Here is an 89,904-nt window from a genome sequence, read left to right on the forward strand (position 1 = left end):
CATGTGGCCAGGCTAGTTGGCCCGCTCCCCCTTAAGCTCGGGCCATGAGCACTCCTACCGCCGTCGTCACCGGAGCCAGTTCGGGAATCGGGGAAGCCACCGCCCGTGAACTCGCCGAACAGGGCTATCACGTCTATGTGGGCGCCCGGCGGATGGACCGGCTCACCCGGCTGGCCGACGAGATCGGCGGGACGGCGCTGGCGCTGGATGTCACCGACGAGGATTCGGTGCGGGCGTTCGCCGACGCCGTCGAGCGGGTCGATGTGCTCGTCAACAATGCGGGCGGCGCGAAGGGTCTGGCCTCGGTCGCCGAATCGGACCTCGACGACTGGCGCTGGATGTGGGAGACGAATGTGCTCGGCACCCTGCGCATCACCAAGGCCCTGCTGCCGAAGCTGATCGACTCCGGCGACGGCCTGATCGTCACGATCACCTCGGTCGCCGCCTTCCACGCCTACGACAACGGCTCCGGCTACACCACCGCCAAACACGCCCAGGCCGTCCTGCACCGCACCCTGCGCGGCGAACTACTCGGCCGGCCGGTCCGCCTCACCGAAATCGCCCCCGGCGCAGTGGAAACCGAATTCTCCCTGGTCCGCTTCGACGGCGACGCCACCCGCGCCGCCAAGGTCTACGAAGGCACGATCCCCTGATGGCCCAGGACATCGCCGAAATCATCGGCTTCACCGCCAGCCGCCCCTCCCACGTCAACCTCGACACGATCATCGTCAAACCCCGCGACCAGGCCGACCCGGGCCGCTTCGCCCGACGGACGTAGATCCGGTCGAGTTCCCCGCGGACCGGCTCCAGGGCACCGGCGTCAGTTCCCCCCGCGGACCGGGCCCGGGGGCACCGGCGTCGCCGACACCACTGCGGACGGCTCGCCATGCAATGCCGACATCGTTTTCCAGGTGTCCCAGTCGATGGTCCAGTCGTAGATATCACCGTCGGCGGCGGACAGGGGGATGTTGGTGCCGGTGACCTCGACCGGGTCGCCGTACATCGCGGTGGGGAAGTACTTCTGGGCGTCGGCGGTGCTGAGGTTGATGCAGCCGTTGGTGACGTTCGAATTGCCCTGAGCGGCGGTGGATTCGGGGTTGGCGTGGATGAATTCGCCGTTGTTGGAGATGCGGACCGCCCAACGTTCGCGAACGTTGGTGTAGAAGGGCGGATTCGACATCATGAAGTCCTCGTACTTCTCGGTCACCACGTGGATGCCCGAGCGCGTCACGTTGCGCGGCTCGTTGCCCTCGCCGTAGCTGCACGCGAAGTCGAAGACCACATCGCCGTCGCGGACCACCTGTACGCGATGGCTCGGCGCGTTGCCCTTCACGATCTGCGCCCGGCCGATCTTGAATTCCGAGGTGAGATCGGAGTCGCCGTAGGCGCCGTCGCCCAGATCCAGCCCGTAGAGCTTGCCGCCGAAGGTGACCTCGGTGCCGGGGGCCCAGTAGTTCTGCGGCCGCCAATGTGCCCGAGAGCCGCCGTTGTCGTCGGGCAGCCAGGCCCAGCCGCCCTCGGTCGGCGGGTTGGTGGTGACCGTCAACGCCCGTTCGGCCGCGGCCTTGTTCGAGACGTGCCGCTTGAACTGCAGGATGATCGACGCCGCGATCCCGACCTGCTGGCCGTCGCCGACGTTGATCGTCGCGGGCACGGTCTGCTTCGGCGCGACCGTGGTGAGCTTGCCCTGGATCGGCACGGGCTTGTTATCGGTGCCGATCGCGGTGCCCGACCAGGTGTAGGTCACCCCGTAGCCGAGCGGTTCGGTGATCTTGAAGCTGCTCTTGTCCGGCGTCAGCTCGCCCTTGACCTGCTTACCGCTCGGATTGCTCAGCGCCACCTGGTCGATATGACCGGCCGCCACCGAAACCGATACCGGCGCAGTGGGATTGATATCGGAGCCGCCGCTGCCGGGCTCGAACGTCACCTTGGCGACCGGCGGTGGCTCCTTCGGCGCCGCCTTGCCGCCCCCGCTGCCGCTCGAACATCCGGCCACCAATGCGGCCGCCGCCAGCTGACCCATCCCGACCAGCACGGTACGTCGGCTAGCAATGTCTCGAATGCTCACTTCCTCGAATTTACCGCGAAGCCGCGGCAAACCCAGCCCCCAGTCCGGGCGGCCCGCTCGAACTAGAGGGTGACCCCGACCGTCACGGGCTCGGGTTCGAGCCGGATCCCGAACCGTTCGGCCACCCCGTCGCGCACCGTCCGAGCCAGTTCCACCAGATCCGCCGCGGTCGCCGAGCCCCGGTTGGTCAGGGCCAAGGTGTGTTTGGTGGACAGTCGGGCGGGCGCCTGCGGCCCCGGGAAGCCCTTCGCGAATCCGGCCCGTTCGATGAGCCAGCCCGCCGAGAACTTCACCCCGTCGGCCGCCGGATAGACCGGCACTGTGATATCTCCCACATGTTCGGCGATGGCCGCGCGCACCTCGGCCTCCCGGTCCGACGGCACCACCGGATTGGTGAAGAACGATCCCGCGCTCCAGGTGTCGTGATCGCCGGAATCGAGCACCATGCCCTTGCCCGCGCGCAGTCGCAGCACCGTCGCGCGCACCTCGGCGGCCGGGCGACTGCGCCCCTCCTCGGCCCCGAGTGCCTGATACAGCTCCCGATACCGCAGCGGCGCGCTCGAACCGTCCGACCGCAGCGCGAATTCCACGCCCAGCACGACCGGCCGATCGCTGTGCTTGAGCACCGAGGTCCGATAGCCGAATCCGAGCTCATCCGGTTCGACCCAGCGCTCCTCGCCGGACGCGCGATCGAGTAACCGCACCCGCCGCAGCAGCTGCGCCACCTCCACGCCGTAGGCCCCGACGTTCTGCACCGGCGTCGCGCCCGCCGAGCCCGGAATCCCGGACAGGCATTCCAGTCCGCCCAGCCCGGCCTCGACCGTCGCCGCGACGACCGCATCCCAGTTCGCGCCCGCATCGGCGACCACCCGATCGGCATCGATCCGCATATCGTCGGTCGCGATCCGCACGACCACACCGCCGAAACCGGCATCGGAGATCAGCAGATTCGATCCGCCCGCCAGCAGCAGCACCGGAATCCCCGCGGTATCCAGCGTGCGCACGGTCGCGACGAGGGCGTCGGTCGTCGCGCATTCGGCGACCGTCGCCGGGCCGCCGACCCGCAGCGTGGTCAGCTCGGCCAGGCGCACCGAATTGCGCACCCGCGCACCGGTTGCGGCGAGCAGCTCGCTCACCTCGTCGAATGGCACCACCTGAGATGTACGCACGACCACAGACGGTAGCGTGTTCGGTCATGGCGACACCCCTGGCGTATACGGCTCACTACTCGCATCCGGCCGCGGCCGTGCGTGCGGCGATCGCCGACGAGCAGTATTGGAAGGACCGCATCGCCGAGGTCGGCGGGCCGGGGGCGCGGATCGACGGATTCGAATCCTCAGGCGATCAGCTTCGGGTGCAGATGGTCCAGGCGATTCCGGAGGCGGAGCTGCCCAGCGCACTCACCTCCGTGCGCCCCGGCGATCTGATCATCCCGCGCACCGAGACCTACACCGGGAATTCGGGCCTGTTCGAGGCGCATGTCGAGGGTGCGCCCGCCAAGGTCCGCGGCACGGTCACCCTGACCGGCGACGACCGCTCGGCGACGATCGTGGTCGACGGTTCGGTCGAGGTCGCGGTCCCGCTGTTCGGCAAGAAGATCGAGGCCGTGGTGGCCGAGAAGCTCACCGAACTGCTCGCCAACGAGGCCGAGTTCACCGGCGCCTGGATCGCCGCGCACTGATCGCACCCGATTCGGGCGAAGCAGTAGCAACCCGACAGCGACGGAGCGGCGGGGCGAGTCCGGCCGGTCCGGCACGGTAACCTGACCGGCCATGGCCCGTCGACTGGACTACTCCGCGCGCTACCCGCTGCACACCATCAAAGAGGTGTACGCGGCCCTGTCGGACCGCGCCTACTGGGACGCCCGCATGACGGAAATGCGCAAGTACTCGCCCAATGACGTGGTCAGCCTCGACGGCGGCGACGGCGGCATCGAGGTCGTACTGCAGCACGTCCTGCCGCGCGATATGCTGCCCGACCTCGCGCAGGCGGTGATGCGCAAGGATATGGTCATCGCCCGCAAGGAGACCTTCGGCCCCTTCGGTCCGGAGGTCACCGGCGAATACAGCGCATCCATTCCGGCGGGCCCGGGCAGCCTCGTCGGCACCCTGCATCTGTTCCCCACCGAGACCGGCTGCACCCTGCGCACCTCCTCGACGGCCAAGGTGTTCATCCCGCTGCTGGGTCCCAAGCTCGAGCAGCTGCTGCTGATCAATCTGGTCGACCTGTTGCGCGCCGAGGCGGAGTTCACCGCACAGTGGTTGGACGAGCAGCACCCCCCGGCCTGAGCGGGCCCCGGATCAAACCGATCGGCGAGATCACCCGCGGCACCACGGGGATCAACCGGCTGCGCCGCAGCGATCGCCGACTCGTGCACGACGAGGTGGTGCGCGCAAGGCTGCGCGAAGCCGCCGACCCGTTGGTCGTCGATCTGGGTTACGGCGCGAGCCCGGTCACCACCCTGGAATTGGCCGCGCGACTGCGCGGCGTGCGCCCCGATATACGCGTGGTGGGCCTCGAGATCGATCCCGATCGGGTCGTACCGGGCCGCGACGGAGTCGTATTCGCCCGGGGCGGTTTCGAATTGGCGGGGCTGCGCCCGATTCTGGTGCGCGCCTTCAACGTTCTGCGCCAGTATCCGGAATCGGCCGTCCCCCAGGCCTGGTCGACGATCCTCTCGGGGCTGGCGCCCGGCGGACTGCTGGTCGACGGCACCTGCGACGAACTCGGCCGCCGCTGCGCCTGGGTCCTGCTCGACCGCTCCGGCCCGAGATCGCTCACGCTGGCCTGGGATCCGTTCACCGTCGAGCGCCCGTCCGATATCGCCGAACGCCTCCCGAAGGCCCTGATCCACCGCAACATTCCCGGCGAACGCATCCACACCCTGCTCACCGCCGCCGACCGCGCCTGGTCCCACGCCGCCCCGTTGGCGCCCTACGGCCCCCGCGTCCGCTGGCGCGAGGCGGCGAAGATGTTGCGCGAGCAGGGTTTTCCCGTGCGCGACTATCGCCGCCGGTTGCGCGATTGCGTGCTGTCGGTGCCGTGGGAGACGGTGGCGCCGGCGCGGTGATTCACACCCGGGCCAGTGCCTGGCGCACCCGCGCCGCGGTGCGCGGCGGCAATTCCGCTACGGCAGTGCGTATTTCGGCGCCCGCGCAGCGATGTATGGCGACCGCGTCGGCGACGACCTCATCCAAGGCCGCCTGCCCGATCCCGGTCTCGGCGAGATCCAGCACGGTCCGCACCGGCGTGGTCACCAGGAACGTCCCCGCCGACTCCACCTCGTCCTCGCGCAACACCCGCCGCAACACCACCAGTCGCGGCGCACTCGGCACCCGGCCCGATCCGGCCGACAGATGGACGAACCGCGGCCGCAGTCGCCCCATACCGTGCAGTTCGGCCGCGCTGTGATGGGAGATCGCCGCCTGCCCGTCGAACCAGGCCGACCACATGGCGTATTCGTCGAGCGGCCGCTCGGGCCAGTCGGCCATCCGGAGCAGGCCCACCCCCGCCCGGATCACGTCCCCGTCCTCGAGGGCCGTGCGGATCCGTGCCTCGCAGCCGGTGCGCAGCACCAGCCGGGTGGTGAAGTATCCGGCGTGCCGCCCCGCGAGCTGCCGCAATATCGACCAGCCCTGTTCCGGATTGCGGATACTGCTGGCGACGACTTCCCCGGACATGTGATTCAGGCTACGCCCGGACATGTGCGGTATGTCACAATTCGGCCGCCTTCGTCGAATCCCTTCACACGGCCCACAGAACCGGCTCAGAAAGCTCGGGAAGAATCGCTGCCATGAGTTCGACTACTTCCTTCGGCGCACCGGCAGGTGGCCCGCGCACCCGTAATGTGCGCCGGATCGTGCTGATCCTCGGACTCGTCGTCGTGCTGGCGCTGGTCGGCACGGCCGTGGCCGCGGAGACCTATTACCGTCGCCAGAGCTCCGACTGTATTGCCGCCCAGGTCGACAGGGATCTGGGCTCGAAGGTCTCGGTGCACTTCGGCCCGAAACCCCTGCTGCTCACCGCCCTCGACCATCAGGTCCAGTACGTCGAATTGGACAGCGACGACGCCAAATTCGGCCCGGCCGTGGGCATGAAGGTGCACGTCCGGCTCAACGACATCAAGCTGATCGACAGCGGCCGCGGCGGCGCCACCGTCGACAACTCCAGCGCCGACGCCACCTGGAGCAACGACGGCATCGCGAAAACGTTGAGCGGCTTGGTCTCCGGCGTCCAATCCGATCCGAGCAGCGGCACCCTGGATGTGAAGGTCCTGGGCGGCCTGGCCGATCTGCGGCTGCGGCCCCAGGTCGTCGGCGATCAGATTCAGGTCTCCACCGAATCGGCGCAGCTGCTCGGCCTCGGCCTGCCCACCGATCTGGTCGACGGCATCGTGCAACTGATGACGCAGAGCCTGCAGAGCTATCCGCTGGATCTGAAGCCGACCGCGATCAAGGTCACCGGCAACGGCATCGAGGTGAAGCTGACCGGTGGCGCGACCCGACTGCAGGGCGGCGGCAACGGCAGCTGCTGATCACTCCGGGAAGCCGTCCAGAATCGCGGCCGAACGCGACAACCCCAGCCGCGTCGCGCCGGCCGCGACGAGTTCGGCCGCGGCCTCGGCGGTCCGGATGCCACCGCTGGCCTTGATGCCCAACCGCCCGCCGACGGTCTCGGCCATCAGCCGCACGGCGTGCACGCTCGCACCGCCCGCGGGGTGAAATCCGGTGGAGGTCTTCACGAAATCGGCCCCGGCGCGCTCGGCGGCACGGCACGTCTCGACGATCGCCGCATCGGACAGCGCGGCCGATTCGATGATCACCTTGAGCAGCGCGCGATCACCGATCGCCTCGCGCACGGTGATGATGTCCGACAGCACCGCGTTGTAGTCCCCGGCCACCGCGGCCCCGATATCGATGACCATATCGACCTCGGCCGCGCCCTGCTCCACCGACAGCCGCGCCTCGGTGCCCTTCACCAGCGAATGATGTTTACCCGACGGGAAACCCGCGACGGTGGCGACGACCAGTCCCGGCGCGCGCACCGGCAGCATCGACGGCGACAGGCAGACCGCGTACACCCCGAGCCGACGCGCCTCCTCGATGGTCGCGGCCACCTGATCGCCGGTGGCCTCGGGCGCGAGCAGGGTGTGGTCGATCATCGCGGCCACCTCCCCACGGGTCAGCGCGCGGTTTCCGGATTCGCTGGTGGTATCGGCCATGGGGACAGAGTCTGGCACATATGCGTTGCGGGCGACCTCGGCCGTCCCGCACACTCGTAGGGGACGGCCCGTCCGGGCCACTCATTGGGGAGGAGAACGTCACGGTGCTGATCCGTCGGGAACGGGCCGGCGACATCCCCGCTATCGATGCGGTGCATCGCGTCGCCTTCGCCCGCGACTATCCGAACGGCGGTCCCGAGGGCGCGCCCCGGGCCGCCGTCGATCCGGCGGAGGTCGATCTGGTCCATCAGTTGCGCAGCGATGCGGGTTGGATTCCGACGCTGTCGCTGGTCGCTCAGGTCCACGATCGGGTGGTCGGCCATGTCTGCCTGACCCGGGCCAGTGTGGGCCCGTTCCCGGTGCTCGCGCTCGGACCGATCGGCGTGAGACCCGAACATCAAGGCGCGGGCGCGGGTTCGGCCCTCATGCACGCCGCCCTCGGCGCCGCCGATGCGCTCGACGAACCGCTGGTCGGCCTGCTCGGCAGCCTCGACTACTACCCCCGCTTCGGATTCGTTCCCGGCGCCCGCGTCGGCATCGTGCCCGACGAGCCCGACTGGGCCTCGCACTTCCAGATTCGCCGCCTCACCACCTATGAAACGGGCATCGTCGGCGAATTCCATTACGCCGAGCCGTTCTACGCGCTCTAGCGCCTCCCCGCGCATCAGGCCGCCGCGTGCCTGAAAAGATGGACCCATGAGCTCCACCCCCACACTCTCCGATGACCGTCGTTATGTGCTCACCCTCGGCTGCCTGGATCGTCCCGGCATCATCGCGGGCATCACGTCCTTCATCGCCGAATTCGGGGGATCGATCGTCGAGGCCGGATATCACTCGGACACCGAATCGGGATGGTTCTTCACCCGCCAGGCGATCCGGGCCTCGACCGTGCCCTACTCCCTCGACGAACTGCGCGCCCGATTCGCGGCGGTCGCCCATGAATTCGGCCCGCGGACCGAATGGCAGCTGCTCGATTCCGATGAGCGGCGACGCGCGGTACTGCTGGTGAGCCGCGATGGTCATTGCCTGCACGATCTCCTCGGCCGCGCCGCCGCCGGCGAGCTACCGGCCACCATCGAGGCGGTCATCGGCAACCATCCGGATCTGGCGGAGATCACCCAGGCGCACGGCGTGAAGTTCCATCACGTCGCGTTCCCGAAGGATCCCGCCGACCGCGGCCCCGCCTTCGAGCTCCTCCGCCGCCTCGTCGACGCCCACGACCCGCACGCGGTCGTACTGGCCCGCTTCATGCAGGTTCTCCCGCCCGAACTCTGCGAACACTGGGCAGGCCGGGCGATCAACATTCACCACAGCTTCCTACCGTCGTTCGTCGGCGCCCGCCCCTACCATCAGGCCTTCGCCCGAGGCGTCAAACTCATCGGCGCCACCTGCCACTACGTCACCCCGGAACTCGACGCGGGCCCGATCATCGAACAGGATGTCACCCGAATCGATCACGCCGACACCGTCCGCGACATGGTCCGCCAGGGCCGCGACATCGAACGCGTAGTCCTGGCCCGAGGCCTCCGCTGGCACCTGGAAGGGCGAGTATTGGTCCACGGCCGCAGAACGGTCGTATTCAACTAGTTACGCGTGGCGGCGGGCCAAGACCGGGCGCCCTTGACCGGCCTTGGCTGGCAACTCGGTCGCCCGCGCTGCCGCCCATCCCCCGCATTCGTCGGAGAAGTCCTGCGTACTTCCAGTGTCCGCTTCCGGGACGTGTCAACCGATACCGGTCGATCACGCCCTGGGCGAACATCCCGTCACGATGCGGCCACGCCGCCGACCCGCAGACCCGGCGCGCCCGCGCGGGCGGTACGGATCAACCGGTGCAGTTCGGCGTTGAACTCATCGGCAGCCTCGATATTCGGCAGATGTCCGGTGGGCAGCAGGGTGTAGCGGTCCAGGGAGCCGGTGGCGGCCAGCAGATCCGCGATCTCCCGGGAGTGGATCGGCGGCAGCAGCTTGTCGAATTCACCGGCGATCACGCTGGTCGGCACGGTGATATTGGCGGCGGCGTCGGCGAGGTCGAGCTTGGCCAGATCCCGCGCGACCGCGCCGCGCACCGCCGGATGGCAGGAGCGGACGATGGCCAGGCCGAAGGCCACGGCCTCGGCATCCGCGGCGGGGCCCATGATGCGGTTCTTGAACACCCCGCGCGCGGCGGCCGATCCGGGCAGCGGCACGGGCGCGCCGAACAACGCCTGAGCCAGCCATGTCGGTGCGGGCACCACCTCGTTCAGCAGCGGAACGACCTTGGCGCGCCCGGTGATTCGGCGCGCGGCGGTGGTCGCGAGCATGATGGCCGAGGCCCGCTGCGCGACCTGCTCCGGAAAGCGTTGCGCCCAGGCCTGAATCGTCATGCCGCCCATGCTGTGGCCGACCAGCACCGCGCGCTGTCCGGGACGCAGCACCGCGTCCAGGACCGCGGACAGATCCCCGGTCAGCTGATCGGCGCCGAAACGTCCGGCACCGAGGGTGGATTCGCCGTGGCCGCGCTGATCGTAGGCGACCACCCGATAGTCGCCGGCGAACTCGTTGATCTGCGGATTCCAGTACTCGATGCAGCACGACCAGCCGTGGATCAGCACGAGCACATCGCGATCGGCCGGGCCGTAGGCATGGACGCGCAGCCGGGCGCCGTCGGCGGTGGTGACGGGAACGATTTCGGGAGACGGCGCGGCGTTCAATGCGGCCGTCGCGTAGGTCCGCGACCGCAAACGCGCACTGTAGGCGGCATTCAAGGCGTCGGCGCCACGGGTCACCGTACCGGGCAAGTTCACCAGCATGAGCACTCCTTTGTGTCCTACCGCACACTAGCGCGCTAGCCGCGGTGCTTGCCAGTGCAAGCAGTGAAGCGCTCGAGAGGAACTTCCACTGCGTGCAGCCCGCATTGTCCGAATACCCACTCAGGCACAGCCCAATTCACGGAGTAGTCCGGCAATCATGGGGACTTTCTGTCATCCAGAACACATATCGGCGCGGGAACCATCCGCGCTACCGATACATCGGATAACGAAATGCCAACGATCCCAGGCGATCTAGGCGCTGACCTCATGCACGCGGGAGAAGGCCGCGACGAGTACCCGCGCGAGTTCGTCGTTGAACCGGTCATAGGCCTCGACATTGCCCAGATGTCCGGTCGGCAGAATCACCAGCTTCACGAAACTGCCTGCCTCCCTGAGCATTTCAACGATCCGCTCGGAATGCACCAGCGGCGTCAGATCATCGCGCGATCCGGCGATCACCGTGGTCGGCACGATCAGATTCGCCGCCGCACGGCCGAGATTCATCTCGGCGAGCAGGGCGCCGAACGTCGCCCGCACCCGCGCCGGGCACGAGCGCACGATGGCCATCCCGAAGTCGGCGATATCGCCGGTCGCGGCCAAACTCATGACCTGACGGCGAAACACCCACCGCATCGGGCGAATCGGCGGGAACCAGATGGGCGAGCCGAGCCCGAGGTGCCCGAGCCAATACGGCAATGACACCACGCCGCGATTGAATACCGGCACCACGGTCGTCTCCGCGATCAGGCTGTGCGGCGCGGAATTGGTCAGCAGCACCGCGGCCGCGCGCTGGGCGACCTGTTCGGGATAGCGACCAGCCCAGGCCTGAATCGACATGCCGCCCAGGCTGTGTCCGACCAGCACCGCGCGCTGACCGGGCCGCAGCACCGCCGCGAGCACCGCGGACAGATCATCGGCCAGCAGATCGGTGCTCACCCGGGCGTCGCCGAGTTCGGTCGCGCCGTGGCCGCGCTGGTCGTAGGCGATTACGCGATAGCGTCCGGCGAACTCGTTGATCTGCGGATTCCAGTATTCGAGGCAGCAGGTCCAGCCGTGCACCAGAACCACCACATCGCCGTCGGCGGGTCCGTAGGCGTGCACCCGCAGCCCGATCCCGTCGGCGGTGGTGACCGGGACGACCTCACAGGGTGCGGTCGGCGGACCGAATTCCGCGGTCGCGTATACCCGGGTGCGCAGGTGGACTCGATGCGCGAGCAGCAGGTCATGGACCCGGCGCGCGACACCCGCCAGCGGGTTGGGCAGCGTTGCCGACATCGAACACTCCTTTGTGTGTTACTCATAGCCACGGTAACTCACAGCGGGAGTGCTAGCTAGTGCTAGCTGGACAGAAATAAGACACCCGCCGTGCGCCAATGCGAACGACGGGTGACGGGAAAACGACCTCTACCAGCGCGGACCGCGTTGGATTTCGTCCACCTTCGGCCGCACATCGGCCAGATAGACGCCGGTGGCCACCACGGCGGCGATACCGATCAGCCCGACGGGCGTTCGGGCCAGGAACAGCAGTCCCAGCGCGACCACGAGGATGGTCACCCAGATCGGCTTGGTCAGTTTGTCGACGGCGGTGAAGGCATCGGCGCGCTGCCGAATCGCGTGGACCAGCGCGAAGATGGTCGCCCCCATGGCCGCGAGCCACAGCAGCCAGATGATTGCACTTGTCAGCTGATACACGCTTCCCATGATAGAAGCAACGCCCCCGCACTAAGAGCGTGTGCGGGGCCTTCAAAGGATCCGCAGTGTGCGGGGCCTTCAAAGGATCCGCAGCGTGCGGGGCCTGGAAAGGATCCGCGTGCGGGACCGAGGTCCGCGCTGCTCTGTCGTACGGGGGCGTTGGGCAGGGAAGCACCCTACTTCTTGGGAGCGGTGGTGCTGCTGGTGGCCTTCTTGGCCGGGGCCTTCTTGGCGGGCGCCTTCTTGACCGGAGCGGCGGCCGTCTTGGTCGCGGCCTCCGACTCCGACGCCGGCGTGGTCTCGTTGGTCACCGAGACGACCTCGGCCTCGACCGCGTCCTCGACCTCTTCGACCCCGTTGGCGGCCTTGCCCAGCAGGCCGCGGGCCTGACCGGTCACCTTGCCGAGGACATCCTCGAGGCGGCCCGCGACATCGGTGTAGGTGTTCTCCACCTTGCCGAACTGCTCGTCGAAGGCGGAGTTGATCTCGCGCAGCTTGCCGACCCGCTCCTCACCACGCACGGCGAGATCCGAGTAGAGCTCCAGCAGCTGGTGGTAGTACTGGTCGACGACCCGGCGGAGCTCCTCGGGGGTGAGCTTCTCGCGCAGCTCGGCGACGTCGTCCGGCAGTTCGGCGGGCAGGGTCGACAGGCGCTGACGCAGCGTCTCGAACTGATCCTGAACGTCGGCGGGCAGATTGGCGATGCGCTCGCGGGCCTCTTCGACCCGGCCGGTCACATCGGCGGTGGCGGCGCGCTCGCGGACCCGATCGACGAGTTCGGTGACGGCGTTGTAGAGGGCGTCACCGGCCCCGACGGTGGCGTAGAGCGGCTTGGTCACGGTGGCATTGGCTTCGGTCATGTTTCGTTCTCCTGGCGTGGAACTTCGATAGTCGTGCCATCAGTGGCATGGTGCGGAACATCGTTGTCCCTGGTCCCCTCGGGAACACTTCCCTCGGATTCCGTTATGTCCCCTACGATCTCGTTCCCCGCGTTTTCCCGGCGGAACGATTCGTAGATATCCAGCAGGACCTGCTTCTGCCGCTCGGTGATTCCCGTATCGGCCAGCAGGGCATCCCGGACCGGACTATGCGGCCGCTGCTCGAGATAACCGGCCCGCATGTACAAGACCTCCGAGGAGACCCGCAGACCCTTGGCAATCTGGGCGAGCACCTCGGCGGACGGGTTACGCAATCCGCGCTCGATCTGACTGAGATACGGATTGCTCACCCCCGCCAGTTGTGCGAGCTGTCGCAGCGAGACTTGCGCGGCTTCGCGCTGCGACCGGATGAAGCTTCCGATGTCGTGGGCCGCGTTGGCTACGCGGGCCACCCGGTCGGCCGCAGATGTTTCTGCGGTTTCCCCGGTGTTCGGATCGGAAACCTCGGGATCCTCTGTCATCACTCACCTTCCGGCGGTTGTACCGTCGATTCTAAAACGAGGTGCTAACTCTTGCAAGCACTCTGCTAGCACTGTTTCGGCTAACATTCGGCGCTACGCCGACCAGCCGGGAAACAGCACATGCGAAACGGCGTAGATCGCAAGTCCCGCCAGCGATCCCACCACCGTTCCGTTGATGCGGATGAATTGCAGATCACGCCCGGCCTGCAATTCGATCTTGGAACTTGCCTCGTCGGCATCCCACCGGGCAACCGTATCGCTGATCAGGGCCGCGATCTCGGAACCGTAGTTCGACACCAGATACCGAACGCCCCGTTCGGTCCAAGTGTCGATCCGCCCGCGCAGTTCGGGCTCGTCGACCAGTCGCTGACCGAGTTGTTGCACGTTCTCGGTGACCTTACGGCGTAACGTGCTGTCCGGATCGTCGGCCGATTCCAGAATCATCCGTTTGGCGGCCCGCCAGGTGGCCTGTGCCATTCCGGTGATCTCCTCGCGGCCCATGATCTCGGTCTTGATCCGCTCGGCCTTCTTGATCATGGCGTCGTCGTGCTGCAGATCGCGCGCGAAATCCTCGAGGAACCGGGTCGCCGCCAGCCGCACCTCGTGATCGGGCTGGGAACGCAGCTTCCAGGTGAATTCCACCAATTCCCGATAAATGCGCTCCGACAACAGCACGTTCACGAATTTCGGCGCCCACGACGGCGCGTCGCGCAGGACGATCCGATCGATGGTCTCCTGACTGCTCAGGGCCCACTGATGGGCGCGTTCCGCCAGCAGATCCAGCATCGGCGCGTGGCGATTCTCCGCCAGCAGTTCGGCGAGCACCCGCCCGATCGGCGGGCCCCACAGCGGTTCGGCAATGCGTTTGACGATGGTCTGATCGATGATCTGCTCGACATCCTCGTCGCGCAGCGCGCCGATCACCGCGCGCAACAGTGTCGAGGTCTCCTCCGAGACCCGCGCGGCATGCGCCGGCTGTGCCATCCAGCGCCCGAGCCGCAGCGATATCTGCGCCGAATTCACCTTGGCCACAACGGTATCCGGCGACAGGAAGTTCGTGCGCACGAAATCGCCGAGGCTGGCGCCGAGCTGATCCTTCTTCTTGCGGATGATCGCGGTATGCGGAATGGGCAGGCCCAGCGGATGCCGGAACAGCGCGGTCACCGCGAACCAATCGGCGAGCGCGCCGACCATTCCCGCCTCCGACGCCGCCCGCACATAGCCGACCCAGTTCCCGCCGACACCGCGCGAACCGATCCAGCAACACAGCAGATAGATCACCGTGGCCGCGACCAGAAAGCCCGTCGCGACCATCTTCATCCGGCGCAGATCGCGCCGCTTACCGGCCTCGTCCATCAGATCGGCGAACGATGTAGGGGTTCGGCCTGTGGTCTTTCCCACTTCGCCGCGCGATTCGACGACCGCGCGCGATTCGGACACAGCGGGCACGCTGCCGGGAGATTGCTCCATATTCCCATTCTGCTGGGTCGATCGACCAACCTCTCGCCACGCACTTCCGCCACGCCCGAACCTCGCATACATTTCGCCGGGACCCGGCCAACCCCGCCGCGGAGGACTTAAGCTGGATGCGCCCCCCGATAAATCCCCGAACGAGGAGTCCATCCTGTCCACCGAAGACCTCGTCGAAGTCGGCGACCGAGCCGCGCGCTCCGGCGCGAGCGCTCCGGCGCGTCCGGGCCGAGTGGATGGGCGCAAGCGACGCTGGCATCAGCACAAGATCGATCGGCGGGAAGAACTGGTCGACGGCACCCTGGCCGCCATCCGCAAACGCGGCGGCGATGTGGGCATGGACGAGATCGCGGCCGAGATCGGTGTGTCGAAAACCGTTCTGTACCGGTATTTCTCGGATAAGGGCGATCTGACCCGCGCGACGATGGAACGTTTCGTGGAGACCACCCTGATGCCGCGCATCTACGAGGCGATCAGCGACGACCTCGACGAATACCGGCTGGTGCGCAACACACTGGCCGCCTACGTCCACACGGTCGACGCCGATACCGATGTCTACCGCTTCATCATGGGCAACGGCTCCACCACCGACAAGTCCACCCTCGCCGACTTCGAGCGCCTGTTCGCCGATGTGGTGGCCGCGGTGTTGCGCGACAAGGCCTTCGACCGCGGTGTCGAGACCGAGGGCGTCATGCTCTACGCCTACGTCCTCGTGGGCGGCGTGCAGCTGGCCACCGACTGGTGGATCACCAACCGCGCCATGACGGCCGACAAGATGCTCGACCACATGACGATGATGGCGTGGAGCGCGATCGAGGGCATGGTCCGCGCGAAGGGTTCACCGGAGGCGTTCAACGCCCAGCCGCATCAGCTACCCACCGAGGATTGATCCCGGCGAAGAGCGTGCCGGGACCATTGTGAGGAAGAGCGTGTCGGGACCGTTGTGGAGCGGAAAATACAGCCGGTCGTATTCCTCGATGCAACAATCCGCGTCGCGATAATCCGTGGCGCGACACCACGCCTCACCCCTTGACCCGGGCTCCCATGATCGGCCAGCCTGTTAGCAGGCGGCAAACGCTGGTCGAGGAACACGCAGAGAGGCGGAGTAGCTCTCCATGGCGAAGGAATTGCCGACGTCCCGGCTTGCTCGTGGGACGAAGCTGGGCGTGGCGGTCGCCGGCAATGTCATCCGCGCTCAGCGAACTCGGCGCTCCATGCGCGGGCGCTCGGAGGCGGTGCGAGCCCGGATGGCCGAGGAGTCCATGATCCGGGCGACCGAACAGATGGTCATGGTGCTGGGCACCATGAAGGGCGTCGCCATGAAGCTCGGTCAGATGCTGTCGGTACTGGATCTGGATCTGGTCCCCGCCGAACATCGCGAACGCTTCCAGCGCCGCCTGGCCGTCCTGCGCGACAGCGCGCCGAAGGTCTCCTTCGAGACCATGATCGCGGTGATCGAAGAAGATTTCGGCCGCCCGATCTCCGAACTGTTCGCCGAATTCGAGCCCGAGCCGATCGCGGCCGCCTCGATCGGCCAGGTGTATCGCGCCCGCCTGCACGACGGCCGCCGGGTCGCGGTGAAGGTGCAGTATCCGGGTATCGATGTCGCGGTGCGCGCGGATCTGAAGAATCTGGCCATGTTCCGGCGCGTGCTGCAGTCGGCCATGCCGTGGGTGACCCCGGCGGTGCTCGACGAGCTGCGGCTGAATCTGGAGAGCGAACTGGATTACGTCGCCGAGGCCAACACCCAGTGGGAGATCGCCGAGCTCTACACCGGCCACCCGTTCATCGTCGTGCCGAGGACGATGCCGGAGCTGTCGAGTACCCGGGTGCTGGTGAGCGAATACTTCCCCGGCCGCGGCTTCGAGGAGATCCGCACACTGCCCGCGGCGGAGCGCAACCGCATCGGCGAGATCATCTACCGCTTCTACGTCGGATCGCTGTTCACCTTCAACGAGTTCTGCGGCGATCCGCATCCGGGCAATCTGCTGCTCGGCGAGGACGGCAAGGTGGCGTTCCTGGACTTCGGCCTCTACAACCGGATGGATCCCAAGCATGTGCAGGCCGAGTTGGCCGGGGTCCGGTTCGCCGCCGAGGATCGCGCGGAGGAGTTGTGGCAGTTGCTGATCGATCGGGGCGTGATCGACGAGCCCGATGCGGTCACGCCCGAGGAGGCCCTGGAATACGTGCTGGCCGCGTGTGAGTGGGTGCTGCTCGACGAGGAACTGACCATCACCCCCGAATTGGCCAGCGGCGCCTTCATTCTCGCCGTCGATCCGCGGGCCGCCGAATACGCCGGGATGAAGCAGCAGAATCTGCCGCCGGAGCATCTGTTCTCCCGACGCGCCGACTTCCTCACCTTCGGTGTCCTGGGCCAGCTGGAGGCGACCGCGAATTGGCATCGCATCGCCCGCGAATGGCTCTACGGCGATCCGCCGGTCACCGAATTGGGCATACTCCATCACGCCTGGCTGGCGCAACGCCCGCAGCCGAAGAAGAATCCCACCCGAACCACCACGCACCGCAAGTCCGGCACCGCCAAGCGGAGCAAGGCGTGATCATCCGTCAGGAGACGTGAAAGACCCATGACAGACAGGGAATTCGACCTCGTGCTGTTCGGCGCGACCGGCTTCGTCGGCAAGCTCACCGCCGACTATCTGGCCGAGACCGCGCCGTCGGGCGCACGCATCGCGCTGGCCGGCCGCTCCCCCGACAAGCTCACCGCCGTGCGCGACGAACTGGGACCGGTGGCCGCGAATTGGCCGCTGCTGGTGGCGGATTCGTCGGATCAGTCGGCCCTCGACGCGCTCGCGGCCCGGACCAAGGTCGTCGTCACCACGGTCGGCCCGTATCTGCGGTACGGCATGGCGCTGGTGCAGGCGTGTGCGCGGGCCGGGACCCATTACGCCGATCTGACCGGTGAGCCGCTGTTCATCCGCGAATGCATCGACCGCTACGGCGAACAGGCCGCGGCCACCGGCGCCAAGATCGTGAATTCCTGTGGCTACGACTCGATTCCGTCGGATCTGAGCGTCTATCAGCTGTACCGCCGCTCGGTGGACGACAACACCGGCGAGCTCACCGACACCACCCTGGTGGCCTGGCTCAAGGGCGGCGCCAGCGGCGGCACCATCGACTCCGGGCGCGCCATGATGGAGGCCATCGCCGCCGATCCGGCCAAGGGTTCGGTGCTGTCGCATCCGTATTCGCTGAGCCCCGACCGCTCGATGGAACCCGATGTCGGCCGCCAGTCCGATCAGGCGCTGTCGCGGGCCTCGGCCATCGATCCGAGCCTGGGCGGCTGGGTGACGACATTCATCATGGCCCAGCACAACACCAAGATCGTGCGGCGCAGTAACGGGCTGCTGGGCTGGGTGTACGGCAAGAACTTCCGTTATCGCGAGGTCATGGGCACCGGCTCGTCCCCGGCGGCGCCGCTGGTCGCGGCGGGCTTCGCGGGCGGTATCGCGGCGACCATGGTGACCGGCGCGGTGTTGTCGCGCGTCGCGGCCGGCCGGCGGCTGCTCGATCGCATCCTGCCCAAGCCCGGCACCGGTCCGGACGAGAAGTCCCGGCGCAGCGGCTGGTTCACGATGAAGACCTTCGCCCGGACCACCTCCGGCACGAAGTACGTGTGCACCTTCGCGGGTAAGGGCGATCCCGGCTATCAGGCGACCTCGGTCATGCTGGGCGAGGCGGGACTGAGCCTGGCCTTCGACGAATTGCCCGAGCTGGCCGGAATTCTGACACCCGCCTCGGCCATGGGCGATGCGCTCACCGAGCGACTGCGCGCGACGGGGATGACCGTCAAGGTCGAGCGAGTCTGAGGAAATCCGCGTGAATCTCGCCCGGCGCACCATGAACAGCTCCGCCTTCGCCGTCGTCTACGAGCGGGCCTGGCGCCCGGCGGCATTCTTCGTGGCAACCGGGCGCACCATGCAGGCCGATCGCCGCGACGCCGCCCGCACCCTGCGTCTGGGTGCGGGCAGCAAGGTTCTCGATGTCGCCTGCGGCCCAGGCAATATCACCCACTATCTGAGTGAACAGCTCTCCGGCGACGGCTATGCGGTCGGTCTCGACTTCTCGACACCCATGCTGCGCCAGGCCCTCGCCGACAACTCCGGCCCCCGGGTCGGCTACCTGCGCGGCGACGCCCGGCAATTGCCGTTCCCGGACGGGAGTTTCGACGCCGTCTGCTGCTTCGGCGCGCTGTATCTGATTCCGGATCCGCTCGAGGCGGTCCGGGAGATGATCCGGGTCCTGGCTCCGGGCGGGCGCATCGCGCTGAGCGCCAGCCAGCGCACCGACACCTGGTTCGGCTTCGTCAGCAGCATGGTAGGCGGCGCGGGCGGACTGCGCGTATTCGGTGTCGATACGTTCCCGGAGTTGTTCGCGCGATCCGGTCTGGTGGATATCGATCAGGAGATCCACGGCCTGCTGCAGTACGTGAGTGCCTCTCGGCCCCAATAGATCTCGACCGATTCGATCATTCGCAGATCTGTAACGAGTTACAGTAATCGCGGATGCTCGGAGCAGGGAGGGGTGGGGCATGGCAGTCACTATCGGTTGCCGATGGGGCTCGGCGACAATGGTTCTCGCGATCTGCGCGGCCGCGCTCTCCGGCGCGGCGCAGCTCGCGCCCATGGCCGCGGCACAGCCTGAAACATCAACCAGCACAGGCGATTACACCGATATCGCACAGGGCGACGACGACTCCTTCTACACCCCGCCCGCGGGCTACGAGAACACCGCGCCCGGCACGGTGCTGCGCAGCAGGCCGGTCGTGGTGAAGGCGCTGGAGCTGTTCCCGGTTCGCGCTCAAAGCTGGCAATTGCTCTATCGCACCACCGATTCCGACGGCAGTCCCTATGCCTCCGTGACTACCGTCATGATCCCGCAGGGACCGGCGCGGCCGCGGCCGCTGCTGTCCTACAACATGGCCTACGATTCGATCCAGCGCGCCTGCATGCCCTCCTATTCGCTGGTCAACAGCAATCCACTCGATATCCTCGATACCGCGAAACAGTCCGGATGGGCGCTACCGCCCATGGAATTCGCGCTCACCGCGGCCGGACTGGCGCAGGGCTGGGCGGTCTCGGTTCCGGACGCCGCGGGCATCGACAACCACTTCCTCACCCCGCGCGTGATGGGCTACACCGTCCTCGACGGCATCCGCGCCGCGGAGCATTTCACCCCGCTGGGCCTGCCCGGCACCGCCACCCGCACCGCGATGTGGGGCTATTCGGGCGGCGGCATCACCACCGACTGGGCCGCCGAACTGCAACCGGAGTACGCGCCGGAGCTCGATCTCGCCGGAGCCGTCCTGGGCGCTCCCGTCAACGATTTCGAGGGCGCGCTGCGCGCGGTGAACGGCCGCCTGCTCGGCGGCCTCGCCCCGATCGGCGTCGCGGCGCTGGCCAAGGACTCCCCAGAACTCGCCGCCACCATCGACCACTATCTGACCCCCGAGGGCCGGGCCGTCATCGCCGCCGCGGGCCGCGAATGCGCCCCCGAGACCGTGCTGAAGAACCTGTTCCGCCGCTCCGATCAACTCATGATCGCCCCGATGGATCAGGTCCTGGCCGATCCGACCCTGGCCGCGGCACTGCGGGCCCGCGCCCGCGGATTCGCCACACCCACGGCCCCGCTCTATGTGGTGAACGGCCTGAACGACGAGGTCAGTCCCATTGCCGCCGTGGACAATCTGGTCGACGGATTCTGCGCCGGCGGCGCCTCGGTGACCTATACCCGCGACGCCCTGCCCGATCTGGTCAGCGACCACACCATCATCGCCCTGACCGCCGCCGGTCCCGCCTTCGCCTGGCTCGACCGCGTGCTGTCCGGCCACACCCCGCCCGCGGGCTGCACGACCACCACGGTCGCCTCCACCCTGGTCGACCCGTCCGGCCGCAGCGCCCTGCCCGGCTTCGCCGCCGCCCTCGTCCAGACGATGCTCGGAATCGCCTTGGGCGCAGGCAGTTAGACAACCCTCGCGGTCGCAATGGTGTGCCGAGTCACAGCGGCGACCCCGGGCGCATCCGATCATGGTCGGGTAAGGTCGCGAACCGGGGCCGGGGGCGGTGACTGGAAAGGGAGCAGCAGTGGGGGTTCCGGAGACCGGACAGCAGGGTGCCCGCGATCTGTACCGCGCGGCAACGCGTTCGGAGGGATCGGTCTTCGAAATCGCCGAGGATGTGGCCCGCAATCTGGCCGCGGCCTGTGACCGCCTCGTCGACGATCTGCAGCGCGCCCACGGCGCCGAACTGCGGGTCGCCGATCTCACCGGCTTCCCGAATCTGCCCTCCGGCCGCGCCCTGACCCGCGGCTTCGCCGGAAAGAGCCGCGAATTCCTGGACACCATCACGGCGTATCAACAGACCGCGCTGCTGTTCAAGGCCGCCTATCTGGCCGCGGGCAAACGCTTCGACGATGCCGAGGCCGCCAACCGCGCCGCCGTGGAGCTGCTCGCCGTGCGGTCGGGGGACCATCTGTGACCCCCGCCGATGTCGATCCGCCCTATGTGCCGGATCGAGAGGTCTTCGGCGCCTTCACCCATCAGGAGATCTGGGATCTGGTGCACGAGGCGCTCGATCCCGCGGCGCTGGGCCGGATCGCCGATTCCTGGCGTCGCCAGGCCGAACTCGTCGGCGAGGCCTTCCGCGTCTTCTCCGATTCGGTCAACGGTGAGCTCGCGCGCTGGCGCGGCCAGACCCAGGACGTCGCCCAGCGGACCACCCGCGAATTCGTCGACCGCGGCCTGGCGCTGCCCGATGTCTGCGATACCCTGCAGCGCCTCATGGCCGCCAATGCCGAAGCGGCGCAATCCATTCGAGACGCCATCCCGCCCCCGCCGCCACCCTATCGGCCGCTGACGGATCCGACGGCCGAGGCCGTGCACGGCGGACAGCGCCGGATGGCCCACGACCTGGCCGCCGCGGCCGCGCTCGCCGATGCCCGCGACGTGCTCACCCATGTCTACAACCCGACCCTGCCCGCCTCCGGGGATCGCGTACCCCGGTTCGCTCCGGCGTCGAGCTGGGGGCGTGCGTAGTGAAGTGGGTTCTCACCCCGGACGAGTTCACCCACGTCTGGGCCGCCGAGACCGGATTGGATCGACGGCCTTATCCCGTGAACATGACCCCGGCGACGACCACGCGCACCGAATCCGAGTACGCCGCACTGGGTTTGCGGCACCGCTACGCCCGCAATACCGATGCGGATCTGACCGCGGCGCTGCTGCTGTGCGCCCGCACCGACGCGACCACGATCACGATCTCCGGCGAGCGGACCGGCGCCGATCCGGAGCGGATCCTGGCCTTCGCGTCCGTGGTGAATCAGCACGCCGGAATCCTGATCGGCCGTCCCGACGCGGTGGTCGTCCTGATCTGCCACGCCCGCGCCGTCGGCGCCGAACTGGTCGAGGTGATCGGCTCCGCGCCGCCGGGCGGGGGCGGGACCATGCGCGAGCCGCAGGAGGCGGTGCTGGACCCGGAGGGTAAGCCGCCCTATCGCACGCACGGCCATCGCAATGCGGCCCGCTTCCGGCGAAAACTCCGCGATCCGGTCGATTCGCGCGGCTTCATCACCGTCACCGCCGCACCGGATAACCCGATGTCGCCCCCGACCCGCCACCGCACCTGGCTCGACTTCACCGGCGACGGCCGCTATCTGCTCACCACCGCCGCCGATCTCACCCTCACTCCCGTCGCCGACAGCGACCTCGCCTCCCAATTGACCCGCCTGGCCTGCATCCAGTGATTCCGGCCCGACACAGGCCATACTCGCTTGCATGCCCAAATCTCCTCGACCCGGTTCGATCATCAAGGCGCTGCGCGCCGACGGTGTGAAGGTCGGCGATCTCGACACCTCGGCCACCCCCGGATACAAGGGCGCCAAGGCCGACGGTGAGAAGTTGCTCGACGAGCGCACCCAGGTGCTGTCGGATCTGCAGGAAATGCTCTATGCCAACGGCCGTTCCGGCGATCCCCGCAGCGTGCTGCTGGTGCTGCAGGGCATGGACACCGCGGGCAAGGGCGGCATCGTGCGGCATGTCATCGGCTCGGTGGATCCGCAGGGCGTCGATCACGCGGCCTTCGGCGTGCCGACCGCGGAGGAGAAGCGGCACCACTACCTGTGGCGTATTCGGCGAAAGCTGCCGCGCGGCGGCCAGATCGGCGTCTTCGATCGCTCCCACTACGAGGACGTGCTGGTGGTGCGTGTCCATGAGCTGGTCCCGCCGGAAGTGTGGGACAAGCGCTACGACGAGATCAACAAGTTCGAGGCCAAACTCGTCGAGGCAGGTACCACGATCGTGAAGGTGGCCATGTTCGTCTCCCTGGACGAACAGCGCAAACGCCTGGCGCAGCGCCTGGAACGACCCGACAAGTATTGGAAGTTCAACCCCGGCGATATCGACGAGCGCGCCTACTGGCCCGCCTATCAGGACGCCTACCAAGCCGTGCTCGACCGCACCTCCACCGAGTACGCGCCCTGGCATGTCATACCCGCCGACCGGAAGTGGTACTCCCGCCTGGCCGTCACCGAACTGCTCATAGATGCCCTGCAGGGCCTCGAATTGACCTGGCCGAAGGCCCAATTCGATGTCGAGGAACAGAAGCGCCGCCTCGCCGACGGATAGGGGTCGATACATCCGTCGAACATGAAGTTCTGATTGCATGAAGTTCTGATTGGAATCTCAGGTTCGCCGGTAATCATTGTGCGGGCGCGACGTCCGTTCCGTTGCGCCCGTACGATCGGGGCGGCACGGTACGAGGGTCCTCACGAAACAGGAAGGCGTGGTGAACTCGAAGGTGAGCAGGAATCCGCGAGGTAAGAACGCGTTGGCATCGGTGAAAGGCACCGACCGCAAGCGCACCATCCTCATCCAAGTGGGTGTGGCGGTCGTGCTGATCGGCCTCATCGCCGCCATCGGGATCAGTATCGCGGTCCGTAGCGCCGAGAAGAACGATCCCGGACCCACGCCGGCCATCGCCGCGCAGCCCGCGACCCCCGACGGCGTCACCGGTTCCATCACCGACAACGGTTCGATCCGGATCAGCAAGCCCGGCGCCAAGACGGTCGTCCGCGTGGTCGCCGACCTGCAGTGCCCGGCCTGCCAGGCGTTCGAGGCCGCCAACAGCCAGGCGCTCGAGGATGCGGTCGCCTCCGGTAACGCGGCGGTCGAATACAACATCATCGCGTTCCTGGATCCGAACTCCGGCGGCAACACCCGCTACTCCTCGCGCGCGGCCAATGCGGCGTACTGCGTCGCGGGTAGCGATCCGACCAAGTTCCAGCCCTGGCTGGCGAACATGTACAAGCAGCAGCCCCCTGAGGGCGCCGGCGGCCTGCCCAACGACAAGCTGGTCCAGATCGCCAAGGACAACGGGTACACCGATCCCGCTGTCGCACAGTGCATCACCGACGACAAGTACGACAAGTACGTCCAGAAGGTCACCAAGGACGCACTGAACAGCGGCATCCATCAGACGCCCACCATCTTCGTCAACGGCCAGCAGCTGCAGGGTCAGGACCTCATGCCCGACACCTTCAAGCAGAAGATCGAGGCCGTGGCGAAGTGATCGGCACACCTGCTCGCTCCGCCTGGCTGCTGCTGATCGGCGGCCTCGCGGGCTGGATAGCCGCGGTCACGCTGACCGTCGAGCGGTTCAAACTGTTCGAGAATCCCGACTACCACCCGTCCTGCAGTATCAATCCGATCCTGTCCTGCGGTTCGGTGATGGCCACGCATCAGGCGCAGGTCTTCGGATTCCCGAATCCGATGATCGGCATCGTCGGATTCTCGGTCGTGGTCACCATTGCGGTGCTCGCCATCGCGGGAGTCGGCCTGCCCCAATGGTTCTGGGGCGGACTGTGGCTGGGTCTGCTGGTCGGCATGGGATTCATCTTCTGGCTGATCTTCCAGAGCCTCTACCGCATCAACGCGCTGTGCCCGTACTGCATGGTGGTGTGGGTGGCCACGCCGATCCTGTTCGCCGTGACCACCGATCAGCTGTGGGGCGCCTCGCGCGGGCCGCTGCGGATCCTCGCGGAGTGGCGCTGGACCTTCGTGGCCGTGTTCTACGCGGTCGTGGTGCTGCTGGTATTCCTGCGCTTCCAGAACTACTGGCTGTCGCTGTTCTAATTGGGCGGCCCGACGGCAAGCGCCACCGCGAGCGCGCGGTGTGAGCCGTCGGGTTCGGCCAGATCCAGGCGTACGGTGTCGGCGGGTTTGCGCACGTTCAGCGCCGCCTTCAGCGCCTGCACCGAGGTGATCACGCGGCCGTCGACGGCCGTGATCACCTCGCCCGCGGTCAATCCGGCCAGATATGCGGGCTGCCCGTACAGGGCGACATCGATGCGCGCCCCGGCGAGCTGTCCGGCATCGGAGGTGAGCACCCCGAGCGTCGCGGTCGGACCGACGTGCACCGTATCCGTCGGTGTGCCCGAACGGATTTGGCGAATCACCGACATGGCCGTATCGATCGGCACCGCATAACCGCTGGCCCGCCCGGCCGCCCGGGCCACCTCCCCCGACGACGCCGTGATCACACCCACCACCGCGCCGTATCGATCCACCAGCGCCCCACCGGATTGTCCGGAGGCCACCGGCGCGGCCACCTCGATCATGCCGGTGAGCTGTTTGCGCGACAGATCGGCCGCATCGCGCGCGACGATCGAACTGCTCAGTGACGTCACACTTCCCGGCGTGACCGTCGGCGATCCGGTGCCGCCCGCATTGCCGATCGCGAGGATCTCATCGCCGAGGCGCAGTCCCGCCGAACTGCCGACCCGTGCCACCGGCAATCCGATCGCCCCGGGCAGCGACAGCAGCGCGATATCGGCGGTCGCGTCGTAACCCAGGACGGTCGCGGGATAGTCGTGGCCATTGCCCAGATCCCCGACGGTAATGACATCCGCGCCCTTGACCACGTGATGACTGGTCAGCACCTGCCCGTCGGCGGTGAGCACGATCCCGGTCCCGGCGGCGCTGATCCCGCTGGGCCGGATCGAGACGTTGATGTTCACCAGCTGCGGCTCGACATCGGCGGCGACCACGGCCGAATCCATCGGCGGCAGCGGCGGCCCGAGCAGTGTGGCCGAGGAGTCGCCGACCCCGAAGGCCCAGCGCGGCAACTGATCTCGATATCCGAAGAGCACCGCAGCCGTGAGCAGCGCGGCCAGCACGAGTGCGGCCACCCGGCCCGGCCGACCGGTACGAGTCGACTCCGCACTGTTCGCATCGGCAGTATCCGTGCCGTCGTACATCGACACCACCTCCGCCTCGTGCGTAGCCGCAGGCCTATCGGCGATTGTGCTTCTATGTGTACCAAAACAAGTGGTCCGTGTCGCGGAATCAATGACTCAGTACGGATACGGCGAACATGAGCGCCGCACCCGCGATCGTGCACAGCAGCACCCAGCGCGACGGTGTGCCCGCATGAGCCTCGGGCAGGATGTCACTGGTCGCGAGATAGAGCAGAAACCCCGCGAAGTAGCCCAGATACAGCCCGGCCAGTGTCGCGGGCACATGAATCAGCGTCCCGATCAGCGCGCCGACCACCGGCGCGAGCGCGTCCAGCCACAGCAGCGCGACCGCCCGCCGACGCGCGTAGCCGTACAACGTCGGAATCGTGAAGGCGTTGAATCCGTCGGCGAAGTCGTGACAGATCACCGCGATCGCCAGCGAGGCGCCCAGCGCGGTCCCGGCCTGGAAGCCGACGCCGATGCTCAATCCGTCGAGCATGCTGTGGAAGATCAGGCCGCCCGCGGCGAACAGGCCCACCGACTGGAAACCATGGGTGTGCGCACCGAATTGGTGTTCGTGGCCGACATGCACGGCCATCTCCTGCTCGATGATGTGCACGGTGAAGAAGCCGACCACGCTCGCGATCAGGGCGCCGGGCACCCCGGCCACCTCGTCGTGTGATTCGGCCAACGCATCCGGCAGCAGATCGAAGGCGACCACGCCGAGCATGACGCCCGCGGCCAGGCCGAGCACCAAACGCTTACGCTCCCCGATCCGGGCCGCCACGAAACCGCCCACCAGGGTCGAACACATCGAGACCAGGGCCAGCAGAATCGCCATCCGATCAGCATCGGACACGGTCACAGCCTCGGCGGGCATATCCGACCGGCCAGTCGTCTATCTCTCGATAGTTTGCAAACTCAACTATGCGAGAGTAGGCATGAACGCATGACCACAGCTGCCGCGTATGCCATTTCTACGCCCGAAGGTCGATTCGCCAAGACCTCCATCGAGCGCCGTGAACTCGGCCCCCACGACGTACTGATCGACATCAAGTACGCCGGCATCTGCCACTCCGATATCCACACCGCCCGCAACGAATGGCACGGCACCACCTATCCGTGCGTGCCCGGCCACGAGATCGCCGGACTCGTCGCCGCCGTCGGTTCCGCGGTGACCAAGCACAAGGTCGGCGACCGGGTCGGCGTCGGCTGCATGGTGGATTCCTGTGGCGAGTGCCGGTTCTGCCTCGCGGGCGAGGAGCAGGTCTGCGAGCGCGGCACCACGATGACCTACAACACCAAGGTGTCCGAGGAGTACCAGCCCGGCGGGGTCACCTTCGGCGGCTACTCCACCCAGGTCGTGGTGACCGAGACCTTCGTCCTGTCCATCCCCGACGGCATCTCCCTCGAACAGGCCGCGCCGCTGTTGTGCGCGGGCATCACGCTGTATTCGCCGCTGCGCCGCTGGAATGCGGGCCCCGGCAAGAAGGTCGCGATCATCGGCATGGGCGGCCTGGGCCACGTCGGCGTCAAGATCGCCGCCGCGATGGGCGCGGAGGTGACCGTCCTGAGCACTTCGCTGAGCAAGCAGGAGGACGGCCTGCGCTTCGGCGCGAAGGACTACTACGCGACCAAGGATCGGCAGACCTTCCGCGATCTGCGCGGCCGCTTCGACCTGATCCTGAACACGGTCTCGGCGGAACTGCCCATCGACGAATACATGAAGCTGCTCGACCTCGACGGCACCCTGGTCATCCTGGGCCTGCCCGATAACGACCTCTCGGTCGGCCCGTTCACCCTCGCGGGTTACCGTCGCGCCCTGGCGGGTTCGATGATCGGCGGCATTCCGGAGACCCAGGAGATGCTCGACTTCTGCGCCGAGCACAACATCGGCGCCGAGATCGAGATCATCGCCGCCGATCGGATCGATGAGGCCTACGACCGCGCCGTCGCCAGCGACGTCCGCTACCGCTTCGTCATCGATACCGCGACCATGTGAAAAACGGCCGCGCACACCGCGACCTGTGTGCGCGGCTCCCAGGAGAACGGCGGCCTCCCGCGGCACGGTCGGCGGGCGAAGAGTGGTCGACATGCAGATCGAAGACACGACCACTACCCCTAAGACCGTGCTCGTCACGGGAGCCAGCAGCGGAATCGGCGCGGCCGTCGCCGCCCGGCTGATCGGCGAGGGACATCATGTGATCGCGGGCGCCCGCCGCCTCGACCGCCTGCACGCCCTCGCCGAGCACACCGCGGCGGCCGCGGCCGAATCCGGCGGCAGCCTGCATCCGGTCCGGCTCGACGTGACCGATCGCGCGCAGGTCGAGGAGTTCGTCGCGCTGGCGCGGGAGCGAACCGGCCGCATCGACGTCCTCGTCGGCAACGCCGGGGTCATGCCGCTGTCGCGGCTGGACTCGCTGCTGGTCGACGAATGGGACCGGATGATCGATGTGAACATCCGCGGCCTGCTTCATGGAATCGCCGCGGCCCTACCGCATTTCACCGCCCAGGGCGCGGGCCACTTCGTCACGATCGCCAGCATCGGCGCCCATCAGGTCGTCCCGACCAGCGCGGTGTATTCGGGTACCAAGTACGCCGCCTGGGCGATCACCGAGGGCCTGCGCCAGGAATGCGACCCCACCATCCGCGTCACCACCATCTCCCCCGGCGTGGTCACCTCCGAACTCGCGGACTCGATCACCGAATCCGGCGCGGCCGAGGCGATGCGCACCTACCGCGCCCACGCGATCCCCCCGACCGCCATCGCCGCGGCCGTCTCCTACGCCCTCGCCCAACCGTCCGATGTCGACGTGAACGAGATCATCGTGCGCCCCGCGCGCAGGGGGTGACAGACCGGGAGTAACTCCTTACCCTGTCGTTGCCGATGAGATGAGGGGATCGCATTCCGCCATCGGGGCGGGTGGACGATCGGCGATGAAACGGGGAGCAGCAGATGAACAGCAGTCCAGACCGGATCCGGCGCACGTTTCCGGGGATCAGTACGCGCGCTTGGGAACACCCCGCCGACCGCACCGCCCTGGTGATGTTGCGGTCGTTGAGCGGATTCGACACCGTGTTGCGCATTCTGTCGGGGCTACTCAGGGAACGTCAGCATCGGCTGATGTATCTGGCGACCGCGGTTCGGGTCGACGAGCGGCAGTTCGCGACGTTGCACGAGTTGCGGGCGGACTGTGTGCGCGTGCTGGACGCGCCGGTCACGCCGGAGATGTTCGTCGTGCAGGATCCGCAGGTCAATGCCTTCACCGTCGGTATGGACGCGCCGTTCATCGTGCTCACCACCGGACTGGTCGATCTGCTCGATCCCGAGGAGCTGCGATTCATCGTCGGCCATGAGCTGGGGCATGCGATGTCCGGACATGCGGTGTATCGGACGATGCTCATGCATCTGCTGCGGCTGGCGAGTTCGATCGGCTGGATGCCGGTGGGCGGCTGGGCATTACGGGCGATCGTGGCCGCGCTGATGGAGTGGAGCCGCAAATCCGAACTGTCCGGCGACCGGGCCGGACTGCTGTGCGGACAGGATGTCGAGGCGTCGGTACGGGTGCATATGAAGCTGGCGGGCGGTGCGATGGTCCACGAGATGAATCACGCCGCCTTCCTCGAACAGGCCGACGACTACGACCGCACCGGTGATCTGCGCGACGGCGTGCTGAAACTGCTGAATCTCGAGCTGCAGTCGCATCCGTTCTCGGTACTGCGCGCCGCCGAACTGCGCCGCTGGATCACCGGCGGCGACTACGACCGGATCCTCGGCGGCACCTACCCGCTGCGCGAGAACGACAAGGAAACCCGCCTCGGCGACGAGATCCGCGAGGCGGCCCGCACCTACCGCCAGGACTTCGACCAATCGGAGGATCCGCTCATCCGCACGGTACGCAACCTCGGCAACGATGTCGCGAGCGTAGTGAGCACCGTGGGACATGAAGTGAGCGAGACGGTTTCGAAGATCGGCGAGCGACTGGGCTTCTAGAACCGCCTGGCCGGTACATTCGATGGAACGATGCTGATCTTCCTCGTGGCGCTGGCCGGATTCGCGTTCCTCGATTCACTGGACCTCCTGCTCGTCGGCGTCACCTCCGCGGTGATCGTCGACAGCAGGCTGGCCCGCCGCTCCCCGATTCCCGGCGCGCTGAGCTTCCTCGCCGGAGTCTTCGCGGTCACAACCACTTTCGGCATCTGCACGGTCCTGGGCCTGGGCTTCCTCACGGACCTGATCGATATCGAGATAACCCCCACGATCCGCTATTGGGGCGAACTCGTCGCCGGAATCGTCCTGCTGATCCTCGGCACGGTCCGCCTATCCGGCGGACCGGCCGCGGTACCGGACCGAATTCTCGAGGCCCGCCGACGCCCGGGGCTCCTGGCCTTGCTCGGCGCGGCCATCGGTCTGGGCCAGGCCCCCACGGCCGTCCCCTACCTGGCCGCTTTGGCCATGCTCTCCACGCGCGACCCACGACCGGCGCTGTGGCCGTTGATCATCGTCGCCTACTGCATAATCGCTTTGATCCCACCGGTACTCGTGCTCATCGCCGCCACCCTACGGTCGGCCCGAGCGCGTCGCGTCTACCGCGCGCTCATGCGAGCGCTCACGCGCTTCGGGCCGCCGTCGATCCGAATCCTGTTGCTGGTCTTCGGGTTTGTGCTGGTTATCGATGCGCTGTGGAACTACGCGGCGCTGTGGTGAAGGCGTCCCATTCGGTTGAGGTGAAGATCAAGGCCGGCCGGTGGGGTTCTTGGAATCGCGGATGGCTGTCTCGCCGTTGGGGAGCCAGGCGACCTCGACGCACTCGCTCTCACCACCGCTGTGGCTGCTCTTGAACCAACCGATCCCGGCCTGATCACTCATCGTTCATAGCTCCTTGCCGCCCGCCTCAGCAGGTCTCGCGATTGCTGTTCGTTAAGGGCAACTGCTCTGGCGACGGATACCAGCTCGCGATAGCGATCGATATCGCCTTTCCGATGGAGGAACAGATCACGCGCATCGCCCTTTTCTAGATATGCGACTGACGGTGCAACACTCCGGCCCCTGGAGTTCGCCTCGAAGTCGAAGATTACGAATGGTCCGATCAATAGCCCTCGCGGGCACCCGGCAGAGAACGGAACTATGCGAATAGTAACGTTCGACCGCTTACCCATCTCTGCCAGATGATGCAACTGCGCGCGCATGATGTGTCGATTGCCGATGATACGATGCAGAGCCGATTCATGAAGCAGGACATCCAATTCCACTGGTTGAGCCCTGCGAGTCACGATCGCCTGCCTTTTCATTCGAACATTGACTCGTTGCTCTATCTCCTCGAGAGTCTCCTCATAGTAGTAGGAGCCGATCAATACCCGCGCATAGTCTGCAGTCTGCAGCAGTCCCGGCACGATCTCGTTACAGTCGGTGATCCGACTCGCGATCCGTTCCAGATCTATGCACAAGCCGATGGTGAACTTATGTCTCTGCACCCCGCTGAATCCGGTACACCAGGCATCATCCTTGGCTTGCTCGGCTAATTCGATTGCGCGAGCAGTCTCCTCGGGGTCTACCTCATAGATCTCACACAGCGCCCGGACATCGTTCGTCCGGTACTTCTTCTTCAAACTCGCCGTTTCCAAGCGCTGGAGGGCGGTCTTGCTCAGCTCCGCCAATCGCGCGGCCCGCTGAAGAGTCAACCCGATACCCTCTCGCTTGTCGCGGAGGAAGCGCCCCAGCTCCCGCTGGGCAAGGGTTGATGGTTGATCGTCATCGGCGTTGGACATGTATCTACTACCCCCTACGGAAGTGGACCGTTCACGTATCCAGCGCGGTACGCACTCTACTCCTGATACGGACCGCTTCCTGCGGTTTCACCCGAAACCTCTTCGGACAGACCGATCTTCCCGATTCCACCCGGCACCCCGTGATCCCCTGATCCCGTCAGCGAACGAAAGGGGGACGGCGTGAACGGAATCCACCGAACGGAAGTCGACGGCGTGGAGGCAGTCTGGCGATGGGCCCTGCACCGACTCGAAATCCTGTCGGTACGCAATGCCGCCGACGGCACGGCGGTCGCGACCTTCGAGACCGGCCGACATCCCGACCTCGCGTCGGCCCGCGAATTCCTCCCGGAGTTCACCCCACTCTGGGACGCCGTACGCCACCAGTTCTGGACCGCATTCAAAGGAGGTGGTGCATAGAACGCAACTCCGCAATGGCATCCCCGCGGTGCAAGATCCAGCGCAACCACACCGACCACCGCGGGGGTGTCGAATCATCCGGGCGGAAGATCATCCCTTGACTAAGCCGATCGACTCAGACGATACTTCCGTCCAGTTCTAAGTCGACCGACTTAGCAGAATCCGATGCTCAGGAATGCCATGCCGACCTATGACACCCTCCGCGCCGCGATCCTGCGCTATGTCACCGCGGTCCTGGGTTCGCCGCTGCAGTTGTTCGTCTTCGTCATCGGGGCCTGGTTCACCGCCAACGGCGTCATCGCCTTCGGCATCTATCCCGATATGGCCTTCGGCGGGCAGATGAACTCCTGCACCATCCAGTTCCTCGGTTTCATCCCCGTCACCGTCAACGGCTGGCACGCCCTGTTCCATCTACTCACCGGCCTGGCCGGTCTCGTCCTTGCGCCACAACGCAATCGGGCCTTCGCCTACACCTGGACCTGCGGCCCGTTCTATCTACTCGTCGCCGCACTCGGATTCCTCGGCGGCCACAATGTCCTACATCTGATGGCGGTCGACACCTTCGGCAATATCGTGCACACCATCGAGGGCGGTCTCATCCTCCTGGTCGGCGCGCTCGCCGCGCTACGTCGGTCGAACGATCGGCTGCCCTGATCCGGCGCTGGTCGCTCGACGACGCGGGGCTACAGGCCCAGACAGGCGGGGATCACGGGTATCCAGCTCATCAGCAGCGCCGCCGCCAGGATCCCGAACAGGATGCCCCCGAAGAAGGGAATCATGTTGAGCGGGATCAGGATCACGACGAGCAGTGTCGCGAGGATCGCGGTCGCGGCCACGGCCCAGCAGCCCGGGCCCAGCAGGATCTCCTTCGCCGCGATATCGCGGGCGGCGGCGCGCAACCGGTCGGCGGACAGGGCGCGCGTCATCGGGGGGCGTGCGTCGATCCGAGTCGTCACCGCCGCCGACCCGTCCGAGCCCGGGGCAAGGCTCGTCTCGATGTGATGGGCGACCGTCCCGTCGGCATCGAACAGCACCGCGACAGCGCCGCGCGTATCGCCGAGGGGGGTGATCGTCGCCGCTCGCCCGGCCGATAGCCGGTACGCCGAGGTGCCGTCCCAATCCGCCGCTCGCACAATGGAAATCGGTATGCCGCGGGCCGACGCGACCAGCTTGTCCCGTGCTGGTCCCCGCAGCGGCGTCAGCTGCGCGGCGGTATCGCGGATGGTGTCCAGGATCTGGGCATCGCTCGCCTCGGCATCATCGGCGGGCGCGGCGGCGGCGGGCTGTATCGCGCCGATCGTCACGACCACCGCCGTCAGAACACCGGGCAGCATCGGGCGGCACCGACTGCGTATACCCATGTCGCACTCCTGTTTACGTCGAATGGACGGGCGTGCGCGGCCGAGGACGTTCGTACAGTTCCGCGCCACGGAGGACCGGGGCGTCGAGACGACGCGAGATCCGCTCGAAACCGGTCCGCACCGGTCGCGGCGCCGACCGGCGGCGGAACCAGCGAGAGATGCGGCCGAAGGACCAACCCGCACTCAGCCAGGCCACCGGGATCAGGCACAGCAGTGGCACGAGCGGGAACAGGCACGGCCGCGGCAACGGTGTGGTGGCGCGAGGGTCGAACGAATTCGAACTCATGCGGCGCAAGACAGCTCCTGATAGGAGGGATCGAGGGCGTGTTTGACCAGGCGAATGACGGTGGGCGACTGCGGTAGTCGGCCGTGATCGGTGTTATCGGTCGAGCAGAACGATTGCACCCACAGGTTTTCCACGACCGCACCCGGGCCGGGACGCATGAATGCGGATTCCGGTGGCGTGGAGACCTCGTCGACCCGGGTGGCGATCACCGTATAGTGCACACCCGGTTCGGTATCACCACCGGCATTGAGACGATGCAGGAATTCGCTGCCGATGACCTGCTGGGCGGCGGCGGTGCCGAGGACCGCGCCGACCATTCGATCGATCGGCCCGTCGGAACTGCCCAGATGGACGACGCGGCCCATATCCAGAGCGGTGGTGCCGTGATTGGTCGCCGCGATCAGCACCGCGTTGCGCACCTTGTTCTCCTCGGGTACGGCCGGATTCGCCCCGCCCTCGAAGCGCAGATACTGCCGGGCGACGACGCCGCCCTGCGAATGCGCCACGATATCGACCCGGGCCGAATTCGTCGCGGCGCGAACCTTTTCCACGAATACGGCGAGTTCCTTCGCGGAGGCGCGAATATCGCCGGTGCCGTAGACGCCCGGGCGGTCGCCCCAGATGCTGGAGGTGTCGCGACCGTAGTTGAGCGAATAGACGCAATATCCCGACGAGCGCAGTTCGGGCGCGAGCACATCCCAGGAGTTCTGATTACCCCAGGTGCCGTGCACGAGCACGACCGGTTCCGGATGCAGTGCCCGAGGTGCGCATTGCCAGTCATTAGCCCCAGGTGGGGAAGAGCTTCCATCCGCAGGGTGTTCCATCGACTCGACCGGATCCGCCGATGCCTCGCCGACCGTGACCACCGTGCAACAACATAGTGCGACAACGAATACCACCAGCGACCGCATCGACCATCCCTTCCATGCCGAAGAGAAGTAACGATTCGTTAGCCGATGCTAGGCGTAAACCGGTGAAAACTCGCGCAGGCGGCGCTCGAAACGCCTGGGCCGATTCAGAAGTCAGTCCGCATGCCACCTCAGCGGCGCGATGGAGACCCCGCCCTGTCCCCAGCCCGCGGAACTGACCCAGTATCGGCCGTTGTCCTCGATGACCTCGGCCGCATGGGCATCGATATGACCGGCCCGCGCTCCGGTATCGAAATGCCATGGGCTATCGCTGGAGAAGACATCGGTGCCCACATAATCCTCGCGCGGGCCGATGAACAGATACCACAGGCCGTCATGCTGGATGACGAACGGCGATTCCGTGGGGCCGCCCGCATTGCCCACCGACGGATCGGTGAACGCGATACTGCGCTCACTCCAATGCCGCAGGTCGTCGCTGGTCCGATAGGCGACGATATGGTTGCCGCCGATCGGCAGCGAGGTCGCGGTGTAGTACATCACCCAGCCGCCGTCGACGCGGGCGACCATGGGATCGCGGGCGTCATAACCATCCCGGAAGAGCGGACCGGCCGGGTCGCGGGTCCAATTCTCGAGATCGGTCGAGGTCGCGAGGCTGATCGCCGACATGCTGCCGACCGGCCCGCCGCCCGAGTAGAACATGTAATACGTGCCGTCATTGAATATGACATGTGGTGCCCACAAATGGGTTTCACCGTAGACGCGGTCGTATCGGCGATCGACCGTCAATGCCGCGGGCCGTCTGGTCCACGGTCCGCTCAGCTGCTTCGCGGTCGCGTGCGCGAGCGTCGTTTCACCGTAGGGCGCGGCGGGTTCGGTATGAGTGCTCCCGAACATGTGCCAGAGACCCTCGGACTTGTCGAAGACGAAGGTGTGATCGTTGATGTACCACTGCTTGGCCTCACCCTCGCTCGGGTCGTACACCTCGGTGAAGGTCCCCGCCGATACTCGTTCCGGCCGGGGCGCGGTATCCGCGATGGCGGGAGTATTGCTCGTGGATATGCCGACGGTTATCAGCAAGGCCGCCAGGAGAACCCGCACTCGAACCTCTTTCCGCTAGTTGTAGAGAAAGGCGGTGGAGCTGTAATCGGCCTGTTCGTTGTCGTGCACGGGCCCGTGTTCGATGCCGAAACGCAGCCGGGTCAGGTAGTCGACGGATTCGGCGAGCATCAATCGGTAGGCGGTCACGCAATAGCCCTCGCAGCCCGACGCCGTCGTGCGCTCGGTGGACGCCCCGGTGAGCGGCAGGCTGAAGTTGCGCGCGGCACCGAAGGATCCGCCGAAATACCAACCGCCCTCGTAGAAATCCTCGGTGCCGGTGCCGGGTATCTGCGGGGACGGCGACCCGTCGACATAGACCCTCTCGTTCCCCTCGAGGTAATCCGGCCGGTGGCCGTTCATCGTGTGGCTGACCCCCACGAACTTGCCGTGCCCGACCTCGTCGGCGAACAGCCAATCCCGGCCGGGCACAGTCGGTCCCGCATTCGATCGAGTGGTGAAATGACCCGCGGCACCGAAGGCCAGGGCCGAGGCCCACTGCGGATCCGAATCGGTGACCACCTCGGTCTCGAGGCCATCGATCGGGTCGCCGCCGGTATTCTCCAGACTCACCGACACGCTGCCCGCGAACGGCATCGGCCACCAGGCCGACACCCAGCCGCCCGGTTGCGGATCCGCCGCGAACAGCAGCGAACGCACCGGGGCGACGTCGTCCGGGCCTCGGCCCAGCCCGAAGAACTCGCCCACCGGCGAATCGACCGATTCCCTTCCGTCGAAGGCGATTCGAAGCCGCAGCGCGGTGAACGCGTCCCGGGTCGGCAGGCGCAGTCGCAGCGCCGACACCATGCCGGATCCGAACGATTGGGCGATGGTCGTGCGCGAACCCGCGGGCACGGCGACGGTGCGGCGATCCCGCCGGGCATTCGGCGCGGGCGGTTTCGGATCATGGCTGCCCGCCGACCGCAGCATGGCCAGCACATCGGTGGCCGGATCGGCCGGATCGAAGGTCGCCAGGCCGATCCCGGTCACGAAATGGCGATAGGTGACGTGGTAGTACTGCACCTGGTTCTGCACGCTGACCCGCATCGACTCGCGATAGGGCATCGGCACCTTGATGTAGACCCCGCCCGGCGACTGATCCGCGTTGGCCACCAAGGGAAACGCGAACGGCGCGCCCAGCTTGCCGTCGACCACCGACTGCAGCGGCGCGTTCACCACGGTTCGCCCATCCACCTCGATACGAAGATCACCCAGGACGGACACATCGCCCTCGTTGATGGTGAACCAGATCGAATCGATCTCGCCCGCGCCCTGATCCGCGGCGACCACACATCCCGCGCCGCCGGTGCCGACGCATCCGCCCGCACCGTCGTCGTTATTGCCGCTGCGGTCGTAGCTGGAACTCTGCAGCGTCTGCGCGCCGATGCCCAGATACGGCAGCCGATCCAGCTGCCGATACGTATCCCATCCGGCCATCACCCCCGGAAGCGGTTCCGTCGCATGCCCCTCGGCGGGCCGAACGAGCACCGCCCCCGAAATCCCCAACCCGCCCACCAGCATCCACACCACCGCGCGTACGAGCGATCTACCCCGACCATCGAGCACGACCAAACCTCCTGTGGACAATCGCCATCCAAGATTCGTCACCGCGGTGATACCGGATGGCAGAGTAGTGCGTCAGGTTGTCCGGCCGGGACGACTCGCTCTCAAATGGCCTTGCCGGGATTGAGAATTCCGCTCGGATCGAGGGCCCGTTTGATGGCATGCTGCACGGCGAGGGATTCCGGATCGAGTTCCTGACCGAGCCAGCGGCGCTTGATCAGCCCGACCCCGTGCTCGCCGGTGAGTGTGCCGCCCATCGCGAGTGCCCGCGTGAATATCTCGTCCGCCGCGTCCCACACCGCCTGCGGAGGTGCGGGCAGACCGCGGTCGTAGACGAAGACCGGGTGCAGATTGCCGTCGCCGGCATGCGCCACCGTGAGGATCGATACGCCGTGCCGCGCACCCGCCTCCTCGACCGCGCCGATCATGTCGCCCAACCGGGAGACGGGCACGCAGACGTCCTCGGGCAGGCACGCTCCGAGCCGTTCCGTGGCCGGATAGGCGAGCCGCCGGATCTCCAGCAGCGCATCGGCTTCGGTCTCGTCGGAGGAGACCGCCGTCTCGGTGGCGCCCGCGGCACGGCAGAGTTCGGAGATCCGCTGGCCGCGGTCCGGCGGGTCGTCGGTCTGGGCGATGAGCACGGCTCCCGCATCGAGTCCGAATCCGGTCCGCTTCCAATCGTCGATGGCGCGCAACGTCGCTCGGTCGATGAGCTCGAGCAGGCTGGGGCGGAGCCGATTCGACACGATCGACGCGGCGGCGCCGGCGGCCTGGCGCTGATCCGGGAATACGGCGAGCACCGTGGCCGGGGGCTCGGCCGGGAGCGGACGCAGTCGTACCGTCGCCGAGGTGATCACGCCGAGGGTGCCCTCGGATCCGGTGAACAGGCTGGTGAGGTCGTAACCGGTGACACCTTTCACGGTGCGCCGTCCGGTCCGGATGGTCCGGCCGTCGGCGAGCACCACTTCCAGGCCGAGCACCGCGTCCCGGGTCACCCCGTACTTCACACAGCGCAGCCCGCCCGCATTGGTCGCGATATTGCCGCCGACCGTGGAGATCTCGAAACTCGCGGGGTCGGGGGCGAACATCAGCCCGTGCGCGCGTGCGGCGCGGTTCAGGTCGCCGTTGATGACTCCGGGTTCGACGACGGCGAGCATGTTGACCGGATCGATCTCGGCGATCGCCGACATGGCGGCGAGCGAAAGCACGACCGAACCGTCCGGTGCGGTGGCCCCGCCGGACAGGCCGGTGCCCGCGCCCCGGGGGACGACCGGGACTCGGTACCTGGATGCCCAGGTCAGCGTCGCCGCCACGTCGGCGATGTCGCGCGCGTGGACGACCGCGATCGCCTTGCCGCCGGGGGCATGGGTGCGATCGGCGGCATAGGCGGACACGACGTCGGGATCCGTCGCGACGCGCGCGCCCACGGGTAACGAGGCGATCAGGGAGTCGACGCGGGAGGGCACCATATCTGTCCACGTTAGCGCGAACAATGGAGATAGTTCGAGTCTTGACGAAATCCAGTTCCGGTGGAAAAGTGCTGTTAGGCAACAGATTAGATCACCGTGATTTCATCAGTAGCTATTCTTCCGTTGTGGTACAACGGCTTTCGATCTTGTCACCAGAGATTCGTTCTTGATCTTGTTGTCGAGCAACAGTTTTCGATCGGCTATCCGATTGCAGGTATCAATCAGGGGGTCTGATGGCACCACCTCTATCGACAACCACCCTCCACGACTCCGCGACCGGTCTCACGGCGTATGTGGTCACCGACTCCCTCATCGACGGGAAAGCGATGGGCGGTCTGCGCATGACCCCCGACGTCAGCCCGCAGATCTTGGCGATGCTGTCCCGGCAGATGACCTTGAAGCTCGCGCTGCACGGGCTACCGATCGGCGGGGCGAAGGGCGGCATCGTCAGCGGCCTGCCCCGCGGCAGCCGCCGCGACGAGGTGCTGGCGGCCTTCGGCCGGGCGGTCCGTCCGCTACTGCACGGCGGCATCTACCTCGGCAGCGATCAGGGCATCAACTATCGGGACCGGCACATCATCTTCTCCACCGCGGACTACGACGTGAAACTGCCCGGCGGGGCCTGTTCCTGGGCCGAACTGTGGGATCAGTGTTCGCTGATCACCGGGTTCGGGGTCGCCGAAGCCATTGCGACAACGACGGATTCGGAACCCGGGGAGCGGCGGAGGATCGCGATCCACGGCTTCGGCTCCGTGGGACGCGGTGCGGCCGTACATCTGTCGGAGCGGGGACATCTCATCGTCGCCATCGCCGACCGACTCGGCACGATGAGTCGCCCGCAGGGCCTGCCGCTGGCCGAGATCACCGCCCTCACCGATGCCACGGGCGTCGTGGACCGGACGCGGCTGCCCGCCGATGTGCGGTGCGTCGACGACCCGGCCGCGGTGATCGCCGCCGAGGCCGATGTGCTGGTGCTCGCGGCCGTCGCGGGGGCGGTGACCGACGCGAACGTCGACCACATCCGCGCCGGCCTGGTGGTCGAGGGGGCCAATGGACCCTGCACCGAGTCCGCCCTGACCGCCCTCGCGGCCCGCAAGGTCGATGTGATCCCCGGAATCGTCGCCAATGCCGGGGGCGCCATCGCCACCGGACTCGTCCTCACCGAATGGCTTCCGCGGCATGCCCTCTCGTCCGAGGCCCAGCCGGGACCCGAGCACCGGACCCGGGCGGCGAAGGTTTTCGCCGAGATCCTGCACGCCGAGGTCGCGCGCCGCATCCGCTCGGCCGGTCGCGAGGTGGCCGAGCGGACCACCACCGGAATCACTCCGCACGAGGCCGCCGAACGGCTGGCCCAGGAGAACGCCACACCGAATCATCCATCCCTACTGAACGATTAGGAGCGAGTCATGCCGAACGTCCGCGACACCCGCACGGAACATGAGGCCGAACTCAATGCCAATCTCGACCACGCGCCGATCGGTAAGCCGCAGACCAGGTTGAGCGAGCCGCTACCCCCCGAACTGCCCCCGGACGAGTTCGTCAAGGAGCTCACCAACGAGGTGATGAACTCGGCCGCGGCCAATATCGGCCCGTTCTACGAACAACTCATCGCCAAGAAGATCCCGATCGAGGGCGTGCGCGACTGGGTCAAGCAGTGGTACATCGACGCGCGCATCTTCCCTTCGGTGATCGCACAGATCGCCGCGAACTCCTACTACTTCTACGACGCCCGTCAATTCATGGGCGCCAACCTCGCCGAGGAGCTGGGTGAGTTCAACCCGTCGCGGGAGCACCCGGTCACCGTGCGGCAGCTCGGCCGGGCGCTCGGCGTCTCCGACGAGGAGCTGGAGTTCGCGGAGCCGTATCCGGAGACGCTGCTCTATGTGGAGTATCGCCAGCATCTGGTCCGTGACTACCACTGGCTCGAGGGGTTGGCGGCGGGCAGCTTCGCGATCGAGTTGACCATTCCGGGCCGGTTCCGGCGGATCGCCGCGGCACTGCGGGAGCAGTTCGATCTCGATGACGAGGCGCTCGAGGTCTTCCGCATCCACGCCGGCGACGAGCGGCTCGAACTGGACTACGGCGGCGACGACAAGCATGCGGAGGAGGCGTCGAACCTGCTGCGTAAGTACGCGGTCGGAGCCGAACTGCAGCAACGGATTCGGCTGGCGATCTGGCGATCGATCCAGGCCCGCAAGGTCTATCAGTGGGGTCTGTATCGGGAAATCTGCCTCAAGCGCAATCCCGCCTGGGAGACACTCACCCAGTGACCATCCGTCTCCAGCTGTTGCTTCTGTCGGTCCCGCTCACCGCGGCAGGCAATCTCATCGCGGGGCGGTTCGCCCTCGAGGGATTCACTCCGGCCGAGGCCAACGCCCTGCGCTACCTGCTGGCACTGGCAGTACTGGTGCCGTTCATGGGGCGCTGGCCGCGGCCGGTCCGCAGTGATCTGCCGTGGTTGGCGGTGACCGGCGTGCTCGGGATCTGCGTCTACAACGTGCTGTTCTACGAGGCGTTGACGCTGATCCCGGCCTCGGAGGCCGGGCTGATCGAGATGATCATTCCGGTGGCGTCGCTCATACTCGCCTGGCTGGTGCTGCGCGAGCGGGTGTCCACGCGCCAGTTCGCGGGGATCGCGGTCGGCTGGTTCGGCATCGTCTGGCTGATGCAGATCCTGCCGCCCGACGCGGCGGCGGCGCAATCCGCCGGGGACTGGCGCGGCGAGGTGTTGATGACGATCGCGGTGTTGATCTTCGCGGTGTACGGCATCACGAGCAAGCTGGCGATGCGTCGTCTGCCGCCGACGTCGGTGGCGGCGTGGGGCTGTCTGTTCGGAACGGTGCCGCTGGTCCTGCTGGCCGCGCCGAGCCTGCTGGCGCATCCGGAGCATCTGGCGAACGCGCCCTTGGCGAGCTGGTTGGGAGTGGTGTACGGGGGCCTGATCGGCTTCGTCTACAACATCATTGCCTGGTACTACTGCTTCACTCATATCGGTGTCGCGCGGACCAATGTGTATCTCTATCTCGTCCCGGTGTTGGGCGCGGCGTTCGCCGTACCGATATTCGGGGAGTCGCTGTCGGTCTGGCAGCTGCTGGGTGCGGCCGTGACGCTCGTCGGTGTCGTGGTGGCCACGGCGGAGCGCCCCTCGCGAACGCTGTTGTCGCGCACAAGGTTACGCAAGGCAGTGCCGGCGCAGAACCGGGAGTAGTTGTCGCGGATCAACTCCGCCAGATCGGCCCCCTCGCCGGGATAGCCGAATGCGGTGTGGGGGGTGATCCAGAGCCGGTCGGTCTCCCACAGACCGCTGGTAGGAGGGAGGGGTTCGTCATGGTGGACATCGAGCAGGGCGCCGCCGAATCGACCGAGCTCCGCGAGGAGGGCCTCGGTGTCGAGCACGGCGGGACGGGCCACGTTGATCACGAAGGCGCCGTCGGGGAGTGCGCGAAGTACCTTGTGGGAGATCAGGTTCGCGGTTTCTTCGGTGCCCGGCACGGCGGCCACCAGGAACAGCGACTCCCGAGCGGCCTCGAGCAGATGCTCGGCAGTGATCACCAGATCGGCCGCATCGTCGGCGCGGCCGGTGCGGGTCACCGCCACCACCCGCATCCCGAAGGCGCGCGCCCGGACGGCGACCGCTCGTCCGACCCGGCCCAGGCCGAGCAGGAGCAGCGTTTCCCCGGCGAGCAGGCGCGCGGTGTAGTTGGGCTGCCACCTGCGCTCCTGTTGTCCGCGAACGAGTCCCGGCGCATCCTTGGCAAGGGCCAGCATGCCCATGAGCACGAATTCGGCGACCGCCCGCGCCGGGACGTCGCCCGCGGTTGTCACCAGCAGATCCTCGGGCGGCGGCCCGGCCACGGCGAGCTGATCGGCGCCGGCGCTGGTCAGCTGCAGCCAGCGCAGGCGCGGGCACCGGCGGAACAGGCCGGGCGGCAACGTGTTCGCCACCAGGATCTCGTAATCGAGGGGATCCGCTCCCCCGACCAGTTCGACCTGCGCGTCGGTCAGCCTATTGCCAAGGCGCGCAACGAGTTCGGCACCGAGCCGTGAGTGCATGACCCCTATTCGCATCACCCGAGGATGACTGATGACACCTGAGATGTCACGAGTACTCACCCGCCTGGAACACCGATCGAACAGTGAACGGGCCGAACTGAATCGGCTCAATGACGCGGGGCCGAGCCACACCAGGGCCGCCGCGGGGCAGCTCATGCTGGACGTCGGTCCCGACGTCGGACGCCTGCTCGCCGTGCTGGTGCGGTCCCGCACCAAACCCACCGTCGTGGAACTCGGTGGCTCGGTGGGCTATTCGACGATCTGGCTGGCCGACGCGGTCCGCGCCGCCGGCGGCCGGGTCTACTCCATCGAACCGGACGCGGGCAAGGTCGCCCAGGCACGAGCCAATCTGGCCGACGCCGGGCTGGCCGCGTACGTCGAGGTGATCGAGGGCACCGCCGCGGAAACCCTGCCCCGGTTGCCGGGGCCCTACGACGTCGTGATCATCGACCACTGGAAGGACCTGTACATCCCCGACTTCGATCTCGCCTGGACACGGGTCGCCGAGGGCGGCGTGGTCGTGGCCGACAACATCCTCGAGCCCCAGGCCACCCGGGATGTCATGGCGCGGTACGTCGATCATGTCCGCGCTGTCCCCGGCGCCTGGTCGCAGACGCTGCCGCTGGGGGACGGTGTCGAGATCACCATGCGGACGGGAGACCGATCATGATCGAGCCCGCGGAGTCGTTCTGGCTGGACGGATCGCTGGTCCCGTCGACCACCGGGACGCATCTGCTGACCCACACCCTGCACACCGGCTTCGGCGTCTTCGAGGGGATCCGCTGCTATCGGCTCGACGACGGCAGTGTCCGGATGTTCCGTGGCCGCGACCATATGCGACGGCTGCTGGAGTCGGGCGCGGCGCTCGGGCTGGAGGTTCCCTACGACCTCGAACAGCTGGTCGCGGGCGGGGCCGAGGCGGTACGAGTCAACAAACTCACCGACGCCTACCTGCGCCCACTCGTCTACTCGGGCGAGCCCAATGTCATCTTCGCGCACTGGCTCAACACCACCCACGTCGCGATGCTCGCCTTCGGATGGACGGGATACTCCGACCGCGACCGCTCGGCCGGAACCACCGCGACGATCTCGCCCTACCCGCGGCCCGCGGCCCTGGCCTCGTTCTACAAAGCGAAGGCATGCGGGCACTACGTCCTCTCGGTGGCGGCATACGGTGACGCCCGCCGCCGCGGCTACGGCCAAGCGATCTTCTGCGATGAGAACGGCCTGGTCGCCGAGTCCACCGGCGAGAACGTCTTCGCCGTCATCGGCGATATCGTCTGCACTCCTCCGCCCGCGCGCCCCATCCTCATGGGCATCACCCGCGACACAGTACTGACAATCGCCCGCGACGACCTGGGCCTCGAGGCAGCCGAGCGCGACCTCACGATCGACGACCTCTACGAGGCCGACGAGGTATTCACCACCGGCACAGCCTCCGAACTACTCCACGTCCCCGAGATCGACGGCCACAAGATCGGCACCGGCACACTCGGCCCGGTGACCTCGGCGATCCAGGAACGCTTCACCGCACTGTCGCGGGGCCGCACCCCCGACACACGAGGCTGGCTCGATATCGAAATTCAAGGGGGCGAAGGAATCTGACTTGCGGAGTGAAGCCCTCAGCCGTCGAGGTCGTCCGGCAGCAGGCGAAATGCCTTGTGCGTCAACGGCGTGATCGCACGAAAATCGCGACGGTCCAGGGTGAGGATCGTATCGGTCCGATACTCGGCGGCCAGCACGACGTTCACGGCATCGGCCAAATCGAGATTCAGTCCGGCATACCGCTGCTGGACGGCCAGCGCGGTATTCAGCAGAGCCGTACCGGTTTCCGGTATCTGGAACCGCATCCGCTGAGCCTGGGCGACAATGAAGCCGATGATCGTTTTCCGGGCGGCGGGACCGAAACGGACCTTCGCCATATGATCGACCTCGGCTAGGACCAAGGGCGAGACGATCACCGTTCCGGCATCCTGAAGTACGGCCTTATACGCATCTGATTCGGGTGCGTCACGATCGGATGCCGCGATGATCCCGGAGGTGTCGGCGACGATCACTCGTCGGACGCTCCGCCCGATACGGCATCACTGACGGTCTGCGAATCTGCGACCGCCCCGCCTCCAGCGAAGGTCGGCCAGTCGAGGGGTTCATCCCAGACTCGATTGGCCAACGCCGCCAGGTGTATACCCTCCCGAATGATCTCGGCCTCGGGCACTCCGCGCCGCCGCGCCGCCTCCTTGATGAGGTCGAGATCGGCGGCGTCGGCATAGACGTTCGTACGCCTCTTGGACATGTACCTACATGTAACACACGTACAGGTAGCCGTTGGGCCGAGCGGGCAACCGGCTCGGCCCAACGGGGCTCAGGATTCGGGCTGTTCGGCGCGGCGGCGGACACGGCGGGCCGCGGCGACCATATTGCGCAGCGATGGTTCCAGTTGCCAGTAGTGGCGGGTCTTCAGGCCGCCGTCGGGGTTGGCCCACAGGCGGTCCGGGGTGACGGCCTCGGCGGCGGCGGTGAGGGCCGCGTCGAGTTCGTCGATATCGGGGATGCGGGCCGAACGGCTTTCGTAGATACCGGGACCCACGCCGTGTGAGAGGCCGTGGCCCTCGGCGGCATCCTCCTTCAGCGCGTTGAGCACCCAGTCGATGGAGCGGCTGGCGACAATCGCGGTGACGTCGGCGTCGAGCTCCTCGATGGCCCGCACGATCTCCGCGCGGCTGGAATAGGCGATATGCGTGTGGATTTGGGTCTCGGGCTTGACGCCCGAGGTGGCCAGGCGGAACGCGTTGACCGCCCAGCGCAGGTATTCGCGGCGGCCGCTCGGGCGCAGCGGCAGCAGCTCACGCACGGCGGGCTCGTCGACCTGGATGATGGCCACGCCAGCCTTCTCCAGATCGGTCAGCTCGTCCCGAATCGCCAGCGCCACTTGATCGGCCGTCTCGTACAGCGGCTGATCCTGGCGCACGAACGAGCGCGCGACCATCGTGACCGGGCCGGTCACAATGCCTTTCACCGGTTTGGTGGTGAGCGACTGCGCGTAAGTGGTCCACTCGACCGACATCGGCTTCGGCCGAGCCACATCGCCGTAGAGGATCGGCGGTCGCACACAGCGCGAGCCGTACACCTGCACCCAGCCGAAATGCGTGGTGGCGAAGCCGTCGAGCAGTTCGGCGAAGTACTGCACCATATCGTTGCGCTCGTGTTCGCCGTGCACGAGCACATCCAGGCCGATGTCCTCCTGCAGCCGGATCGTCGACTCGATCTCGGCCTCGATGCGCTTGCGGTACTCCTCGTAGGACAGCCTGCCCTCGCCGAGGTCGTAGCGGGCCTGGCGGATCGAGGCGGTCTGCGGGAATGAACCGAGCGTGGTCGCGGGCACGGCGGGCAGATTCAGCTTCTGCCGCTGGGCCTCTCGGCGCACCTCGTACGGCTCGCGCTCGCGCATATCCGCCGTGACGGCGTAGACCCGTTGGCGCACAGCGTGTTTCTGCTTGAAGTGCACCTCGCTGGGCCGCTTACGCCACTTCGCCGCCTCGACGCCCCCGGACCCGCCCAGGCCCTCGGTCAGGGCCTTGGCCAGCGAAACCACCTCGAGCACCTTCTGTTTCGCGAAGGCGAGGCGATCGGCGACCGGACCCTCGATCTCGTATTCGACGAGCAGGTCGTAGGGCACGTGCAGCAGCGTGGTGCCGGTGGCGACCACCAGATCCGGGCACACCTTCGCCAGCTCGCCGAGGTAGGTGAGGGTGACGGAGCGGTCGGCGCGCCACACGTTGGTGCCGCCGATCACGCCCGCGTACAGGCGCTTACGCTTGATGCCCGGAATCTCGGCCAGCTCCTCCGGGCGCACCCGGTAGCTGGCCAGATCCAGCCCGATCGCCTCCACGGCGGTCTGCGCGAGAATCCGCACGGCCTCGCCGAAGTCGCCGTACTGACCGGTGACCAGGATGCGCGGGCGCAGCGGCGCGGTCGAAAGCCGTTGGTAGGCACGCTCGAACGCGGCCAGCTCGGCGGGGGTGCGGTCGCTGGTGAAGCAGGGCTCGTCCAACTGCACGCATGTCGATCCGCGCTTGGCGAGGATCTCGAACAGCTGCTCGTACACCGGAAGTAGCTTGTCCAGCAACGACAGTCGGTCGAAATCGTCCTCGCCCGGGGTCTGCCCGGCCTTGGACAGCAACAGCAGCGACAGCGGGCCCAGCACGACCGGGCGCAGCTCGATGCCCTTGTCCTTGGCCCGGTCGAACTCGTCGAGCAGGGCCTCGGGATGCAGGGAGAATTCGGTGCCGGCGTCCAGCTCCGGCTGGCGGTAGTGGTAGTTCGTGCCGAACAGGCGCACCAGCTCCAGCGGCGGCAGGTCCGGGCGACCACGCGCCATCAGGAAGTAGAAATCCAAGGGGTGCAAGCCTTCTCGATACGGCTCGAACCGGTTGGGGACCGCGCCGAACAGCAGCGCGTTGTCGAGAATGTGATCGTAGAAGGAGAAGGTGTTGCCCGGGACCTGGGTCAGGCCCGCGGCATGCAGCTCGGCGAACTGATCGTCCTGGATCTCCCGGCCGACGCGCAGCAGCTCCTCGCGGGAGATGCCGCCGTGCCAGTACGCGTCGAGTGCGCGCTTGAGTTCCCGGTGCGGTCCGATCCGCGGATATCCGAGGATGCTCGATCCGAAGCCGTCAGCGACGTTGACCATGAGCGGGACACTCCTTCCGAGCTGCGGGGATCAGCCCGACCCTCTCCGCAGCTTATGCCCGGTGCTGTGAGCGCGGCCATGGTTCACGGCGCGCTGTTCTCCTTGTTCCGGTACTCGCGGCCCCCTGGCCACGAGTACGGGACCTCACCTCAGCGGTTGTACTGGTAGAAGCCCGCGCCGGTCTTCTTGCCCAGCAGCCCGGCCTCGACCATGCGCATGAGCAGCGGCGGGGCCGAGTAGAGCGGCTCCTTGAACTCCGAGTACATGGAGTCGGCGATGGACTTGACGGTATCGAGGCCGACCAGGTCGGACAGCGCCAGCGGGCCCATCGGGTGGGCGCAGCCCAGCACCATGGCCTTGTCGACGTCTTCCTTTGTGGCGAAACCGGATTCGACCATCCGGATGGCCGACAGCAGGTACGGCACCAGCAGCGCGTTCACGACGAAGCCGGAGCGGTCGGCCGAGCGCACAACCTGCTTGCCCAGCACATCGGAGGCGAAGGCCTCGGCACGCTTGGAGACGGCCTCGCTGGTCTTGAGCGTGGTCACCAGCTCGACCAGCGGCAGCACCGGCACCGGGTTGAAGAAGTGCATGCCCACGACCCGCTCGGGCTGGGTGGTGGAGACCGCGACCTTCATGATCGGAATCGAGGAGGTGTTGGAGGCCAGCACGGCGTCGGGATCGGTCACGACCTTGTCGAGCTCGGCGAAGATCGCGGTCTTGACCTCTTCGCTCTCCACGACGGCCTCGACCACCAGCTGGCGGTCGGCGAAGTCGCCGAGATCGGAGGTGAAGCGCAGCCGCCAGGCCGTCTGCTCCCGCTCGCGCTCGGTGATCTTGCCGGAGGAGACGCCACGATCCAGCGACCGCAGGACGCGGGCGCGCCCGGCGGCGGCCAGCTCCCGGGTGGGTTCGAACACGAGCACGTCGACATGCGCCCGCGCGCACACCTCCGCGATTCCGGCGCCCATCTGTCCGGCGCCGATGATGCCGACGCGTTGAATCTTTTCGCTGCTCACGTCCCGCTCCTGGTGTCTGGCTGTCGGTGGCTGGGTGTTCCCCGCGCCTACGACGGGAAACGTTATAGGGATGCCCTTCCCGCCGGGGCTGTTCAGCGGGAAGGGCCGAGGTCCGCCCTGGAGAGGGCGGCTATTGGCTTGTCCGAGAGGGGCTTTCGCGACCCGGGAGGAAGATCGGGACCCAGGTGATGCGGACTGGGTCCCGACCAACGCCCTCGGCTCACAGGGATGGTTTGCGGCCGCCCCGCCATTCGGCGCCCGGCGCGATGCGACGAAGTCGCGAGCGCCGGGTGCCGAACGGCGGGGTCACGAGGCCGCAAACCCGCGCCGCCGAAGGCGGCGCCAAAACCTCAGTGGAACTGGCCCTCTTCGGTGGAACCCTTCAGCGCCGCGGTCGAGGTGTTCGGGTCGACCGTGGTGGCGATGGTGTCGAAGTAGCCGGCGCCGACCTCACGCTGGTGCTTGATGGCGGTGAAGCCACGCTCGGCGGCGGCCTTGAACTCGCGCTCCTGCAGGTCGACGAAGGCGGTCATACCCTCGCGGGCGTAGCCGTAGGCCAGGTCGAACATGCCGTAGTTGAGCGAGTGGAAGCCGGCGAGGGTGATGAACTGGAACTTGAAGCCCATCGCGCCGAGTTCACGCTGGAACTTCGCGATGGTCGCGTCGTCCAGGTGCGCCTTCCAGTTGAAGGACGGCGAGCAGTTGTAGGCCAGCAGCTGGTCCGGGAACTCGCCACGGACGGACTCGGCGAACTTGCGCGCGACCTCGAGATCCGGCACGCCGGTCTCCATCCAGATTAGGTCGGAGTAGGGCGCGTAGGCCTTGGCACGCGCGATGCAGGGCTCGATGCCGTTCTTCACACCGAAGAAGCCCTCGGCGGTGCGGGTGCCGTCCAGGAACTCGCGGTCACGCTCGTCCACGTCCGAGGTGATCAGCGTGGCGGCCTCGGCGTCGGTGCGGGCGATGATCACCGACGGCACGTCGGCGACATCGGAGGCCAGGCGCGCGGAGGTCAGGGTGCGGATGTGCTGCTGGGTGGGGATCAGCACCTTGCCACCGAGGTGGCCGCACTTCTTCTCCGAGGCCAGCTGGTCCTCCCAGTGCACGCCCGCGGCGCCGGCCACGATCATGGCCTTCTGCAGCTCGTAGGCGTTCAGCGCGCCACCGAAGCCGGCCTCGGCATCGGCGACGATCGGGGCCAGCCAGTTCGCGACCGAGGTGTCGCCCTCGACCTTGGCGATCTCGTCGGCGCGCAGCAGCGCGTTGTTGATCCGGCGGACCACGGACGGAACCGAGTTGGCCGGGTACAGCGACTGGTCCGGGTAGGTGTGGCCGGACAGGTTCGCGTCACCGGCGACCTGCCAACCCGACAGGTAGATGGCCTTCAGGCCGGCGCGCACCTGCTGGACCGCCTGGTTGCCGGTGAGGGCGCCCAGGGAGTTGATGTAGTCCTCGTTGTTCACGAGATCCCAGAGGATCTCCGAACCACGACGGGCGAGAGTGGCCTCTTCGACGACGGTGCCCTGCAGCTTCGACACCTGCTCGGCGGTGTAGTTACGGGTAACGCCCTTCCAACGGGGGTTGGTGTCCCAATCCTGCTGGATTTCCGCAGCGGTCCTCGGGGTGCCGGTCTTCGACATCTCTGACTCCACTTCTTCGGTCTAGTCGGTGCCCCATGTCCGGATACTCGGCGGAATGTCCGAACTCTGCTGGAGCGGCAATTTGCAGGCTTGCTAGGGCCCTCGGGTGTACTTCCACACGATTGCACAGACCAAAAGTGCCGTCTACCTGTTGCAACTGCGAATCTCCGCTAGCTTTGCCGAGCGCTTTGCTAATTCTGCGAAATTAGCGCGTTGATTGCGCGATTCGAAGATACTCGCGAGTAGGTCTGACCTGCAGTTTAACGTAACGCACGTACTGTTTGCATGATCGTTACCACCCAGGACCATCCCGGCCATCCATTTCCACTTGTGACGACCTTCACAAGCGAGGGCAGTGCCCTCGGTGTGGGCCGGACCACTTTCAGGTCTTCGAGATACCCACGAGCGGCCGGGGCATGCGTGCGGCTGTAAGACTGGGCGAGATACCGAAGATCGAGGTCTCGGAAGGATCAGAATGCTCCGGAAGCTGTGGATCGCCGCCACACTCACGCTCACGTCGGCCACCGGCCTGGCGGGTCTGCCGATCGCGCAGGCCGCGCCCGCGACGGGCGTGGTGCAATCGGTCGAACCGCTGTCGGCGGCCGCGACGCTGCCGGGTTCGGTGGATTCCGAACGGCTGCTGTACTCGACCACGACCGTCGGCGATCAGCCGACGCTGGGCAGCGCCGCGGTGTACTTCCCGCCCGGTGCGCCGCCGGCGGGCGGCTGGCCGATCATCGCGTGGGCGCACGGCACCGTCGGACTCGGCGACGACTGCGCCTACAGCGTGGGCGGGCCCGCGGAGGTGGCGCGCGACTGGGCCTATCTCGGCGCCTGGTTGAAACAGGGCTATGCGATCGTCGCCGCCGATTACGCGGGCCTCGGCACGCCCGGCGAACATCCCTATCTGAACGGCGTGGTCGAGGCGCACAACGTCGTCGACGCCGTGCGCGCCGCGAGCGATCGGTACGGCTCGCTGTCCAAGAAATGGGTGGTGGTCGGGCAGTCACAGGGCGGCGGCGCCGCGGTGACCACGGCCCGCTACGCGACCGAATTCGGTGGGCCGGAACTGGATTACCGGGGCGCGGTGGCCACCGGTGTCCCCGCCTATATCGAGGACATTCTGGTTCCGCTCGGACCCGGGATGCCGCCGGTGAAACTCGGCGCGGACAGCACCGCCTATGTGTTGTTCATTCTCAACGGCCTGCGCACCACCTACCCCGAGTTGAATATCGACTCGTATCTGACCGATGCGGGCCGCGAATGGGTGGCGCGGGCACAGCACGAATGCGTGGTGCCACTCGCCGAAGACGTGGCCACGCGAAATGTGGTGGTCGGCAATCTGTTCGCCAAGCCATTGACACAGATTCCGGATCTGCACGGAATACTCGAGCGCTATCTCGGTCTGCCCGAATCGGGTTACGACAAGCCATTGTTCATGGGTCAGGGCCTGCGCGACACCGATGTGATCACGCCCGAGACGCTGCGTTTCGCGGCGGTGCTGGCGGGCAATGGGCAGCCGCTCACCTTCAAGACCTATCCGACCGATCACAGCGGGGCGGTGAACGCCTCGCTGGTGGATTCGGTGCCGTTCGTGCGGAATCTGTTCGCATAGCGCAGCAGTTCCCAGAGGCGGTCGGCCGTGAGCGGAAGTTCGTGCGGCCGGACGCCGAGGGCATCGCGGACGGCGTTGGCCAGCGCCGGGGCGACCGGGTTGTAGGGCGATTCGCTCATCGACTTGGCGCCCAGCGGGCCGAAATCGTCGGCGGTGTCGGCGAAGTGGACCTCGGTGCGGGGCAGATCGGCGTATTGCGGAATGTGGTAGTGGCGCAGGGTTTTCGTGGTGACGATGCCGTCCTCGACGCGCATATCCTCATACAGCGCACCGCCGATCGCCTGGGCCACACCGCCTTCCACCTGGCCGCGGCACTGCCGGTCATTGAGGACGGTACCCGCGTCGGCGGCATGCACCGACTGCAGGATACGCAGTTGGCCGGTGCCGGGATCGACCGCGACGCGAAATGCCTGGACGTTGAATGCCACCGAGCGTTGACTGCCGTCGTAGTCGGCGCGCGCGTGTAAAGGCCCGCGGGACAACAGTTCCGCGGGTGTGGGCAATTGGTCGGCGCCACCGGTCAGCTCCGCGGCGCGGGACAGCAGCAGTGCGCGCAGTTCGACGCACGCGGCATGGACCGCCTTGCCCGCCACCACGATGCCGGTGGAGCCGAACGCGCCGGTGTCGTGGTCGGTGAGGTCGGTGTCGGCATGCCGGATGCGGATGCGCGAGACCTCCGTATGCAGGGCCTCGGCCGCGAGCTGGGCGTGCACGGTGGTGGTTCCGTTGCCGAATTCGGCTGTGCCGACGCGGATCTCGTAGGTGCCGTCGGACAGCAGGGCCGCGTGCGCGCTGGTGCGATGTCCGCGCGGCGGGATGGTGGCGATCATCGCGACGGCCATACCCTCGCCGATCCGCCAGCCCGCCTGCTCGCGCACCTCGGCGCGGCCGCGGTGCAGCGACCGCTGTGCGAGGTCGAGGCATTGGTCCAGGCCGTAGCTCGCGACGGCCAGATCGTCATCGTCCGCGCACGGTCCGCCGATCAGCGCGTCGCCCGGGACGATGACATTGCGGCGGCGAAAGTCGAAGGGGTCCATACCGACTCGACGGGCCAGCTCGTCGAGGGCCGATTCGATACCGAAGCCGACCTGGCCCAGGCCGTAGCCGCGGAATGCGCCCGACGGGACGTTGTTGGTGTAGACCGAGCGACCGTCGACGCGCTTGTTCGCGCAGCGATACAGGGCGATCGATTCGCTCACGCCGTGGAAAAGCACTCCGCCACTGTGATTTCCGTAGGCGCCCGCATCGGCGAGGACATCGACGGCCAGGGCGGTCAGGCGGCCCTCGGCGTCCGCGCCGGCGGTCACCTCGATCCGCATCGGATGGCGGCAGGTGGCGGAGACGAATTCGTCGGAGCGGGTGAACTCGTACTGCACGGGACGACCGACGCGCAGCACCGCCAGCGCCACAAGATCTTCCGACAGCATCTCCTGTTTCGCGCCGAAACCGCCACCCACCCGCGCGGCGAAGACGCGCACCCGCGCGCGCGGCAGATCGAACAGGTGACACAGCTCGTCGCGCACCAGGAACGGCACCTGGGTGCTGGTGCGGATCACCAGCCGACCGCTGTCGTCGAGCCAGCCGATGCTGCCGTGCGTCTCGAGGTGGACGTGCTGAGCGCGCGGGGTGTGCCAGACGCCACGGACCACCTCGACGGCCGCCGCGAGCCCGGCCTGGATATCGCCCGCCCGGCCGTGCACCTCGGCCACGATATTGCGCGCGCGATCGGCGATGCGGCCCGAATCCGGTTTATCGGCATGCAGTTTCGGTGCGTGCGGCCTCAGGGCGGCCTCGGGTTCGAAGACGGCGGGCAACGGCTCGTATGCCACGCGCAGCGCGCGGCATCCGGCGCGCGCGATATCGAGCGAATCGGCGACGACCGCGGCCACGCGCTGGCCCGCGAAGCGCACCACTCGATCGAGGATCACGGTGTCGTCGGGATCGTCCTCGCGCATCTCGTGGCGTGCGGTGGAGAAGGGGGTGGCGGGGCTGTCGGCGTAGGTCAGCACCGCGTGCACGCCCGGAATCGCCTCGGCCGCCGCGGTATCGATCGAGACGATCCGGGCGTGTGGATGCGGACTTGTCAGCACCGCGAGATGCAGTGGGGCCGAGGTCGGAATATCGGCGGGGTTGCCGGTGGGCGCGGGCGGGTGGATATCCATCGTGAAGGGTTCGGTGCCCGTGACGATCCGAAGGCCCGCCGGTGCGCCGATGCTCGACGGACGGCCGGCCTCGGCGGCGGCGGGTTCCGCATCGCGGATGGCCTCGCCGATCGGGCGATATCCGGTGCAGCGGCAGAGATTTCCCTTGAGTAGGTCCGGAAGTTGCTCGGGCCGTGGCGTACCGGAGCACATTCGCTCCAGATCACACGCGGTGACGACCATTCCGGCGGTGCAGAATCCGCACTGGAAACCGCCCTTGTCGACGAAGCTCCGCTGGATCGGATGCGGATCGTCGGGAGTGCCGAGTCCGGCGGCCGTGGTCACCGCGCGATCGGCCACGCGGTGTGCGGGAAAGACGCACGAGTGCACGGCCGCACCGTCGACCAAGACCGCGCAGGCCCCGCAGTCGCCGGAATCGCAGCCCTTCTTCACGGCCGATCCGCCCTGTTCGCGCAGCAGTGTGCGCAGGCATTGACCCGCGCGCGGCCGGGCCTCGATCGAACGGCCGTCGAGTTCGAATCTCACGACCGCACCTCGCGCAGGTCGGCCAGCACATCCCCGGCGAGCACGGTGGAGACGTGGCGACGCCAGGCCGGGGTGCCGTGCGGATCGTCGTACCAGACCTCGCGCGCCAGGCCCATGATGGTTGCGGTGAGTTCGCCAGGAGTCGGCATATCGGCGAATTCGAGGACGACCGGGCGCATGGTCGCGGCGCTCACCGTGATCGCACAGCGGCCGTCGATATCCGCGCGGCCCATCACCACGGACCCGGAGCGGCCGAGCGGGGCGAGGGCGATCTTGCGAAATGCGGTGCGCGAGCGCATCTTCGCGGAGGTGAGGTGGATCGAGCGGACTACCTCACCGGGTCGCAGCTCGACGCGGCCGGGCCCGAGGACGAAGTGGGCCACGGGGATTCGACGATCACGGCCGCCCTCGCCCCAGATCAACAGGGTGGCATCGAGCGCGGTGAGTGCGGCGAGCACCGCGCCCGCCGGCAACCCCAGGCAGACATTGCCCCCGACCGTCGCGGTCCGGCGAATCTTGTGTGATGCCAACAGCGCCCGGCAGGCCTGCGGAAACAGCTCCGCCGCAGACCATTCCGGCGGCAGAACGGCCGTATCCAGCTCGTCGAGAGTGCAGGTCGCGGCAATCTCCAGCTCCGCATCGGTCACGGTAAGCGCAGGCCAGCCCAGCATCGTGATATCCACCAGCCGCCCGATCCGCTCCTGCGGTTCGGAGTACAGCCACGTCCCACCCGCCAGCACGGCCGCATCCCCCGTCAGCGCCGCCAGATCGGCCCGCTCACGAGCCACCACAACCTCGCGAACCGTATCCAAATCCACGCCGACCACCCCAACTCTCACCATACTGCCGCAGCCCACAGACCACCCGGCACCAACCTCCATCCCACAGTAGGACCCCCCGGTTGCGAGGAGATTGCACCCAGGCTTGCCTTGTTGCCGCTGCGTTACCCACCCCAGCTCCCCGGCACGCCCTCCCCAGTTCCCGGTACGCCCTTCCCCCAGTTCCCGGCACGCCCTTCCCCCAGTTCCCGGTACGCCCTTCCCAGTTCCCGGCACGCCCTTCCCCCAGTTCCCACACGCCCTTCCCCCAGTTCCCGGCACGCTTTTGGCCGGGATCAACTACCCCGGTACGTGGAGTAAGCGAACGGCGATAGCAGCAGCGGCACGTGGTAGTGGCGGTCCGCGTCGACGGTGAAGGCGATGGTGACCTCGGGATAGAAAGCCTCGGTCCGGTGGGCGGCGAAGTATTGGGCGGTGGCGAAGCGCAGTCGGTACATGCCCGGGCCCAGTTCCGCTCCGAGGGCGGCGATGCGGCCGTCGGCGTCGGTGATGGCGGCGGCCAATTCCGTTCCGTCCGAGGCGGATAGCGTGACCGCGATATCCGCGGCGGGTGCGCCGCGGACGGCATCCAGGACATGGGTGCTCAGGGTGCTCATGACGCCTCCGCCGGGTTGCGCACCAGACGGCGCAGCCGGATCCGATTGATCTTGGTCAGCTCCTCGCGCACGATACCGCGCTCGGTGCGGTGATCGTTGTGCAGGCGAGACATCAGGATGTCGAGGAGTTCCGAGGCGGAGCGGCCGGTGGCGCAGACCAGATAGACGTGGCCGAATCGGGCCTCGTATTCGCGGTTCCAGGCGGCCAGCGCGGCGCGGATATCGTCGGTGGCGTCGGCCACGCCCGCCTGCTCGCGGGCCGAGGACGGATTGCCGGTGGTCGCGCCGATGCGCGGATGTCCGGTCAGGGCACGATCCAATTCCTCCTCCGAGATCCCGGCCAGGGCCTCGTCGGCGGCTTCCAGGAGGGCGGCGCGGGTCGCGAAGGGGCGACGCTCGGCCACGGCCTGCGCCCATACGGGCGACGAGCAGCAGGTCAGCAGCAGGTCGACGGCCTCGGCCTCGGGCAACGCGGCGAAGGCGCGCAGATCGATCTCGTCGTTCGTCATCGCCTCCAGCATCGGCGACGGCCTTGCGCCCTGCCACTCGGACGGCGAATATCACCGCGCGCGGTTACCCTCGCGGCCATGGACAACGGACGCTGCGCGGGGGTGCTGCTCGCCGCCGGCGCGGGCACCCGCTACGGCCGCCCGAAGGTGCTGGCGCAGGACGGCGCCTGGCTGCGGACGGCCGTGGCGGCCCTGCGGGCGGGCGGCTGCGATCCGCTGTACGTGGTATTGGGCGCGACCGGTCCGGCCCGCCGTGGCCCGGACGGACAATGGCTGGTCAGCGAGGCCCCGGCCATCGCGATCCCCGACGGTGTGCGCCCGGTATGGGCGGCGGACTGGGCCGTGGGGCTGGCCGCATCGCTGCGCACGGGCCTGGCCGCGGTCGAGGAAACCGTGAACTACGCGGCCATCATGCCGGTCGATACCCCGGATGTGGGTGCCGACGTCGTCGCCCGGGTGCTGGCCGCCGCCCGGGCCGCGGCCAGCGGCCTGGCGCGGGCGGTATTCCACGACCGCCCGGGTCATCCCGTTGTACTCGCTCACCGCCACTGGGCGGCAGTGATCAATTCCGCGCAAGGAAATTCCGGCGCACGTACCTTTCTGGACGGGAGAACCGATATCGTGGCCGTCACGTGCGACGATTTGGCGACGGGTCGTGATCACGACTACCCATCCGGGCTCGCACGCTGACCTGGAGCTATGTGATGCGTGACATCGTCGATGACCTATTGCGAGTGTGGCACGGCGGCCGAACGGGTGGCCTGGCCACCTTGGTCCGCACATTCGGTCCCACCCCGCTGCCGGTCGGTTCGACGATGCTGGTGGATTCCGACGGCGTCGTCTTCGGCTCGGTCTCCGACGGATGTTATGAGGCGGCGGTCTTCGAGGCCGCGGTCGAGGCCGCCCGCACCGGGCGACGCGAGCTGCGCCGATTCGATGCCAAGACCGGATTGGACGTGGGCGCCGACTGCGCCACCATCGACGTCTTCGTGGAACCGTTCTCGCGCCGGCACTTTCCCGAATTCCCGGCCGTCGCGGCGGATATGGCCATCTACAAGCCGGTCACCGTGTTCACCGTGGTGTGGCATACCGATCCCGAAGTGATCGGCCAGCATCTGGTGACCGATCGCCGCCACAACACCGAAATGGTGTCGCTGCCGGAGTCGGATGTGTTCGTCTCCTCCTTCACCGCGCCGCCGCGGCTGATCATCTTCGGCGCCAATCCCTTCGCGGCCGCGCTGGCGCTGCAGGGGCGACTGCTCGGCTACCGCGTCACCGTCTGCGATCCCCGCGAGACCTTCGCCGCGACCGCATCCTTCCCCGGCGCGGAGGTGGTGGTGGATTGGCCGCATCGCTACCTCAACACCCAGGCCGCCGCCGGTGAGATCACCTCCCGCACGGCGATGGTCGCGGTCTCCCAGGATCCGAGGTTCGAAATCCCGCTGCTCACGGTCGCGCTGCGACTGCCGGAGTTCGGCTATCTCGGGGCGCTGGGTTCCCGTGGCGCCCATGCCAATCGGGTGGAGGCGCTGCGGGCGGGCGGCTTCGACGCGGCCACACTCGCCCGGCTGCATGCCCCGGCCGGACTCGATATCGGGGCCCGCACGCCGGTGGAGACCGCCATCGCGGTCGCCGCCGAGATCCTCGCCGCGCGGTCGGTCGCCCGCGCGGCGGTCAGGGTGTCCTGACCTACTTCAGGTCCGGATGCTCGGCGAACAGTTCGTGCAGGACCGACATATCGAACAGCTCCTCCGCCTTGATGGTGATCTTGGCCTTGGCCAGCGCCTCGATATTGGCGGCGATGAGCTTGTCGGTCATGGTGAACAGGCCGTTGGCCCGAGTGTCGTCGGAGACGATCAGATCGTTCTGGGCCTTGGCCTCCTGGGTCTGTTCGCCGAGATCCAGACGCTGATCCTTGCCGTAGACCTCGACGGCGAGGCGGGCGCCCTCGGCCGGATTCGCCACGGCCTCCTTCCAGCCCTTGATCTCCGCGGCCAGGAAGGCCTTCAGCTTGTCGCGCTCCTTATCGATCGTCTGCTGGCGCACGGTCAGCGTTTCGGCGGTGAGCGGCAGACCGTAATCGGCGAACAGGAAATGCGATGTCGGAAAACCCTTGGCCGCCAACGTGATCGGCTCATTGGTCACATAGCTCACCCACCCGTCGACCTCACCGTTGGCCAGCGGCGTGGGATCGAATTGGGCGGGCACGATCTGAACATCGCTGGGCGACAGGCCGTTCGCCGACAGCAGCGCCTCGAAGATCAGCTGATTGGAATCCTGCACCCCGATCTTGCGATGTTTCATCTCGACCGGCGACATGATCGGCTTGGCGGCTGAACTGACGATGCAGAACGGATTCTTCTGATAGGTCGTGCCGATGATCTTGGCCGGCAGTCCGCCCTGCACCGCGGGCGCGGTGGTCTGCGGCGCCGACATGCCCAGCCAGATCTTGCCGGTGTCGAGCCCGGCCTCGACGGAGGTGCTGGCCGCGCCGCCCGCGACGAGATTGACATGTCCGAATCCGGCGTCGCGGTAGTAGCCCTTGTCATCGGCGAAGTATTCGCCCGCGAATTCGATGTTCTTGAGCCACGACAGCTGGATGGCGACCGTGCCGTACTTGGAACCGTCGGCCGTGGAGCCGTTGGCATTACCCGACGAGGATTCCTTACCGCAGGCCGCGAGCAGCCCGGCGCCGCCGAGCGCGAGCCCGGACAGCGCCGAGAAGCGCAGGAAGGACCGACGGTCCAGGGATGGAGGCTTCTGGGCCGGCGAATGGCCTGTCACGCGTGTCATGCGGGAAATCTAAGACGTGTCGATTGCGTTTACTTTGCTTTCGCCGGATCGATTGTTAACTTCGCTGGCGCTCAAGCCCTCCCGGCATCGGGCCCGAACCGGGCCAGCACCAGATTCTCGATCACGCCCACGATCGCGTACAGCAGCACCGATACCAGCGTGACCAGCACGATCGAGGCCCACAGCCGGTCGTACTGGAAGGTGGGGATGGCGCGAATCAGGCTCGACCCCAATCCCGTTCCACTGCCCAGCCATTCGCCCAGCAACGCACCGATCAACGCCCCCGGCACCGAGATCCGGGCCGCCGCGAAGACCGCTGGCAGCGCGGCCGGAACCGCCACCATGCGCAGCCGCGTCCATCGCGAACCACCATATGCCGCAACGAGTTCCATTGCCTGCGTCGAGGCCGACCGCAGTCCGGTCATGATCATCACCAGCGCCGGGAAGAACACCACGATCGCCGCGAGCACGGTCACCCCGAACAGCCCCCGCCCGAATACGAGCACGATGATCGGCGTCAATGCCACCAGCGGCACCGAGCGCAGCAGCATCGCCACCGGCATGAACGACTGTTCCACCGCGGGCAGCGTGACGAACAGCGCCGCCATCACCAGCGCGGCCACCATGCCCACGCCGAAGCCGATCGCCGCATCCTTCAGAGTGATCCGCAGATCCGACAGAATCGCCTGGCGCGCACTGTCTTTCGTGACCAGATAGGTCCACACATCGCCGGGTGTCTGCCCCACCCGCGGACCCACCTGCGGGAACAACTCCAGGAACGCGTACCAGATCACCAACATCAATATCAGCGAAATGATCAGCGGGATAATGAATCTCCCGACCCGTCGCACTGCGTTCATGCCCGCGCCTCCGCACCCGTCCAGGGCGCGACCAGCCGCGCCGCCAGCGCCACCACCGCATAGCCGAGCCCCGCCAATACCGCGGCGGCCAGGGCCATACCCCACGTGCGCGGCACGTTGTAGGAGGTCTGCGCGGCGGTCAGCGCCACCCCGATACCGCTGTCGACGCCGCCGAGGTATTCGCCGATGATGGCGCCGAGCACCGCCGAGGGCGCGGCGATCTTCAACGCCGCCAACGTATTCGGCAGCGCCGCGAACAGCTGCACCCGCCACAGCTGCTGCCAGCGCCCGCCGCCGTAGGCGCGCACCAGATCCAGACTGGTGCGATCGGCCGAGCGCAGCCCGGCGACCGTGCCGACCATGGTGGTGAAGAAGCAGTACATCGCCGCCAGGAAGACCGTCGGCGTGCGACCGCCGAACACCACCAGGATGATCGGGCCCAGCGCCAGCAGCGGCGTGCAGTAGCTGAGGATCGCCAGCTGGGTGGCCAGCGATTCGATGGGCGGGACCAGCATCACCAGGATGGCCAGCGCGATCGCCAGACCGTTACCCCAGACGAAACCCTTCAACGCACCCAGTGCCGTGATCCGGAAGTTCGGGCCGTAGAGCGCCCAGCCGTCGGTATACATGGTGTGCACCACCGTCCACGGGCTCGGAATCGTGCCGCCCGCCACGCGCAGATCGGCCATGATCCACCAGAACACGATCAGCGCGAGGATGCCGAACGTGCCACCGAGACGTTTCATCGGATCGCCTCCGCAGCGGCCTCGATGCCACCGCGGCCGCTGCGGCCGAACAGCAGTTCCGACAGATAGTCGTGCAGCCGGTGGAACTCCGGCGAGCGCATCATCTCGGGAGTGCGCGGGCGTGGCAGGTCGATCGTCACCGTCTCCACCACGCGGCCCGGACGCGGGCTCATCACCGCCACCACATCGGAGAGAAAGACCGCCTCGGCGATGCCGTGCGTGACCATCAGTGTGGTGGCGGGCTTTTCGGTCCAGATGCGCAACAGTTCCAGATTGAGCCGCTGCCTGGTCATATCGTCGAGCGCGCCGAACGGCTCGTCGAGCAGCAGCACGGTCGGCTTCACCGCGAGTGCGCGGGCGATCGAAACCCGTTGGCGCATACCGCCGCTCAGCTGCGCCGGTTTGGCCTTCTCGAAACCCTCGAGCCCCACCAGGGTGATCAGATCCGCGATCAGCCTCGGCTCCACAGGCAGCCCGGCGACCTGCAGCGGCAACTTGATATTGGATTCCACACTGCGCCAGGGCAATAGCGCCGAATCCTGGAAGGCGATGCCGAATTCGTGCCGCCGCCGCAGGTCGGCGGGACTCGCCCCATCGATCCTGGCGGTGCCCGCCGTCGGCGTCTCGAGTCCGGCCAGAATGCGCAACACCGTCGACTTCCCGCAGCCCGACGGCCCCAGCAACGACAGGAACGCGCCCTGTTCGGTATGAAGTTCGACCGAATCCAGCGCCTGCACCGCGCGCCGCCCGACCCGGAATGTCTTGACCAGACCGCTGATGTGAATACCCGTGCCCGCGGTCTCCGTACTGCTCATACGCGTCACCCTAGGAGCAACCGGTTGCACCGATATTGCGAATCGGCCCACCAGATTTCGGCCGCGTTACCAGCCCGGCTCGAACCATCGCCGGGCCGATCGGCGAAACAACAGCACGATCACGATCAGCGAGGCGATCGGGCCCAGCCAGCCCGGCGGGCGACCTGCGGTGATCGCGGGAACGGTCCACACCATGGCCAGTCCGGCCAGCAGAATCGCCGCGATGCGGAGGGTGTTGCCCACCGCACCGAAGGCCAGTGCCAGCACTCCCAGCAGCCAGCTCGGCACGAAGGCGACCGCGGTGATCATGGCGAGCCTGGTGCCGAACAGCCAGGCGGCCGAGGCCGTGCAGGCGATGCCGAGGGCCGCCATGCCCAGGGCGATGAGTTGCGCCGCGCGCACCGGGCCCGGCATCCGGTGGATTCCGGACCCGCTGTCGGACACCATTTGTCCCATTCGCGGACTGTACCGCGCGGTCTGATAACGACCGCGGCAACGCGCTGTCACAGTTGTCCACCGACTGCGAAATCTACGCAGAAACAGCCTTTGACATGGGATAATTCCGATCAAAAGGAGACAGTACGGCACTCGGGGTGTGCCGTTGCACCGACGCGGGCGGCCACCGGTCGACAGGCGAGCGCATGGCACTCGAGGCGTGCTGTCACACCGACGCGGACGACCGCCGACCGAAAGGCGACAGCATGGCACGCGGGGCGTTCTGTTACACCGACGCGGACGGCCATCGGCGGATACTCACCGATCCGGTCGACACGATCGCCTACAACGTGCAGATGTGGATCGATGCCGAGGTGGTCAACGACACCGATACCACCGCCTGGCTGCATGAATGCGAGGACGGTGACGGGCGTTCCCGACCGCTCGGGCCCGGCGATCGGGCCCAGCCCGCGTATGTCGCCAGCGTGGTCTTCGCCTAGTCAGGCGAGCAGCCGCAGAAACCGCTCGACCTCGCCCTGCACGGCCGCACGCCCGGGACCCAGGTACCTCCGCGGATCCGAGAGCCGATCATCCGCGCCGAGCACACCGCGAATCGCCTCGCCCAGAACGACATTCAGCCGGGTGGCGATGTTGATCTTCGTCATACCGCAGTCGATCGCCGAGCGCAGCCCCGCATCGGGCACGCCGGAGGAGCCGTGCAATACGAGCGGCACCGGCACCTTCGCGGCCAGCCGGGCGATCAGTTCGTCGTCGAGCCGGGCGTCGCGGGTATGCATGGCATGCGAGGATCCGACCGCCACGGCCAGCGCGTCCACACCGGTCGCCGCGACGAAGGCCACGGCCTCGTCGGGATCGGTGCGCGCGCCCGGCGCATGGGCGCCGTCCTTGCCGCCGACCTCGCCCAGCTCCGCCTCGACGAAGACGTCGCGGTCATGACACCAGCGCGCGATATCGGCTGTGCTGTCGACGTTTTCGGCGTAGGCGAGGGTGGAGCCGTCGTACATGACCGAGGTGATGCCCACCTGCACCGCCGCGGTGATCAGGGCGCGCTCGGTCGCATGGTCGAGGTGGACGGCCAGCGCCGCCGAACTGTCCTCGGCGATCGCCAGACACGCCCGCGCCAACGGCTTCAGGCCGCCGTGATAGCGGACGGTATTCTCCGAAATCTGCAGGATCGCAGGACGTTTCGCCGCCTCGGCCGCCGCCGCGATGGCCTCGGCATGTTCGAGGGCGATCACGTTGAACGCGGCCAGGCCGCCGGGGCGGGCCGCGGCGATCAGCTCGGGGACGGGCAGCAGGGTCATTCCGGGTGCTCTCCTAGGTGCTCAGCTCGGTGACGACGACGTCGGGGGTCAGCTGCGTGCGCACGGCACGATCGATCTCGCCGGCGACCGGAATGACCACGGCCGCGGCGGAGGTGGCGACCGCGTCGACGAGCAGCCCGGGCCAATCGGGTTTCGGGTCGGCGGCCAGGGCCGCGATCACGGCGGCGGCCGCGGCATCGCCCGCGCCGGTGGGATTTCCGGTCATCGGCTCGGGCAGCGACGCCGACCAGGCGCCGTCGGCGGTGATCGCGACCATGCCCGCCCCGCCGCGAGTGGCGATCACCGCGCGCACGCCGCGGTCGATCAGCGGGCGCACGGCGGCGACGGTCTGTTCGGGGGTTTCGGGGGTCATGCCGGTCAGCCGGTGTAACTCCTCGCCATTGGGCATGAGCACCACGCCCGGCACCTCCGCGGCCAGCTCCAGGGCCCGGCCGTCGACATCGCAGATGGTGGGGACGCCCGCGGCGAGGGCGGCGCGGACCAGTTTGGCGGGCACCTGCGGGCCGACCCCGCCGGGCAGCGAGCCCGAGACGACCATGCCGTTGGTGTCGGGGAGCAGTCCGGTCACGCGGACCATGAGCTGATCGACGGCGTACGGACCGTTCACGCGGGCGCCGGGTTCCCACAGCGAGGTGGCGGTGCCGTCGTCGGATTCGCTGATCACCAGCGTGCGGCGGACCCACGGCAGCGCATGGACGAAATCGACGGGCAGTTCCAGCTCGGCCGCCGCCGCGAACGCGTAATCGGCGAAACCCGTTGCGCGCGTATAGCGTCCGAGCTGGTTGAGCACCCGGGCGACATTGATGCCCTTGCCGCCGATGCGCTGTTCGACCGAGAGCACCCGGTGCACCCGGCCGCGTTCGAACTGCTCGACACGGTAGGTCATGTCGTAGGCCGGGTTCATGGTCACGGTGAGGATCACGTCAACCACTGTCCCCGACGCAGCACGCGGCGCAACCCCAGTTCGGCGTCGACCACGATGGCATCGGCGAACATGCCGGGCCGCAGATCGCCCACATCGGCCAGGCCCAGGGCCGCGGCGGGGGTGGCCGTCGCGGCGCGGACGGCCACGGCCAACGGCACCCCGCAATCACGCACGGCCCACCGCAGGCAGCGCAGCAACGTGGCCGTGCCGCCCGCGATGGAACCGCTCGCGACCCGGGCCACCCCGTCGACGACTCGCACTCGCTGCGGGCCGAGTCGATAGTCGCCGTCGGGGAGCCCGGCCGCCTGCATCGCGTCGGTGATGAGCGCGACGCGATGGCGTGCGGTCGCGAAAACCAGTGCGCCGAAGCCGGATTCGGAATGCACGCCGTCGCCGATGAGTTCGACGTACACACGCTGCTCCGCCGCGGCCACCAACCCCGCGGCGACGGGTCCCGGGGCGCGGTGGTGCAGCGGCGGCATACCGTTCGCGAGATGGGTGACCACGGTCGCGAAACCGTTGGGGGCCAACGCGTTCCGGAATTCGCCATAGGCCGCGTCGCTATGCCCCAGCGCGACCACGACCCCGTTGTCGGCGAGCAGCTTCGCGGCCGAGGCGAAGCCCGTCCGCTCCGGGGCGAGGGTCATCATGCGCAGGGAGCCGTCGGTGACCGCCAGCAGGCGCTCGATCAGGCCGAGATCGGGATCGATCAGATATGCGGGATCCTGTGCGCCACAGCGCGCCGCGGACAGGAACGGCCCCTCGGCATGGATGCCCGCGATCGTCGCATCGGCGGCGACCTCCCACAGCGCGCGGGCCTGCGCGACCATATCGTCGGGCGCGGCGGTCACCACGCTCGCGACGACGGAGGTCGAGCCCTGCGCGTGGTGATAGGCGGCCGCCGACCGGGCCTCCGCCGGATCGGTGGTGTCGAACCGGTGCCCGAAGCCGCCGTGGTTGTGGATGTCCACCAGACCGGGCAGGACGGTGCCCAGATGTGCCGGAACCTCCGAATCGGGATGTGCCGCAGCCCAATCCGATAGCGATGCCACGGCGATCACCCGATCGCCGCGCACGGTGACGACACCGTCGTCGATCACCTCGGCCTCGGTCACGATCCGCCCGCGCAGCCACAGCCCGCTCTCGTCCGGCCTCATTCGAGCGCCCCCACTCGTGCGTAATAGGCCGCGCCGACCAGTCCGGCGCGAGCGCCGAACTCACCCAGGACGACTCGCGGGGGCGTGACGACCCGTAAGAGGGTGTCGAAGCGGCTCTGCAGCGCTTCGGAGAGCACCGCGCCCGCGGCCGCGAGGCCGCCGCCGAGCACGATCAGGGCGGGGCAGCTGGCGTGGATCACGCCGAACAGGCCCTCGGCCAGGGCGTCCACGGCATCGTCGACGACGTGGCGGGCATCGGGATCGGTGTCGAGGACGGCGAATACCTGTTCCGCACCGGCGATCTCGCGGCCGGTACGGGCGGTGTAGGCGCGCGCGATGGCGACGCCGGAGGCGACGGTCTCCACGCAGCCGATGCTGCCGCAGGGACAGGGCAATCCGCCGCGATGACGCACCGGGATATGGCCGTATTCCCCGGACTGGCCGACAGCGCCGCGCACCAGGCGGCCGTCCACCGAGAGCGTCCCGCTGATGCCGGTGCCGAGGATGACCACACAGACGTCGTCCTGGCCGCGGCCCGCGCCGTACCGCCATTCGGCCCAGCCCCCGGCCGTCACATCGTGCTCGATCAGCACCGGGCAGCCCCAGCGGTCACTGAACCGGTTGCCCACCTTGACATCTCGCCAACCGATATTGCTGCTGAAGACGGCCAGACCGCGCGCCGGATCCACGATGCCGGGCAGGATCACCGCTGCTCGCGCCACCCGATCACGGTGCGCCGCAGGCAGTTCGGTGAGCAGTTTCTCGCCGAGATCGCCCATGGCGTCGAAGGCCGCCTCGGCGCGCGGCGTGGCGACGGTACCCGTCGACAGCACCGCCCCGGCGGCATCGGTGATCTCGGCCTTGATCGTGGTGCCGCCGACGTCGACGGCGAGCACCAGGTCATCGGGATCCACGGCGGTCACGATGCGCCCCTTATCCGAGGATTACCGACCGGTTCAGGCTGCGGGGGTGGTCCGGATCCAGGCCCAGATCCGCCGACCGCAGCACGCACAACCGGTGCAGGCGCACCAGATCGGCCATCGGGTCGATATCGCGCTGCTCGAAATGAGCACCGGTCGCCTTGACGTCGTCGCCCAGGGTGGGATCGACCGCGCCGAACGCCCATACCGCGCGGCCGGGCGCGGCAATGCTGATCGGGCCGTGCCGGTATTCGGTCGACAGATAGCTCTCGGCCCAGGACTGGCAGGATTCGCGCAGCTTCAGCCCCGCCTCCTCGGCCAGCGCGGCCGCGAAACCCAGGCCCACGAAACTGATCTGCTCGGCGTAACGCACTGCGGCGACGGAGGTTTCGAGATCCTCGGCGAGCACCGCACGGGCCTGCGCGATGGCCGGGCCCAGATCCTCGCCCAGATGCCAGCGCAGGATCGCGAGCGTGGTGGTGGCGAAGCGGGTCTGCACCACCGACTGCTCGTCGACCTCGTCGATGAGGATCGGATCGCCCAGCTCCAGCGCCGCGGTGCCGGGGCTCGAACAGATGATCGTGCGCGGCGTCTCGCGCGGGATCGCGCGCATGGCGTCGAGCACCTCGGTGGTCGTGCCGGAGCGGCTGATCACCACGTAACGGTCGTACTCGCGACCGGTGCGCACATCGCTGGCGGGCCAGGCATCGGTCAGCCCCTGACCGCTGGACTCGCGCAGGTAGGCGATCGCATGGGACATGAAATACGAGGTGCCGCAACCGATTACGGCCACCCGCTCGCCCGGCTTCGGCAACAGGGCGGCATGCTCGGCGGCGGTCGACGCGGCGCGCGCCCAGTCGTCGGGCTGGGTGGCCACCTCAGCGGCCAGATGGGTTTCGGGGATTCGCTCAGCAGAGGTCGGCACGCAGTCCAGGATCGACCGGGTGATCGTTCATGTCAACTTAACAACGAAAACGGTCACATTCGATCAACCCAGGCGCTAGATTCTGACGAAACGGATTGTTCATTGAAAGGCCTATCTAGTGAAACGTCCACTCCGCGGCGCAGTTTCGTCGTTCGCGCTGCTCACCGGTTTGGTGTTGGCGGTGTCCTCCTGTGGGTTCGGCGGCAGCAAGTCCGATGACTCGGACCCGAACTCCCTGTCCTTCCTGGCACCGATCTACAGCGACAGCACCAAGTCGGAGTGGGACAAGATCATCTCCGACTTCCAGAAGCAGAACCCGGACATCAAGGTCACCCTGCAGATGGAGTCCTGGGACTCGATCAACGACGTGGTGCGCACCAAGCTGCAGAACACCTCCACCACGCCCGACATCCTGAATATCGACGCGTACTCGAGCTTCGCCACCGACGGCAAGCTCTACCCGGCCACCGATATCGTCGAGCCGTCGGTGATCAGCGATATCCAGCCCGGTTTCGCCAAGAACGCCTCGATCAACGGAACCCAGTGGGCGCTACCGCTGTTCGCCTCCACGCGCACGCTGTTCTACAACACCGACCTGTTCAGCCGCGCGGGCATCACCGCCCCGCCCAAGACCTGGGCCGAGCTGACCGATGTCGCCAAGAAGATCCAGGCGCTCGGCGGTGACATCTCGGGCTACGGCCTGCCGCTGGGCAGCGAGGAGGCCCAGGGTGAGACCTCGATCTGGACCTTCGGCGCGGGCGGCAACTGGTCCGACGGCGACAAGATCACCGTCGACACCCCGCAGAACCGCGAGGGCGTGGCGGCGATGAAGGCCATGTCGCAATCCGGTGCGACCCAGCCGAATCCGGGCGCGACCAACCGCGCGGACGCACTCAACGCCTTCTATCAGGGCAAGATCGGCATGATCGAGGGCCTGCCGCCCACGATCGGACAGATCGCGCAGAAGAATCCGGGCCTGAAGTACGCGACCGCGCCCTCGCCCACCAAATCCGGCGACCCGGTCACCCTGGGCGTCGCCGATCATCTGATGGCGTTCAAGAAGGACGGCAAGAAGCAGGCCGCGATCAAGAAGTTCCTGACCTACTTCTATTCGCCGCAGGTCTACTCGGGCTTCGTGAAGTCCGAGCACTTCATCCCGATCACCAACACCGGCATGCAGGCCCTGGCCGACGATCCGGTCACCAAGGCCTTCGCGGCGACCCTGCCGGTGGCCAAGTTCTACCCCAGTAACAACCCGAAGTGGGCCGCGGCCCAGGGCGCGATTCGCCAGCAGATCGGCACCATCGCGCAGGGCGCCGATCCGGCCTCGGTGCTGGGCAAGATTCAGCAGGCGGCGAGTTGAGGGGCGCCCTGATCCGATCCACGGCGGCGTTGCGCGCGCTGCCGTGGATCGGCCCGGTGCTGGTGTTGATCGCCGGGGTCGTCGTATTCCCGGCCGGGTACATGGTGTGGACCAGCACGCGCGATCTGAGCCCGTACGGGCAGGATCGCGGCCCGGCCGGTCTGGGGAACTTCCGCAAGCTGTTCGCCATCGATGAATTGGGCAGCATCCTCGCGCACACCGTGATCTGGGTGATCGCGGTCGTGGTCATCACGCTGGTGCTCTCCGCGGCGCTGGCGCAATTCCTGAACAAGCAGTTCCCGGGGCGCACCCTGGTGCGGATGGCGATCCTGGTGCCGTGGGCGGCGTCGGTCGTGATGACGACGACGATCTTCGAGTACATGCTCGATCCCGATGTCGGCATCGCCAATCGGTTCCTCGTCGATATCGGCGTGCTGGACCGGGGTTTCGGCTTCACCAAACAGGCGGGCCCGGCGTTCCTGGTGGCGATCGGCGTCGCGGTATTCGTCTCGGTGCCGTTCACCACGTACACGATTCTGGCTGGGCTGCAGGCGATTCCGGCCGAGATCGAGGAGGCCGGCCGGGTCGACGGGGCGAGCTCCTGGCAACGCTATCGACATCTGACGCTGCCGCAGCTGCGCCCGGCGATCGCGGTGGCCACCATCATCAACATCATCAACGTATTCAATTCGCTGCCGATTCTGCAGGTGCTGACCGGCAGCATCGCCGGCTTCGACGCCGACACCACGACCACGTTGACCTTCAAGCTGATTCGGCAGAATCAGCAGGTCGCCACGGCCGCGGCAATGAGCGTGCTGAACTTCGTGCTGATCGCGGTGATCATCGTGGTGTACGTGCGATTCACCCGATCGGCCCGTGAGGAGGCGCGATGACGGCATCCGATCCGGTCATGGTCGAACGGGCGGTGGCCACGGAAATCGTTGTGCCACCGAGTGGTTCGACGGTCACGGCGCGAAAGGTGCGGCGGCGGTGGGATCTGACGCTGGTCGGCGTCGTACTCGCCGCGGTGTTCCTGATTCCGTACCTCGTGATGGTGCTGGGATCGCTCAAGCCGCGCGCGGAGATCCTGCGGATTCCGCCGACCTACATTCCCCAGCAGTGGCGGCCGGACAACTACGTCACCATGTGGAACACGCCCGAGACACCGCTGCCGTTCAATCTGGTGAGCACCGTGGTGATCTCGGTGTGTGCCACGGTGATCGTGCTGCTGGTGGCGATCCCGGCCGCGTATTACACGGCGCGGCGGCAGTTTCCGGGCAAGGTCGCCTTCCTCGGGCTGGTGCTGGTGACCCAGATGCTGCAGCCGGTGGTGCTGGTGACCGGTCTGCTGCGGGAGTTCTTCACCCTCGGCATCAACGACACCTGGCTGGCGATGATTCTGGTGAATGCCGCGTTCAATCTGTCGTTCGCGGTGTGGATCCTGCACAGCTTCTTCGCCTCGGTGCCGGTGGAGATCGAGGAGGCGGCGCAGCTGGACGGGTTGAGCCGGATCCAGATCCTGACCCGGGTGAGCCTGCCGCTGGTGTGGCCCGGCATCGTGACCGCGACCATCTTCGCGTTCGTCTCCTGTTGGAACGAATTCGCGGCGAGCCTGGTGATCCTGACCACGCCGGAGAATCAGCCACTGTCGGTGGCCTTGACGAAGTTCATCGGGCAGTACGACACGGCTTGGCAATACGTCTTCGCTATCTCTACGGTCGGCATCGTGCCCGTTGTCATTCTGTTCGCGTTCATCGAGAAGCGCCTGGTCGCAGGTCTCACCGCCGGAAGCGTGAAATGACCGCTGCGACGGATCGGTCCCAGCGCTGGAATCGGCTGCTGGAGTTGCTGGCCGATACCGGCCGGCTGTCGGTGGAGGAGGCGGCCGAGCGATTGGGCGTCTCCCCCGCCACCATCCGCCGCGACTTCACCGCGCTGGCCGATCAGCAGCTGGCCACGCGCACCCACGGCGGCATCGTGGCGACCTCGGTCGCCTACGAGCTGCCCGCCCGCTACCGCGGCGGCGACGCCGCCAAACAACGCGTCGCCGAACACGCTGCGAGCCTGGTACTCCCGACCGAGGTGGTGGGCCTCAACGGCGGCACCACCACCACGGCCGTGGCCCGCGCCCTGGCCGGCCGCCCCGACCTGGCCACCGCCGAGCTGACGATAGTGACCAACGCGCTCAACATCGCCGGCGAAATGGTCCTGCGCCCCCACCTGCGCACCATCTGCATCGGCGGCCAGGCCCGCCGCGAATCCTACGAACTGCACGGCCCCCTGGCCGAACGCGCGATGGCCGAATTACGTTTGGACACTCTGATTCTCGGCGTCAACGCCATCACCGCCGAGGGCGGCGCCCAGGGCCGCCACCTGGACGAATCCGGTATAAACGCCGAAATGGTCCGCCGCGCGGAACGAGTCATCGCCGTCGCCACCGCCGACAAACTCGAGAAGACCGCCCTGGCCCGGATCTGTCCCATCGAGGACATCGACATCCTGGTGATGGACACCGCCGCAGCCCCGGAGGCCGTCAACGCCATCCGTGAGGCGGGGGTTCGGGTGGAGCTGGTCTGAGCCGCCGCTCGAGCCCCCACTACCTCGGCATGAGCATTCGATCGCCCTATCGCCCTCGCTACTGCGGCTACAGGTCCAGGTGTAGACGCAGGGCTCGATCTATCGCTGCGACTACATCTTCCGGCAGTTGACCGAGCACAGTGCCGATCCGTTCCACAGCGATCGAGCGAACCTGCTCGGCCTGCGCCTTGGAATCGACCTTGATTCCGGGCAATTCCTTACTCAAGAACACCTGGAACGGATAGACACGTGCGGTGTTGCTGGTTACCGGCACGACGGTGACGACACCGCGGCCGAGGAGTTGAGCCGCCTCATTGGCCCGGTCGTTGCTCACGATCACCGCAGGGCGACGCTTGTTCGATTCCGCGCCGCGCACCGGTTCGAGATCGACCAACCGGACCTCGCCTCGGCGCACGCTAGCTCAACCCGTCGCCGGCAGTACCGTCCCAGAGGTCCCGCTCTCCGGAGGTCTCCCACTCGGCCCACGCCGCGGCATACGCATCCGACAACCCCGCCTCGCGAAGCAGGCGGATCGCCTCCTGCAGTGCGGCAGAGCGGGAGGGCAGGCCGCGCTCCCGCACCACCTCGTCGAGCAGGGCGACATCCTCTTCAGGCAGACTGACACTCAGCTTCACACCCCCAATGCTACTCCCGGTAGGAATTTCCATACTACCCGTGGCGGTAACGAATCGATCAAGTGCCGATCGGCGTGGCTACCAGGACTCGCCGTCATCGGGTGGGGTGGGCGCCACCGTTGACGCGTGGACCGTTGCCGATCAGAAACATTGGCCGTGCAATATGGCCGCCGTGGCATTGCTCCCACCGAAAGACCTTCTGCTGCAGGCGTGCCGGGGACTCGAACCCGGTGAGCACCTGGTGCTGCGCTGCGCCTGCCGCCTGGCCGAATTACATGAGCTTCGGCTGACCGTGACCGCTACCGCCGATATCGATCGGCAGCGGGCGCAGCTGGTGCACGAGATCGATCGGTGGGTCGCCGCGGAGTTACCGGCCGCGCCGGGAGGCGCGCGATTACATACCGAGACGGTGGGTGCGGTCGTGGATCGGCTGGCCCAGTTCTCGGCGCTGGCCTATCTGGCGCTGACCGCCACGCCCGCATGGCTGGCCGATGATGCCTGGCGGCGGCTGGCGGAGTTGGCGAATGCCTATGCGGATCTGGCGACCGAGGTCAGCGCGGGCCGATGCCGGCTGCCGAAACTCAACGGCCATCACGAGTACGAGTACTGAAAGGGTGCTGCCGGCGACGCGCAGGGGGTTGCGCCGCCGGCAGCGGTGAAGTGGTTCTTCGCGTCCTCGTTATCCAGTGTGCGCCTGCGAGCTGAACTCTCGCCAGGTTCCGGCTGAGAAGTAGCTGAATTTCCGGGACCGGAAACCCGAACGGCGACGCCGCGAGGGAAGGCGTCGCCGCAGGCCAGGGATGGACGGATCAGGGCAGTTGATCCGTATCGGCCGAACCGACAATTCATAGCGTGCGCCGCCAACCTCGAGACCCACCGCGACAAGTCTGTGAATGTACTGTCAGCGCTGGTTCAGGGCGTGGCGACGGTACATCCGCCGGGGACGAGCGTGCCGTCGAGCAGATCGGCCACCCAGTTCGCCACCGCGGGAATCGCCAGCGCGCCGACGATGAAATGCTCCCCCGGATAGGGTGCGAGCCGCACCCGCGCGCCCCCGGCGCACCAGCTGTCGTAAAGGTTGCGGGCACCCTGGTAGGGAATCCAGAATTCGTCGCGGCCGTGATAGACCATGATCGGAATCCGCGGCGCGATCCCGCCGAGTTTGTTGTCCGCCACGATCTTTCGCACCATCGGCAGCTCGGTCGGATCGGGCACGTCGGTGAGCTGCTCGACCCGCACCGGTACCGCGCCCGCCGCGGCCAACTGCCCCGAGCACAGATCTCGGAACAGATGGGCCAGTCGCCACCCGTTGTCGTTGAGCAGGGTCAGCAGCTCCGGATACTCCCGTGCCAGGCCCAAGGTGGCGGCGAGGAAAATCCCGGACCCCACCTCCCGGCCGTTCATGATCTTCACCAACAGGTCGTAATCGGCCGGGGTCCCGCCGACCAGCGCCCCGGCCAAATGCAGCTCGGGCGCATAGCTCGGAGCCAGCTGGGCCGCCCAGCCCGTGGCGATGGCGCCGCCGGAGTAACCGCTGATCACCACCGGCGCTTCGGGTTTCAGATCGGACACCCCCAGGCGCACCGCGGCCCGGGCTGCGTCGAGCACCGCGTGCCCGCCCATCAGACCGGCCGCATACGCCTCCCGCGGACCCTGATGATCGGGCACGATCACCGCGTAGTTGCGGTCCAGCAGCAGCTGAATCGAGAGCTGATCGGCGGAGAAGCCGCGCTCGAGGGTGTACGACGGCGAACACCAGTGGCCGAGCGAGGAGATCGGAATGTCATAGGACACCAGCGGCCGCGGCCCCGATCCGGTCCACGCCGCCTTCGGCACGATCAGCGTCGCCACCACGGGAACCGGATCACCCTTGCTGCCAGTGGAGCGCACCAGCATCTCGATCGTCCGCACCGGGCTGGTGAACCAGGTCGGCACCGATCGCGCCCGCAATACCGTTGCGGGCGGACGATTCTCGAAACCGGCCGGCGGCGTGTAGAACGCATCGGACAGCGGGGTCGGCAGCACCGAGGCGAGTTCGTGCGGCGGATCGACGAATTCCTCGATCGGATCGTCGGCCAGTGCGAACGCCGGTACGCATACCGACACCGCCGCCACAACCGTCACCGCCCACAGCCGCACCAGGGTCCGCCGTCTACCCGCCACGTTCAGATCACTCCCGAAATGTCCGTTGGGCCGACCGCCGAATCACTCGAAAGGGCAGGTCAGGGATGACGACAGCCTCTCATACCAGACGGTCGGTTCAAGTTTCCCGAATCGGCGTGGCGTCGATTGCCGCGGCCATCCCGGCGGGCAGCAGGGCGCGCACGGCATCGATGGTGTCGGCGTCGGCGGGTTCCTTATCGGGGCGATAGCGGACCACCCGGGCGAAGCGCAGCGCCACCCCGCCCGGATAGCGGGGACTGATCTGCACACCGTCGAGGGCGATCTCGACCACCAACTCCGGAAACAGGTAGACCACCTGCCCGTCGCGGGTGCGCTCATGGCGTGGGAATTCGGCGGTCTGCCACTGCAGGAGCGCGTCGGTGAGTCCCTTGAAGGTCTTGCCGACCATGATCGGCTCGCCGCCTTCCGGATCGCGGGCGCCCAGATGCAGATTCGACAGATATCCGGTGCGGCGGCCGTAACCCCATTCCGCGCCGAGCACGACGAGGTCGAGCGTATGGGCCGGTTTGATCTTCTGCCAGGCCCGCCCGCGTCGCCCCGCCGCATACGGCGCGGACAGCGATTTGATCATCACGCCCTCGTGCCCCGCCGCCAGCGCGCCGTCGAAGTATTCGGCCGCGGCCTCGGCATCGGGCCGGATGAGCGCCGGAATGCTGTGCTCGCCAGCGACTTTCGTCAGCGCGACCCGGCGCTCGGCGAGCGGTGCGTCGAGCAGATCGACGCCGTCCAGATACAGGCAATCGAAGAAGTACGGATGCAGCAGCAGATCGCGGGTGGAGGTGGCCGCGGGCGGGCGCAGGGCGGGATCGATCGTGGGGTCGGTGGCGAAGCGGCTCATCGTCTCCTGAAACGGCCGCGGCCGCCCCGCATCGGTCAGCGCCAGCGTCTCCCCGTCGAGAACGACGCTGTCACAAGGTAATTCCCGGACCAATTGCACCAGCTCGGGGACGCCGGAGGTGATATCGCGCAGTGTCCGGGTGAACACCCATACCCGGGAACCCTTGCGGTGCACCTGAATTCGCGCACCGTCCATCTTCTGCTCCACACTCACCTCGCCGCCGAACTCCGCCAGCGCCTCGTCCAGCGCCGCCCCGGGCGAGGCGAGCATCGGCTGGATCGGCCGGCCCACCTCCAGCCGGAATTCGGCCAGCGCCGCGGCCCCGCCGGTCAGCGCCGCCACGGCCGTCACCGGCAGCTGCCCGGACAGCATGTAGGCCCGGCGCACGGCCTCGACCGGCACCTGGGCGGACCGCGCGACGGCCTCGGCCACGATCGCGGCCAGCGCGCCCTGGCGCAGCTCGCCGGTCAGCAGGCGGATCAGGAAGTCCCGCTCCGCGGCGGTGGCCGCGCCCAGCAACGCGACCAGCGACTCGCGGCGCCGGGCCGCGGAACCCGCTCCGGCCGTGGCGGCCAGTTCGGTGAACGTGGCGTCGACGGCCGCCACGGTCAGGGTCGGTTCGGGCGCCGGATCGACCGCGACGGCCATGAGCGTGCGCCAGCCCGTGCCGATGCGGCCCTGCGACAACTCCCCCGATACCCACGCGACGACCTGCGCGAGCTCGTCGGAGCCTGCCTCCGCCAACAGCTCCGCGAGCGTGGCGATCTTCGTCTTGCGCGAGGCGCTCGCCCGCACGGCCTGCGACGCCTCGACGACTCGGGACAGCAACACGGATCGACGGTAACGCTCGGGTGTGACATATCGCGCAACAGATCTGCTAATTACCGGTTGGCAAACCTGCAAAATCGTCCATAAACTGGACATATGGCCAAGACTTACGTCGGGGCTCGGCTTCGCCAGCTGCGCACCGAACGAGGACTGAGCCAGGTCTCGCTCGCCAAGAAGCTGGAGATCTCGGCGAGTTACCTCAATCAGATCGAACACGACGTGCGCCCGCTCACCGTGCCGGTGCTGCTGCGCATCAGCGAGATCTTCGGCGTCGACGCCACCTTCTTCTCCTCGCAGGACGACACCCGGCTCATCGCCGAACTGCAGGAGGTCGTGATGGATCAGGAGCTGAGCATCGAGGCCGATGCCCAGGAGATCGCGGATATGGTCTCCGCGCATCCGAGCCTGGCGCGGGCGATGGTGAATATGCACCGCCGTTACCGCAATACGACCGCCCAGCTGGCCGCCGCCACCGAGGACCGCTTCGCCGACGGCAGCGGCTCCGGCGCGATCTCCCGCCCGCACGAGGAGGTCCGCGACTTCTTCTATCAGCGGCAGAACTACATCCACGAATTGGATACCGCCGCAGAGGAACTCGCGACCCGCATGCGTTTCCACGGCGGCGATCTCAACCGCGAGATCGCGCGGCGGCTGACCACCGCGCACGGTGTGCAGATCGTCGAGCGCATCGATCTCGGCGACGGCGTGCTGCACCGCTTCGACGCCACCGAGCGGCGGCTCGAGATCGCGCCCTATCTGTCCGGTGGACAGCGGTCGTTCAAGCTCGCGGCCGAACTGGCCTATCTGGAATGCGGCGATCTGATCGATAAGCTGGCCGAGGAGGCGAATTTCGCCTCCGAGGACACCCGCAAGCTGGCGCGGCTGGGCCTGGCCAACTACTTCGCGGCCGCGACCGTACTGCCGTACTCCTACTTCCACGAGGTGGCCGAGGACTTCCGCTACGATATCGAGCGGCTCTCGGCCTTCTTCACCCAGAGTTATGAGACTGTGTGCCACCGGCTTTCGACGCTACAGCGGCCGAAGCTGCGCGGGGTGCCGTTCTCGTTCGTCCGCGTCGACCGCGCCGGCAACATGTCGAAGCGCCAGTCCGCCACCGGATTCCATTTCTCCTCCGCGGGCGGCACCTGCCCGCTGTGGAACGTCTACGAGACCTTCGCCTATCCGGGCCGCATCATGACCCAGATCGCCCAGATGCCCGACGGCCGCAAGTATCTGTGGATCGCCCGCACCGTCGAGCGCCGCGCTACCCGCTACAACGAGCCGAGTAAGACCTTCGCCATCGGCCTGGGATGCGAACTGCGCCATGCCAGTCGGGTCGTCTACGCCGACGGCCTCGACCTCAACGACCCCACGGCCACCCCCATCGGCGCGGGCTGCCGGGTCTGCGAACGCGCCAACTGCCCGCAGCGCGCGTTCCCGCCGCTGGGCAAATCGCTCGACATCAGCGAGCACCGCAGCTCGATCTCGCCCTACGTGCTGCGATAGACCCTGTGGCACAACGATTTCCGAATCCAGGCCGCCTCCGGTAGCGTTCCTCGGTTGGCGCAAATCTTGCGCCCGGGAGGAATACGGCTGGCAATACTGGCCGTTACGAGGGCGGGCCGGCGAGGGGAACCGACGGGTACGCGAGATGACGCGCAGGGGGCGGGATCTCGCGGCACCCCGGTCCGGCCCGCGCCCACCACTGCGCGAGGGACCCGCGCACTGTTAGCGTGGGGCATGATATCGAGGGAGCCACGCATTGCGCCGGGTCGGCTGCGGGAACTGGGTCCGATCAACTGGGTGGTCTGGCAGGTGATCTCGCGGGCGGCGGGCACCGCGGACGCCCATCTGTTCAGCACCCTCGGGCGGACCGGCGGACTGTTCCGCGGCTGGCTGCACTATTCGGGGCGGCTGATGCCGGGCGGAAAGCTACGGCGCTTCGATACCGAGCTGGTCATCCTGCGGGTGGCGCATCTGCGCGGATGCGAATACGAGACCGATCACCACATCCGGCTCGGCAAGCGGGCGGGCGTCACCCCGGAGATCCTGGAGCGGCTGCGCACCGGCCCGGACGCACCCGGCTGGTCGGACCGGGAGCGGGCCCTGCTCACCGCCGTGGATCAGCTCGTGCGGACCCGCGATCTCGACGATGCCACCTGGTCGGCGCTGGCCGCGCACTACGACGAGCACCGCCTGATCGAAATCGTGCTGCTGGTCAATCAATACGAGGGACTGGCCAGCACCATCACCACGCTGCGCATTCAGAACGATCACTGATCCCCCTCCCAGTCCCCGGCGCGTCCCCTCCCAGTCCCCGCGCGTCCCCTCCCAGTCCCCGGCGCGTCCCCTCCCAGTCCCCGGCGCGCTTTTCGCCGGGGCGCCTGGTAACGATGTACCCATGACAACCCTCGGAATCGCCTTCCGTCCCCAGAATCCGCCGGAGCGGCTGCGCGAAATCGCGCGCGTCGCAGACGAATCCGGGCTCGACGAGCTGTGGATCTGGGAGGACTGCTTCCTCGAGGGCGGCATCGCGACCACCGCGGCGGCGCTGGCCTGGACCGAGCGGGTCCGCATCGGCGTGGGCGTGCTCCCGGTCCCGCTGCGCAATATCGCGCTGGCCGCCATGGAGATCGCCACGCTGGAGCGGATGTTCCCCGGCCGCGCGATCTGGGGCGTGGGCCACGGTGTTCAGGAGTGGATGGGTCAGGCCGGCGCCCGTGTCGACTCACCGGTCACGCTGCTGGGCGAATACCTCGACGGGCTGCGCCGCCTACTGTCGGGCGAACGGGTGACCGTCCAGGGTCGCTACGTCACACTCGACGAGGTGGCCCTGGACTGGCCCCCGGCCACCGCGCCGCGGCTGCTCTCGGCCGCGACCGGCCCGCGCACCCTGCGCCTGGTCGGCGAGAAGGCCGACGGTGCGGTGCTGACCTCGGGCACCACACCCGATATGGCCAGGCGCGCAATCGAACTCATGGGCGAGGGCCGGGCCGCCGCGGCGCGCGCCGACAAGCCGTACGTCGTCATCAACCTGGCCACCGCGACCGGCACCGGCGCGGCCGAACGCCTCGAGGCCGATCTGCGCGCGATGGGCCGCGCCGATATCGAGGGCCTCGGTGTGGCCGGTGACGCACAGGCGGTCGCCGACGCGGTCGCCCGCATGGTCGACGCCGGCGCGGATTCGGTCGCCCTGCAGCCCACCGCCGACGAGCCGGATCTCGAGGGGTTCGTGCGATTCGTCGCGGAGAAGGTCCGCCCGCTGGTGCCGTAGCGCTCGGACGCAGGCGTTCCCGACCTCGAGCCGGAAACGCCTGCGCAGGCATGTCTTATCCGGCGAGTGCCGCCCCGAACACCTCGACCGCCGGGGTGGTCGGCCGCCCGATGAGCTTGCCCAGATCGCCGCTGGACACATCCAGGAATCCGGCGGCGATACCCTTCGCATCCGCATCCGCCAGCACCCGCGCATAATCGGCGTCCAGCCCCGCCTGCCGCAGCGCGGCCACGTAATCGCCCTCGGCGACATCCTGATACCGAACCGGCTTACCGGATGCCTCCGAAATCCGCTGTGCCACTTCGGCATACGTCAGCCGTTCGTCACCGCCCAGCTCGTAGACCCGCCCGGCATGCCCCTCGGTGGTGAGCACGACCGCGGCGGCCTCGGCATAATCCGCGCGCGCCGCACCCGCGATGCGGCCCTCGCCGCCCGCGCCGTACAGCGTCCCGGACTCGACAGCCGGGACCACGCTGTGCTCGTAGTTCTCCCAGTACCAGCTGTTGCGCAGCACGGTATGCGACACAGTCGAATTCGCGAGCACGGCCTCGGTCTCGCGATGCTCCTGCGCCAGAAGGGTCGGATTCTCGGTGGCCCGCGGAATGCTGGTGTAGGCGAGCAGTTCCACGCCCGCCCGCTCGGCCGCGCGGATCACGGTGGTGTGCTGGTCGAGCCGCTTGCCGAATTCGTTGCCGGAGATCAGCAGCACCCGGTCGACCCCCGCCAGCGCCCGATCCAGCGCCTCGGCATCGTCGTAGGACGCCTGCCGCACCTCGACGCCGCGCTCGGCCAGATCGGCCACCTTCGCCGGATCGCGGACAATCGCGACGACCGGCCCGGCCGCCCGGCGCAGCAGCGCCTCCACAACGAGACGACCCAGCTGCCCGCTGGCCGCGGTGACGGCGACGGTCATGACTACCTCCAGTGAGTATTCGTACAGTGCCTACGGAACATACAGCACTAACTAATAGTTAGTACATGGTATTCCGGCATTACTGGCAGATAGGTAGCATCACCGTCATGAGCATGCGGCACGTCCAGCCGGCCGACAGCGCCGATCCGACGCTGGAGGCCGATGTTTTCGCCAAGAACTGCACATCGCGACCGGTTCTGCAGAACGTCGCGAGTCGCTGGGGCACCCTCGCCCTGGTCGCCCTGCGCGAGGGTCCCTACCGGTTCAGCGCCCTGCGCCGCCGCGTCGACGGCGTCAGCGAGCGCATGCTCTCCCAAACCCTGCAGGCCCTGGAGCGCGACGGCATGATCCACCGCGAGGTCGTCCAGACCATCCCCCCGCGCGTCGAATACACCCTCACCGACCTCGGCGCCCGCATCGCCGAACATCTCGAGGCCCTGATCATCACCCTGGAAACCAATCTCGACACAATCACCGAGGCCCAGGCCGCCTACCAGCGCGAATGACAAACGCCCCGCACCTGTTCTCGGTGCGGGGCGCTCCCCTTGTTTGTTCCCGGCGCGCTCCGGACCCATTGTTCCCGGCGCGCTCTTTGCGCCGGGATCAGAAGTTGATCATGTGCCCGGCCAGACCATGGAAGGCCTCCTGCAGGGCCTCGCTCAGCGTCGGATGGGTGTGCACGTTGCGGGTCAGCTCGTTGACCGTCAGGTCCCACTTCTGGGCCAGGGTCAGCTCCGGCAGCAGTTCGGAGACGTCGGGGCCGATGAGGTGGCCGCCGAGCAGCTCGCCGTACTTGTTGTCGGAGATCAGCTTCACGAAGCCCTGGGCATCGCCGAGGCCGTGGGCCTTGCCGTTGGCGGTGAACGGGAAGGTGGCGACCTTCACGTCATAACCCTCGGCCCGCGCCTGCTCCTCGGTGAGGCCGAAGCTGGCGACCTGCGGCTGGCAGAAGGTGGCGCGCGGCATCATCCGGTAATCGCCCAGCGGCAGGGTCTCCGCACCGCCGATCGTCTCGGCGGCGACCACGCCCTGCGCCTCGGCCACATGGGCCAGCTGCAGCTTGGCGGTGACATCGCCGATGGCGTAGATATGCGGCACATTGGTGCGCATGTAGTCATCGATGGCGATCGCGCCGCGATCGGTCAGCCGCACGCCGGTGTTCTCCAGGCCGTAGCCCTCCACCCGCGGCGCGAAGCCGACGGCCTGCAGCACCTTGTCGACCGTGACGGTCTCGACAGCGCCGGACTTGTTGTCCTTGATGCTGACGGTGACCTTGGAGCCGTTGTCCTCGATGGACTGCACCGCGGCGCCGGTGGTGATCGTGATCCCCAGCTTCTTGTACGCCTTGGTGATCTCCTTGGACACATCGGCGTCCTCGTTGGGTAGCGCCCGGTCCAGGAACTCCACGATGCGCACATCGACGCCGTAGTTCTTCAGGACGTAGCCGAACTCCATGCCGATCGCGCCCGCGCCGACGATGAGGATCGAGCCCGGCAGATCGCGGGTCATGATCTGCTCTTCGTAGGTCACCACGTTCTGCGACAGCGAGGTGCCCGGCAGCAGCTTGGTATTGGTGCCGGCGGCGATGATGACATTGTCGAACGTGATCTGCTCGGTACCGCCCTTGGACAGCTCGACCGACAGCGTATGTGCGTCGGTGAAGGTGCCCTTCCCGTCGTACTCGTCGATCTTGTTCTTCTTCATCAGGAAGTGCACGCCCTTGACGCGGCCGTCGGCGACCTTACGGCTGCGATCGAAGGCGGCGCCGAAGTCGAAGCTCGCCTCGCCGGTGATACCGAACGTCTTCGCTTCCTTGGTGAAGATATGCGCCAGCTCCGCGTTGCGCAGCAGCGCCTTGGACGGAATGCACCCGACGTTCAGGCATACGCCACCCCAGTATTTCTGCTCGACGATCGCTGTTCGCAGGCCGAGTTGAGCGGCGCGGATCGCGGCGACATACCCGCCGGGACCAGCACCGAGAACGACGACATCGTAGTGGGAAGTCACGGCTTCGAGCCTAACGCAGTGTTGTTTTGCGCCGCCTCCGGCGTCGCGGGTTCGCGGCCCCGAAGGCCGCTAACCTCAGCCACAATGGCAACCATGGCAGGTGTCGAAGAGCAGCGATCCGATCCCTATCTGTGGTTGGAGGAGGTGACCGGTGAGCAGCCGCTCGAGTGGGCGCGAGCGCATAACGACGTGGTGGTTGAGCGGTTTGCGACTTCCGACCGGTTCTCCGAACTGGAACATCGCATTCTGGCCATGCTCGACACCGACACACGCATCGCGTATCCATCCCGGCGCGCCACATGGCTGTACAACTTCTGGCGCGACGGCGCGCACCCCAAGGGGCTGTGGCGGCGAACCACCTTCGCCGAATACCGCAACGACAATCCGCGGTGGGAGGTGCTCATCGACCTCGACGCGCTGGCCGAGGACGAGGGCGAGAACTGGGTGTGGGGCGGGGCCTCGGTGCTGCGCCCGGAACAGTCGCTGGCGCTGATCAGCCTGTCCCGCGGCGGCGCCGACGCCAAGGTGGTCCGCGAATTCGATGTGGCCACCAAGCAATTCCGCGATCCGGCCGACGGCGGATTCCATCTGCCCGAGGCCAAATCCCAGATCCGCTGGATCGATGCCGACACCGTCTATGTCGGAACGGATTTCGGACCCGGTTCGCTCACCGACTCCGGCTACGCCCGCATCGCCAAGCGCTGGCGGCGCGGCACGCCACTGAGCGAGGCGCAGACGGTATTCGAGGGCGAACAGGGCGATGTGCTGGTGTCGGCGGGCTACGACCGCACGCCGGGCTACGAGCGGCACTACGTAGGCCGCGCCACCGACTTCTTCAACGAATCGGTCTATCTCCTCGAAGACGACGGCAGCCTGCGCCATCTCGACGTACCGAGCGACTCCTCGGAATCCTGGTACAAGGATTGGCTGCTGGTGCGGCTGAAGACGCCGTGGGAGGTGGGCGGCGAGACCTATCCCGCGGGCGCGCTGCTGGCCGCGAATCTGGAGGAATTCCTCGCGGGCGCACGGGATTTCGAGATCGTCTTCACCCCCGACGCGCATACCTCGCTGCACGGCTACGGCTGGACCGAGAACTATCTGATCCTCATCACGCTCGAGGATGTGCAGACCAAACTGTATGTCGTCCGGCCGGGGACGGGCAGCTGGGTGCGCGAACCGCTGGCCGACACCCCGCCCATGGCCACCACCAACGTCATGAACCTCGACCCCCTCGAGGGCGGCGACGAATTCATGCTCACCACAAGCGGATTCACCACGCCCGCCACCCTGCTGACGAGTTCGGTGGGCGGATCGTCCGAACCGCTCAAACAGGAACCGGCATTCTTCGACGCCGACGGCCTCGAGACCGAGCAGTTCTTCGCCCGATCCGATGACGGAACGATGGTGCCGTACTTCGTGATTCGCCATCGCGACCACAAGGGCGGGCCCGGCCCGACGGTGATGTCGGGCTACGGCGGTTTCGAGGTCTCGCGCACCCCCGCCTACAGCGGCGCGTCCGGTATGGGCTGGCTCGAACGCGGCGGCACCTGGGTGATGACCAATATCCGCGGCGGCGGCGAATACGGGCCCGAATGGCATACGCAGGTGCAGAAGGCCAACCGGCACAAGGTCTACGAGGACTTCGCCGCCATCGCCCGCGATCTGGTCGACCGCGGCATCACCACCGCATCGCGGCTGGGCGCGGTCGGCGGCAGCAACGGCGGCCTGCTCATGGGCGTGATGCTCACCCGGTATCCGGAGTTGTTCGGCGCCATCGTGTGTCAGGTACCGCTGCTGGATATGAAGCGCTACCACCTACTGCTGGCCGGGGCGTCGTGGATGGCCGAATACGGCGATCCGGACAAGCCGGAGGAGTGGGAATACATCGCGAAGTATTCGCCGTATCAGAACGCCCGAGCCGACGCGTCCTATCCGCCGATCCTGCTGACCACCTCCACCCGCGACGACCGCGTCCATCCCGGACATGCGCGCAAGATGGCCGCGCTGCTCGAGGAGCAGGGGCATACGGTCTGGTACCACGAGAACATCGAGGGCGGCCACGGCGGCGCGGCGGACAACAAGCAGATGGCGTTCCAGGCAACCCTGATCTACGAATTCTTCATCCAGATGCTGATGGAACCCTAACGGTCCCTGATCCACCGCTCGATCCGGTCGACCGTGGAGGCGGGGCTGGCGATCCAGCCGTTATGCCCCAACGCCTCCGGCTGATGCCAGGTGCTGACGCGCGCTTTGGGCAGCTTCTCCAGCAGATGGTCGGCCGAACCGGGCGGGGCCAGATCGTCGCCAGCGACGGTGATCGACAGCACCGGCAGCTTCAGCCTGCCGATGCGCTCCTCGTAGTCGATATCCGCACCGGCCGGTTCGAATCGGCCGGTGCGGGCCAGTCGCGCCCAATCGGAGATCAGCACCTTGGACTGGCGGCCGAAACCGCCCGCGGTGATACGGTCGCCGGGCCAGAACCCGGCCAGATTCGCGGTCAGCGAGACGGCCGCCGGGATCGCCATCATGGCCGAGCGGGCAATGCCCCCGAAGCCGCGGTAGTAGGGCGTGCCGGAGGCGATCAGGATCAGCCCGCCCAGGCGCCCCCGGATCCGGGCGGCGTACATCACGCCCAGCTGTCCGCCCATGCTGTGCCCCAACAGGATCGGCGTGCTGTCCGGGAAGCGCTCGCGCACCACCTCGAATATCGCCGGAAAGTCCACCGACACCAGCTCCTGATATCCGTAGGCGCTGGCCGGACTCGGCGTGGGCCGGCTGTCCCCGTTTCCGCGCAACTCACCGATCGCGGCATCGAATCCACGCCGGGCCAGATGATCGGCGAACAGCTCGTAGTACGCACCCGGTACTCCCAACCCCGGAATGATCACGACCACCGCCCGGGGCGCGTCCGGGGTGATCGGATGGCGATGCGCGCCGCGCGCCGGAATCAACCGCACCGGCACAGTGCTGCCGTCGGGCACCTGAATCGGAACAGTCTCCATGACCGGCACGCTACTACTGCGGCCTCCCCACGCTGCGCGACAGCAATTCGTGCAGGCCGGTGCGGGTCGCGACCACCACCAGCTGATTGCCCACGGCCAGCGCGGTTTCCGGATCCGGCTGCCATTCGAGCTCCGCGCCCACCGCGCGCTGCAGGGCGATGACCCGGGTCTGTTCGGACAGGTCGGCGGCGTGAATCGGCGTGCCCACCAGGGCCGAATCCGGTTCGACGGGGATTTCGGCGACCATCAGCGTGTCGCCGTTGACCGACAGCGTCGCGATCACCCGCTGCTGCGCCGCGGCCGCCGCGAAACCCTCGGCCGCGAGCTGGAACACACTGCGCACCACGGCCTTTCCGAGACTCTTCTGGACCCGTTCGGCGAGATCGTCATCGGATAACCGCAGTACCACCCGCAGATCGTCGCGATAGGACTGACCCAGCAGCGCCGCCTCGAGATTCACCGCATCGCTGCTGGTCAGCAATACCAACGCCCGGGCGCGCTGGACACCGGCCGCCTGCAGCGAATCCTCCCAGGTGGCCTGACCGACCACCACCGGTACCCCGAGCGTGCGCGCCAGCGCGATACCGCGGGCGTTCTCGTCGAAGTCCAGCCCGACCACCCGCACCCCGAGATCGCGCAGCTGCTCCATCACGCGGGAGCCGACATTGCCGAGCCCGGCGACGACGACGTGATCGGTGAAATCCGCGGGATCCGGCCCGATCTGCTCGGACAGCTGGGCGCGCAGCACCCCGCCCACCACCATGGCCGTGACCACCGGAGTCAGCGCCAGCCCGATGAATACGACCCCGACCTGCAATATCTTGTAGATCCCCGAGCGGGTGGGCTCGGGCTGCGCGGCCCCCGCGGCGTCGAGCAGCGTCTCGTAGATCGCGTCGCCCCAGGCATTTCCGATCACCATCATCAGCGCGCAGACGATGACGATCAGCGTCAGCAGCGCCAGCATCAGGCGAACCAGGTTGTTGCGCATCAGATATCGGGCCACCCGCAGCCAATGGCCGCGCCGGCTGGGCAGATTCAGGACCCGATCCGCCAGCGCCAGGGCCCGCCCGCCGCCGCGACCCGGCGGCAGCAACCGGATGTTCCCGGTCTCCTCGGTCAGCGCGCAGACGATCTTCCCGGCCGGCGCGTCCGACGATCCGGTGACATACAGCGTCCGCTCGCCGAGGCGCAGATAGTCCAGGGTCTTCTCGCCGAGCGCCGCCGCGATGAACGACGGCGCGGCGATCTCCGAGATCGACAGGACCACGCAGTCGGCGAACAGGCTGCGGATGCGAAAACCCAGGCCGGTGTTGAACATTCGGATCACCAGCCGGATCCGCGCATTGAGTTCGTGCGCCCGCAGCGCGGCATGGAAGTTCTCCACATCCGCCTGATCCACCAGCACCAGCGCACGGGCCTGCGCCACCCCGGCCCGCCGCAGCGTCTCCTCGTCCAGCCGATCCGCGCACTGGATCCGCACCCGCTCCAACCGCTCCAGCTGCGGCACGTACCCACCGTCGCGGTGGGGCAGGACCACCGTCACGATCGCGTCCGCGAACCGGGTCACCAGCTGTAGCGCCAGCTGATAGACGAGCGGATTATCCCCGCAGACAACGAAACTGGGGGCCGCCCTGTCCCCCTCGTGGACGTGCATAGCAGCGATGCTAGGCGAACCGGATGCGGCAGCTATGCGCTGACGGCGCCGATGATCACCCGGCGGAGCACCCGGATGATGTCGTCGAGCGGCCGGCGCGGCTCCGAACCGCTCCACGCGTCGACGACGTAGTTGACCGCACCGATGATCGCGATGGATCGCATCTCGTAGTCGCCGGGCGGGATCTCGCCCTGTAGCGCAGCGTCTTCCGCGGCGCTGGCCAGCAACGATCCCCAGGCTCGGCGCAACTCCAGGCGAAACTTCTCGACCTTCGGTCCGGCACCGACCACCTCGACCAGGGCGACCCGGGCCCGGCGCGGATCGCGTCCGATGGCCTCGACATAGGCCCGCACGGCCGCGTCGATGACCTCCACCGCGCTGTGTTCGGTGTGATCGGCCAATGCGGCCGATACCGCTTCCCGCGATTCGCGGTCGATGTGTTCATAGAGCTCGAGCAGCAGCGATTCGCGCCCGGTGAACTCCTCGTAGAACTGTCGTGAGGAGAGTCCGGCATCTTTACAAATGGCCCCGACGGAGCTGTTGGCATAGCCGTCTCGGCTGAACACCGACAATCCGGACTCCAGAAAACGCGCACGTCGCTGCCGCTGCCGGTCTTCTACGGGCTGTCCGGCGTACATCCTGCCCGCGTTCGTTTCCTGTGACATTGCGCGAGACTTTACCGAAGGGCCCGATCCCCTCGTCATAGATCGGGCTCATCGGTTGTACCTCCGGCTTTTCCTGCGTTAGCCGGAAGTTGTCTCCCTGACCGTGGGTGCGGGCGGAAAACTGTGCCCGCAGGTCACTGGCGATTTGCCGAATCGGACGATAGTCGATGGAACTGTTCAAGGGAAGAGGTTTTGGAGGATTTTTTTAACTATTATTTGGAAATACTCAGCGTTATGATATTTCGCCTGGTGAATCGTCTCCCGGGCCGATTGATACGGCATGCCGAACATATGGCCAGACCTGGGAATACGACAAAGCGGCCGGTAAATCGGATGCGAGCGGCGACAGGCCGATGCGCAAAGAGCGACACTCCGAAGGCGGGCGGTCGCGCGTCCGCGGCCCGGTTCGGACTTCGACAGCCGCCCCGCCCGCAGTAGCGAACAGTTCGCCGTCCAGGCCTGCGAATCTGGGCCATTCGGCCCGACACGCGAAACGCCCTACGCGGCAAGTCCTTCCAAACGGAATCGCGACCGTCCGGTCCGGATGGGCTCAATAGTCAAGCCATCGCTTGACCATCCGGTCCGCGGTCATATACTTAAGTATGTGCTTAACCAATCCGGAGATCTCGACCAGGTCTTCCGCGCACTCGCCGACCCCACGCGGCGCCACCTGCTCGAACGACTGACCGCGGGCCCCGCGAGCGTGAGCGCGCTGGCCGAACCGTTGACGATGTCGTTGGCGGCGGTGGTCCAGCATCTGCAGGTGCTGCAGGATGCCGGGCTGGTGCGGTCGGAAAAGGTTGGGAGAGTACGCACCTGCCAGTTGGCGCCCGAGGCCCTGCGCCCCGCCGAACAATGGCTGGGTGCCCGGCGCACCCGTTGGGAACACCGCCTCGACGCCCTCGGCGAGATCCTCGCCGAACATACCGATCACGAGGAGTAGCTCATGTCCGATCACACCGTCACCCACGCCACCTTCACCCTCGAGCGCGAGTACACCGCCGCACCCGCAACGGTCTTCGCCGCCTGGTCGGACCCGGCGACCAAGGCCCGCTGGTTCGCCGGCGGCAACGCGCGGCACGAACTCGACTTCCGCGTCGGCGGCCGGGAAACCGCCCGCGGCGTCCACGACGGTATCGAGATGACCTTCGAGACGATCTATCAGGAGATCGTCCCCGACGAGCGCCTCGTCTACACCTCCACGATGCACTGGGGCGACACGGTCGCCACAGTCTCCCTCACCGCAGTGGAATTCGTTGCCACCGAGGCGGGTACGCGCCTGGTCCTGACCGAACACGGCGCCTATCTGGACGGCCACGAACAGCCCGCCTGGCGCGAACAGGGCACCGGCGACCAATTGACAGCCCTCGCAAAGGAACTCGAGACCGCCCCGACCACCCGGTGACCCTGTGGTACCAGGTAGTGGTCCGCGGCCCACACGACCGAACCCCACACGCCACACAGTGAACTGACACCAGGTCGCGGTCCGTGGCCCCGTGATTGTGATCACGAGATCTCCGAACGTCTGTGCCCCGGATGACTTTCTACCGTGGGGCGACGCGGGTGAGGGCTTGTTCGGCCTCGGTGGTCACCGTGGTGACGATGTCGCGGGCCGATTCGATGGAGTCGACCAGGCCGACGGCTTGGCCCGCCCAGACGGGGAGGACGTTCAGGTCGCCGCGGGCGGCGGCCTCGCGGTACTCCTGGAGGGCCGTTGTGTCCGAACGTAATTCGTCGTCTCGTCCGCGCCAGCGGTCGAGGACGGCGTTGCGAAGGGTGCGGGCGGGGTAGCGGTGTGGCCATGGGGCGCCGCGGGCGATGTCGAGGGTGTGATTGCGCTCGGTGTCCTGGCCGTCGGCGTCGAGCAGGGCCTTGACGATTTCGGGCGACACCAGCGCCTCCGGGGTCGCCTGGAAACGGGTGCCGATGAGCGCGCCGGCCGCGCCCAGGGTCAGGGCCGCGGCGAGGCCGCGGCCGTCGGCGATCCCGCCCGCGGCGAGGACCGGCGTCGGACCGACCAGATCGACCACGGCCGGGACGAAAGACAGTGTGCCGATACCGTTCTCGCCGCAGTGGCCGCCGGCGTCGCCGCCCTGGGCGACGATGATGTCGGCGCCCACGTCGAGCGCGCGCCGGGCCTCGTCCAAGTCGGTCACCTGCAGGATCAGCTTGACGCCCGAATCGCGGACCCGCTGCGCGAACGGTGTCGGATCGCCGAACGACAGCATGATCGCCGCGGGCTCGAACTCCAGCGCCAGAGCCACGGCATCCGTATCGATTGCCCAGACGAGGAATCCGATACCCCAGGGCTCGGTCGTCGCCCGCCGCGCGATACCGACCTCCCGTGTGAGCCATTCGCGATCGCCGCGGCCCGCGCCGATGAGGCCCAGACCGCCGCCGTCGGATACCGCGGCGGCGAGCGCTCCGCCCGCCTCACCGCCCATCGGTGCCGAGGCGATCGGGTGCCGGACGGACATGAGCTTCGTGAACGAGGTCTGCAAGGCCATGCCTACGAGCTTGGCATGACCTCGTGCGCAATAGGCATGAGAAATGCGAAAGGGCCCTGACTGGTGTCAGGGCCCTTTCGGGAATGTATGTTCCGGCGGTGTCCTACTCTCCCACACCCTGGCGAGTGCAGTACCATCGGCGCTGGCAGGCTTAGCTTCCGGGTTCGGAATG

Annotated in this window: 94 protein-coding genes and 2 pseudogenes (1 of these 96 cut by a window edge); 45 read left to right on the top strand and 51 right to left on the bottom strand. The window is 67.4% G+C overall.

All coding sequences use genetic code 11. The features are described from left to right. A protein-coding gene (locus tag ACIA76_RS31845; RefSeq protein ID WP_397157203.1) for an alpha/beta fold hydrolase crosses the window boundary here: on the bottom strand, positions 1 to 3 show its beginning. It extends 822 nt beyond the left edge of the window; 3 of the gene's 825 nt are visible here — the first part of the coding sequence; its start codon is at positions 1 to 3; the stop codon falls past the left edge of the window. Between the two features lie 41 nt (positions 4 to 44). On the opposite strand from ACIA76_RS31845, the pseudogene ACIA76_RS31850 reads away from it, so the two are divergent. Then, positions 45 to 778 (top strand): annotated as a pseudogene (locus ACIA76_RS31850) (SDR family NAD(P)-dependent oxidoreductase). 42 nt (positions 779 to 820) lie between these two features. Here the strand turns inward: ACIA76_RS31850 and ACIA76_RS31855 are convergent. Beyond that, positions 821 to 2,023, bottom strand: coding sequence for an Ig-like domain-containing protein (locus tag ACIA76_RS31855; RefSeq protein ID WP_397157228.1), 1,203 nt, complete (start codon positions 2,021 to 2,023; stop codon positions 821 to 823). A 107-nt stretch (positions 2,024 to 2,130) separates the two neighbouring features. Further along, positions 2,131 to 3,219, bottom strand: coding sequence for a UDP-N-acetylmuramate dehydrogenase (locus ACIA76_RS31860; protein ID WP_397157225.1), 1,089 nt, complete (start codon positions 3,217 to 3,219; stop codon positions 2,131 to 2,133). A gap of 44 nt (positions 3,220 to 3,263) precedes the next feature. Here ACIA76_RS31860 and ACIA76_RS31865 point away from each other — a divergent pair, with 44 nt between their 5' ends. From ACIA76_RS31865 to ACIA76_RS31875, 3 genes are all read left to right on the top strand, one after another. After that, positions 3,264 to 3,749, top strand: a complete 486-nt coding sequence (locus tag ACIA76_RS31865; protein WP_397157201.1) for a DUF2505 domain-containing protein — start codon at positions 3,264 to 3,266, stop codon at positions 3,747 to 3,749. Between the two features lie 91 nt (positions 3,750 to 3,840). Continuing rightward, a complete protein-coding gene (locus ACIA76_RS31870; protein WP_397157199.1) occupies positions 3,841 to 4,356 on the top strand; it encodes a DUF2505 domain-containing protein in 516 nt (171 codons plus the stop codon). Further along, a complete protein-coding gene (locus ACIA76_RS31875; protein ID WP_397157197.1) occupies positions 4,326 to 5,138 on the top strand; it encodes a class I SAM-dependent methyltransferase in 813 nt (270 codons plus the stop codon). Before ACIA76_RS31870 ends, ACIA76_RS31875 begins: the two co-directional genes overlap by 31 nt. A gap of 1 nt (position 5,139) precedes the next feature. Here ACIA76_RS31875 and ACIA76_RS31880 read toward each other — a convergent pair whose 3' ends face one another. Beyond that, positions 5,140 to 5,748 (bottom strand): hypothetical protein, encoded by a 609-nt coding sequence (locus tag ACIA76_RS31880; RefSeq protein WP_397157195.1) that lies wholly within the window; start codon positions 5,746 to 5,748, stop codon positions 5,140 to 5,142. 113 nt (positions 5,749 to 5,861) lie between these two features. Between ACIA76_RS31880 and ACIA76_RS31885 the strand changes: the two genes are divergently transcribed. Beyond that, positions 5,862 to 6,602, top strand: coding sequence for a DUF2993 domain-containing protein (locus tag ACIA76_RS31885; RefSeq protein ID WP_397157193.1), 741 nt, complete (start codon positions 5,862 to 5,864; stop codon positions 6,600 to 6,602). On the opposite strand, the gene deoC is transcribed toward ACIA76_RS31885, so the two are convergent. Beyond that, positions 6,603 to 7,289: a deoxyribose-phosphate aldolase gene (gene deoC / locus ACIA76_RS31890; RefSeq protein ID WP_397157191.1), complete on the bottom strand. Its 687-nt coding sequence runs from the start codon at positions 7,287 to 7,289 to the stop codon at positions 6,603 to 6,605. It lies immediately after the preceding gene. Positions 7,290 to 7,393: 104 nt separating this feature from the next. Between deoC and ACIA76_RS31895 the strand changes: the two genes are divergently transcribed. Further along, complete coding sequence (locus tag ACIA76_RS31895) at positions 7,394 to 7,939, top strand: GNAT family N-acetyltransferase (protein WP_397157188.1); 546 nt, start codon at positions 7,394 to 7,396, stop codon at positions 7,937 to 7,939. A 46-nt stretch (positions 7,940 to 7,985) separates the two neighbouring features. Then, positions 7,986 to 8,876: a formyltetrahydrofolate deformylase gene (gene purU / locus ACIA76_RS31900; RefSeq protein WP_397157186.1), complete on the top strand. Its 891-nt coding sequence runs from the start codon at positions 7,986 to 7,988 to the stop codon at positions 8,874 to 8,876. Between the two features lie 176 nt (positions 8,877 to 9,052). Here purU and ACIA76_RS31905 read toward each other — a convergent pair whose 3' ends face one another. From ACIA76_RS31905 to ACIA76_RS31930, 6 genes are all read right to left on the bottom strand, one after another. Beyond that, positions 9,053 to 10,078, bottom strand: coding sequence for an alpha/beta fold hydrolase (locus ACIA76_RS31905; RefSeq protein ID WP_397157184.1), 1,026 nt, complete (start codon positions 10,076 to 10,078; stop codon positions 9,053 to 9,055). A 252-nt stretch (positions 10,079 to 10,330) separates the two neighbouring features. Then, the gene (locus tag ACIA76_RS31910; protein WP_397157182.1) at positions 10,331 to 11,353 is read right to left on the bottom strand and encodes an alpha/beta fold hydrolase; all 1,023 of its coding nucleotides are present in this window, start codon (positions 11,351 to 11,353) and stop codon (positions 10,331 to 10,333) included. 129 nt (positions 11,354 to 11,482) lie between these two features. Beyond that, positions 11,483 to 11,779 carry a DUF2516 family protein gene (locus tag ACIA76_RS31915; RefSeq protein WP_397157180.1) on the bottom strand — a complete coding sequence of 99 codons (297 nt, stop codon included), beginning with the start codon at positions 11,777 to 11,779 and terminating at the stop codon, positions 11,483 to 11,485. Positions 11,780 to 11,946: 167 nt separating this feature from the next. Next, complete coding sequence (locus ACIA76_RS31920; protein WP_397157178.1) at positions 11,947 to 12,630, bottom strand: heparin-binding hemagglutinin; 684 nt, start codon at positions 12,628 to 12,630, stop codon at positions 11,947 to 11,949. Continuing rightward, positions 12,627 to 13,169: a helix-turn-helix domain-containing protein gene (locus tag ACIA76_RS31925; RefSeq protein WP_397157176.1), complete on the bottom strand. Its 543-nt coding sequence runs from the start codon at positions 13,167 to 13,169 to the stop codon at positions 12,627 to 12,629. The genes ACIA76_RS31920 and ACIA76_RS31925 overlap by 4 nt, the downstream gene beginning before the upstream one ends. 93 nt (positions 13,170 to 13,262) lie before the next feature. After that, the gene (locus ACIA76_RS31930) at positions 13,263 to 14,639 is read right to left on the bottom strand and encodes a DUF445 domain-containing protein (protein WP_397157174.1); all 1,377 of its coding nucleotides are present in this window, start codon (positions 14,637 to 14,639) and stop codon (positions 13,263 to 13,265) included. A 232-nt stretch (positions 14,640 to 14,871) separates the two neighbouring features. On the opposite strand from ACIA76_RS31930, the gene ACIA76_RS31935 reads away from it, so the two are divergent. From ACIA76_RS31935 to ACIA76_RS31985, 11 genes are all read left to right on the top strand, one after another. Next, positions 14,872 to 15,528, top strand: coding sequence for a TetR/AcrR family transcriptional regulator (locus ACIA76_RS31935; RefSeq protein WP_397157172.1), 657 nt, complete (start codon positions 14,872 to 14,874; stop codon positions 15,526 to 15,528). 226 nt (positions 15,529 to 15,754) lie between these two features. Continuing rightward, positions 15,755 to 17,197 (top strand): ABC1 kinase family protein, encoded by a 1,443-nt coding sequence (locus tag ACIA76_RS31940; protein WP_397157170.1) that lies wholly within the window; start codon positions 15,755 to 15,757, stop codon positions 17,195 to 17,197. Between the two features lie 27 nt (positions 17,198 to 17,224). Beyond that, complete coding sequence (locus tag ACIA76_RS31945) at positions 17,225 to 18,466, top strand: saccharopine dehydrogenase family protein (RefSeq protein ID WP_397157168.1); 1,242 nt, start codon at positions 17,225 to 17,227, stop codon at positions 18,464 to 18,466. 10 nt (positions 18,467 to 18,476) lie between these two features. Further along, a complete protein-coding gene (locus ACIA76_RS31950) occupies positions 18,477 to 19,109 on the top strand; it encodes a class I SAM-dependent methyltransferase (protein ID WP_397157166.1) in 633 nt (210 codons plus the stop codon). Between the two features lie 79 nt (positions 19,110 to 19,188). Further along, on the top strand, positions 19,189 to 20,622 hold the full coding sequence (locus ACIA76_RS31955) for a lipase family protein (RefSeq protein ID WP_397157164.1): 1,434 nt from the start codon (positions 19,189 to 19,191) through the stop codon (positions 20,620 to 20,622). A gap of 118 nt (positions 20,623 to 20,740) precedes the next feature. After that, on the top strand, positions 20,741 to 21,133 hold the full coding sequence (locus ACIA76_RS31960) for a hypothetical protein (RefSeq protein ID WP_397157162.1): 393 nt from the start codon (positions 20,741 to 20,743) through the stop codon (positions 21,131 to 21,133). After that, positions 21,130 to 21,690, top strand: coding sequence for a hypothetical protein (locus ACIA76_RS31965; RefSeq protein ID WP_397157160.1), 561 nt, complete (start codon positions 21,130 to 21,132; stop codon positions 21,688 to 21,690). Before ACIA76_RS31960 ends, ACIA76_RS31965 begins: the two co-directional genes overlap by 4 nt. Beyond that, complete coding sequence (locus ACIA76_RS31970) at positions 21,690 to 22,397, top strand: ESX secretion-associated protein EspG (protein WP_397157159.1); 708 nt, start codon at positions 21,690 to 21,692, stop codon at positions 22,395 to 22,397. The genes ACIA76_RS31965 and ACIA76_RS31970 overlap by 1 nt, the downstream gene beginning before the upstream one ends. Positions 22,398 to 22,428: 31 nt before the next feature. Next, complete coding sequence (locus tag ACIA76_RS31975) at positions 22,429 to 23,277, top strand: polyphosphate kinase 2 family protein (protein WP_397157157.1); 849 nt, start codon at positions 22,429 to 22,431, stop codon at positions 23,275 to 23,277. 160 nt (positions 23,278 to 23,437) lie between these two features. After that, complete coding sequence (locus ACIA76_RS31980) at positions 23,438 to 24,220, top strand: DsbA family protein (protein ID WP_397157155.1); 783 nt, start codon at positions 23,438 to 23,440, stop codon at positions 24,218 to 24,220. Continuing rightward, positions 24,217 to 24,783, top strand: a complete 567-nt coding sequence (locus ACIA76_RS31985; RefSeq protein WP_397157153.1) for a vitamin K epoxide reductase family protein — start codon at positions 24,217 to 24,219, stop codon at positions 24,781 to 24,783. Before ACIA76_RS31980 ends, ACIA76_RS31985 begins: the two co-directional genes overlap by 4 nt. Here the strand turns inward: ACIA76_RS31985 and ACIA76_RS31990 are convergent. Further along, complete coding sequence (locus ACIA76_RS31990; protein WP_397157151.1) at positions 24,780 to 25,907, bottom strand: S1C family serine protease; 1,128 nt, start codon at positions 25,905 to 25,907, stop codon at positions 24,780 to 24,782. The two genes, ACIA76_RS31985 and ACIA76_RS31990, sit on opposite strands and share 4 nt — an antisense overlap. Before the next feature lie 88 nt (positions 25,908 to 25,995). Beyond that, positions 25,996 to 26,745, bottom strand: a complete 750-nt coding sequence (locus tag ACIA76_RS31995) for a ZIP family metal transporter (RefSeq protein ID WP_397157149.1) — start codon at positions 26,743 to 26,745, stop codon at positions 25,996 to 25,998. A 90-nt stretch (positions 26,746 to 26,835) separates the two neighbouring features. Here ACIA76_RS31995 and ACIA76_RS32000 point away from each other — a divergent pair, with 90 nt between their 5' ends. The 4 genes from ACIA76_RS32000 to ACIA76_RS32015 all read left to right on the top strand — a co-directional run bounded on the left by ACIA76_RS32000 (position 26,836) and on the right by ACIA76_RS32015 (position 30,594). Further along, complete coding sequence (locus ACIA76_RS32000) at positions 26,836 to 27,888, top strand: NAD(P)-dependent alcohol dehydrogenase (RefSeq protein ID WP_397157147.1); 1,053 nt, start codon at positions 26,836 to 26,838, stop codon at positions 27,886 to 27,888. Between the two features lie 91 nt (positions 27,889 to 27,979). Then, entirely contained in the window at positions 27,980 to 28,738 is a 759-nt protein-coding gene (locus tag ACIA76_RS32005; RefSeq protein ID WP_397157145.1) for an SDR family oxidoreductase, read from the top strand. Positions 28,739 to 28,842: 104 nt separating this feature from the next. Next, complete coding sequence (locus ACIA76_RS32010; RefSeq protein WP_397157143.1) at positions 28,843 to 29,880, top strand: M48 family metallopeptidase; 1,038 nt, start codon at positions 28,843 to 28,845, stop codon at positions 29,878 to 29,880. Between the two features lie 30 nt (positions 29,881 to 29,910). Further along, on the top strand, positions 29,911 to 30,594 hold the full coding sequence (locus tag ACIA76_RS32015) for a GAP family protein (protein WP_397157141.1): 684 nt from the start codon (positions 29,911 to 29,913) through the stop codon (positions 30,592 to 30,594). Positions 30,595 to 30,621: 27 nt separating this feature from the next. Here ACIA76_RS32015 and ACIA76_RS32020 read toward each other — a convergent pair whose 3' ends face one another. Beyond that, positions 30,622 to 30,756 carry a DUF397 domain-containing protein gene (locus ACIA76_RS32020; RefSeq protein ID WP_397157139.1) on the bottom strand — a complete coding sequence of 45 codons (135 nt, stop codon included), beginning with the start codon at positions 30,754 to 30,756 and terminating at the stop codon, positions 30,622 to 30,624. Then, positions 30,753 to 31,655, bottom strand: coding sequence for a helix-turn-helix domain-containing protein (locus ACIA76_RS32025; RefSeq protein WP_397157137.1), 903 nt, complete (start codon positions 31,653 to 31,655; stop codon positions 30,753 to 30,755). The genes ACIA76_RS32020 and ACIA76_RS32025 overlap by 4 nt, the downstream gene beginning before the upstream one ends. Positions 31,656 to 31,835: 180 nt before the next feature. Between ACIA76_RS32025 and ACIA76_RS32030 the strand changes: the two genes are divergently transcribed. Together ACIA76_RS32030 and ACIA76_RS32035 are read left to right on the top strand one after the other, a co-directional pair. Beyond that, positions 31,836 to 32,072: a hypothetical protein gene (locus ACIA76_RS32030; RefSeq protein ID WP_397157135.1), complete on the top strand. Its 237-nt coding sequence runs from the start codon at positions 31,836 to 31,838 to the stop codon at positions 32,070 to 32,072. Positions 32,073 to 32,237: 165 nt separating this feature from the next. Further along, on the top strand, positions 32,238 to 32,726 hold the full coding sequence (locus ACIA76_RS32035) for a DUF4383 domain-containing protein (protein ID WP_397157133.1): 489 nt from the start codon (positions 32,238 to 32,240) through the stop codon (positions 32,724 to 32,726). Between the two features lie 29 nt (positions 32,727 to 32,755). Here ACIA76_RS32035 and ACIA76_RS32040 read toward each other — a convergent pair whose 3' ends face one another. The 6 genes from ACIA76_RS32040 to ACIA76_RS32065 form a co-directional block, all read right to left on the bottom strand. Further along, positions 32,756 to 33,433 carry a hypothetical protein gene (locus tag ACIA76_RS32040; RefSeq protein WP_397157131.1) on the bottom strand — a complete coding sequence of 226 codons (678 nt, stop codon included), beginning with the start codon at positions 33,431 to 33,433 and terminating at the stop codon, positions 32,756 to 32,758. 13 nt (positions 33,434 to 33,446) lie between these two features. Continuing rightward, the gene (locus ACIA76_RS32045; protein ID WP_397157129.1) at positions 33,447 to 33,719 is read right to left on the bottom strand and encodes a hypothetical protein; all 273 of its coding nucleotides are present in this window, start codon (positions 33,717 to 33,719) and stop codon (positions 33,447 to 33,449) included. Beyond that, positions 33,716 to 34,456, bottom strand: a complete 741-nt coding sequence (locus tag ACIA76_RS32050) for an esterase/lipase family protein (protein ID WP_397157127.1) — start codon at positions 34,454 to 34,456, stop codon at positions 33,716 to 33,718. The genes ACIA76_RS32045 and ACIA76_RS32050 overlap by 4 nt, the downstream gene beginning before the upstream one ends. A gap of 285 nt (positions 34,457 to 34,741) precedes the next feature. Further along, positions 34,742 to 35,686, bottom strand: a complete 945-nt coding sequence (locus ACIA76_RS32055) for a glycosyl hydrolase family 32 (RefSeq protein ID WP_397157125.1) — start codon at positions 35,684 to 35,686, stop codon at positions 34,742 to 34,744. A gap of 15 nt (positions 35,687 to 35,701) precedes the next feature. Then, positions 35,702 to 37,249, bottom strand: coding sequence for a glycoside hydrolase family 172 protein (locus ACIA76_RS32060; RefSeq protein WP_397157123.1), 1,548 nt, complete (start codon positions 37,247 to 37,249; stop codon positions 35,702 to 35,704). Between the two features lie 101 nt (positions 37,250 to 37,350). Then, positions 37,351 to 38,715: an FAD-binding oxidoreductase gene (locus tag ACIA76_RS32065; RefSeq protein ID WP_397157121.1), complete on the bottom strand. Its 1,365-nt coding sequence runs from the start codon at positions 38,713 to 38,715 to the stop codon at positions 37,351 to 37,353. A 233-nt stretch (positions 38,716 to 38,948) separates the two neighbouring features. Here ACIA76_RS32065 and ACIA76_RS32070 point away from each other — a divergent pair, with 233 nt between their 5' ends. Genes ACIA76_RS32070 through ACIA76_RS32080 form a run of 3 tightly spaced genes read left to right on the top strand, consistent with a single transcriptional unit; the run spans position 38,949 to position 41,923 of the window. Then, positions 38,949 to 40,112: a Glu/Leu/Phe/Val dehydrogenase dimerization domain-containing protein gene (locus ACIA76_RS32070; RefSeq protein ID WP_397157119.1), complete on the top strand. Its 1,164-nt coding sequence runs from the start codon at positions 38,949 to 38,951 to the stop codon at positions 40,110 to 40,112. 9 nt (positions 40,113 to 40,121) lie between these two features. Further along, positions 40,122 to 40,985, top strand: a complete 864-nt coding sequence (locus tag ACIA76_RS32075) for a TenA family transcriptional regulator (RefSeq protein ID WP_397157117.1) — start codon at positions 40,122 to 40,124, stop codon at positions 40,983 to 40,985. Continuing rightward, positions 40,982 to 41,923, top strand: coding sequence for a DMT family transporter (locus ACIA76_RS32080; protein WP_397157115.1), 942 nt, complete (start codon positions 40,982 to 40,984; stop codon positions 41,921 to 41,923). Before ACIA76_RS32075 ends, ACIA76_RS32080 begins: the two co-directional genes overlap by 4 nt. 62 nt (positions 41,924 to 41,985) lie before the next feature. Here ACIA76_RS32080 and ACIA76_RS32085 read toward each other — a convergent pair. Next, positions 41,986 to 42,783 (bottom strand): annotated as a pseudogene (locus ACIA76_RS32085) (NAD(P)-dependent oxidoreductase); the annotation flags it as partial. A gap of 16 nt (positions 42,784 to 42,799) precedes the next feature. Here ACIA76_RS32085 and ACIA76_RS32090 point away from each other — a divergent pair. Beyond that, positions 42,800 to 43,438, top strand: coding sequence for an O-methyltransferase (locus ACIA76_RS32090; protein ID WP_397157113.1), 639 nt, complete (start codon positions 42,800 to 42,802; stop codon positions 43,436 to 43,438). Continuing rightward, a complete protein-coding gene (gene ilvE, locus ACIA76_RS32095; protein ID WP_397157111.1) occupies positions 43,435 to 44,373 on the top strand; it encodes a branched-chain-amino-acid transaminase in 939 nt (312 codons plus the stop codon). Before ACIA76_RS32090 ends, ilvE begins: the two co-directional genes overlap by 4 nt. Before the next feature lie 17 nt (positions 44,374 to 44,390). Here ilvE and ACIA76_RS32100 read toward each other — a convergent pair whose 3' ends face one another. The 5 genes from ACIA76_RS32100 to aceA all read right to left on the bottom strand — a co-directional run bounded on the left by ACIA76_RS32100 (position 44,391) and on the right by aceA (position 50,117). Continuing rightward, the gene (locus ACIA76_RS32100) at positions 44,391 to 44,825 is read right to left on the bottom strand and encodes a type II toxin-antitoxin system VapC family toxin (RefSeq protein ID WP_397157109.1); all 435 of its coding nucleotides are present in this window, start codon (positions 44,823 to 44,825) and stop codon (positions 44,391 to 44,393) included. Further along, positions 44,822 to 45,061 carry a CopG family transcriptional regulator gene (locus ACIA76_RS32105; RefSeq protein WP_397157107.1) on the bottom strand — a complete coding sequence of 80 codons (240 nt, stop codon included), beginning with the start codon at positions 45,059 to 45,061 and terminating at the stop codon, positions 44,822 to 44,824. Before ACIA76_RS32105 ends, ACIA76_RS32100 begins: the two co-directional genes overlap by 4 nt. 69 nt (positions 45,062 to 45,130) lie before the next feature. Then, a complete protein-coding gene (gene metE, locus ACIA76_RS32110) occupies positions 45,131 to 47,458 on the bottom strand; it encodes a 5-methyltetrahydropteroyltriglutamate--homocysteine S-methyltransferase (RefSeq protein WP_397157105.1) in 2,328 nt (775 codons plus the stop codon). 149 nt (positions 47,459 to 47,607) lie between these two features. Next, positions 47,608 to 48,477 (bottom strand): 3-hydroxybutyryl-CoA dehydrogenase, encoded by an 870-nt coding sequence (locus ACIA76_RS32115; RefSeq protein ID WP_397157103.1) that lies wholly within the window; start codon positions 48,475 to 48,477, stop codon positions 47,608 to 47,610. A 350-nt stretch (positions 48,478 to 48,827) separates the two neighbouring features. Further along, entirely contained in the window at positions 48,828 to 50,117 is a 1,290-nt protein-coding gene (gene aceA, locus ACIA76_RS32120) for an isocitrate lyase (RefSeq protein WP_397157101.1), read from the bottom strand. 475 nt (positions 50,118 to 50,592) lie between these two features. On the opposite strand from aceA, the gene ACIA76_RS32125 reads away from it, so the two are divergent. Then, positions 50,593 to 51,732, top strand: coding sequence for a lipase family protein (locus ACIA76_RS32125; RefSeq protein ID WP_397157099.1), 1,140 nt, complete (start codon positions 50,593 to 50,595; stop codon positions 51,730 to 51,732). Here ACIA76_RS32125 and ACIA76_RS32130 read toward each other — a convergent pair. The 4 genes from ACIA76_RS32130 to uraD form a co-directional block, all read right to left on the bottom strand. Then, entirely contained in the window at positions 51,666 to 54,419 is a 2,754-nt protein-coding gene (locus ACIA76_RS32130; RefSeq protein ID WP_397157097.1) for a molybdopterin-dependent oxidoreductase, read from the bottom strand. The two genes, ACIA76_RS32125 and ACIA76_RS32130, sit on opposite strands and share 67 nt — an antisense overlap. After that, on the bottom strand, positions 54,416 to 55,237 hold the full coding sequence (locus tag ACIA76_RS32135) for an FAD binding domain-containing protein (protein WP_397157095.1): 822 nt from the start codon (positions 55,235 to 55,237) through the stop codon (positions 54,416 to 54,418). Before ACIA76_RS32135 ends, ACIA76_RS32130 begins: the two co-directional genes overlap by 4 nt. Before the next feature lie 296 nt (positions 55,238 to 55,533). Then, positions 55,534 to 55,854: a hydroxyisourate hydrolase gene (uraH, locus tag ACIA76_RS32140; protein WP_397157093.1), complete on the bottom strand. Its 321-nt coding sequence runs from the start codon at positions 55,852 to 55,854 to the stop codon at positions 55,534 to 55,536. Continuing rightward, positions 55,851 to 56,363 carry a 2-oxo-4-hydroxy-4-carboxy-5-ureidoimidazoline decarboxylase gene (gene uraD / locus ACIA76_RS32145; protein WP_397157091.1) on the bottom strand — a complete coding sequence of 171 codons (513 nt, stop codon included), beginning with the start codon at positions 56,361 to 56,363 and terminating at the stop codon, positions 55,851 to 55,853. The genes uraH and uraD overlap by 4 nt, the downstream gene beginning before the upstream one ends. A gap of 78 nt (positions 56,364 to 56,441) precedes the next feature. Here uraD and ACIA76_RS32150 point away from each other — a divergent pair, with 78 nt between their 5' ends. Both ACIA76_RS32150 and ACIA76_RS32155 read left to right on the top strand, forming a co-directional pair. Next, on the top strand, positions 56,442 to 57,053 hold the full coding sequence (locus ACIA76_RS32150; RefSeq protein WP_397157089.1) for an NTP transferase domain-containing protein: 612 nt from the start codon (positions 56,442 to 56,444) through the stop codon (positions 57,051 to 57,053). 14 nt (positions 57,054 to 57,067) lie between these two features. Then, positions 57,068 to 58,051 (top strand): XdhC family protein, encoded by a 984-nt coding sequence (locus ACIA76_RS32155; RefSeq protein WP_397157087.1) that lies wholly within the window; start codon positions 57,068 to 57,070, stop codon positions 58,049 to 58,051. Between the two features lies 1 nt (position 58,052). Here the strand turns inward: ACIA76_RS32155 and ACIA76_RS32160 are convergent, their stop codons facing one another. The 5 genes from ACIA76_RS32160 to ACIA76_RS32180 form a co-directional block, all read right to left on the bottom strand. Beyond that, the gene (locus tag ACIA76_RS32160; RefSeq protein ID WP_397157085.1) at positions 58,053 to 59,156 is read right to left on the bottom strand and encodes an ABC transporter substrate-binding protein; all 1,104 of its coding nucleotides are present in this window, start codon (positions 59,154 to 59,156) and stop codon (positions 58,053 to 58,055) included. A 71-nt stretch (positions 59,157 to 59,227) separates the two neighbouring features. Continuing rightward, a complete protein-coding gene (locus ACIA76_RS32165; RefSeq protein ID WP_397157083.1) occupies positions 59,228 to 60,016 on the bottom strand; it encodes an ABC transporter permease in 789 nt (262 codons plus the stop codon). Beyond that, positions 60,013 to 60,762 carry an ABC transporter permease gene (locus ACIA76_RS32170; protein WP_397157081.1) on the bottom strand — a complete coding sequence of 250 codons (750 nt, stop codon included), beginning with the start codon at positions 60,760 to 60,762 and terminating at the stop codon, positions 60,013 to 60,015. The genes ACIA76_RS32165 and ACIA76_RS32170 overlap by 4 nt, the downstream gene beginning before the upstream one ends. Next, the gene (locus ACIA76_RS32175) at positions 60,759 to 61,577 is read right to left on the bottom strand and encodes an ABC transporter ATP-binding protein (protein ID WP_397157079.1); all 819 of its coding nucleotides are present in this window, start codon (positions 61,575 to 61,577) and stop codon (positions 60,759 to 60,761) included. The genes ACIA76_RS32170 and ACIA76_RS32175 overlap by 4 nt, the downstream gene beginning before the upstream one ends. Before the next feature lie 66 nt (positions 61,578 to 61,643). Continuing rightward, entirely contained in the window at positions 61,644 to 62,033 is a 390-nt protein-coding gene (locus tag ACIA76_RS32180) for a hypothetical protein (RefSeq protein ID WP_397157077.1), read from the bottom strand. 245 nt (positions 62,034 to 62,278) lie between these two features. On the opposite strand from ACIA76_RS32180, the gene ACIA76_RS32185 reads away from it, so the two are divergent. Continuing rightward, a complete protein-coding gene (locus ACIA76_RS32185; RefSeq protein WP_397157075.1) occupies positions 62,279 to 62,512 on the top strand; it encodes a hypothetical protein in 234 nt (77 codons plus the stop codon). On the opposite strand, the gene ACIA76_RS32190 is transcribed toward ACIA76_RS32185, so the two are convergent. The 5 genes from ACIA76_RS32190 to ACIA76_RS32210 are packed head-to-tail and all read right to left on the bottom strand — an operon-like array spanning position 62,513 to position 67,285. Beyond that, positions 62,513 to 63,337 carry a class II fructose-bisphosphate aldolase gene (locus ACIA76_RS32190; protein ID WP_397157073.1) on the bottom strand — a complete coding sequence of 275 codons (825 nt, stop codon included), beginning with the start codon at positions 63,335 to 63,337 and terminating at the stop codon, positions 62,513 to 62,515. Positions 63,338 to 63,350: 13 nt separating this feature from the next. Further along, complete coding sequence (locus ACIA76_RS32195; protein ID WP_397157071.1) at positions 63,351 to 64,280, bottom strand: hexose kinase; 930 nt, start codon at positions 64,278 to 64,280, stop codon at positions 63,351 to 63,353. Further along, positions 64,277 to 65,440, bottom strand: a complete 1,164-nt coding sequence (locus ACIA76_RS32200; protein WP_397157069.1) for an N-acetylglucosamine-6-phosphate deacetylase — start codon at positions 65,438 to 65,440, stop codon at positions 64,277 to 64,279. The genes ACIA76_RS32195 and ACIA76_RS32200 overlap by 4 nt, the downstream gene beginning before the upstream one ends. Then, entirely contained in the window at positions 65,437 to 66,363 is a 927-nt protein-coding gene (locus ACIA76_RS32205; protein WP_397157067.1) for an ROK family protein, read from the bottom strand. Before ACIA76_RS32205 ends, ACIA76_RS32200 begins: the two co-directional genes overlap by 4 nt. A 10-nt stretch (positions 66,364 to 66,373) precedes the next feature. After that, entirely contained in the window at positions 66,374 to 67,285 is a 912-nt protein-coding gene (locus ACIA76_RS32210) for an SIS domain-containing protein (RefSeq protein ID WP_397157065.1), read from the bottom strand. Positions 67,286 to 67,403: 118 nt separating this feature from the next. Between ACIA76_RS32210 and ACIA76_RS32215 the strand changes: the two genes are divergently transcribed. From ACIA76_RS32215 to ACIA76_RS32230, 4 genes are read left to right on the top strand one after another with little or no spacing between them, the layout of a single operon-like run. After that, entirely contained in the window at positions 67,404 to 68,648 is a 1,245-nt protein-coding gene (locus tag ACIA76_RS32215) for an extracellular solute-binding protein (RefSeq protein WP_397157063.1), read from the top strand. Further along, positions 68,645 to 69,541, top strand: coding sequence for a carbohydrate ABC transporter permease (locus ACIA76_RS32220; protein ID WP_397157061.1), 897 nt, complete (start codon positions 68,645 to 68,647; stop codon positions 69,539 to 69,541). The genes ACIA76_RS32215 and ACIA76_RS32220 overlap by 4 nt, the downstream gene beginning before the upstream one ends. Then, a complete protein-coding gene (locus ACIA76_RS32225) occupies positions 69,538 to 70,449 on the top strand; it encodes a carbohydrate ABC transporter permease (RefSeq protein ID WP_397157059.1) in 912 nt (303 codons plus the stop codon). The genes ACIA76_RS32220 and ACIA76_RS32225 overlap by 4 nt, the downstream gene beginning before the upstream one ends. Beyond that, a complete protein-coding gene (locus tag ACIA76_RS32230; protein ID WP_397157057.1) occupies positions 70,446 to 71,225 on the top strand; it encodes a DeoR/GlpR family DNA-binding transcription regulator in 780 nt (259 codons plus the stop codon). The genes ACIA76_RS32225 and ACIA76_RS32230 overlap by 4 nt, the downstream gene beginning before the upstream one ends. Positions 71,226 to 71,292: 67 nt before the next feature. Here ACIA76_RS32230 and ACIA76_RS32235 read toward each other — a convergent pair whose 3' ends face one another. Then, positions 71,293 to 71,640, bottom strand: coding sequence for a type II toxin-antitoxin system PemK/MazF family toxin (locus tag ACIA76_RS32235; protein WP_397157055.1), 348 nt, complete (start codon positions 71,638 to 71,640; stop codon positions 71,293 to 71,295). A 1-nt stretch (position 71,641) separates the two neighbouring features. Beyond that, positions 71,642 to 71,860: a ribbon-helix-helix domain-containing protein gene (locus ACIA76_RS32240; RefSeq protein ID WP_397157053.1), complete on the bottom strand. Its 219-nt coding sequence runs from the start codon at positions 71,858 to 71,860 to the stop codon at positions 71,642 to 71,644. Between the two features lie 106 nt (positions 71,861 to 71,966). Between ACIA76_RS32240 and ACIA76_RS32245 the strand changes: the two genes are divergently transcribed. Then, the gene (locus tag ACIA76_RS32245) at positions 71,967 to 72,470 is read left to right on the top strand and encodes a DUF4254 domain-containing protein (protein WP_397157051.1); all 504 of its coding nucleotides are present in this window, start codon (positions 71,967 to 71,969) and stop codon (positions 72,468 to 72,470) included. Positions 72,471 to 72,772: 302 nt separating this feature from the next. On the opposite strand, the gene ACIA76_RS32250 is transcribed toward ACIA76_RS32245, so the two are convergent. After that, positions 72,773 to 74,023 carry a lipase family protein gene (locus tag ACIA76_RS32250; RefSeq protein ID WP_397157049.1) on the bottom strand — a complete coding sequence of 417 codons (1,251 nt, stop codon included), beginning with the start codon at positions 74,021 to 74,023 and terminating at the stop codon, positions 72,773 to 72,775. A 97-nt stretch (positions 74,024 to 74,120) separates the two neighbouring features. Further along, positions 74,121 to 75,713, bottom strand: a complete 1,593-nt coding sequence (locus ACIA76_RS32255) for an ATP-dependent DNA ligase (protein ID WP_397157047.1) — start codon at positions 75,711 to 75,713, stop codon at positions 74,121 to 74,123. A gap of 93 nt (positions 75,714 to 75,806) precedes the next feature. Here ACIA76_RS32255 and ramB point away from each other — a divergent pair, with 93 nt between their 5' ends. The 3 genes from ramB to ACIA76_RS32270 all read left to right on the top strand — a co-directional run bounded on the left by ramB (position 75,807) and on the right by ACIA76_RS32270 (position 78,984). Next, the gene (ramB, locus tag ACIA76_RS32260) at positions 75,807 to 77,216 is read left to right on the top strand and encodes an acetate metabolism transcriptional regulator RamB (protein ID WP_397157045.1); all 1,410 of its coding nucleotides are present in this window, start codon (positions 75,807 to 75,809) and stop codon (positions 77,214 to 77,216) included. Positions 77,217 to 77,450: 234 nt separating this feature from the next. Next, on the top strand, positions 77,451 to 77,990 hold the full coding sequence (locus ACIA76_RS32265; RefSeq protein WP_397157043.1) for a carboxymuconolactone decarboxylase family protein: 540 nt from the start codon (positions 77,451 to 77,453) through the stop codon (positions 77,988 to 77,990). Positions 77,991 to 78,111: 121 nt separating this feature from the next. Beyond that, positions 78,112 to 78,984 (top strand): LLM class flavin-dependent oxidoreductase, encoded by an 873-nt coding sequence (locus tag ACIA76_RS32270; RefSeq protein WP_397157042.1) that lies wholly within the window; start codon positions 78,112 to 78,114, stop codon positions 78,982 to 78,984. A 55-nt stretch (positions 78,985 to 79,039) separates the two neighbouring features. Here ACIA76_RS32270 and ACIA76_RS32275 read toward each other — a convergent pair whose 3' ends face one another. Then, on the bottom strand, positions 79,040 to 79,897 hold the full coding sequence (locus ACIA76_RS32275; RefSeq protein WP_397157040.1) for an SDR family oxidoreductase: 858 nt from the start codon (positions 79,895 to 79,897) through the stop codon (positions 79,040 to 79,042). A gap of 107 nt (positions 79,898 to 80,004) precedes the next feature. On the opposite strand from ACIA76_RS32275, the gene ACIA76_RS32280 reads away from it, so the two are divergent. Further along, a complete protein-coding gene (locus ACIA76_RS32280; RefSeq protein WP_397157038.1) occupies positions 80,005 to 80,403 on the top strand; it encodes a winged helix-turn-helix transcriptional regulator in 399 nt (132 codons plus the stop codon). A 97-nt stretch (positions 80,404 to 80,500) separates the two neighbouring features. Here the strand turns inward: ACIA76_RS32280 and lpdA are convergent, their stop codons facing one another. Beyond that, positions 80,501 to 81,904, bottom strand: coding sequence for a dihydrolipoyl dehydrogenase (gene lpdA, locus ACIA76_RS32285; protein WP_397157036.1), 1,404 nt, complete (start codon positions 81,902 to 81,904; stop codon positions 80,501 to 80,503). 93 nt (positions 81,905 to 81,997) lie between these two features. Between lpdA and ACIA76_RS32290 the strand changes: the two genes are divergently transcribed. Then, positions 81,998 to 84,049: a prolyl oligopeptidase family protein gene (locus tag ACIA76_RS32290; RefSeq protein WP_397157034.1), complete on the top strand. Its 2,052-nt coding sequence runs from the start codon at positions 81,998 to 82,000 to the stop codon at positions 84,047 to 84,049. On the opposite strand, the gene ACIA76_RS32295 is transcribed toward ACIA76_RS32290, so the two are convergent. The 3 genes from ACIA76_RS32295 to ACIA76_RS32305 are packed head-to-tail and all read right to left on the bottom strand — an operon-like array spanning position 84,046 to position 87,225. Then, a complete protein-coding gene (locus ACIA76_RS32295; protein ID WP_397157032.1) occupies positions 84,046 to 84,906 on the bottom strand; it encodes an alpha/beta fold hydrolase in 861 nt (286 codons plus the stop codon). The genes ACIA76_RS32290 and ACIA76_RS32295 overlap by 4 nt on opposite strands. A 13-nt stretch (positions 84,907 to 84,919) precedes the next feature. Next, positions 84,920 to 86,560, bottom strand: a complete 1,641-nt coding sequence (locus ACIA76_RS32300; RefSeq protein WP_397157030.1) for an NAD-binding protein — start codon at positions 86,558 to 86,560, stop codon at positions 84,920 to 84,922. Between the two features lie 32 nt (positions 86,561 to 86,592). Further along, on the bottom strand, positions 86,593 to 87,225 hold the full coding sequence (locus ACIA76_RS32305) for a TetR/AcrR family transcriptional regulator (protein WP_397157028.1): 633 nt from the start codon (positions 87,223 to 87,225) through the stop codon (positions 86,593 to 86,595). 604 nt (positions 87,226 to 87,829) lie between these two features. On the opposite strand from ACIA76_RS32305, the gene ACIA76_RS32310 reads away from it, so the two are divergent. Further along, positions 87,830 to 88,168, top strand: coding sequence for an ArsR/SmtB family transcription factor (locus ACIA76_RS32310; protein WP_397157026.1), 339 nt, complete (start codon positions 87,830 to 87,832; stop codon positions 88,166 to 88,168). Between the two features lie 3 nt (positions 88,169 to 88,171). Continuing rightward, positions 88,172 to 88,630 carry an SRPBCC family protein gene (locus tag ACIA76_RS32315; RefSeq protein WP_397157024.1) on the top strand — a complete coding sequence of 153 codons (459 nt, stop codon included), beginning with the start codon at positions 88,172 to 88,174 and terminating at the stop codon, positions 88,628 to 88,630. A 139-nt stretch (positions 88,631 to 88,769) separates the two neighbouring features. Here the strand turns inward: ACIA76_RS32315 and ACIA76_RS32320 are convergent, their stop codons facing one another. Further along, positions 88,770 to 89,732, bottom strand: a complete 963-nt coding sequence (locus ACIA76_RS32320) for an NAD(P)H-dependent flavin oxidoreductase (RefSeq protein WP_397157022.1) — start codon at positions 89,730 to 89,732, stop codon at positions 88,770 to 88,772. Positions 89,733 to 89,904 lie beyond the last annotated feature (172 nt).

It is taken from the genome of Nocardia sp. NPDC051570 (assembly GCF_044454005.1).
GTDB lineage: Bacteria > Actinomycetota > Actinomycetes > Mycobacteriales > Mycobacteriaceae > Nocardia.

What these genes read in the sequence shown, in the direction of transcription:
- ACIA76_RS31855 (WP_397157228.1), bottom strand. Translation starts at nt 2,023, where the DNA reads ATGGGTCAGCTGGCGGCGGCCGCATTGGTGGCCGGATGTTCGAGCGGC.
- ACIA76_RS31865 (WP_397157201.1), top strand. Translation starts at nt 3,264, where the DNA reads ATGGCGACACCCCTGGCGTATACGGCTCACTACTCGCATCCGGCCGCG.
- ACIA76_RS31870 (WP_397157199.1), top strand. Translation starts at nt 3,841, where the DNA reads ATGGCCCGTCGACTGGACTACTCCGCGCGCTACCCGCTGCACACCATC.
- ACIA76_RS31880 (WP_397157195.1), bottom strand. Translation starts at nt 5,748, where the DNA reads ATGTCCGGGGAAGTCGTCGCCAGCAGTATCCGCAATCCGGAACAGGGC.
- ACIA76_RS31885 (WP_397157193.1), top strand. Translation starts at nt 5,862, where the DNA reads ATGAGTTCGACTACTTCCTTCGGCGCACCGGCAGGTGGCCCGCGCACC.
- deoC (WP_397157191.1), bottom strand. Translation starts at nt 7,289, where the DNA reads ATGGCCGATACCACCAGCGAATCCGGAAACCGCGCGCTGACCCGTGGG.
- purU (WP_397157186.1), top strand. Translation starts at nt 7,986, where the DNA reads ATGAGCTCCACCCCCACACTCTCCGATGACCGTCGTTATGTGCTCACC.
- ACIA76_RS31905 (WP_397157184.1), bottom strand. Translation starts at nt 10,078, where the DNA reads ATGCTGGTGAACTTGCCCGGTACGGTGACCCGTGGCGCCGACGCCTTG.
- ACIA76_RS31910 (WP_397157182.1), bottom strand. Translation starts at nt 11,353, where the DNA reads ATGTCGGCAACGCTGCCCAACCCGCTGGCGGGTGTCGCGCGCCGGGTC.
- ACIA76_RS31915 (WP_397157180.1), bottom strand. Translation starts at nt 11,779, where the DNA reads ATGGGAAGCGTGTATCAGCTGACAAGTGCAATCATCTGGCTGCTGTGG.
- ACIA76_RS31920 (WP_397157178.1), bottom strand. Translation starts at nt 12,630, where the DNA reads ATGACCGAAGCCAATGCCACCGTGACCAAGCCGCTCTACGCCACCGTC.
- ACIA76_RS31925 (WP_397157176.1), bottom strand. Translation starts at nt 13,169, where the DNA reads ATGACAGAGGATCCCGAGGTTTCCGATCCGAACACCGGGGAAACCGCA.
- ACIA76_RS31930 (WP_397157174.1), bottom strand. Translation starts at nt 14,639, where the DNA reads ATGGAGCAATCTCCCGGCAGCGTGCCCGCTGTGTCCGAATCGCGCGCG.
- ACIA76_RS31940 (WP_397157170.1), top strand. Translation starts at nt 15,755, where the DNA reads ATGGCGAAGGAATTGCCGACGTCCCGGCTTGCTCGTGGGACGAAGCTG.
- ACIA76_RS31945 (WP_397157168.1), top strand. Translation starts at nt 17,225, where the DNA reads ATGACAGACAGGGAATTCGACCTCGTGCTGTTCGGCGCGACCGGCTTC.
- ACIA76_RS31955 (WP_397157164.1), top strand. Translation starts at nt 19,189, where the DNA reads ATGGCAGTCACTATCGGTTGCCGATGGGGCTCGGCGACAATGGTTCTC.
- ACIA76_RS31975 (WP_397157157.1), top strand. Translation starts at nt 22,429, where the DNA reads ATGCCCAAATCTCCTCGACCCGGTTCGATCATCAAGGCGCTGCGCGCC.
- ACIA76_RS31990 (WP_397157151.1), bottom strand. Translation starts at nt 25,907, where the DNA reads ATGTACGACGGCACGGATACTGCCGATGCGAACAGTGCGGAGTCGACT.
- ACIA76_RS32000 (WP_397157147.1), top strand. Translation starts at nt 26,836, where the DNA reads ATGACCACAGCTGCCGCGTATGCCATTTCTACGCCCGAAGGTCGATTC.
- ACIA76_RS32005 (WP_397157145.1), top strand. Translation starts at nt 27,980, where the DNA reads ATGCAGATCGAAGACACGACCACTACCCCTAAGACCGTGCTCGTCACG.
- ACIA76_RS32010 (WP_397157143.1), top strand. Translation starts at nt 28,843, where the DNA reads ATGAACAGCAGTCCAGACCGGATCCGGCGCACGTTTCCGGGGATCAGT.
- ACIA76_RS32015 (WP_397157141.1), top strand. Translation starts at nt 29,911, where the DNA reads ATGCTGATCTTCCTCGTGGCGCTGGCCGGATTCGCGTTCCTCGATTCA.
- ACIA76_RS32020 (WP_397157139.1), bottom strand. Translation starts at nt 30,756, where the DNA reads ATGAGTGATCAGGCCGGGATCGGTTGGTTCAAGAGCAGCCACAGCGGT.
- ACIA76_RS32025 (WP_397157137.1), bottom strand. Translation starts at nt 31,655, where the DNA reads ATGTCCAACGCCGATGACGATCAACCATCAACCCTTGCCCAGCGGGAG.
- ACIA76_RS32035 (WP_397157133.1), top strand. Translation starts at nt 32,238, where the DNA reads ATGCTCAGGAATGCCATGCCGACCTATGACACCCTCCGCGCCGCGATC.
- ACIA76_RS32040 (WP_397157131.1), bottom strand. Translation starts at nt 33,433, where the DNA reads ATGGGTATACGCAGTCGGTGCCGCCCGATGCTGCCCGGTGTTCTGACG.
- ACIA76_RS32045 (WP_397157129.1), bottom strand. Translation starts at nt 33,719, where the DNA reads ATGAGTTCGAATTCGTTCGACCCTCGCGCCACCACACCGTTGCCGCGG.
- ACIA76_RS32065 (WP_397157121.1), bottom strand. Translation starts at nt 38,715, where the DNA reads ATGGTGCCCTCCCGCGTCGACTCCCTGATCGCCTCGTTACCCGTGGGC.
- ACIA76_RS32070 (WP_397157119.1), top strand. Translation starts at nt 38,949, where the DNA reads ATGGCACCACCTCTATCGACAACCACCCTCCACGACTCCGCGACCGGT.
- ACIA76_RS32075 (WP_397157117.1), top strand. Translation starts at nt 40,122, where the DNA reads ATGCCGAACGTCCGCGACACCCGCACGGAACATGAGGCCGAACTCAAT.
- ACIA76_RS32090 (WP_397157113.1), top strand. Translation starts at nt 42,800, where the DNA reads ATGACACCTGAGATGTCACGAGTACTCACCCGCCTGGAACACCGATCG.
- ilvE (WP_397157111.1), top strand. Translation starts at nt 43,435, where the DNA reads ATGATCGAGCCCGCGGAGTCGTTCTGGCTGGACGGATCGCTGGTCCCG.
- ACIA76_RS32105 (WP_397157107.1), bottom strand. Translation starts at nt 45,061, where the DNA reads ATGTCCAAGAGGCGTACGAACGTCTATGCCGACGCCGCCGATCTCGAC.
- metE (WP_397157105.1), bottom strand. Translation starts at nt 47,458, where the DNA reads ATGGTCAACGTCGCTGACGGCTTCGGATCGAGCATCCTCGGATATCCG.
- aceA (WP_397157101.1), bottom strand. Translation starts at nt 50,117, where the DNA reads ATGTCGAAGACCGGCACCCCGAGGACCGCTGCGGAAATCCAGCAGGAT.
- ACIA76_RS32125 (WP_397157099.1), top strand. Translation starts at nt 50,593, where the DNA reads ATGCTCCGGAAGCTGTGGATCGCCGCCACACTCACGCTCACGTCGGCC.
- uraH (WP_397157093.1), bottom strand. Translation starts at nt 55,854, where the DNA reads ATGAGCACCCTGAGCACCCATGTCCTGGATGCCGTCCGCGGCGCACCC.
- uraD (WP_397157091.1), bottom strand. Translation starts at nt 56,363, where the DNA reads ATGACGAACGACGAGATCGATCTGCGCGCCTTCGCCGCGTTGCCCGAG.
- ACIA76_RS32150 (WP_397157089.1), top strand. Translation starts at nt 56,442, where the DNA reads ATGGACAACGGACGCTGCGCGGGGGTGCTGCTCGCCGCCGGCGCGGGC.
- ACIA76_RS32155 (WP_397157087.1), top strand. Translation starts at nt 57,068, where the DNA reads ATGCGTGACATCGTCGATGACCTATTGCGAGTGTGGCACGGCGGCCGA.
- ACIA76_RS32160 (WP_397157085.1), bottom strand. Translation starts at nt 59,156, where the DNA reads ATGACACGCGTGACAGGCCATTCGCCGGCCCAGAAGCCTCCATCCCTG.
- ACIA76_RS32165 (WP_397157083.1), bottom strand. Translation starts at nt 60,016, where the DNA reads ATGAACGCAGTGCGACGGGTCGGGAGATTCATTATCCCGCTGATCATT.
- ACIA76_RS32170 (WP_397157081.1), bottom strand. Translation starts at nt 60,762, where the DNA reads ATGAAACGTCTCGGTGGCACGTTCGGCATCCTCGCGCTGATCGTGTTC.
- ACIA76_RS32175 (WP_397157079.1), bottom strand. Translation starts at nt 61,577, where the DNA reads ATGAGCAGTACGGAGACCGCGGGCACGGGTATTCACATCAGCGGTCTG.
- ACIA76_RS32180 (WP_397157077.1), bottom strand. Translation starts at nt 62,033, where the DNA reads ATGGGACAAATGGTGTCCGACAGCGGGTCCGGAATCCACCGGATGCCG.
- ACIA76_RS32185 (WP_397157075.1), top strand. Translation starts at nt 62,279, where the DNA reads ATGGCACGCGGGGCGTTCTGTTACACCGACGCGGACGGCCATCGGCGG.
- ACIA76_RS32190 (WP_397157073.1), bottom strand. Translation starts at nt 63,337, where the DNA reads ATGACCCTGCTGCCCGTCCCCGAGCTGATCGCCGCGGCCCGCCCCGGC.
- ACIA76_RS32200 (WP_397157069.1), bottom strand. Translation starts at nt 65,440, where the DNA reads ATGAGGCCGGACGAGAGCGGGCTGTGGCTGCGCGGGCGGATCGTGACC.
- ACIA76_RS32225 (WP_397157059.1), top strand. Translation starts at nt 69,538, where the DNA reads ATGACGGCATCCGATCCGGTCATGGTCGAACGGGCGGTGGCCACGGAA.
- ACIA76_RS32230 (WP_397157057.1), top strand. Translation starts at nt 70,446, where the DNA reads ATGACCGCTGCGACGGATCGGTCCCAGCGCTGGAATCGGCTGCTGGAG.
- ramB (WP_397157045.1), top strand. Translation starts at nt 75,807, where the DNA reads ATGGCCAAGACTTACGTCGGGGCTCGGCTTCGCCAGCTGCGCACCGAA.
- ACIA76_RS32265 (WP_397157043.1), top strand. Translation starts at nt 77,451, where the DNA reads ATGATATCGAGGGAGCCACGCATTGCGCCGGGTCGGCTGCGGGAACTG.
- ACIA76_RS32270 (WP_397157042.1), top strand. Translation starts at nt 78,112, where the DNA reads ATGACAACCCTCGGAATCGCCTTCCGTCCCCAGAATCCGCCGGAGCGG.
- ACIA76_RS32275 (WP_397157040.1), bottom strand. Translation starts at nt 79,897, where the DNA reads ATGACCGTCGCCGTCACCGCGGCCAGCGGGCAGCTGGGTCGTCTCGTT.
- ACIA76_RS32280 (WP_397157038.1), top strand. Translation starts at nt 80,005, where the DNA reads ATGAGCATGCGGCACGTCCAGCCGGCCGACAGCGCCGATCCGACGCTG.
- ACIA76_RS32290 (WP_397157034.1), top strand. Translation starts at nt 81,998, where the DNA reads ATGGCAGGTGTCGAAGAGCAGCGATCCGATCCCTATCTGTGGTTGGAG.
- ACIA76_RS32295 (WP_397157032.1), bottom strand. Translation starts at nt 84,906, where the DNA reads ATGGAGACTGTTCCGATTCAGGTGCCCGACGGCAGCACTGTGCCGGTG.
- ACIA76_RS32300 (WP_397157030.1), bottom strand. Translation starts at nt 86,560, where the DNA reads ATGCACGTCCACGAGGGGGACAGGGCGGCCCCCAGTTTCGTTGTCTGC.
- ACIA76_RS32305 (WP_397157028.1), bottom strand. Translation starts at nt 87,225, where the DNA reads ATGTCACAGGAAACGAACGCGGGCAGGATGTACGCCGGACAGCCCGTA.
- ACIA76_RS32315 (WP_397157024.1), top strand. Translation starts at nt 88,172, where the DNA reads ATGTCCGATCACACCGTCACCCACGCCACCTTCACCCTCGAGCGCGAG.
- ACIA76_RS32320 (WP_397157022.1), bottom strand. Translation starts at nt 89,732, where the DNA reads ATGGCCTTGCAGACCTCGTTCACGAAGCTCATGTCCGTCCGGCACCCG.